101 protein-coding genes and 1 pseudogene (2 of these 102 only partly in view) are annotated in these 115,343 nt (G+C 58.1%); 39 read left to right on the top strand and 63 right to left on the bottom strand.

Annotation, left to right across the window (positions count from 1 at the left end):
- From napA to GOW60_RS07765, 23 genes are all read right to left on the bottom strand, one after another.
- Positions 1-1,046: the 5' end (the start) of a nitrate reductase catalytic subunit NapA gene (gene napA, locus GOW60_RS07875; RefSeq protein ID WP_171228850.1), read on the bottom strand. The gene continues 1,447 nt to the left of window position 1, outside the view; 1,046 of the gene's 2,493 nt are visible here — the first part of the coding sequence; it begins with the start codon at positions 1,044-1,046; the stop codon falls past the left edge of the window.
- Complete coding sequence (locus GOW60_RS07870) at positions 1,043-1,336, bottom strand: chaperone NapD (protein WP_152460384.1); 294 nt, start codon at positions 1,334-1,336, stop codon at positions 1,043-1,045. Before GOW60_RS07870 ends, napA begins: the two co-directional genes overlap by 4 nt.
- On the bottom strand, positions 1,333-1,839 hold the full coding sequence (gene napF / locus GOW60_RS07865) for a ferredoxin-type protein NapF (protein WP_254443854.1): 507 nt from the start codon (positions 1,837-1,839) through the stop codon (positions 1,333-1,335). The genes GOW60_RS07870 and napF overlap by 4 nt, the downstream gene beginning before the upstream one ends.
- Positions 1,840-1,978: 139 nt before the next feature.
- Complete coding sequence (locus GOW60_RS07860; protein WP_171228848.1) at positions 1,979-2,875, bottom strand: FAD:protein FMN transferase; 897 nt, start codon at positions 2,873-2,875, stop codon at positions 1,979-1,981.
- Positions 2,872-3,387: a nitrous oxide reductase accessory protein NosL gene (locus tag GOW60_RS07855; protein ID WP_171228847.1), complete on the bottom strand. Its 516-nt coding sequence runs from the start codon at positions 3,385-3,387 to the stop codon at positions 2,872-2,874. Before GOW60_RS07855 ends, GOW60_RS07860 begins: the two co-directional genes overlap by 4 nt.
- Positions 3,384-4,205 carry an ABC transporter permease gene (locus GOW60_RS07850; RefSeq protein ID WP_171228846.1) on the bottom strand — a complete coding sequence of 274 codons (822 nt, stop codon included), beginning with the start codon at positions 4,203-4,205 and terminating at the stop codon, positions 3,384-3,386. The genes GOW60_RS07855 and GOW60_RS07850 overlap by 4 nt, the downstream gene beginning before the upstream one ends.
- Entirely contained in the window at positions 4,202-5,095 is an 894-nt protein-coding gene (locus GOW60_RS07845) for an ABC transporter ATP-binding protein (RefSeq protein WP_171228845.1), read from the bottom strand. Before GOW60_RS07845 ends, GOW60_RS07850 begins: the two co-directional genes overlap by 4 nt.
- Positions 5,085-6,341: a nitrous oxide reductase family maturation protein NosD gene (locus tag GOW60_RS07840; protein WP_171169781.1), complete on the bottom strand. Its 1,257-nt coding sequence runs from the start codon at positions 6,339-6,341 to the stop codon at positions 5,085-5,087. Before GOW60_RS07840 ends, GOW60_RS07845 begins: the two co-directional genes overlap by 11 nt.
- 3 nt (positions 6,342-6,344) lie before the next feature.
- Positions 6,345-8,252, bottom strand: a complete 1,908-nt coding sequence (gene nosZ / locus GOW60_RS07835; RefSeq protein WP_152460377.1) for a TAT-dependent nitrous-oxide reductase — start codon at positions 8,250-8,252, stop codon at positions 6,345-6,347.
- Positions 8,253-8,266: 14 nt separating this feature from the next.
- Complete coding sequence (locus GOW60_RS07830) at positions 8,267-10,390, bottom strand: NosR/NirI family protein (RefSeq protein WP_217355514.1); 2,124 nt, start codon at positions 10,388-10,390, stop codon at positions 8,267-8,269.
- 44 nt (positions 10,391-10,434) lie between these two features.
- Complete coding sequence (locus GOW60_RS07825) at positions 10,435-10,899, bottom strand: DUF2946 family protein (RefSeq protein ID WP_217355497.1); 465 nt, start codon at positions 10,897-10,899, stop codon at positions 10,435-10,437.
- 89 nt (positions 10,900-10,988) lie between these two features.
- Positions 10,989-11,252, bottom strand: a complete 264-nt coding sequence (locus tag GOW60_RS07820) for a hypothetical protein (protein ID WP_171169778.1) — start codon at positions 11,250-11,252, stop codon at positions 10,989-10,991.
- Positions 11,209-12,762 (bottom strand): nitrite reductase, encoded by a 1,554-nt coding sequence (locus GOW60_RS07815; RefSeq protein WP_171228843.1) that lies wholly within the window; start codon positions 12,760-12,762, stop codon positions 11,209-11,211. The genes GOW60_RS07820 and GOW60_RS07815 overlap by 44 nt, the downstream gene beginning before the upstream one ends.
- A complete protein-coding gene (gene nirJ / locus GOW60_RS07810) occupies positions 12,737-13,951 on the bottom strand; it encodes a heme d1 biosynthesis radical SAM protein NirJ (protein WP_171228842.1) in 1,215 nt (404 codons plus the stop codon). Before nirJ ends, GOW60_RS07815 begins: the two co-directional genes overlap by 26 nt.
- 3 nt (positions 13,952-13,954) lie before the next feature.
- On the bottom strand, positions 13,955-14,437 hold the full coding sequence (locus GOW60_RS07805; protein ID WP_171228841.1) for an AsnC family transcriptional regulator: 483 nt from the start codon (positions 14,435-14,437) through the stop codon (positions 13,955-13,957).
- Positions 14,434-14,883, bottom strand: coding sequence for an Lrp/AsnC family transcriptional regulator (locus GOW60_RS07800; protein WP_171228840.1), 450 nt, complete (start codon positions 14,881-14,883; stop codon positions 14,434-14,436). Before GOW60_RS07800 ends, GOW60_RS07805 begins: the two co-directional genes overlap by 4 nt.
- Positions 14,880-15,869 (bottom strand): AsnC family transcriptional regulator, encoded by a 990-nt coding sequence (locus GOW60_RS07795; RefSeq protein WP_171228839.1) that lies wholly within the window; start codon positions 15,867-15,869, stop codon positions 14,880-14,882. The genes GOW60_RS07800 and GOW60_RS07795 overlap by 4 nt, the downstream gene beginning before the upstream one ends.
- A 3-nt stretch (positions 15,870-15,872) precedes the next feature.
- Complete coding sequence (locus GOW60_RS07790; protein WP_171228838.1) at positions 15,873-17,018, bottom strand: cytochrome D1 domain-containing protein; 1,146 nt, start codon at positions 17,016-17,018, stop codon at positions 15,873-15,875.
- Entirely contained in the window at positions 17,015-17,398 is a 384-nt protein-coding gene (locus GOW60_RS07785; RefSeq protein ID WP_171228837.1) for a cytochrome c, read from the bottom strand. The genes GOW60_RS07790 and GOW60_RS07785 overlap by 4 nt, the downstream gene beginning before the upstream one ends.
- On the bottom strand, positions 17,391-18,152 hold the full coding sequence (gene cobA, locus GOW60_RS07780; protein WP_171228836.1) for a uroporphyrinogen-III C-methyltransferase: 762 nt from the start codon (positions 18,150-18,152) through the stop codon (positions 17,391-17,393). The genes GOW60_RS07785 and cobA overlap by 8 nt, the downstream gene beginning before the upstream one ends.
- 198 nt (positions 18,153-18,350) lie before the next feature.
- Positions 18,351-18,752: a plastocyanin/azurin family copper-binding protein gene (locus GOW60_RS07775; protein WP_171228835.1), complete on the bottom strand. Its 402-nt coding sequence runs from the start codon at positions 18,750-18,752 to the stop codon at positions 18,351-18,353.
- A gap of 55 nt (positions 18,753-18,807) precedes the next feature.
- On the bottom strand, positions 18,808-20,592 hold the full coding sequence (locus GOW60_RS07770) for a NapC/NirT family cytochrome c (protein ID WP_171228834.1): 1,785 nt from the start codon (positions 20,590-20,592) through the stop codon (positions 18,808-18,810).
- 124 nt (positions 20,593-20,716) lie between these two features.
- Positions 20,717-22,393: a cytochrome D1 domain-containing protein gene (locus GOW60_RS07765; protein WP_152460364.1), complete on the bottom strand. Its 1,677-nt coding sequence runs from the start codon at positions 22,391-22,393 to the stop codon at positions 20,717-20,719.
- A gap of 245 nt (positions 22,394-22,638) precedes the next feature.
- On the opposite strand from GOW60_RS07765, the gene GOW60_RS07760 reads away from it, so the two are divergent.
- Positions 22,639-23,835 carry an NnrS family protein gene (locus tag GOW60_RS07760; RefSeq protein WP_171228833.1) on the top strand — a complete coding sequence of 399 codons (1,197 nt, stop codon included), beginning with the start codon at positions 22,639-22,641 and terminating at the stop codon, positions 23,833-23,835.
- 18 nt (positions 23,836-23,853) lie between these two features.
- On the opposite strand, the gene GOW60_RS21105 is transcribed toward GOW60_RS07760, so the two are convergent.
- On the bottom strand, positions 23,854-24,966 hold the full coding sequence (locus GOW60_RS21105) for a Hint domain-containing protein (RefSeq protein ID WP_254443853.1): 1,113 nt from the start codon (positions 24,964-24,966) through the stop codon (positions 23,854-23,856).
- A 267-nt stretch (positions 24,967-25,233) separates the two neighbouring features.
- Here GOW60_RS21105 and GOW60_RS07750 point away from each other — a divergent pair, with 267 nt between their 5' ends.
- The 6 genes from GOW60_RS07750 to GOW60_RS07725 are packed head-to-tail and all read left to right on the top strand — an operon-like array spanning position 25,234 to position 30,653.
- Positions 25,234-25,683 carry a cytochrome c gene (locus GOW60_RS07750; protein WP_152460362.1) on the top strand — a complete coding sequence of 150 codons (450 nt, stop codon included), beginning with the start codon at positions 25,234-25,236 and terminating at the stop codon, positions 25,681-25,683.
- A gap of 16 nt (positions 25,684-25,699) precedes the next feature.
- On the top strand, positions 25,700-27,067 hold the full coding sequence (locus tag GOW60_RS07745) for a cbb3-type cytochrome c oxidase subunit I (RefSeq protein WP_152460361.1): 1,368 nt from the start codon (positions 25,700-25,702) through the stop codon (positions 27,065-27,067).
- Between the two features lie 5 nt (positions 27,068-27,072).
- The gene (locus tag GOW60_RS07740) at positions 27,073-27,882 is read left to right on the top strand and encodes a CbbQ/NirQ/NorQ/GpvN family protein (protein ID WP_371419757.1); all 810 of its coding nucleotides are present in this window, start codon (positions 27,073-27,075) and stop codon (positions 27,880-27,882) included.
- 8 nt (positions 27,883-27,890) lie between these two features.
- Positions 27,891-29,813, top strand: coding sequence for a nitric oxide reductase activation protein NorD (locus GOW60_RS07735; RefSeq protein ID WP_171228832.1), 1,923 nt, complete (start codon positions 27,891-27,893; stop codon positions 29,811-29,813).
- Positions 29,810-30,358, top strand: coding sequence for a cytochrome c oxidase subunit 3 (locus GOW60_RS07730; protein WP_171119350.1), 549 nt, complete (start codon positions 29,810-29,812; stop codon positions 30,356-30,358). Before GOW60_RS07735 ends, GOW60_RS07730 begins: the two co-directional genes overlap by 4 nt.
- 4 nt (positions 30,359-30,362) lie before the next feature.
- On the top strand, positions 30,363-30,653 hold the full coding sequence (locus GOW60_RS07725) for a cytochrome C oxidase subunit IV family protein (RefSeq protein WP_171228831.1): 291 nt from the start codon (positions 30,363-30,365) through the stop codon (positions 30,651-30,653).
- Between the two features lie 54 nt (positions 30,654-30,707).
- Here GOW60_RS07725 and hemA read toward each other — a convergent pair whose 3' ends face one another.
- A complete protein-coding gene (gene hemA / locus GOW60_RS07720; protein ID WP_171228830.1) occupies positions 30,708-31,931 on the bottom strand; it encodes a 5-aminolevulinate synthase in 1,224 nt (407 codons plus the stop codon).
- Between the two features lie 187 nt (positions 31,932-32,118).
- Between hemA and GOW60_RS07715 the strand changes: the two genes are divergently transcribed.
- Complete coding sequence (locus GOW60_RS07715; protein ID WP_171228829.1) at positions 32,119-32,811, top strand: Crp/Fnr family transcriptional regulator; 693 nt, start codon at positions 32,119-32,121, stop codon at positions 32,809-32,811.
- A 206-nt stretch (positions 32,812-33,017) separates the two neighbouring features.
- Positions 33,018-34,025, top strand: a complete 1,008-nt coding sequence (locus GOW60_RS07710) for a D-cysteine desulfhydrase family protein (RefSeq protein ID WP_171228828.1) — start codon at positions 33,018-33,020, stop codon at positions 34,023-34,025.
- A gap of 85 nt (positions 34,026-34,110) precedes the next feature.
- Here the strand turns inward: GOW60_RS07710 and GOW60_RS07705 are convergent, their stop codons facing one another.
- The 8 genes from GOW60_RS07705 to GOW60_RS07670 all read right to left on the bottom strand — a co-directional run bounded on the left by GOW60_RS07705 (position 34,111) and on the right by GOW60_RS07670 (position 43,125).
- Positions 34,111-37,479 carry an AAA family ATPase gene (locus GOW60_RS07705; RefSeq protein WP_171228827.1) on the bottom strand — a complete coding sequence of 1,123 codons (3,369 nt, stop codon included), beginning with the start codon at positions 37,477-37,479 and terminating at the stop codon, positions 34,111-34,113.
- Positions 37,480-37,622: 143 nt separating this feature from the next.
- The gene (locus GOW60_RS07700; RefSeq protein ID WP_171228826.1) at positions 37,623-38,000 is read right to left on the bottom strand and encodes a VOC family protein; all 378 of its coding nucleotides are present in this window, start codon (positions 37,998-38,000) and stop codon (positions 37,623-37,625) included.
- Between the two features lie 3 nt (positions 38,001-38,003).
- Positions 38,004-38,552 (bottom strand): thioredoxin family protein, encoded by a 549-nt coding sequence (locus GOW60_RS07695; protein ID WP_171228825.1) that lies wholly within the window; start codon positions 38,550-38,552, stop codon positions 38,004-38,006.
- Positions 38,553-38,672: 120 nt separating this feature from the next.
- Entirely contained in the window at positions 38,673-39,932 is a 1,260-nt protein-coding gene (locus tag GOW60_RS07690; protein WP_171228824.1) for a TRAP transporter large permease, read from the bottom strand.
- Positions 39,929-40,462 carry a TRAP transporter small permease gene (locus GOW60_RS07685; protein ID WP_152460349.1) on the bottom strand — a complete coding sequence of 178 codons (534 nt, stop codon included), beginning with the start codon at positions 40,460-40,462 and terminating at the stop codon, positions 39,929-39,931. The genes GOW60_RS07690 and GOW60_RS07685 overlap by 4 nt, the downstream gene beginning before the upstream one ends.
- Positions 40,463-40,525: 63 nt before the next feature.
- Positions 40,526-41,500 carry a TRAP transporter substrate-binding protein gene (locus tag GOW60_RS07680; protein ID WP_152460348.1) on the bottom strand — a complete coding sequence of 325 codons (975 nt, stop codon included), beginning with the start codon at positions 41,498-41,500 and terminating at the stop codon, positions 40,526-40,528.
- A gap of 23 nt (positions 41,501-41,523) precedes the next feature.
- Positions 41,524-42,066, bottom strand: coding sequence for a 3-hydroxyanthranilate 3,4-dioxygenase (locus GOW60_RS07675; RefSeq protein WP_152460347.1), 543 nt, complete (start codon positions 42,064-42,066; stop codon positions 41,524-41,526).
- A 105-nt stretch (positions 42,067-42,171) separates the two neighbouring features.
- Positions 42,172-43,125 (bottom strand): dihydrodipicolinate synthase family protein, encoded by a 954-nt coding sequence (locus GOW60_RS07670; protein ID WP_171228823.1) that lies wholly within the window; start codon positions 43,123-43,125, stop codon positions 42,172-42,174.
- Between the two features lie 146 nt (positions 43,126-43,271).
- Between GOW60_RS07670 and GOW60_RS07665 the strand changes: the two genes are divergently transcribed.
- From GOW60_RS07665 to GOW60_RS07625, 9 genes are all read left to right on the top strand, one after another.
- Positions 43,272-44,045 carry an aspartate dehydrogenase gene (locus GOW60_RS07665; protein ID WP_171228822.1) on the top strand — a complete coding sequence of 258 codons (774 nt, stop codon included), beginning with the start codon at positions 43,272-43,274 and terminating at the stop codon, positions 44,043-44,045.
- 2 nt (positions 44,046-44,047) lie between these two features.
- Positions 44,048-45,013: a LysR substrate-binding domain-containing protein gene (locus GOW60_RS07660; protein WP_171228821.1), complete on the top strand. Its 966-nt coding sequence runs from the start codon at positions 44,048-44,050 to the stop codon at positions 45,011-45,013.
- An 81-nt stretch (positions 45,014-45,094) separates the two neighbouring features.
- A complete protein-coding gene (locus tag GOW60_RS07655) occupies positions 45,095-46,525 on the top strand; it encodes an NAD-dependent succinate-semialdehyde dehydrogenase (RefSeq protein WP_171228820.1) in 1,431 nt (476 codons plus the stop codon).
- 333 nt (positions 46,526-46,858) lie between these two features.
- Entirely contained in the window at positions 46,859-47,206 is a 348-nt protein-coding gene (locus tag GOW60_RS07650; RefSeq protein ID WP_171228819.1) for a hypothetical protein, read from the top strand.
- Positions 47,199-48,443, top strand: coding sequence for a gephyrin-like molybdotransferase Glp (gene glp / locus GOW60_RS07645; protein WP_171228818.1), 1,245 nt, complete (start codon positions 47,199-47,201; stop codon positions 48,441-48,443). The genes GOW60_RS07650 and glp overlap by 8 nt, the downstream gene beginning before the upstream one ends.
- Before the next feature lie 212 nt (positions 48,444-48,655).
- Positions 48,656-49,906, top strand: a complete 1,251-nt coding sequence (locus GOW60_RS07640; protein ID WP_171228817.1) for a sarcosine oxidase subunit beta family protein — start codon at positions 48,656-48,658, stop codon at positions 49,904-49,906.
- Positions 49,907-49,918: 12 nt separating this feature from the next.
- A complete protein-coding gene (locus GOW60_RS07635) occupies positions 49,919-50,206 on the top strand; it encodes a sarcosine oxidase subunit delta (protein ID WP_152460339.1) in 288 nt (95 codons plus the stop codon).
- Positions 50,203-53,157: a sarcosine oxidase subunit alpha family protein gene (locus GOW60_RS07630; protein ID WP_171228816.1), complete on the top strand. Its 2,955-nt coding sequence runs from the start codon at positions 50,203-50,205 to the stop codon at positions 53,155-53,157. Before GOW60_RS07635 ends, GOW60_RS07630 begins: the two co-directional genes overlap by 4 nt.
- On the top strand, positions 53,150-53,713 hold the full coding sequence (locus GOW60_RS07625; protein ID WP_171228815.1) for a sarcosine oxidase subunit gamma: 564 nt from the start codon (positions 53,150-53,152) through the stop codon (positions 53,711-53,713). Before GOW60_RS07630 ends, GOW60_RS07625 begins: the two co-directional genes overlap by 8 nt.
- On the opposite strand, the gene GOW60_RS07620 is transcribed toward GOW60_RS07625, so the two are convergent.
- The 4 genes from GOW60_RS07620 to GOW60_RS07605 form a co-directional block, all read right to left on the bottom strand.
- The gene (locus GOW60_RS07620) at positions 53,672-54,703 is read right to left on the bottom strand and encodes a GlxA family transcriptional regulator (protein ID WP_171228814.1); all 1,032 of its coding nucleotides are present in this window, start codon (positions 54,701-54,703) and stop codon (positions 53,672-53,674) included. The genes GOW60_RS07625 and GOW60_RS07620 overlap by 42 nt on opposite strands.
- A gap of 45 nt (positions 54,704-54,748) precedes the next feature.
- Positions 54,749-54,988, bottom strand: coding sequence for a hypothetical protein (locus tag GOW60_RS07615; RefSeq protein ID WP_171119331.1), 240 nt, complete (start codon positions 54,986-54,988; stop codon positions 54,749-54,751).
- A gap of 256 nt (positions 54,989-55,244) precedes the next feature.
- Positions 55,245-56,402, bottom strand: coding sequence for an aromatic ring-hydroxylating dioxygenase subunit alpha (locus GOW60_RS07610; protein ID WP_171228813.1), 1,158 nt, complete (start codon positions 56,400-56,402; stop codon positions 55,245-55,247).
- 102 nt (positions 56,403-56,504) lie between these two features.
- Positions 56,505-57,428, bottom strand: coding sequence for a LysR substrate-binding domain-containing protein (locus GOW60_RS07605; RefSeq protein WP_371813334.1), 924 nt, complete (start codon positions 57,426-57,428; stop codon positions 56,505-56,507).
- Positions 57,429-57,551: 123 nt separating this feature from the next.
- Between GOW60_RS07605 and GOW60_RS07600 the strand changes: the two genes are divergently transcribed.
- From GOW60_RS07600 to GOW60_RS21400, 3 genes and pseudogenes are all read left to right on the top strand, one after another.
- On the top strand, positions 57,552-58,496 hold the full coding sequence (locus tag GOW60_RS07600) for a PDR/VanB family oxidoreductase (RefSeq protein ID WP_171205173.1): 945 nt from the start codon (positions 57,552-57,554) through the stop codon (positions 58,494-58,496).
- 424 nt (positions 58,497-58,920) lie between these two features.
- Positions 58,921-60,747 (top strand): BCCT family transporter, encoded by a 1,827-nt coding sequence (locus GOW60_RS07595; protein ID WP_171228812.1) that lies wholly within the window; start codon positions 58,921-58,923, stop codon positions 60,745-60,747.
- Positions 60,748-61,050: 303 nt separating this feature from the next.
- Positions 61,051-61,224: pseudogene (locus GOW60_RS21400) on the top strand (FAD:protein FMN transferase); the annotation flags it as partial.
- A gap of 227 nt (positions 61,225-61,451) precedes the next feature.
- Here the strand turns inward: GOW60_RS21400 and GOW60_RS07585 are convergent.
- The 4 genes from GOW60_RS07585 to GOW60_RS07570 form a co-directional block, all read right to left on the bottom strand.
- Complete coding sequence (locus GOW60_RS07585; protein ID WP_171228811.1) at positions 61,452-62,243, bottom strand: xanthine dehydrogenase family protein subunit M; 792 nt, start codon at positions 62,241-62,243, stop codon at positions 61,452-61,454.
- 132 nt (positions 62,244-62,375) lie between these two features.
- Positions 62,376-64,736, bottom strand: coding sequence for a xanthine dehydrogenase family protein molybdopterin-binding subunit (locus tag GOW60_RS07580; protein ID WP_171228810.1), 2,361 nt, complete (start codon positions 64,734-64,736; stop codon positions 62,376-62,378).
- Positions 64,737-64,816: 80 nt separating this feature from the next.
- Entirely contained in the window at positions 64,817-65,299 is a 483-nt protein-coding gene (locus GOW60_RS07575; RefSeq protein ID WP_171228809.1) for a (2Fe-2S)-binding protein, read from the bottom strand.
- Positions 65,300-65,327: 28 nt separating this feature from the next.
- Positions 65,328-65,852, bottom strand: coding sequence for a CoxG family protein (locus GOW60_RS07570; protein ID WP_171228808.1), 525 nt, complete (start codon positions 65,850-65,852; stop codon positions 65,328-65,330).
- A 509-nt stretch (positions 65,853-66,361) separates the two neighbouring features.
- Between GOW60_RS07570 and GOW60_RS07565 the strand changes: the two genes are divergently transcribed.
- From GOW60_RS07565 to GOW60_RS07555, 3 genes are read left to right on the top strand one after another with little or no spacing between them, the layout of a single operon-like run.
- Positions 66,362-67,045: a response regulator transcription factor gene (locus tag GOW60_RS07565; protein WP_171228807.1), complete on the top strand. Its 684-nt coding sequence runs from the start codon at positions 66,362-66,364 to the stop codon at positions 67,043-67,045.
- A 46-nt stretch (positions 67,046-67,091) separates the two neighbouring features.
- Positions 67,092-68,261 carry an FIST N-terminal domain-containing protein gene (locus tag GOW60_RS07560; RefSeq protein WP_171228806.1) on the top strand — a complete coding sequence of 390 codons (1,170 nt, stop codon included), beginning with the start codon at positions 67,092-67,094 and terminating at the stop codon, positions 68,259-68,261.
- Positions 68,262-68,264: 3 nt separating this feature from the next.
- Entirely contained in the window at positions 68,265-70,478 is a 2,214-nt protein-coding gene (locus GOW60_RS07555) for a PAS-domain containing protein (protein WP_171228805.1), read from the top strand.
- Between the two features lie 44 nt (positions 70,479-70,522).
- On the opposite strand, the gene GOW60_RS07550 is transcribed toward GOW60_RS07555, so the two are convergent.
- On the bottom strand, positions 70,523-71,467 hold the full coding sequence (locus GOW60_RS07550; protein WP_171228804.1) for a LysR family transcriptional regulator: 945 nt from the start codon (positions 71,465-71,467) through the stop codon (positions 70,523-70,525).
- 129 nt (positions 71,468-71,596) lie between these two features.
- Here GOW60_RS07550 and GOW60_RS07545 point away from each other — a divergent pair, with 129 nt between their 5' ends.
- The 7 genes from GOW60_RS07545 to GOW60_RS07515 all read left to right on the top strand — a co-directional run bounded on the left by GOW60_RS07545 (position 71,597) and on the right by GOW60_RS07515 (position 82,022).
- Positions 71,597-72,604: a TAXI family TRAP transporter solute-binding subunit gene (locus tag GOW60_RS07545; RefSeq protein WP_171228889.1), complete on the top strand. Its 1,008-nt coding sequence runs from the start codon at positions 71,597-71,599 to the stop codon at positions 72,602-72,604.
- A gap of 80 nt (positions 72,605-72,684) precedes the next feature.
- Positions 72,685-74,898, top strand: a complete 2,214-nt coding sequence (locus tag GOW60_RS07540; protein WP_171228803.1) for a TRAP transporter fused permease subunit — start codon at positions 72,685-72,687, stop codon at positions 74,896-74,898.
- 1 nt (position 74,899) lies between these two features.
- A complete protein-coding gene (locus GOW60_RS07535) occupies positions 74,900-76,138 on the top strand; it encodes an FAD-binding oxidoreductase (RefSeq protein WP_171228802.1) in 1,239 nt (412 codons plus the stop codon).
- Positions 76,139-76,177: 39 nt separating this feature from the next.
- On the top strand, positions 76,178-76,918 hold the full coding sequence (locus tag GOW60_RS07530; protein ID WP_171228801.1) for an aspartate/glutamate racemase family protein: 741 nt from the start codon (positions 76,178-76,180) through the stop codon (positions 76,916-76,918).
- A 163-nt stretch (positions 76,919-77,081) separates the two neighbouring features.
- Positions 77,082-79,259 carry a Tex family protein gene (locus GOW60_RS07525; RefSeq protein ID WP_171228800.1) on the top strand — a complete coding sequence of 726 codons (2,178 nt, stop codon included), beginning with the start codon at positions 77,082-77,084 and terminating at the stop codon, positions 79,257-79,259.
- Positions 79,260-79,431: 172 nt separating this feature from the next.
- Positions 79,432-80,829 carry a bifunctional enoyl-CoA hydratase/phosphate acetyltransferase gene (locus tag GOW60_RS07520; RefSeq protein WP_171228799.1) on the top strand — a complete coding sequence of 466 codons (1,398 nt, stop codon included), beginning with the start codon at positions 79,432-79,434 and terminating at the stop codon, positions 80,827-80,829.
- Positions 80,826-82,022: an acetate/propionate family kinase gene (locus GOW60_RS07515; protein ID WP_171228798.1), complete on the top strand. Its 1,197-nt coding sequence runs from the start codon at positions 80,826-80,828 to the stop codon at positions 82,020-82,022. Before GOW60_RS07520 ends, GOW60_RS07515 begins: the two co-directional genes overlap by 4 nt.
- A gap of 4 nt (positions 82,023-82,026) precedes the next feature.
- On the opposite strand, the gene GOW60_RS07510 is transcribed toward GOW60_RS07515, so the two are convergent.
- From GOW60_RS07510 to GOW60_RS07490, 5 genes are all read right to left on the bottom strand, one after another.
- The gene (locus tag GOW60_RS07510) at positions 82,027-82,794 is read right to left on the bottom strand and encodes a citryl-CoA lyase (RefSeq protein ID WP_171228797.1); all 768 of its coding nucleotides are present in this window, start codon (positions 82,792-82,794) and stop codon (positions 82,027-82,029) included.
- Positions 82,791-83,975 (bottom strand): CoA transferase, encoded by a 1,185-nt coding sequence (locus GOW60_RS07505; RefSeq protein ID WP_171228796.1) that lies wholly within the window; start codon positions 83,973-83,975, stop codon positions 82,791-82,793. The genes GOW60_RS07510 and GOW60_RS07505 overlap by 4 nt, the downstream gene beginning before the upstream one ends.
- Positions 83,968-85,479 (bottom strand): tripartite tricarboxylate transporter permease, encoded by a 1,512-nt coding sequence (locus GOW60_RS07500; RefSeq protein WP_171228795.1) that lies wholly within the window; start codon positions 85,477-85,479, stop codon positions 83,968-83,970. The genes GOW60_RS07505 and GOW60_RS07500 overlap by 8 nt, the downstream gene beginning before the upstream one ends.
- A gap of 1 nt (position 85,480) precedes the next feature.
- Positions 85,481-85,963 (bottom strand): tripartite tricarboxylate transporter TctB family protein, encoded by a 483-nt coding sequence (locus tag GOW60_RS07495; RefSeq protein WP_171228794.1) that lies wholly within the window; start codon positions 85,961-85,963, stop codon positions 85,481-85,483.
- Between the two features lie 66 nt (positions 85,964-86,029).
- Entirely contained in the window at positions 86,030-87,013 is a 984-nt protein-coding gene (locus GOW60_RS07490; protein WP_171228793.1) for a tripartite tricarboxylate transporter substrate binding protein, read from the bottom strand.
- Positions 87,014-87,120: 107 nt separating this feature from the next.
- Here GOW60_RS07490 and GOW60_RS07485 point away from each other — a divergent pair, with 107 nt between their 5' ends.
- The 3 genes from GOW60_RS07485 to GOW60_RS07475 are packed head-to-tail and all read left to right on the top strand — an operon-like array spanning position 87,121 to position 90,132.
- Complete coding sequence (locus GOW60_RS07485; RefSeq protein ID WP_171228792.1) at positions 87,121-87,789, top strand: response regulator transcription factor; 669 nt, start codon at positions 87,121-87,123, stop codon at positions 87,787-87,789.
- On the top strand, positions 87,779-89,146 hold the full coding sequence (locus GOW60_RS07480; RefSeq protein ID WP_171228888.1) for a sensor histidine kinase: 1,368 nt from the start codon (positions 87,779-87,781) through the stop codon (positions 89,144-89,146). The genes GOW60_RS07485 and GOW60_RS07480 overlap by 11 nt, the downstream gene beginning before the upstream one ends.
- Positions 89,125-90,132 (top strand): ABC transporter substrate-binding protein, encoded by a 1,008-nt coding sequence (locus tag GOW60_RS07475; protein ID WP_171228791.1) that lies wholly within the window; start codon positions 89,125-89,127, stop codon positions 90,130-90,132. The genes GOW60_RS07480 and GOW60_RS07475 overlap by 22 nt, the downstream gene beginning before the upstream one ends.
- Before the next feature lie 11 nt (positions 90,133-90,143).
- Here GOW60_RS07475 and GOW60_RS07470 read toward each other — a convergent pair whose 3' ends face one another.
- The 10 genes from GOW60_RS07470 to GOW60_RS07425 all read right to left on the bottom strand — a co-directional run bounded on the left by GOW60_RS07470 (position 90,144) and on the right by GOW60_RS07425 (position 104,559).
- A complete protein-coding gene (locus GOW60_RS07470) occupies positions 90,144-91,460 on the bottom strand; it encodes an HlyD family type I secretion periplasmic adaptor subunit (RefSeq protein ID WP_171228790.1) in 1,317 nt (438 codons plus the stop codon).
- Positions 91,460-93,199: a type I secretion system permease/ATPase gene (locus GOW60_RS07465; RefSeq protein WP_371813333.1), complete on the bottom strand. Its 1,740-nt coding sequence runs from the start codon at positions 93,197-93,199 to the stop codon at positions 91,460-91,462. Before GOW60_RS07465 ends, GOW60_RS07470 begins: the two co-directional genes overlap by 1 nt.
- A 745-nt stretch (positions 93,200-93,944) precedes the next feature.
- Positions 93,945-96,548 (bottom strand): M10 family metallopeptidase C-terminal domain-containing protein, encoded by a 2,604-nt coding sequence (locus tag GOW60_RS07460; protein ID WP_171228789.1) that lies wholly within the window; start codon positions 96,546-96,548, stop codon positions 93,945-93,947.
- A 473-nt stretch (positions 96,549-97,021) separates the two neighbouring features.
- Positions 97,022-98,527: a mannitol dehydrogenase family protein gene (locus GOW60_RS07455; RefSeq protein WP_171228788.1), complete on the bottom strand. Its 1,506-nt coding sequence runs from the start codon at positions 98,525-98,527 to the stop codon at positions 97,022-97,024.
- The gene (locus tag GOW60_RS07450; protein ID WP_152460303.1) at positions 98,527-99,300 is read right to left on the bottom strand and encodes an L-iditol 2-dehydrogenase; all 774 of its coding nucleotides are present in this window, start codon (positions 99,298-99,300) and stop codon (positions 98,527-98,529) included. The genes GOW60_RS07455 and GOW60_RS07450 overlap by 1 nt, the downstream gene beginning before the upstream one ends.
- Complete coding sequence (locus GOW60_RS07445; protein ID WP_171228787.1) at positions 99,297-100,301, bottom strand: ABC transporter ATP-binding protein; 1,005 nt, start codon at positions 100,299-100,301, stop codon at positions 99,297-99,299. The genes GOW60_RS07450 and GOW60_RS07445 overlap by 4 nt, the downstream gene beginning before the upstream one ends.
- A 12-nt stretch (positions 100,302-100,313) precedes the next feature.
- Positions 100,314-101,144: a carbohydrate ABC transporter permease gene (locus GOW60_RS07440; protein ID WP_152460301.1), complete on the bottom strand. Its 831-nt coding sequence runs from the start codon at positions 101,142-101,144 to the stop codon at positions 100,314-100,316.
- Positions 101,145-101,156: 12 nt separating this feature from the next.
- Positions 101,157-102,023 carry a carbohydrate ABC transporter permease gene (locus tag GOW60_RS07435; RefSeq protein ID WP_171228786.1) on the bottom strand — a complete coding sequence of 289 codons (867 nt, stop codon included), beginning with the start codon at positions 102,021-102,023 and terminating at the stop codon, positions 101,157-101,159.
- A gap of 110 nt (positions 102,024-102,133) precedes the next feature.
- Entirely contained in the window at positions 102,134-103,438 is a 1,305-nt protein-coding gene (locus GOW60_RS07430) for a sugar ABC transporter substrate-binding protein (RefSeq protein WP_152460299.1), read from the bottom strand.
- Between the two features lie 95 nt (positions 103,439-103,533).
- A complete protein-coding gene (locus GOW60_RS07425) occupies positions 103,534-104,559 on the bottom strand; it encodes a LacI family DNA-binding transcriptional regulator (RefSeq protein WP_171228785.1) in 1,026 nt (341 codons plus the stop codon).
- Between the two features lie 348 nt (positions 104,560-104,907).
- On the opposite strand from GOW60_RS07425, the gene GOW60_RS07420 reads away from it, so the two are divergent.
- Entirely contained in the window at positions 104,908-106,128 is a 1,221-nt protein-coding gene (locus tag GOW60_RS07420; RefSeq protein WP_171228784.1) for an adenylate/guanylate cyclase domain-containing protein, read from the top strand.
- A gap of 177 nt (positions 106,129-106,305) precedes the next feature.
- On the opposite strand, the gene GOW60_RS07415 is transcribed toward GOW60_RS07420, so the two are convergent.
- From GOW60_RS07415 to GOW60_RS07405, 3 genes are read right to left on the bottom strand one after another with little or no spacing between them, the layout of a single operon-like run.
- Positions 106,306-107,217, bottom strand: a complete 912-nt coding sequence (locus tag GOW60_RS07415; RefSeq protein ID WP_171228783.1) for a PhzF family phenazine biosynthesis protein — start codon at positions 107,215-107,217, stop codon at positions 106,306-106,308.
- Between the two features lie 55 nt (positions 107,218-107,272).
- On the bottom strand, positions 107,273-108,253 hold the full coding sequence (locus GOW60_RS07410) for an alpha/beta fold hydrolase (protein ID WP_171228782.1): 981 nt from the start codon (positions 108,251-108,253) through the stop codon (positions 107,273-107,275).
- Between the two features lie 59 nt (positions 108,254-108,312).
- The gene (locus GOW60_RS07405) at positions 108,313-108,939 is read right to left on the bottom strand and encodes a pyridoxamine 5'-phosphate oxidase family protein (RefSeq protein ID WP_171228781.1); all 627 of its coding nucleotides are present in this window, start codon (positions 108,937-108,939) and stop codon (positions 108,313-108,315) included.
- A gap of 117 nt (positions 108,940-109,056) precedes the next feature.
- Here GOW60_RS07405 and GOW60_RS07400 point away from each other — a divergent pair, with 117 nt between their 5' ends.
- On the top strand, positions 109,057-109,980 hold the full coding sequence (locus GOW60_RS07400; protein WP_171228780.1) for a LysR family transcriptional regulator: 924 nt from the start codon (positions 109,057-109,059) through the stop codon (positions 109,978-109,980).
- A gap of 237 nt (positions 109,981-110,217) precedes the next feature.
- On the opposite strand, the gene GOW60_RS07395 is transcribed toward GOW60_RS07400, so the two are convergent.
- The 3 genes from GOW60_RS07395 to GOW60_RS07385 all read right to left on the bottom strand — a co-directional run bounded on the left by GOW60_RS07395 (position 110,218) and on the right by GOW60_RS07385 (position 113,363).
- Positions 110,218-110,865: a response regulator transcription factor gene (locus tag GOW60_RS07395; protein WP_171228779.1), complete on the bottom strand. Its 648-nt coding sequence runs from the start codon at positions 110,863-110,865 to the stop codon at positions 110,218-110,220.
- Positions 110,862-112,004, bottom strand: coding sequence for a sensor histidine kinase (locus tag GOW60_RS07390; RefSeq protein ID WP_171228778.1), 1,143 nt, complete (start codon positions 112,002-112,004; stop codon positions 110,862-110,864). Before GOW60_RS07390 ends, GOW60_RS07395 begins: the two co-directional genes overlap by 4 nt.
- Before the next feature lie 513 nt (positions 112,005-112,517).
- Positions 112,518-113,363, bottom strand: coding sequence for a LysR family transcriptional regulator (locus GOW60_RS07385; protein WP_171228777.1), 846 nt, complete (start codon positions 113,361-113,363; stop codon positions 112,518-112,520).
- An 86-nt stretch (positions 113,364-113,449) separates the two neighbouring features.
- Between GOW60_RS07385 and GOW60_RS07380 the strand changes: the two genes are divergently transcribed.
- The 3 genes from GOW60_RS07380 to GOW60_RS07370 form a co-directional block, all read left to right on the top strand.
- The gene (locus GOW60_RS07380) at positions 113,450-113,917 is read left to right on the top strand and encodes a cytochrome c (protein ID WP_171228776.1); all 468 of its coding nucleotides are present in this window, start codon (positions 113,450-113,452) and stop codon (positions 113,915-113,917) included.
- A gap of 13 nt (positions 113,918-113,930) precedes the next feature.
- Positions 113,931-114,839: a cytochrome c gene (locus tag GOW60_RS07375; protein ID WP_171228775.1), complete on the top strand. Its 909-nt coding sequence runs from the start codon at positions 113,931-113,933 to the stop codon at positions 114,837-114,839.
- Positions 114,840-115,003: 164 nt separating this feature from the next.
- Positions 115,004-115,343 carry the 5' end (the start) of a cation diffusion facilitator family transporter gene (locus GOW60_RS07370; RefSeq protein WP_171228774.1) on the top strand. 551 nt of this gene lie beyond the right edge of the window, so 340 of the gene's 891 nt are visible here — the first part of the coding sequence; its start codon is at positions 115,004-115,006; its stop codon lies beyond the right edge, outside the window.

Genomic DNA, 115,343 nt, shown 5'->3' with positions numbered 1-115,343 from the left:
ACACCGGACAGTTCCGAGGTGTATTCCAGCGTGTATTTCGAAACGGCTTCGGCATATTCCTCGAAGCTGATCGGCTCCAACTTGCCCGAGTTCGGGTTTTCAGCCTCTTGTTGCAGGGGGTTGTTGTCCCGCAGGCCGTAACCGATATCGGTGGCGGTTTTGGTGATGTTGACGTGGTTCTTGACGAACTCTTCGTTCACCGCGCCATTCTGGATGATGTAGTTCGCGATATAGTTCAGGATTGCCAGATCGGTTTGCGGCGCAAAGACCATGCCGTTGTCGGCCAGCTCGAACGAGCGGTGCTCGAAAGTCGACAGCACATGCACTTCGCAACCCGGCTTCGTCAGGCGGGTGTCGGTCAGGCGCGACCACAGGATCGGGTGCATCTCGGCCATGTTCGATCCCCACAGCACGAAGGTATCGGCGTGCTCAAGGTCGTCATAGCACCCCATCGGTTCGTCAATGCCGAAAGTGCGCATGAAACCAACCACGGCCGAGGCCATGCAGTGACGCGCATTGGGATCAATGTTGTTCGACCGGAACCCGGCCTTCATCATCTTGGCGGCGGCATAGCCTTCCCAGACCGTCCACTGCCCCGAACCGAACATCCCCACGCTGGTCGGGCCTTTCTTGGCCAGCGCCTCTTTCCATTTGGCGGCCATCACATCAAAGGCTTCATCCCAGCTGACCGGTTCGAACTCGCCATTTTTGTCGTATTCGCCGTTGGTCTTGCGCAAAAGCGGTGTGGTCAGGCGGTCTTTGCCGTACATGATCTTGGACAGGAAATAGCCCTTGATACAGTTCAGGCCCCGGTTCACCGGTGCGTCGGGGTCACCTTGCGTGGCCACCACGCGGCCGTCCTTGGTGCCCACCAGAACCGAACAGCCCGTACCGCAGAACCGGCAGGCAGCCTTGTCCCAGCGAATATCGGGCGCGCCGACCTGAGCGTTGGCCTGGCCTGCGGCCATGGGAATGCCCGCAGCCGAGGCAGTGGCTGCCGCTGCGGACGCTTTCAGAAATGTACGACGGGATTCAGAGATGGTCATTGCATGGGCCTCCTGCTGGACGGTTGGCTTGGAGCATCAGGACGCGGAGCCGTCTCCGCGAGATCTTCGAAATGGTGATAAGTCAGTGACAGTGAGATCACTCCGGGGATCTGGTGCAGATCCATGATGGTGTCCGAGGCCAGCCTGTCGGCCGTATCCTCGACAACAACTACGAAACGGCCGTCCTCGGCTTCGGCATGAAGCTCGACGCCCTGGGTTTCGGCCATCGCCGCGCGTGCGGCATCGGTGTAATCGGGGGCGATGTGGACCAGACAGCCACAGATGTTCATTGGGTCACCTCCGGGTGTTGTGGGGCGGGGCGGTGCATCACGATCGCCCCGGCGGGGCAGGCGGCGGAACAACTACCGCAGCCGATGCAGGTTTCTGTTTCAAGCGCCGGTTCCGCGCGTCCGCCCAGTTGCAGGCGAAAGCGGATGGCATCCTGTTCGCAATTGTCCTGACACAGGCGGCAGCTTACGCCGTTCGTCGACAGGCAGCTTGTGTCATCGATTCGTGCGCGCCATGGCCATTCGGCAACACGTTCCGACAGCAACGCCGGGGTCGGACAAATGTCAGCGCAGTCACCACACAGGGTGCAACCGCCTGCGGACAGGTCAAGAACGGGGAAACCGGCATCGTCGAATGTGATGATGTCTTCAGGACACGCCGCGGCGCAGTCTTCGCAACGCGTGCATAGATCGCTGAAGCCAGTTGCAACCGCACCCGGCGGACGGATCGCATCTGGGTCCTCCCGCAGGACACGCGCGCTTAGAAAAGCGCGTCTGCTGGTCATCTGGCTCATAGCTGGCGACTCGAAATTGGATTGATAGGTTCGCGTCCTTACTTCCTAGCTGCCTTAAGCAGCGCACGAATTGACCTATATCATACTTTTTAGGATTTTTTTTGTTCGGTCCGAGATTTGTAATTCTTCATTAAACGTTCAATTCGATACGGGCGTCGGGGAAGAAGTCCAGGATCTCTTTGGCTCTGCCGGCGGATGCCGCGCAAAGTGCAGTGGACAACCCATCCGCAATTGCCGCTTTCGGGGCAGAAACCGAAACGGTCCTGTCGCGGCTTGAAGGCCCATCCAAGGTAATGATGTGTCCAACTCCCTGGCTGATCTGAGTCGCCAGCGTCGAAGATGTCGCCACTGCCCGATCGCTCAATTCAATCCGCTTCAGAACCGTTTGGTCCGGCGCCGCCAATCCAACTTTCCAGGGCGCACCGTCACCACGCGCACCCAGGGCGGCAACCTCTCCCATATTGACCAGAACATCACGCAGGCCATGAGCACGCAGCAGGTTGGCGATCCGATCGGTGATCGCGCCCTGTGCTATACCGTTCAACGTCAGTGCGGATTTTCCGGGCACCGGCAAACGAATGGCCGAGGCGTCGAAAACTACTTTTTCCCAGCCTATTGCCGGCTGAACTTCAACCAGATCGCCCGGGCGCGCGCCCGCAGCCAATGCCGCCCACACGGGTTGAATGCTCGGATCAAATGCGCCACCCGATGCCTGATGCAGCGCTGTGCTGAGGCTTAGCACGTCCAACAATTCAGGAGCGGGCGCCGTCAGCAAACCATCGCGGTTCAACCGGCTGAGCTGCGATTGCGGACGATACAGGCTGAAGATGTCTTCCAGCCGGGCGATCTCGGTCTCCATGGCGGCCATGATGGGTGCGGCTTCGGCGTCCGTCAGGCCCACCAGGCGCAAGCTGGCGGCAGCACCCAGCGCGGTTCCGTGCCAGCGCGCGTCCGAGGCCGCAAGCGGTGTGGCCGCAGCACAGGCGGCTGAGATGATCAGAAATCGGCGGCGCGACAAAGCGGTCATACGGGGGTCTCCAACGACAGTTCAAGATCGACAGGGCCAAGCACTTCGGTATCCGGGATGTCCGGCAGGCTCAGTGCCGTTCCGCCGTAAATCTCAATGAATGCCTGGGCATCGGCAGGATCGGCAAAAGGCACCACTTCGCGCGCACCCATGCCACCTGCCACATTGGCGCCGACGACAAAGGTCGCGCCATCCGCGGCGATCCAGTTCGAGATACCCGGCTGCCGCCAGCTTGGCGCAATGCCCATGTCACTGACATAGACGGCTGTGATGTCGGCATCACGTTCAGGGCTTTTGAGGTATGCCACCATGTCGCGCACCTGCGCAAAGAACAGCGGTGCGGGATATCCTTCCAGATGGATCTGCCCCTTGGGGCCGCCATGTTCGGCGATGTTCATCTGGCAGAAATAGCTCAGCGCGTCCGGGGTCAGATCCACCGGATCGGGGGCCTCGGCCAGGTCTTCCTTGCAGGCCGCCAACGCGATCAAGGCGATCAGGACGAGGGGTTTCATGGCTCGACCCTCCGGAATGCCAGCCGCGCCAGGGCAAAGCCGATCACCGGCCAGATCAGCAGCGATGCAGGCGCGGCCCAGACGGGCAAGGCCTGTGCCGCCCCGGTCATGCCGGACGCCATTGCAACGCCTTCCGTCGCGGCGATGTTCCACAGACGGAATGCGTCGGCCGGGTTGGCCACCATCACCCATGGAAAGACGGATTGGGTAAAGGTGCCGCCCTTGTCCATGACGACAGCCCCCAACAGGCCCAGATCATAGAGGACAACAAAAACCAGCCAGAGCCCGGCCGACAGACCTGCCGCCGCCGTGGCCCCCTTAGCCAGGGCAGACAGCAGGTATCCCAGCGCCAGAAACACGGCGCCCAGAAGGATGGATGTGAGGATGAGACGGACCAACGCCATCAGGCTTTCCGGCCCGGCACCACCAAAGAAGGCCGCCACCGCGCCGGCGGTACCGAAACCGACCGTCATGGCAAAGGCCAGCGCGGCCAGATGTGCAGTGAACTTGCCCAACAGGATTTCTCCGCGCCCCGCAGGGTAGGACAACAGCAGCGACAGGCTGCCCCGGTCCACGTCTCCGGCGATGGCGTCGAACGAGATCATCAGCGCCAAAAGGGGCGCGAGGTAGACCGACAGCGTGGTCATCGACGCAACCGAAACGGTCAGCATGTCAACGCCCAGCGTTCCGGTTGGCGCACTGCCCGCAAAGGTCAGCGCCAGTGCGAACAGCACCATGATCAGCGTCGCCACCAGCAGCCAGCGATTGCGGCGAAGGATCAGCATTTCGGTACGGGTAATGGCGAAGAAGCGGGTCATGGCCTCTCCTCCTGTGCATAATAGCGATAGAGGTCTTCCAGCTTGGGCGGGGTCATTTCCACATCCGCCACGGCATCGCCCAATCCGGCGATCCGGCGCAGGGCTTCCATCTTGTCGGCGGGGGAACACAGCAGCTCGACCGAAGCGCCGTTGATCCGGTTGCCGCCAAGTTCGGCGGCCAGCACGTCGGCGTTGGCGCTTGCACGTACTTTCAGACGGATCGGCAGGCCTGCAAGGGCCGACAGGTTGTTGAGCGTGTCATCCGCGACCATCCGGCCCTTGCGCATGATGGCGATGCGGTCGGTGCGGGCCTCGACCTCGGTCAAGGCATGGCTGGCGATCAGCACGGCGGTGCCCTGCGCGGCCAGCTCGTCGATGATGGCATAGAGATCCTGGCGCGAGATCGGGTCCAACCCACTGGTGGGTTCATCCAGCAAAGCCACTTTCGGCTGACCCAGCAGAACCTGTGCCAGGCCCAGACGTTGCCGCATGCCTTTGGAATAGGTGCCGATCCGGCGGTCCAGGGCATCGCTCAGACCTACGCGCTCCAGCAGACCGGCCACATCCGCCCTGGTGCCGGACAGTTTCGCAAACAGGGTCAGTTGCTCGCGCCCGGTCAGGGCCGGGTGGAAGGATACCGCCTCGGGCAGATAGGCCGTTTCCCGCCGCGCCTGGGCGCTGCCGGGGGTGGCGTCTCCGATCCGGATGGCTCCGCCTTGGATCGGCGTCAGGCCAAGGATGGATTTGATCAGGGTCGACTTGCCAGCGCCGTTATGGCCCAGCAGCGCAACGCGCTGACCCGGGGCAAGTGACAGGGTGATATCATCAAGAACGCAGGTCTTGCCCCGGTCCTTGCTGACATGGTCAATAATCAGGGCCTTATCCGTCATGAGGCACCTTTTCCATAGCTGGGGGTTCAAGGGGTTGCATCAATGGATTGCTGTCCATCACGCCACCGGGCAACAGTGCCGGAAAGGCGGATTGCGACCAGCGCACCAGCTGCACGGCAGGAGAGCCGAGCAGCAGCTTGGCTGCGGGTTGGGTCCACAGCACATGGTCCATCGAGTCATTGGGGCGATAGGGGGCATCGGCGATGCCGTTGCCATCCACATCATAGGCGGCAAAATCGGACCAGTAGTTGCCGCGCCCGTCTTCGGACCACTCGACCCATTTGGTCGAGACGTATTTCACCTGTGTCCGGTTCCCGATGAAGGAATTGCCAACGATGCGGTTGCGTTCGCTGCCGGCGGTGAAGTGGATGCCGATGCCGCATCCCTGGAACCAGTTGTCGGTGAATTCGTTCTTGTTGGAGTTATAAAGGAAGGTGCACTTTTCCTTGGCACCGATCACCACGTTACCGGTGATCTGACTCTTGTTGGCATAGTTCAGCATCACGCCATGTTCACGGTCACCGATCGAGACGTTGTCTGCGACCTTCACATTGGTCGTGAACATCACCGCATAGCCCAGATCGTTGCCGATCGAGACATTGTCGCTGACCACCGAATTATCGGCATACATGTAATGCACGGCAAAGCGCAGATCGCGGAACAGGTTGCCGGTAAAGGTATTCTTCTTGGACGAGTTCACAAAGATTCCGTCGCGCCCATAGCGGATATCATTGTCCTCAACCCGCGCACCGGGTGCATTCCAGACATAAACGCCATTGCCACGGTCATTCATCCGCTGGTCCTGACGTCCTTCGATCCGGTTGCCACGCACGATGCTGTCCTTGGCACCATGAATGTCGATGCCGTAAAGATTGCCCAGCAGCACATTGTCTTCGACCACCGGCGCGCGGGCCGTCTTGGTCAGCTGGATGCCACTGTCGATCCCGTCATGGCTTGAACCCGAGCCGATCACTGTCAGGCCGCGCACGGTCACGCCCGGGCCGGTTACGGTGATGACGCTGCCGGTGCCTTGCCCGTCAATGGTGGCCTGTCCCAACCCGTCGATGGTGACGGGCCGGTCCAGAACCAGATGTTCGGCATAAACACCGGGGCTCAGGCGGAGGGTGTCTCCGTCCGCCGCCTGAGCCAGTATTTCATTGATGGCCCCCGCCCGGTTGGGCACATCCCAATCCGCCGCCCAAAGGGGCGAGCCGAGCAGGAGCGGTATGAGCAGGGGCCAGCGCATGGGTCAGGCTCCTTGCGGTTCGACCAGCATCCGGCCGCGCATTTCCATGTGCAGCGCATGGCAGAACCATTGGCAATAGAACCAGTGCACGCCCGGACGGTCGGCGGTGAAGGTGACCGAGGCGGTTGCCATCGGTGCGACTTCCATCGCGATGCCGTAGTTGCCCAGGCAGAAGCCGTGGGTCACGTCGTCCACGTCATCGAGGTTGGTGATGTAAACCGTGACCTCGTCGCCCTGTTTGACGGTGAACTTCTCAAGGCTGAAAGTCGGCGCCTGCGAGGTCATGTAGACCCGCACCTTGTTGCCGTCCCGGATCGGTTCTTCCGCACCTTCTTCCAGGTCGATGCCATCGGCTTCGGCCTGTTTGCGGGCGTCTTCCCAGGTAACGTCGTTGCGATCCCAGACATTGACCGGGTTCACGATGTCGCTGCGAACGATGATCGAGTCGTGCGGCTCGGCAAAGGTCGGGCCGTCGTGCACCACTTTCATCTCATCCGACGAAATGTCGATCAGCTGTTCGTTCTCGGGTTTCAGCGGACCAACGTTCAGGAACCGGTCTTTCGAGAACTTGTTCATCGAAATCAGCCACTTGCCATCGGCTTCCTTGGTTTCACCCATGGAGGTGGAGTTGTGACCCGGCTGATAATGCACGTCGACCTTCGAGATGATCGGGTCCACGTCCTCGCCATTGTAGGCGCGGATGGCCTTGTCGATGTTCCACTTCACGATCTGGCTGTCCAGGAACAGCGTGGTGAAGGCGTTGCCCTGACCATCATAGGCGGTGTGAAGCGGGCCAAGACCCAACTGCGGTTCACCTACGATGCAGGACCGCGGGTCGGCGTCGCTTTCGAACAGGGCGTCCAGCTTGGTGACGTCCATGATCGAGACGGTCGGCGACAGCTTGCCGTTGATGCAGACGTGCTTGCCGTCTGGCGCGGTGTTGATGCCGTGCGGAGAGTTCGGGATCGGAATGTAACGGGTGTATTTCTTGTTCTGACCCTTGCGCCCGTCCAGAACCTTTACGCCTTTCAGCTCCTGATAATCGCCGGCTTCGATGCCTTTTTCGATCTCGGCGATGTTGAAGACGACGACGTGGTCCAGCTCGTTCTCGGTCATCTCGGCAAGGTTCATGCCCATTTCCGAGTTGTACGAGGTCGAGAAGGCGTATTTGCCCTGATAGTCGCAATCGGTGTTGTCGAGGTTGCCCGACACGATCACCTGCCACGCCACTTCCATGGTGTCGCCGTCCAGCGCGGTGAAGATGTTCACGTATTGCGACGGATCGTCCAGCACGCTGCCATCGTTGACCAGCGGTGTTTCATCTTCACCATTGGCAAAGACATAGCCGGTGCGCGGGAACTTCTGAGGACGCAGACCGTGGATCGCCTTGGCGTTCGGGATCTCGGTGATCTTGTCGCATTTCATCACGTCACAGCGCACACGCGCGACGCGGGTGTTGGCCTTGTCGTTCATGAACAGATAGCGGCCGTCATAGGTGCCGTCGGTGAACGACATGTGCGGGTGGTGAAGGTCGCCGTTGTCATAGGTCTTCATGCCACGCTTGGCGAGAAACTCCTTGGTTTCAGGCAGCAACCCTTCGGTCATGATCTTCAGTGACTCGTTGGTCTGACCCCAGCCCGTGGCCGAGCAGCGGTTGAACACCGGCACCCGCATCAGCTCGCGCATGGACGGAAAGCCCAGAATGCGCAGCTCGCCGGTCTGCCCCGAGGACCAGAAACCGTAATACTCGTCCAGTTCGCCCGGTTCGAGATTGGCATTGGCCGCGGCGCTCGCCTGTTTCGCGGTCATCAGGGTCGAGCCCAGACCGGTCCCGGCCAGCACGGCACCGGTTGCTGTTGCACCCAGCATCCCACGGCGTGTGACGGTTAGTTTGTTGTCATGTTCCGACATGTTCGTTCCTCCTTTTAGGAAACGGTTTGCGGTTTGGCGTTCGGATGGTTCGCCGGTGGTTGTCCGAGCGGGGTCTTCATCTGGACCGATCCTGTCTTGGCCCGCCGTTTCAGCTGGCGGATAACGACGGGACATTTGTCCTCGGACTGGTAGAGCACCTGACAATGCAGGCAGGTGACGCACTCGTTCGGATTGATCTCACCGGTGGGGTGGATCGCCTGAACGGGGCATTCATTGGCGCAGGTCTGACAGGGCGTGCCGCAATCCTTGTAGCGGCGCAGCCAGTCGAACATGCGAATACGGGCAGGGATCGCCAGTGCTCCGCCCAGCGGGCAGAGATAGCGGCAATAGAACCGTTCGATGAACAGCCCGATCCCCAGCAGGGCCAGCGCAAAGACCACGAAAGGCCAGTCGCGCATGAATTTCAGAATGATCGCCGTTTTGAACGGCTCGACCTCGGCATATTTCTCGGCCAACGGGATCGAGATGAAGCTGAGCCCGAAAAGAACTAGAAAGATCATGTATTTCGCGGGCCACAGGCGTTCGTTCAGACCCCAGGGCAGCGTCCATTGCGGCACTTTCAGGGCGCGCGCGATCTTGTTGGTCAATTCCTGCAACGCGCCGAACGGGCACAGCCATCCGCAATAGGCCCCGCGACCCCAGAACAACAGCGCGGCGGCGACGGCGAACCATTGGATGAACACCAGCGGGTCCAGCAGGAACGCATCCCACGAGAATCCTGTGCGCAGGCTGCCCGCCAGTGCCATCAGGTTCACCACGCTCAACTGCGCGTTGGCGTACCAGCCGATGAAGAACAGGGTCATTGTCAGGTAGCCGATGCGGAACCAGTAGAAGACCCGCGCATTCATCGTCGCGTGGAACTGGAAGAAGAACGTCGCGGTCAGGACCAGCAGCATGAAGCCAAGAATGGCGATTTCGACGGTGCGGTCCTTCCAGATGCGCTGCCACAGGGCAGCCTTGGCGGCGGCTTCGCCGGTCGCATCCTCGACAATCTTTGGGGCTGCAACCGGCAGCAGGTAACGGTCGGGCAGTTTGTAGCCCAGATCGAATGTCAGAAAGGTTTTCTCAACAGCTCCCACGGCACGCTGTACCAGCAGTTGCAGGCGGAAGGGCTCGGTCGGGTCGAACTCGGCATCGGCGGGGATCTTGAAGATGTCCAGCTCCGTGAAACTGGGCGCATCCGGGGCTGCAACCTTGCCAAGGCGTACTTGCTGTTTGTCGAAGAACCGGACCGAATTGTCGCCCTGGATCAACTGGATCCGATCGAAAATCCCGCCGCGCACATAGCCTGACCCCTTGAAGCTGTAGGCACCGCGCCCCAGCACCAGAATGGCCTGTTCGCCCTCGTCCAACCAGTTCACGAGGTTCTGGTACTCGGCGTCGCCCAGCAGTGACTTGCCGATCGACGGAACCGAGACAAGCGCCATATGCATGTCGATGAAAGTGTCATCCGGTTCGCCCGGTTCGGGGCGCTTGATCGCGCGCTGGTCTCCGGTGGCCTCGAAGGCGGCATTGACCTGCCCGACATCCAGCGTCAGCCGCCGGATCGAGCCGTCACCCGAAAGGGTCGACCAATCATAGACCGCATTCTGCGCTATATCGACTTCGCGCTTTGGCCCGTCGGCCTGCAACGGCGACAGGCCGCCCAGACCCAATGCACGCGCCACCTTGATACCGCCTCGCACAAGGCTGTCGTCGATCACCATGATCGTGACCGTCGCGCCCGAGATGATGTCGAGGTCGTGCCCCTCACCCCCGGTTTCGGCTTCAACCTTCAGGTCAAGGCCCGCATAGCCTTCGGTCAATTCAACCATGCGGGAATTGGGGATGCCGATCAGCACGATGGGTTCCGAGTGCTTGACCAGTTGCACTCCGGTTAACACAGCATCGTTGTCGATGGCGGCAACGACGTGGATCGGTTTGCCGGAATAGCCCGTCGTGCCAACAAAATCCGAGGTCAGGAATGCCCAGGCAATGGTCTCGCCGCCCTTCAGGACAGGGGCGACCTTGACGTCATCGCGCACCGGGCCAAAGGCATCGGCGCCGGGAGCCAGATCGGCAGGGTCGATGTCGGGCAGGAAACTGGCCAGGCTGTCGGCATGGGCGCTGGTCGCCATCAGGCAGGACAGAGTGAAAGCCAGCAGGAAATGGATTGCGCGACTTACGACCACGGCGCACCTCCGATTGCTAGGGTGGACGCCATGGACGCGCGCAGGGCGCGTTCAGATTCTTCTTGGGTCGCGAACGGGGGCCCTCGGGTTTCGGGCCACAGTCGCCTTGAGTTGTACAAAATGCACAGATCCCCGATTGCAGCGGGTACTATCCGTACATTTTCGGACTGCATCAGCAGCGGCAGATCCGGCAGCGGGGCTGCCGTTGTCACCGCGCACAGCGCGCAATCGGCGCATTTCGGGCAAGGCGCGGTCGGGTCATCAGTGCCTTCCTCAAGGTCCACTTCAACCCAGACCGCCCCTGCCTCCGAGCAGATCTCGATCCACATGCTGTCCCCGGGACTCGCCAGCACCGGGCCAAGCATCTGCAAAAGCAACAGGAAAATACCCACCAAACCGCACACCGCGCGGGACACGCGATCAAACAGGCTATGCGGGGGGCGGACGGTAGGCATTGAGAATCCAGCTCGGCGTTCTTTTCAAAAACTTAGGGGATTCTTCCAGACGAAGACTTGACTTAGGTCAGGTGCCTGAAAATTTGCACCTACCCGTCGGCCTCGTCCATCAATCCGCGCAGCCACCGACCGGCCAGCCATGCCGCAGGAATGCCCAGCGGAATCGACCAGAGGATCGCCGGCACCGGTTCGATTGCGCCGAACCCGACGCTGTGCAGGATAAGCCCGAGCAAAAACAGGTTGATGGCAACGGTCAACGCCGTGGCCGGATACAGCAGAATGGCCAGTTTCCAAACCGGCCATTTCCCCTCAGTGGCTGGTTCCTTCCGAGAAGGTGATCTTGTTCCAGACATTGTATTTCCCCGAAGGTTTGCGCATCGGCAGGCGGCGGATTTCTTCCAGCGTCTGCGCGTCATAGACGATCACCGCGCCGTCATCTTCCCAGATCGAAACCAGCGCGTGGCTGCCATCTCTTGTGAACTCGACATGGGCCACGGTCTTGCCCGGCGCAGGGCGCAGTGTTTTCACGATTTCAAGGCTTTGCTTGTCGATGACGTGCATCGCGTCCTTGTTGGGGCCAAAGAAAACGTCCGCCCAGACATAAGGCGAATTCTCATGGCTGCGCATGAAGAACCCGGGCCCTTCGGTCTTGATCCGTTTGACGGTTTCCCAACTTTCCATGTCGATCACCGACACGGCGCCGTCTGTCAGGTGCGGCGTGGCCATCACGGTCGTATCGCCGTGTTTCCATGTGATCCCCGAGCCCAGATGCGGCATTCCGGGCAAATCCAGATCGGCCACCTTGTGCCCGATCACCAGATCAATCACTTGCCCGCCCTTGCCATCGCGGGACGCCCCCATGACAAATTCATAACTCTGGTCGAAAAAGAAATCGTCCAGATAGTCAGCCGTTGTGATCTTGCGCACAGGGAAAGGATCAGGGTTCTTGAACTGGCCTTCGATGCGGAAATCATGACCAAGCCCGGATTGCGGGGGATTGGCGCCGTAAAACACTTCCCAAATCTCGGGCACATCCTTCAGTGCCAAAACAAAGCTTTCCCGCGGAGGGGCCTGGTAGACCGCAGAGACGCGGCTGGGCAGGCCCTTCTTGCTTTTGACCTCGATGACCTTTGCGACGGAAAGGTCTTCGGTGGACAACACCGTCAGGCTGTTTGGCAGGTAATTCGCCACGGCCACCCATTTGCCATCGCCCGACATGGCGATGTTGCGGCTGTTCAGGCCGGCACGCACACGGCCCACCTGTTTCAGCGCCCAGATGTCGTACTTCTGGACCCAGCCATCGCGCGACATGATGAAGACATACCGCCCATCCGGGCTGAACTTGGGGCCGCCATGCACGGCGAAGGGGGTTTCGAACCGGTCCAGAACCTCGAACGTGTCACCGTCCAGAACGCTGACATGGTGATCTCCGGTTTCCACCACCAGCGTAATGTTCATCGGGTCGCTGTCCCAGACAGGCGCATCCACCGGTACATATTCCTCGTCCAGCGTCCGGCTGGCCAATATCTGGGCCTCGCCCCATTCGGGGTCGGATTCCAACGGCGATTTCAACCAACCCGCCAGCTCTTCGATTTGCAGGGCATCCAGCTCGTGCGAGAAGGCCGGCATTTGTGTCGCCGCGCGCCCTTCCGCGATTACCGCAGCAACCCGGGGACCCCGCATGCGTTTGAGCGTTTCAGGGATCAGCGCGGGGCCAACCCCGCCCAGACGGTTCTCGCCGTGGCATGAGGCGCAATGTTCGGCGTAATCCGAATGGGCATCTGCCCAGGCGGTGCCCGCCAGCAACACCGAGCACAACGTACCGAATGTGAGTGTCTTAAAAGAACTGATGCGCCGGATCATGGCTTTTCCCCCGAAACGGTGTGACCTGAAGGCGTTCCCCTGCATCATCCACACCGATTTCCTGGTTGGACAGGTAACAGGCCGGATCCTCGGCCCAGGGATCACCGGTCAATTGCAGGGCGCGGATGCGGGTATTGCCGCCGCACACGTCCTTGAGTTCGCAGGCTCCGCAGCGCCCCTTCAGCGGGCGTGGGCGGGTGCGGAGCATCGCAAGCATCGGATCATCGCTGGTCCAGAGTTCGGAAAACGATTTGGTCTTTACGTTGCCCACCGTGTAGTCGGACCAGTAAGTGTCCGGATGGACCCGGCCGAGATTGTCGATATTGGCAACACCCAAACCACTTGAGTTTCCACCCCACGCGGCCAGGTGCGCACGCACATGTGCAGCCTTGTCGGCGTCGAAATGCGTGCGAATCCAGTTCAGGAAATATCCGGCATCAGCGTCATTGTTCCCGGTCACGATATCCAGCGGACGACCGCCCGATGCGGCTTCCCAGGCGCGTTCCAGCAACAGATCCAGGCCTTTGCGCGTGCGCTGATGCGCGGCATCTTCGCCCCGGTTCTTGTCGCCGCGCCCCGCATAGACAAGATGCGACAGGTAGAACTTGTCGACACCTTCATCATCACAAAGGCTCAGCAAGTCAGGCAAGTGATGTTGCGTGCCTTCGGTCAGGCAGAACCGCAGGCCAACCTTGATGCCACGCTTTTTGCACTCTCGCACGCCGCGCAGGGCGTCCGCAAAAGCGCCCTCGACGCCGCGAAACCAGTCATTCGTCGCTCCGATCCCGTCCAGCGAGATGCCTACATAGTTGAAGCCCACATCCGCTATCATATCGGCTGTTTCGTCATAGATCCGGGTCCCGTTGGTCGACAAGGCCAGCATTGGCACCAGATCACGGGCGCGTTTTGCAATGTCGAAGAAATCGAACCGGTCCAGCGGTTCCCCACCCGAGAGGATCAGGGCCGGGACGCGAAACTGGCCCAGATCCTCAAGGGTTACCATGGCTTGCTCATGGCTGAGCTCACCCGGGAACGCGACATCCGCCGAGACGGTGTAGCAATGGCGGCACTTCAGGTTGCAGCGCCGCGTCAGATTCCAGATCACAACCGGCTTTACCGGGCCGGGGCGCCGTTTGCGCACCGGAGTCGGCTTGACCAGCTGATGCATGTATTCGGTCAGGCGGAACATGTTTCAGCCTTTCTGTTTCAGGCGCAGTCCGGTCTTTTTCAGGATGCGCGTGGAATAGAGGATATCGCTGCCGCGGCAGGCCGATCCCAGAATCGCGGCGATCTGGCCGCGTTTGTCTTCGACCTCGTCGCGCGAGCTGCCATGAACCATGGCGAACAGGTTGTAGGGCCAGTCGGGCAGGGCGCGGGGCCGCTCATAGCAATGGGTGACGAAAGGCAGTGCCCCGATATGAGCGCCCAGTTCGGTGATCAGGTCATCCTGCACGTCCCAGACGGTCATGCCGTTCGACGTCATGCCCAGCTTGTAATGGTTGGGGGCTGCCGCGATCCGTCGGATCACCCCACGCGCCTTCAGCGATGCCAGCCGGTCCAGCAGGGTGGCCTCGGTCAGGCCCAGATCGGCAGCGACCTGCGCATAGGGTGCGGCCACCAGCGGCAGTCCCCCTTGGAGCGACTCGATAATCTGTCTGTCTGTTGCGTCGATCATGCCGCCACCCGGAAGCCGATGAAAAATTCCTGAAGTTTGGGGAAACGGAGAACACTGACTCCCGTTTCCCGTTCGATGGCATCGGCGGTGGCCTCGATCCCCTCGGGTGTTTCGGTGGCCAGCACGAACCACATGTTCAGCCGATGCGTGCGTTCATAGTTATGTGCCACTTCGGGATGTGCATTGACTTTGGTCAGGACGGTTTCGAATTCTTCGTCTGGAACGGCCATTGCGCAAAGGCAGAAAGCCCCACCCATGGCCGCGGCGTCGAAAAATGGACCGAAGCGCGTAATGACGCGGTCATCTTTCATACGTCTCAGACGCGACAGCAATTCCGCCTCGGACAGGCCAAGCTCTGCGGCGACGGTTGCGTAAGGGTGCGAAGTAAGCGGCAGATCCTCTTGCATACGATTCAGGATCGCCCGATCCGTTTGGTCCAGCGTCATGCGGCGACCTCCTTTGCCTGAATCAGCGCGCCGGTCTGTTTGAAACAGCGGGTTGAGAACAGGACCTTGTTCCGTGCTCCGGCCAATTCGGGCAATGCAATTGCACCGGCCAGAACGTCCAAAGCCTCTTTGCGTGTGCGGGCGTGGATCATGGAATACAGGCGATATGGCCAGACATCGGGAACCGGATTCCGCTCATAGCACAAGGTCACCCCCGGGAAGGCGGCCAAAGCTGGCCCAGCGGTTTCAATCTGTTCTGCCGGCAGGTCCCAGACCACCATCGCATTGGCCGACCAGCCAAGCGCCCGGTGACGCACAATGACGCCGAGCCGCGAGATTATTCCGGCGGCATGCAGGGCTTCGACCCGCTCCATCACGTCTGTCACATCCCGTTTCAGCGAACGAGCCATCGCGGCATAGGGTTCTGAGACCAAAGACAGCCCGGAACTCAGAGACTGTAGCAGGCAACGATCGCCTTCGCGCATGACGGATGCATCGACCTTTCGCGCAGTGGGCACGTTTTTGGCCCCGCCAGTCATGCGAAATCCAAGATCCACGTTGAAAGGGCGTACCAGCCGCAGGTCCAGCACCTGCAATCCGGTGGATCGACTGATCCGCGCCAGGGTATCGTTGACATGCGCGCGGTCCGGCCCGGTCGCGACAAACCACAGGTTCCACGCGTCTTCGCGTTGATAATTGTGATTCACGCCGGGTTCGGCATCGATCAGGGCGGCGACCTCCTCCAACCGATCTTCCGGAGCCGCCACGGCAGCCAGGGTGCTGGCCGTCACCGCGCCGGGCGTGATGGTGGCGCCAACCCGTGTAATGCGGCCTGTGGCGCGCATCCTGGACAAGCGATGAATGACTTCGGCTTCGTCCAGCCCGAGTGCGTTACCCAACATCTGGAACGGTCTCTCGGTGATCGGGAAGTCGCGCTGAAATTCGTCCAGCAGGCGGCGGTCGATCGGGTCCGTGATATGTCGCATCGGTTACAGCCCCGTTCTGTGCGCACGGGCGGTGAAGAAGATGCCGGACGGGCTGTCCGCGTCGATCTCGCGCAGTTTTTCAAAACTGTGCGTGTCGTAGACCATGACCTTGTTGGCATCGCGCACGCTGATCCAGACTTCATGCCCGCGTGGCGTGAACTCCATGTGCAATACCGCCGGGCCGGGTTTGAATTCGTGGATGATCTGTTTGCTGACACTGTCGATCACCTGAATGGTGTCATTCAGCGGGTGGGCGAAATTCACCCAGACCTGCCGCCCATCGGGGCGGGCCATGGCAAAGACCGGTTGCCCGTGGGTTTTGGTCCGTCCCGTTTCGGTCAGAGTGTCGGCGTCGATCCACAGAACCTCGTGATGGCCGACAGCGGGCAAAACGAATTCGCGGCCCGTCAGCGCCCAGCCTTCCAGATGAGGCATCTTGTAGACCGGCATTTCTTCCTGCCCGCGCCCGTAATCGGGCAGAACCCGGATCGGTTCGGGTGTTTCGGCCCACAGATCCAGTGCGGTCAGGCCGTCCTCGCCAAACAGACCGGTGATATAGGTGCGGCCATTGGCAGTGATCAGCGCGTCATATGGGTTCTTGCCCATGTCCGGGATCTTGGTGATTTCTGGTGCGCCTTTTGCGAAATCGGCAATCCAGGTTTCCCCAGTGTCCCACATCGTGAAAACGAACCGCCGACCCGGCGCATCGACCAGGCCGATGGTTTTGCTGTCGGTCGGGATGTCAGCAACCATCTCAAGCGTGTCCGCATCGAATACGCGCACGCCACCGGGTTCGTAATTCGACACGGCCACAAGCTTGCCATCGTCCGAAATCGCCCCGCCGATGGCGTTGCCGGCCTGCACGACGCGGTTCACGATCTGGCGGGTCACGATGTCGATCTTGGTCAGCCCGCCGTCGCGGCCAAACACATAGGCATACCGTTCATCGGGCGAATAGACCAAAGACGCATGCGACAGATCACCCAATCCCTCGATCCGGGCCAGAGCTGCGCGGTCGGACTGATCCACGAGAAGCACCGAGCCCTTGGCGCGTTCGATGACCAAGCCAAGGTCGCCTGTCGCGGTCGGTTCAGCCTGCGCTGTGGTGATCATCAATGTGGCTGCAAGGCCAAGAATGAAATGTTTCATTGTGCCTCCTGTTCCAGCAGGTAACGGGCGATCCATTCGGCCTCTTCTTCACTGATCAGGGGCCGCCATGGGGGCATCGCGGTGTCGGGGATGCCGTCAAGGATGACGCTGGTCAAAACATCCGCGTCGTAGTGTTCAAGCGTCTCACTGCGCAGATCGGGACCAAGACCGCCCTTCAGGGACAGGCCGTGACAGGAACCGCAATCCTGATGCACGAGTCTTTTCAGGGTATCGGGATCGATGACATCCGCCGCGAAAGCAGAGGTCGCGGCCAGAACCGCAACGGTCAGACAGGTTCGCGCCGCCCACCCCGAGCGCCCCGGCGATCTGTCGGTGCATGTTGGGACAATCCCCTGATCTCGTCTTCCCAGCTTAGCCATGGGCCTGCTCCAGAAGCTCGGCCACAGGCCGTTCGGCATAAAGCGAAACCACCTTGCCAATGATAAACAGCGTCGGCGCCTTCAGGTCGGCTGCGCGCACATCCGTGGCCAGCTGGTCAAGCCGTGACACAAGACGACGCTCATCAGGTGTCGTGGCCTTGCCCACCGCCAGAACCGGTGTCGAGCCCGGCAGGTTCTCGGTCATCAACCCCATGGCGATCTGACCGATATTGGCGACGCCCATATAGACCACCAGTGTCGAGTCCGGATCGGCAAGACGTTTCCAGTCCAGATCCAGCACTTTGTCGGCCTGCCGATGCCCGGTGACATATTGAACCGAGGTCGCCAGCCCGCGATGGGTCAGCGGCACACCGGTCGAACAAGACGCCCCCTGGGCTGCCGTGATGCCCGGTGCGTATTCGACAGCGACACCGCGGGCCATCAGATAGGCAGCCTCTTCCGAGCCGCGGCCAAAGATCATGGGGTCGCCGCCTTTCAGCCGGGCGACCGTGTGACCTGCGCTGGCTTCTTCAAGCAGTATTTCGTTGATGCGGTCCTGCGGAACGGTGTGGCATTTGGGGGCCTTGCCGACAGGGATCAGCCTGGCGCCTTCCGCGTGCAAGTTCAGAATGTCGGCGGACACCAGCCGGTCATAAACCACGACATCCGCTTCTTGCAGCATCCGCAGTGCGCGCAGGGTCATCAGCTCGGGGTCGCCGGGGCCTGCGCCAATCAGAAAAACCTTACCGCTCATGTGCAAACTCGCTTGGTCTGAAAGTCTTCGAGACCCGGTATCCCATGCAGATCCGCTGCGTTTGCAAGACGTTGCTGGGTGAGCCGGGCGTGTCATGGGGGAAGATTGGCCCAATCGAAAACCAACCTCCTTGACATAAGTTAAGGAGCGCGGGATTTGCGCCCGCGCTCCTTCATCCTGCCTGTATTGTGCCCTGCTTCAGGGTTCGACGGTGATCATTCCGATCATGTTCTGTGTCTCCCAATGCGGGCCGCACAGATAGTCCTGTGGGCCGGGCGTGAGAAAGGTCAGTTCAACAGATTCCTCGGGGAACAGGCGATCACTTTCAGGTTGGCTGCCATCCTTCAACAGAACGGAATGGCTGGTGCGTTTGTCGACATTCACCCACCGGACTGTTGTGCCTGCCTTCACGGTCAATTCGGATGGGCAAAAATTGTATTTGTACATCAGCACCACTTCGGCGTCTTCGACGGCCGACGAAGGCTGACCGAACAACTCGACATAGCGCTCTTCGGCCTCGGCGCAGATTTCGGCGGTTTCGTCCGCCCATGCGGGCGCGGCCAGAAGCAGCAGCGCGGGAAGAAGGCGTTGGGGTTTCATGGTCCATGACTCCTTTCCAAGAGTGGCCGGGGCCGGTTGACCCGGCCCCGATCCGTTACTGTTTGACCACGTTGATGAACGCGCTGTCATCATCCAGCGCCAGGCTGGTATTCAGCGTCACGTGGTGGAACCGTGCGGCGGTAAAATCGTCGTGGATGGCAAAGCCAACGGTATAGGTCTTGCCTGCCTCCAATGGCACATCACCGGGCGCGCCCGAATTCAGGGGGCGCGTAAACACCACGGTCCACATGCCACCGGACAGTTCGGCCGTTGCGGCGATTTCACCATCATTGACCACGCGCTGCTCCAACAGATAGCCATTGGTGGCGCTTCCGTCGGCGTAGACACGCATCAGGTCAAGATAGGTGCCGTCGGCCAGATACTGCTCGATCTGTTCCTCGGCCTTCAGCTTGTCCCAGCCCCCCAGGGCCTTGCCGCGGCGACCTTTGACCTCAACATCCGTGCGGCTTTCGCTGATGTATTTGGTAACGGTGTCCGTGGCATTGAGGCGACCGGCAACATCCGCATTGGCGGCGATCGCATCTGCTTCGGGCGCAAAAGGCATATAGGTGTTGTCGGCGTGGCACGAAGCCCAGCATCCCACCTGATCGCCCAGCTCGATACCAGTGCCGGTAATCATCATAGCAACCTTGATCTGGTTGTCCGGGTCCATCTTGCCGCCATCGACGAACGGGACAGGGTTGTGACCCGCGTCCGGCCATTGCAGGCGAATGTACAGGTTTTCGTCGTCATGCGCCGCCTGAACGGTTGCGTCGATGACACCGCGTTTGCCCGGAATCGGGGTCGGTTCCAGATCTCCACCCGCAACGATCTTGTTGCCTATGGTGTCCAGTTCCTTGGCGTGACAGGTGGTGCACTGATCCCCGCCTTTGGTCAGGGGGCGCGCGCCACCATGGAACTTGCCGTTCTGGACCCATTCAAACGAGGCCTGTCCGGGGTAGAAGAGTTTCAGATCCGCCGCGGCCACTGCGTTCCAGTCGATGTTGGACCCAACGTCGCTTGCTCCGCCAGAGGGCGCCGCGGCGTCTTCACCGGAGGTTTTTGCGCGTTCTTCTTCCAAAGCAGCGTCAACAGCCGCTGCGATCTGGGCCTGAACGGCCTCTTGCTGAGCCTTTTTGGCGGCTTTTTCTGCTTCTGCTTCAGCGGCCTCTTTGGCTTCGATCTTTTCGAGACTGGCCAAATATTCCGGAGGGATGGGCCGGATGAAGTCCGGGTTCGGTGCTTCAAGCTTTTCCAGATACTCCTCGTCCGCCCGGTCGCGTGCATCCGAGTGTGCAATCCCCTTGTGGCAGTCGATACAGGTCTGTCCGACAGTCATCGCATTGAGGTGCTGCTGACGGGCGCGTGGTTTCTGGAATTCGGGCATCATCGATTCGAAATCGTGACAGTTGCGGCATTCGCGCGAGTCTGTGGCCTTCATCCGCTCCCATTCGTTCATGGCCAGATGTACACGTTTGGCCTCGAACTTTTCACGGGTGTTGATGGTACCGACCATCTTGCCATACAGCTCTTTGGACGCCTTGATCTTACGGATCATCTTATGTGTCCAGTCTTTGGGAACGTGGCAGTCGGAACAGACAGCCCCCACACCCGAACGGTTCACGTCATGGATCGTGCCGGTATATTCTTCGTAGACAAAATCTCGCATCTCGTGACATGAGATGCAGAATTCCTTGGTGTTTGTGGCTTCCATTGCGGTGTTGAACCCGCCCCAGAAGATGATGCCGGCGGCAAAGGCCCCGGCGATACCGGCCACAGGCATTCCCCATAGGAAATACCGGCGCCAGATCGGTTTTTTCTTTTCCGGTTCGGAGGTCATATCCGGGCTCCGTTTTGGCTGTATTGTCTGGCCCTTGGTGGCAGGCCGGTGAGTTTGGCTGATGACTCAAACAAGGAAAGGGCGGGCGAGGGGCCCGCCCTTTCCTGTGGTCGTCCTGACCTTGTCAGGTGACGTGGTTCGACCGGTTGTAGACGTTGAACTTGCCGGTCGGGGCATAAAGCCCGTCGATGCGGCCGATTTCTTCCAGCGTCTTCGCGTCGAAGATCACGATCTGACCATTGGGTTCCTTCGAGTCCGACAGGTTCCACTTGGAAACCCATACCTCGGTACCGTCAGCGTTGAATTCGAAGTGAACAGCGGCGCTGCCTTCGTCTTCAGTGATCTGGATCGTCTTCACGATTTCGCCGGTTTCTTTCGAAATGACCTGCACGGATTGCTGCACTTCCGGTTCCGGATGCTTGGTCTGGTCAGCCCAGATGTAATCCGAGTTCGGGTGGGTGCGGACGAACAGGCCGGGGCCGTCGGTTTCCACTTCGTAGCAGACTTTCCAGGCGTCATCCGGACGGTTTTCAGGATCGTTGCCCCAAACGGTCACGGTACCGACACCAAGGTGGGTTGTGCCTGCCACAGGGCCACAGTTCGGGTCGACCCAGTTGGCGCCCGGACCAGGGTGCGGCAGCGCGGCTGTGTCGATCATCGCCTCAAGCTTGTGGGTTTCGGTATCGACAACCACCATCTTGTTCGACGCGTTTGCGGCGATCTGGAAATACCGGCCTGTCGGATCGAAGAACCCGTCATGCAGGAACTTGGCGCTGTCGATCTTGTCGATCCGAAGGTTGTCCAGATCGGTGTAATCGACTTGCCACAACTGTCCCAGTTCTTTCACGGCAACGATCCAGGTGGGTTCATTCGGAGTGGTGTAGATGGCTGCCACACGGGCTTCTTCCACATACTCACCGTCGACGTTCACGCCGCGGGTCGATACGACCTTGACCGGTTCCATGGTCTTCGCGTCAACGATAGCAAAGTGCGGCGGCCAGTAGCCACCACCGATGACGTATTTACCATCGCCGGAAACGGCGACGTCACGGGCGTCATATGCAATCTTGACTTCGGATACCAACATCTTGTCCGGCGTCTGCCAAAGGTCGATCTTGGTCATCTTGCCGTCGCGACCCATTGTGTACCAGAAGCGGCCGGGGTGTTCCGGCTCGGTCAGGCTGTGGTGTTCGGACGCTTTCAGAACGTGCACTGCGTAGCCAGTGGGGATGTGGGTCAGCACCTCTTTGGTGTCGCCGTCGATCACGGCCACCTTGCCTACGTCACGTTCGATGACGACAAAGAAGTTTTCCCAGTTGCGGCCGTGCAGCGGCTCGGTCGGATAGTCCTCTTCTTCGACATAGACCTTACGCGTCGCCATCATCTGTTCCAGCGACATTTCAGGTGGTTTTGGCGGCTCCATCATGATGTAGGTCGCCATATCCTTGATTTCCTGCTCGGTCATGATGTCCGAGAAGTTGTTCATGCCGCCTTCGGTTCCCCAGGCGATAATCTTTTCAAGGCGTTCCTGCCCCAGTTGCAAGGTGCCGCCTTCGGTTACAGTGCCGTCGGCTGCGGTCTTCTTCCAATGCGGTTCCAGGTTTTTACCCGTGGCACCTTTGCGCAATACGCCGTGGCAGCCTGCGCATTGTTCGAAATAGAGCTGTTTAGACGATTCAAAGGCTTCTTCGCTCAAAGTTGGCTCTTCGGCGAAGGTCGGAGCAGCGACGCTGCCCAACAACATTGCCAATCCGACCCCTAAGGCGCGGCCGGGTTTGTTGTAGCTGATTCCAAGTGACATGATCACTCTCCATATGCGTGGTGAGGCGGTGTCGAGAGTGAAACATCACGTGGATGTCATCCTTGACCAAAGTCAACGGCAAGGGTGCAGACAAAGCACTTTGGAAAGAAAACACAGATCAAAACCCCCAATAAATCTTGTGTTTCTCACACATGTTTAAGCCCAGTCTTGATTTTGGTTAAGGGCGCCGGGTCATGCGGGCACTACACATTGTTCAACGGCGGGAAAAGCTATGGAGAGCAGGCATGACAGCTGTAATCGCGCGTGTTTTCAGTGAAGGGTTCCGGGTCTTTTTTCTTTCGGCGGGTCTTTACGGTATGTTTGCAGGAGTCGCGTGGGGCTTATGGTTGGCGTCGCTCGACGGACTGATGCCCTACATGGAACAGAGTTACGCGATGCCCCCGGTGATGTGGCACGCGCATGAGATGATTTTTGGGTATGCAACGGCCGCCTTGGGGGGGTTTTTTCTAACCGCCGTGCCGAACTGGACCGGTGCGCCCGAGGCGCGGGCCCGCTTTATCACGCTTGTCGCATTGATCTGGATGGCCGGGCGTCTGGCGGTCTGGTTTTCCGGAGTGTTGCCACCCTTGTTCGTCGCACTCGTGGACCTGAGCTTTGTTCCCATTCTGGCGCTGAAGATTGCCAGTCAACTGGTTCGTCGGCCCAAGCCCCAGAATATGGTGTTTCTGTATCTTCTGGTTCTGATGTTGACCTCGAACGTTATGGTTCATTTGGAATGGATGGGGGTCACGGTGGATACGCTGAACACCGGCATTCGGGCCGGGCTTTTGACCTTGTGTTCGATGATCGCGATCCTGGGTGGCCGGATTACGCCGGCTTTTACACGCAATGCCATGAAAAGAGCGGGTCAACCCGAAGCATCGTGGCCGGTATCCGTGGCCAGGCTGGACAGGGCGACGATGATTCTGGCGCTGTTGCTGCCCCTGCTTGTGCTTGCACTTGATGTCGGGCCTGTTGCGGGGGCCGTTGCATTGGTGATGGGCTGTGTTCAACTGATGCGCATGGCGCGTTGGAGAACAGGCTGGGCCTTGCGTCAACCGATCCTGGTCGCGCTGCATCTGGGTCTCGGGATGCTGGCGCTGGGTCTGATTCTCTGGGGGTTGGCGGCCATCGGGATGGGAAATGAGATCGGCGCGCTCCACGTTCTGGGCATTGGTTGCGTTGGTGGCATGACCCTTGCCGTAATGAGCCGCGCCGCCTTGGGCCACAGCGGTCGCCCCCTTGTCGCGCCAAAGCCCATGGCGATTGCCTATGGCTTGATGGCGGTTGCAGCGCTTGTGCGTTGGCTGGGATCCGACATGACAGGAGGGTACATGACGGCGATGCTGACAGCGGATGGATTTTGGATCGCGGCAATGGGTCTGTATCTGTTTGCCATGTGGCCTGCCCTGACCGGCCCCCGCGCCGTGCAACAGCCCTGACGCCTGTTCGGGCGGCGCTTATCGTTCATCAACCAGAGGCCGCGCGTTCTTGATATGACGATGGACCAAGGCACGAGCGCGTTTCCCTTTTTCCGGTATCCGTCGTGCGGCCAGCGGAACGTAATTGCGCTGATCTAATTCAGGGAACAATTCAAGAATTTCCGCCCGTGCGTCCGGGTGAACACTGGACAAGGCCTGCGCACCGGTGAGCAGGCTTTCGGAAGGTGCGCCTTCCGCATAGATGATCTCGTGACGGTCGAACAAAAGATGGACATAGGTCACGGCACGAGTGTCATCAACGATTGAAATGCCGGGCACGCCGACAAGAATGTGAGCAGGAACAAGAACCTCTTCGGCGTCGAACATTCTGACGGCAATCGGCGACCGGACCAGCATACGGTGTTGCGGTGACACGAAAAGATCACGCTGGGGCAAGTGATCGCCCAGTGACCCGGCCTCGATCCGGATGGGCTTCAGCCTGGGACGGGCGCGAAGCGCCGCCTGATCCAGATGTCGCGTGCCGATCCAGCGTATGTGTTGCGGTCCGTTGTCGGCGGTGACGACCACGTCACCCACCTTCAAATCCTCGATGGACCTCGGACCTTTTGGAGTCATTATCAACGTTCCGGCTACGAAGCACGGCACGTCAATGATAGTGGTCGGATCAGTTGTGTCAGGAGCATTGGTCGGCGTAACATTCACGATGTTCATCGAGTATGTCGTGCCGGGCACAAGGGGTTCAGAGGTTATGTAACCACCCAAAGTTCCGTCAACTTCCACACGATAAACTGTAATCGTACCCCCGCCTGGTTTGGACAGAATATAGGATTCTTCCAGGTAAATTGGGCCACTAAGAAAGGTGGTCGAGCCATCAAGGGTGGTGATGGTGCCGGTCTGCGTCAGATCATCGCCGTCTTCGTTGTCGAAGCGGTCACCGTTGAAAACATCGCCAGTATCGACAATGGGTGGTCCGCCGCCGTTTTGAATAAATCCACCGGCTGCGTCTGTCACGCTGAACAAACGACGATCCGTGTCAGGATCAAAATTGACATCCAATGTAACCGTATCCGGCCCAATCGTATTCACCGTGATTACGCCGGGCGTATAACCGATGTAGGAATAGTTTGCCATTTTCACCCATCACTCTTTGACACGGAATTTACACTTGTTCTCTCAAGCGCTTGGATAACTCTGCCATACTAAAATGTCGACGCGACATTCCTCACGATTGGTTCAGATATCAAGGCGAACCCCAGGCTTTTTCGTGGTTCTTGCTGTTTGTCAGGCATCTGACCTCGTTCCAGAGCATACTTGAGAAGTCTTGACTTTCGTTAAGGCACTCCCGCGTCCCGCCAGTCATGTTGCAGACACTAGCTAATCTGCGCAAAGGAGAGCGCAATGCGAGACGTCATGACAAAGAGCATGGCCCGCAATATTTTTTATGGCGGGTCACTGTTCTTCATTCTCATCTTTCTGGCCCTTTCGGCCCATTCCCACTGGTATATCGTCAATTCCGAAAATGCCGCAAAGCTGGATGACAGTGTGGTTCGGGGCAAGCATGTCTGGGAAAAACACGCCTGTGTGAACTGTCATTCGATTCTGGGTGAAGGGGCCTACTTTGCTCCGGAAGTCGGCAACGTGATGACCCGCTGGGGCGTGTTGGACGACCCGGAATCAGCCTTTGAATCCCTCAAGGGCTGGATGGAAGCACAACCGACCGGCATTCCCGGTCGTCGGCAAATGCCCAATTTCAACCTCAGCGACGAAGAACTCCGTGACCTGACCAACTTCCTGATCTGGACGGACAACATCGACGCGCAGGGCTGGCCGCCCAACGAGGCAGGCTGAGAAAGGGAACGAAACAATGAAATACGAATCCCAAAAAATCGCCTATGCCTACTTTGCGGTAGCCATGGCGTTGTTCGCGATACAGGTGATCGGCGGCCTTCTGGCCGGTTTCATCTATGTATTCCCCAATTTCCTGAGTGAGCTTCTGCCGTTCAACATCGTGCGGATGCTGCACACCAACTCTCTGATCGTCTGGCTGATCCTGGGTTTCTTTGGTGCGGCCTACTTCCTGATCCCGGAAGAAGCCGAGCGGGAGATCCACTCGCCCAAGCTGGCCTATCTGCAACTGATCATCCTTGTTGTCGGTACGTTGGGCGTGGTCGTTACCTATGTCTTCAACCTGTTCGAAGGCAACTGGCTGCTGGGCAAAGAGGGGCGTGAGTTCCTGGAACAGCCCAAATGGGTCAAGGCCGGTATCGTCGTGGCTGCATTGATCTTCCTTTACAACGTGTCGATGACCGTTCTGAAAGGCAAGAAGACAGCCATTACCAACATCCTGCTTCTGGGCCTTTGGGGTCTGGCGCTGCTGTTCCTGTTCGCCTTCTACAACCCGGGCAACCTGTCGCTGGACAAGCAATACTGGTGGTATGTCGTCCACCTGTGGGTCGAAGGTGTGTGGGAACTGATCATGGCCTCGATCCTGGCCTATCTGATGCTCAAGCTGACCGGTGTGGACCGTGAGGTGGTCGAAAAATGGCTATACGTCATCGTCGCCGCCGCGCTGTTCTCGGGCATCCTTGGCACGGGTCACCACTATTACTGGATCGGTACGCCTGCATACTGGCAGTGGATCGGTTCGATCTTCTCGAGCCTCGAGGTGATCCCGTTCTTTGCGATGATGGCCTTTGCCTTCGTCATGGTCTGGAAGGGCCGTCGTGACCACCCCAACAAGGCCGCGCTGCTGTGGTCGCTGGGCTGTGCCACTCTGGCGTTCTTCGGCGCCGGTGTCTGGGGCTTCCTGCACACGCTGCACGGGGTGAACTATTACACCCACGGCACGCAGATCACCGCAGCCCACGGCCACCTGGCCTTCTACGGCGCCTATGTCTGCCTCAACCTTGCGATCTTCAGCTATGCTATGCCGATCCTGAAGAACCGTGATCCCTATAATCAGGTTCTGAACATGGGCTCGTTCTGGCTGATGACCAGCGGCATGGTCTTCATGACCTTCGTGTTGACCTTCGGCGGCACCGTGCAGACACATATGCAGCGCGTGGTCGGAGACTACTTCATGGACGTACAGGACCAGATCGCGATCTTCTACTGGATGCGTCTTGGCTCCGGTCTGGTCGTTGTCCTTGGGGCGCTGCTGTTCATCTATTCGATCTGGGTTCCCCGCAAAGAGGTCATCGAACCCGGCGCAGCTGAAACCCCTGCGGAGTGATGGATATGGATGGCTCCATGAACCTGAAAGAGGGGGCGGCAAACGCCCCCTTCTACCTGCCCCAGGGCGATGAATGCGATGTCTTCACCGCCGCTTACAAAAACGACCTGCCGGTTCTGCTGAAAGGCCCGACGGGCTGCGGCAAGACCCGCTTTGTGGCCCATATGGCCGCGAAACTTGGCCGCCCGCTTTATACCGTGGCTTGCCACGACGATCTGGCCGCCGCCGACCTGATTGGCCGCTACCTGTTGAAAGGCGGAGAAACCGTCTGGGTCGATGGCCCTCTGACCCGCGCGGTGCGCGAAGGTGCGATCTGCTATCTCGACGAGGTGGTCGAGGCGCGCAAGGACGTGACCGTGGTGCTGCACCCACTGACCGACGACCGGCGCATCCTGCCGATCGACCGCACCGGAGAAGAGCTTGAGGCCGCGCCCGGTTTCATGCTGGTGGCGTCCTACAACCCCGGCTATCAGAATATCCTGAAAACCCTCAAACCCTCGACCCGGCAGCGGTTCATCTCGCTGGAGTTCGACTTTCCCTCACCTCAGATGGAAGCCGAAGTGGTCGCGCAGGAAAGCGGCCTGCCGCTGGAACGCTGCAAGCCGCTGGTGCGGCTCGCGGGCAAGCTGCGCGGGCTCAAGGGTCAGGACCTCGAGGAAGGCGTGTCCACCCGGCTGGTCGTCTATGCCGCGACGCTGATCGCGCAGGGCATGTCCACCGACCGCGCCATCCTTGCCGCCATGATCGAACCTCTGACCGATGACGAGGATATCAAACGCGGGCTCCTCGATCTTGTCACCGCCGTCTTTGGGTGAGGCCGGCGATGGTCAGGATCGACTTTGAGCCATGGGAACCCGAAGAAACCATCGGGAAACTGTGGCACACCCTTGCCAGCCGCCTCGATGCACCCCAGGTGCATGTTGGAGCCGCGGTCGACCTTTCCGAGGTCGCGGGGCGGCTGGCAGTCCTCTTTCGGGGGCTTGGGGGTAGTCCGGGCGTTGAATTGCGCCCGGTCTCACCCGAGGTTTCGCGCCACCGCCTGAGTTGGCGCCGCAAACTTGCAACCGAAGTGGAATTGATGCCGCGCGCCTCGTTCGACGGAGAGGTTTTGCGTCTGCCCGACCGTCTGGCAGTATTCCCCGCACGCGAGGCAAACGGCGCGCTCTATGTCTGGTTGGCCGCCGCCGCGGCCCATGCCGGAACCCGAATTGACGAAGATGATCCACTGCGTGCCGACCTGCGTGCCTTGATCGCCGCCCGGCACATGGTCGAGGCGACTCTGGACGATGCGCCTGGCTTGCGTCCGCTGTATACCGAGCTGTGCAAGGGCGTGCTGTATCAGCGCGACATCCCCAGCCTGCCGCCTGCCGAGGCCGCGGTTGAAGAACTGATCCTTCATATGCTGGGCGATCCCAAGCCCCTGTCGGATCAGGCCGAGCACCTTCTGGCACTTGACGACGATCTGATCGCCCCGCGCGGCTATCAGCCGATGCGTCCGGTTCCCCTGTGGCCGGAGTTGCGGGCAGTTGGGTTCTCGGAACACAACGAGGTTGAAAACCCCGATACCGAAGGCCCGCCAGAGGAATCCGGCGAAAAGACACACCGCGCCCGGCGCCGCAAATCGGATCAGGCCGAGCGCAGCGACAGTTTCATTCTGCACAAGTTCGAAGCCATCCTCAGTTGGGCCGAGTTTCTGAATATCAATCGTCGCATCGATGACGACGATCCCGACAACGCCAAGAAGGCGGCTGACGATCAGGAAGAGATCGGTCTTGGCCAGATTTCAAAGGCGCCGCCTACCAGGTTGAAGCTTCACCTTGATCTGGCACCCGAAGACGTCAACCGCGAACGCCTGTCAGGCCGTATTCTATATCCCGAATGGGACGTGCGGACAGGTCAATACCTGCCGGATCATGTGAACGTTCTGCTTTCGGATGCCGATATCCGCGGCGATGCTGCCGAGTTCGGCAAGGATCCGGCCACTGCGCGCCGCATTCGCGCCGTCAAGCGCCAATTCGAGGCGCTGCGCCCGGGGCGCGTGATGACCCGGGGCCATCTGGACGGGGATCAGCTGGACATGGAAGCCGCCGTTCGGGCGCAGGTTGACCGCTGCGCAAATGGTGAAGGGACGGAACGCGTCTGGATGCAATCCCGCCCCGAGGCCCGCGATCTGGCGGTGTCGATCCTGCTGGATGTCAGCCGATCCACCGAAAGCGCGGTCACAGGCCGCGCCGTGATCGATATCGAACGCGAGGCGCTGGCGGCCTTGGCCTGGGGCCTGAACGCTTGCGGTGACGATTTCGCCATTCATGCGTTCAGCTCCCTCAAGCGTCAGCGCGTGTATGTGCAGCGTTGCAAACGGTTTGACGAACCGATGGGAACCAAAGTTGAACAGCGCATCGCGTCGCTGCGCCCCGGACATTATACAAGGTTGGGCGCGGCAATCCGGCACTGTTCCTCAGATCTGGCCAGCCAGTCCCGCAAGCGCCGATTGCTGCTGGTTATCACCGACGGCAAGCCAAACGACCTGGACCATTACGAGGGGCGCCACGGCATCGAAGATACCTGCATGGCCATACGCGAGGCGCGCCGGGCCGGACAGTCGGTGTTCGGTGTTACCATCGATAAAACCGGCAAAAGCTGGTTTCCGCGCATGTTCGGGCAGGGCGGTTTCGCCGTCATCCCAGATCCGCATCGCCTGACCATGGCCCTGCCGCAGATCTATCGCCAGTTGGTCGGCGCATGAGTGATGCTTCTCTGATCGACGAATTGCCAGGCGAGTTCCTGATGTGGGTTCTGATCATTTCGGAACTGCTGGTCTTTGGCGCGGGGATGATCGCTTTCATGGGGGTACGTCTGACCGATCCAGCAGGTTTTGCCGAGGCGCAGTCGCATCTGCATCGCACGGGTGCGGCCTTGAACACCGCGGTATTGGTGACATCCGGCTATCTGGCCGCACAGGCGCTGCATTGGCGGCGGAACATGCAACGTTTGCGGGCCCGATTGGCGTTGATCCTTGCGGCGCTTCTGGGTGTCGTGTTCCTGATCATCAAGGGTGCGGAATACGCCGACAAGGCGTCTCAGGGGATAGGATACGAAACGCATCCATTCTTTCTGTTCTACTATATGTTGACCGGCTTTCATGCCGCGCATGTCCTCGCCGGGGTTGGAATTCTGTTGCTGGTGGCCTGGCGCGACGACCCCACTAGCGTCGAAGCGGGCGCACAGTTTTGGCACATGGTGGACCTGGTCTGGATCATGCTGTTTCCAGTGATCTATCTGTTGGGATAGTCAGATGGCCCAACCTTCATCTTTGACCAAAGAAGAACCTCGCCAAGGGCCGCCGAACCCTCTGACCCAGGCTTGGCTTGCGCTCTTGGCCCTCAGCGTGGGATCCGCGCTGCTGACCTTGATTGGCGCCCCATCTGCAATCATTGCTGGCGGTATCCTGTTGCTGGCGCTGATCAAGGCCCGCGTGATCCTGAAACACTACCTGGATTTGGAAAACAGCCAAAGCTGGCTGCGTGGGTTCACCATGGTGTTGACCGGATTTTCCGTAGTTGTTTTTGCGCTCTATCTGGTCTGAGGCAAAAAAATGCCGCCCCGAGAGGCGGCATAAGTCAAGCAAAGGGGGGGCTGGTTACTGAGCGGCCTGTGGGATCCGCGCGATCTGACAACGCTGCCAGAGCGCCGACAAGGCACCAACCAGATGATCGATATCCTCATCTGTGTGAACCGGCGACGGCGTGATCCGCAAGCGTTCGGTGCCCTTGGGGACAGTGGGATAGTTGATCGGCTGGATGTAGATGCCGAATTCTTCAAGAAGCGTATCCGAGATGAACTTGCACTTCACCGGGTCGCCCACCATCACCGGGATGATATGGCTGGGGTTCGGCAGATGCGGTATCCCTTCCGCATCCAGACGGGCGCGCACCTGATCCACACGGGCTTTTTGCAGATCACGCTCGGCGCTTGACTGCTTCAGATGCCGGATAGATGCGGCCGCACCGGCCGCGATCGAAGGCGGCAGGGCCGTGGTGAAGATGAAGCCGCTGGCAAAGCTGCGAACGAAATCGCACAGCGCGGCCGAGGCTGCGATGTACCCGCCGACCACGCCGAAGGCCTTGCCCAGCGTGCCTTCGATCACGGTCAGGCGATCCATCAGGCCTTCACGCTCGGCAATGCCACCGCCGCGCGGGCCATAGAGGCCGACGGCGTGAACCTCATCCAGATAGGTCATCGCGCCGTATTTGTCGGCCAGGTCGCAGATTTCCTTGATCGGCGCGATATCACCATCCATGGAATAGACGGATTCAAAGGCGATCATCTTGGGCGCGTCGGGGTCGGCGGCGGCCAGTTTGGCCTCCAGATCCGCAAGGTCGTTATGTTTCCAGATCACCTTCTGCGCCCGTGAGTGGCGGATGCCTTCGATCATCGAGGCATGGTTCAGCGCATCAGAGAAAACGATCAGACCGGGGATCTTCGCAGCCAGCGTTCCCAGAGCGGCCCAGTTTGATACATAGCCCGAGGTGAACAGCAAAGCGGCCTCTTTGCCATGCAGATCTGCCAACTCTGCCTCGAGCAGCACGTGGTCATGCGTCGTGCCCGAAATGTTGCGCGTTCCGCCCGCACCGGCGCCACAACGCTCCAGCGCATCGTGCATGGCGTTGATGACCGCAGGGTGTTGCCCCATACCAAGGTAGTCATTCGAGCACCAGATACGCACATCCCGCTGGATCGAACCATCGGTCTGGCGAGCGTTCGGGAAGGATCCGCAACGTCGCTGCAAGTCGATGAAAACCCGATAGTTCCCTTCATCTTTCAAAGCGTCGAGGCTCTGGCTGAAAAATCGCTCGAAATCCATCTGACATGCTCCCCGGATAACTGGCTGTGAACCGACCCTAGGGCAGCGACGGGCCCCGTGACATGACAATTGTCAAGTTGATCGTCAAGAAAAAGACTGGCACTGCCACGCCGGCTTTGGCATAGCAGGGCATTGGGGATGATATCCCGGGCCACCGCCCGGACTGGATGAAGAAGGGAGTGCCTTCATGTCACACGAGGCACAAAAGGCGATTGCGCGGCAGTCTCTGCTTCTGCGCAGCCTGCCGGATCAGCATGTGGATACTTTGCTGCGGCAAGCGATTTGGCGGCAATATGACCGTGGCGAGACGATCTTTCTGCAAGAGGAAGAAGCCAAGGCCGTGCACGTCGTGCTGGCGGGTTGGGTCAAGCTGTTCCGTATCTCTCCGACCGGGGCGGAAGCGGTGGTGAGCGTTTTCACCCGCGGAGAAAGCTTTGGTGAGGCCGTTGCGCTGCGCAACGTGCCGTATCCCGTGTCCGCCGAAGCCGTCTCAGCCTGTGAAGTGATGCACATTCCCAGCCCGGTGCTGCTGTCCCTGATGAAGGAAGACCCGGAAATCGGCGTTTCAATTCTGGCTGCGACGTTCACGCATCTGCATGCTCTGGTGGCGCAGCTGGAGCAGCTGAAGGCGCAAACCGGGGCGCAACGCGTTGCAGAGTTTCTGTTGAACCTGTGCGATCGCGAGTCCGGTCGCTGCGAGGTGGAACTGCCTTACGACAAGATGCTTATCGCCGGACGTCTTGGGATGAAGCCCGAAAGCCTGAGCCGCGCGTTTTCGCGGTTGAAACCCGTTGGCGTCAAGATCAACAGGAACCACGCGGATATCGCTGACATGGACGATTTGCGCAACTACGCCGAAAGCGACACCAGCGAGAGGTGATTGATCACCGGTGGCTGGACCCTTCGGCGCTGCAATTTCACGGAAAACCCGTTATCCGAAACTGGCTAGCTCCAACGCGGGCTTCAGTCGGACGCTTTTGCGCGTGACCGGCTGTCTTCCACGCTTTCCTAAACCTCACTATCCTGATCAGCAGTGCCATTCATCGGCACGAGTCTTTTGCATGAAAATGAAGGGGCACCTGGTCCATGATAGACGCAGCGCTTTCAAACTATCCCCGCGCAAGGTTGATGACATCGGTCACCCCGGTCGAACGGCTTGAGCGTCTTTCTGACCAATTGGGGCTGGATCTGTGGATCAAGCGCGACGACCTGACCGGGCTCAGCTTCGGCGGAAACAAGACCCGCCAGCTGGAATTTTATATGGGCGAGGCGCTGAGGCAGCGGGCGGACACCATCCTGATCACAGGTGCCGTGCAATCCAATTTCGTGCGCACTGCGGCAGCTGCGGCGGCAAAGCTGGGAATGTCATCCGTTCTTCAATTGGAAGACCGCGTGGCGAATATGGGAGAGTACTACCATCGATCCGGAAATGTTCTTTTGGCACAGCTTCTGGGGGCGGAACATATTGGCTATCCCAAGGGCGAGGACGAGGCGGGCGCTGACGGTGCTCTTCACGAACGCGCCGAGGAACTGATTGCCATGGGTCGAAAACCATACGTGATCCATCTGGGCATAGATCACCCACCGCTGGGGGCATTGGGCTATGTGGCGGGGGCGGCCGAGTTGCATACTCAGATCAGCGATTTCGACGCCGCAGTGGTGCCGTCGGGAAGCGGGGCAACCCATGGTGGGTTCCTGGCCGGATTGCGTTTGGTCGGACAGACTGCACCAGTCTATGGCATATGCGTTCGCCGTGATCGGAACCAGCAGCATATGCGTTTGCAAAAGGTCTTGGGGCGATTGGCGACCATGATGGGTTTCAACCCTGCTTTGGTCATGGAAGACATCTATACCTGGGACGGCGCCTTGGCACCCGGATATGGGCGGATCGGCCCCGCAACCCGCGAGGCGTTGACCCTGATGGCGCGCTCCGAGGGCATCTTTCTTGACCCTGTTTATTCCGCCAAAACCTTTGCAGGGCTTCTTGGGCTGCTTGAACAAGGCGCCATCGAAAAAGGCCAGAAAGTTGTTCTGCTGCACACGGGTGGTCAACCTGCGTTGTTCGGATACCAGGACGAGTTGCAACCGAGTTGAAACAGCGCAGCATTGCGCCTGTGGTCCTGTGGGGTGACAGGATGAACGCAAAGGTGTTGCCCGCCGAACGGGCCGGGTCAGTACCCTATGACACTTTCGATTGATTGAGCAAAGACATGGCCTGCGCGACATCGCGGGTCTGCGCGCCGCCAACGATCGTGGCCAAAATCTTTCCAAGATCAGGCGGCGAGGCCGGCGTGCAGCCAAAGCGGTCACAGGTTTGCACGTAATCCACCGCTGTGCGCAGTTCGAACATTCTTGCCTGCTGTTTGCGTGCGGTTTCCAGAGCCTCCGTGAACAGATCATCTGCGGCAGTGCCCATGGACCGCACCAACGCCTGTATCCGATCCGTCTCGGGCTGAGCCCAGGCTTCATTGGTCAGAATCTGCTGTTCGCGGGCTTCATCCAGCAGGCGCTGAGCCGCCTTCGGGTCGTTCGCCTTCAATGACGCTTCGGCAAGGGCCGTCAGGAACGCTGGCTTGTAGTTTCCGGCCCCGCTGGCCCACCAGGCTTCGGACGCGTCGCGCATTGCTCGGATCGTTTCCGGGCCTGGCTTGATCTGTGTGTCCGCCCAACACCGCCACACATTCGCCGTCAGTGTCATGAAGGGGAAGGTGTGTTTGGTCGCCAGTTCCTCAAGACGCGCGGCCACGTTGTAAACCTGTTCAGGTTCACGCCGCAACAGGTGCAGCATACACAGATATGTCAGGGTCTGTGCCAGGCTATGAGCGTGATTGAGTTTCTGCGCCGCCGAGATCGCCTGATGCTGAATCTCGAGCGCGCGGTCGGGTTCTCCGCGCAACCAGACCGTCATGCTCAGGAAGCAGGATGTAATGGCGGCATGATCCGTGCCGTAGACATAGGCAAGACGGCTGTGCTGCTGAGAATCATACAAGCGCAGCGCTTGTCGCAGATGTGCATAGGCGGCGTCCTGCTGCCCGATATGCAACAAGACGGCACCCATGGCCCGGTGGGCAATCATTATGTGATGCGTTTCGTCGGTCAGCTTGGACAGGTCCAGCAACTGCGCCGCGACGTCCCTGGCCAAGTCGTATTCGCCGCGGACCAGATGATACGCATAGAGACCATTGAGCACAGGGAACAATTGTTCGGTTTCGCCCAGCCGATTGCACAGGTCGCGGATCCGGGCATACACCGCCCCCGTTTCATCGGCCGCGATGCCAGCGGTCGAGCGCAGAACGCCGGCCCGCAATGTCTGGATCTTGGTTTCCATGCGGTCGCGGTCAACCGAGTCTTCCTGCTGTTCAAGCAACGCCAACGCACGCCCCAGCTGAGTGGCTGCTTCAATCCCGGCCGAGCGTTCAACGGCACGTTGTCCGGCCAGATACCAGTGCTCTATCGCTTCGTCCGGCATATCTGCCATCGTGTAGTGATGAGCCAGAATTTCCGGACCGGCAGAGTTTTCGTGCAACGAGGCAGAGTTCAGTGCTTGGACCACACGCGCATGCAGCGTTCGCCTCTCGCGTTTCAGCAGGCTGTTGTAAGCGGTGTCGCGAATGAGAGCGTGACGGTAACTGAACGTCTCCTCGGGCTCTGAGTCTGAAACGATCACGATCCCGGCATCCACAAGCAAATCCAGACCGGATCGCAACGCCCGTTCATCAAAACGGGACACACTTGCAATCATCGGATAAGAGAATTGCGGGCCAATGACAGCGCCGATCTGTGCCACTTCCTTGGCCGAGCTCAGACGATCGAGACGAGCCATCAAGGCATCATGCAGTGTCTTCGGCACAGTGGGTGATGGCGTGGACCGGTCGATCGTATAGGCGTCGGCGCGTTCGGTCAGAAGATCGGATTCCAGCAGATCCTTCGTCACCTCTTCTACGAACAGCGGGACGCCGTTGGATCTGGCAGCAATCAGGTGGTGAACTTCGTCCGGGACGGTCTTGCCCTTGGCAACGTCGTTCACGATCTCTTTGACCTGCGCGAAATCCAGTTGTTGAAGCGCGACGTGCATCAGGTTGTGCGATTGTGGCCAGTCCGTATCAAAGCCTATCCGATAGCTCATGACCATCAGCAGGCGCGCGTTCTCTATTCGGGTTACAAGCTGATCAAGCAGAGTCTTTGTCGTTGGATCGATCCAATGTGCATCTTCAAACAGCAACAGGGTTGGGGTTTCCTGCGCCAGGCCGATCACATGATTGACCAGCATGTCCAGCGTCTGCTTCATGATCTGCTCAGGGGTCAAGTCCAGCGGGCCAAGCCTGTCTTCAAACGGGACCGACAACAGTGCCGCAGCCAGTTTCAGAGACCCTTCAGAAGGATCACCCAGAACGCCGTGGATCTTGTTCAATTTTTCGTCCGCACTGTCACCGGCCCGCAGTTCGGCCGCGTTTTCAAGCTGGCGAATGATCGGGTACAACGCGCTTGCGTCATGAAAGGGCGAACACTGAAATCGAAGCTGTCGGTGTTTTGCGTCCGGGATCGTACGGCGAAGCTCTTCGATCAGCCTGGACTTTCCTATGCCCGCCTCGCCCGAGACCAGCACCACCTGACCTTGACCCTGACGGGCCAGCTTCCACTTGCTTTGAAGGGTTTCATGCTCCTGCGCGCGCCCGACCAATGAACTCATCCGGGCGTCGTCTGCCGCAAGAAAACGGCTGAGAGTCTGGCGCGTGCCGGTGACCTGCCAGGCTTCGACCTCTTTGGCAAAGCCTTTCAACTGAAACGTACCACGGCGAACATATTCGAACGCATCACCCGCCAACTCCCGTGTCGTCGGCGCGACGATCATTGTCCCCGGATCAGCCATCGATTGAAGCCGTGCGGCAAGGTTCGGGGTCTCGCCCATGGCGGTTCCATCCTCGAACATCTTCTCTCCCCGCAGGTCACCGACGACAACCAGGCCGGTCGCGATCCCTATGCGGACTTCAAGATGTGCATGCGTGCGGATTTCCGGAATTTCGCGAACGATCCTAAGACCTGCATGAATGGCGCGTTCCGGGTCGTCTTCATGCGCATGCGGAAAGCCAAAAAACACCATGATGCCGTCGCCATAGTAACTGGCGATATGCCCGTCAAAAGCGGCGACCGCAGCGGCGCAGGTCTCTTTGAACAGCCTCAGAACCTCGGCCAGATCTTCAGGGTCCAGCTTTTGCGATATCGCCGTCGATCCAACAAGATCGATGAACATGACCGTCAGCTGTCTGCGCTCTGCAATGATGTTGGGTTCTTGATGCGCGCGATGTAATCCCGCAGGCTGCCCGGTTTCATCCCGTATTGCTTTCAGAAAGCGGCGTCTGGGTCCAAGGGGCAGGCCGATCGTGACAAGGTCATCGTCGCTCAGTTCCGGCAGATCACCCAGTTCGACCTCGTGCCGGGAGAAGGCGTCGACATATTTGGACAAGCCGTTTCGGATCAGCCATTCATCTATGTCAACCATTTGACCACCATGCATGGCCGCGGCCAGGCCGATCCAAGCATTCCCCATTTCCCTCTGGTTGAAAGGACCAGCCCCGGGCGCAGTCCGGGAAAACACCACTCTATCAAGGACGACCCGCGAATTCCGGTCAAGTGTTCAATTTAAGGGTGAGGAAATTTCATTGCGCGAAACAGTATCGGAGCCTGCCATCTCTATTCGTCGGTCCGAAAATCGATGTGAATGTGATTGCTGTCCGGATCCCAGACGTTCAACTGAACGGTGTCGATCGCTGTCAGTTCCACACGGCGATAGGAGACGCCATTGGTTTCGAGATGCGCTTCGAACCGATCCAACCCTGTCGCCGAAAAAGCGAAATGCTCAAGCTTCAGGTCTGCGTCCGAACCCGTGGCCTCGGCCTCGACACCGACCAGATGCACGAAGGCGTTTTCTTCGACATAAAGCCAGGCTCCGGGAAAGGGGAAGGGTGGGCGTGGCCCGACCCGCATCCCCAGCACGTTGCAGTACCATTCGATCATCTCGTCCAAACGCGTGGTGCGCAGATTGACATGATCCAGTGACGTGATCCCCATGGCCTAGCCTCGGGTCCATTTGATCGAACATCCCATTGAGGGTGTCTGATCTTGGGGGCCTTGCCCGGTCTCGGCAATTTGCAGCATCGCATTGACCAATTCTGGTTCACGCTTGCCTGTCTTGCCGCGACCCAGATTGTCCAGACGGCCCCGGTACTGCAACTTTCCATCCGCATTCAAACCGAAGAAATCCGGAGTGCAGACAGCACCATAAGCCTTTCCTACGGATTGATCCTCGTCCACGAGATATGGAAAGTTGAAGCCGTTCTGCCGTGCAAATTCCAACATGTTCTGCGGCGAATCTTCGGCGTAATCGCGATAGTCGTTCGACATGACCGCCAACACGCCGATCCCCTTGGACATCAGCAGGTCCGTGTCCTGGGCAAGCCGGTCCGTGATCGTTTTGACATAGGGGCAATGATTGCAGATGAAGGCGATCAGCAACCCGTTTTGCAGGTGATCGGACATCTTGAAGGCCCGACCGTTCGGGTCTTTGAGCGTGAAGTCCGGGGCGTTCCAACCGAAATCGCAGACTGGAGTATCGAGCAGCATGATTGTCCTTTTAGTGACCAATTGGCATGTTCAGGCCAGCTTAGCTGACGGGCGCCGTTAAGTAGAGCGAGATTTCCGGCGTAATGTCTGCGACGGAATGCGCCTGCAAACGTATCTGGTTCAGATCAGCAGCGTTGACAGGCTTGGGTAATAGCTGAGCAGAAGCAACACCAAAGTTACCGCGATCAGGAAAGGCCAAAGCGATTTCAGGATCGAACCGGGCGATGTGCCGCTCATGGATGAGGCGATGTACAATCCGATCCCGACCGGGGGCGTCAGCAGCCCAAGCACAAGGTTCAGGCAGGCAACAATGCCGAACTGATAGGGGCTGATATCGTATGAACCGGTTGCAATCGGCAGCAGGATCGGAGTGATCAGGATGATCGCGGCGATGCCATCGATCACCATTCCAACCAGCAAAAGCGCCAGATTCACGATCAGCAGGAACACGAACGGGTCCGAAGTGATCGAGGTGATCAACCCAGCCAGTTGCTGTGGTATTTCCTCATAGATGATGACCCAGCCGAACACGCTGGCGGCCGCGATCATGAACAGGATCATCGACGCATTGGCCGCTGTGCGTTTGAACATCTGTGCCAGGTTCCTCGGCTTCAGGTCCCCGTAAGCCAACCAGCCTACCAGAAACGCGATCAGGGACGCGATTGCGGCGGATTCGGTCGGTGTGGCGATCCCGAACAGAATGCCACCTATGATCGACATCGGGATCAGCAGGGCAGGGGCCGCGCTGATCAAGGCCTGGACGGCTTGGGTACGCGTCATCCAATGCCCTTTCGGAAAGTTCTGCCACCACCCGATCAGGGTGATGACCGATGCAAACGCCCCGGCAAGGATCAAACCGGGCAGGATTCCTGCAATGAACATGTCACCAATCGGGATCTGAGCCAGAACCCCGAAGATGACAAACATCATCGACGGCGGGATGACCGGAGCCAGCAGCCCGCCTGCGGCCGTCGTGGCAGCGGCGAAACCCTTGTCATAGCCCTCCTCCTCCATCGCGGGGACCATGGCGCGCGACATTACCGCGATCTGCGCCGTCGCAGACCCGATGATGGCCGCCATGAACATGTTTGCCAGCAAGTTGATATAGGCCAGCCCGCCGCGAAACCCGCCGACAAACACCCGGGCCAGCGCGACCAGGCGCCGGGTCATGCCGCCTTCGTTCATCAATTCTCCGGTCAACATGAACAGAGGAATTGCCAGCAGGCCGTAATTCTCAAGACCGCCGAACATTTTCTGCGCGAAGCTGTCGTAAAGAACCGTGTTGCCGCTTTCCCAGATGTACCAGATGGCCGTGATCGCCAGCACGATCGCCACGGGCACGGACAGAAGTAGAGTGGCGAGAAAGACGATTGGGCTCATGGCTGTGCCCCTTTGCCCGGGGGGCTCAGCAGATGCATGGTGGAATGCAGCGTCGCGCCCAGTGCGAAAAGCCACATCACCAACCAGAACAGATACTTTGGCAGGCCCAGGGTCAGCGTTGGCTCGGCGTAGATGAAATTGAATGTCTGACCTTGAAACGCCGCCACGTCAAATCCGCTGCTGGCGATGTCCAGCGGAAGGAACCAGCGCCAGCAGAACCACAGCATCGCAAGGGAAAAAGCAAACACGACCACGTCCACACCCTTGCGGATCAATCGTTTCGCGCGTTCGGGCACGTTGTCGGAAACGATGGAGATCGACACCGAACTGCGATGGTGCAATGCGGAAGACGCGCCCAGAAAGGTCATCCAGACCATCGCGTAGATCGCCAGCTCATCAACCCAGAACAGGGCGTTGCCCGCCGTTCGCGTCACGACATTCAGCAAAATCAGAACCGTAATGCAGACTGCCAGAAAGGCAGCGCACCACAACTCGACCCGCGCCAAGCCTGCCGACAGCCGATACAACATCGCTGTTCTCCCGTCAAAAAGGGCGCAGGATCGAGCTGCGCCCCTTTCGTCATGCCGTTTTCGTTATTTTGTTTCTGCCGCAGTCTGCCGCAAAGCGTCAAGGGAAGAGGTCTTCTGGGACCAGATCCCGTTCCACTCTTCGATCGCGTCGCCAAAGAATGAGGCATCGACCTTTTTGTAGGCTTTGCCAGTGCCCTCGATCTGCTCCAGCCATTTGGCATCGTTTTCAACGTAGGCATCAATGGTGCTGTCGACATGCTTGGCCATGAGTTCCGCGATCATCGCGCGGTCTTCTTCAGACAAACCAGCCCAGACCTTGGCCGATACCAGCCCGACCATCGGGAACATCATGTGATCCGACTGCACGATCGTGTCGGCGTGTTCGTAATATTTCAGAACCCAGATCAGCTCGGCGTCCATGTCGATGGCGTCGACCTGACCATTGGCCAGCGCATCATAGACGGCAGGCAAGGGCATGGGCGTGGGTGCCGCCCCCACCGCGTTGTAGAAATCCAGAATCGGTGTGAAGGGCGTGATCCGCAGTTTCAGGCCTGATAGATCTTCGGCGGAGGAAACCTCGCCCCGGCTGACGATCTGGCGCAATCCTGCCATCCCATATCCCAGTCCAACGACACCAACCTGCCCCGGCAAGGGTTCCAGCATGGATTTGGCCGTATCAGATCGCAGGATGCGCCCCGCGTGCCCAATGTCATCTGCCAGATAGGGCGCATAGAATGCCCCCAACTCGGGCGCGCGGTTCGAAACTTCAGCCACGGTCATGAAAGCCATGTCCAATGCGCCGGTCTGCAATTGTTGCAGCATTTCAGCCTCGTTCCCCAACTGGCGGGCCGGGAAAACAGATACCGAATGAGCGCCACCACTGGCCTCATTCAACTCGGCCCCAAACGCTTCGGCGGCTTTGGTCCAGATATGCGGTGGAGGCGTGATCAGACCCAACCGAAACTCTTCGGCGTGAGCGGCCACGGACGACAGTGCCAACGCAGCCGCAGAGGCGGCGATTTTTGCAAAATGTCTCATTACTTCCCCTGTTTGATCTTGTTTTACAACGTGACCCAGCCCTCGGGCGGTTCCTTTCCCGGGTGCACAGCCTGACAATTGGGGCAGGTGCGGTCTTGTTCCGAGGCATAGAACTTCTGATAAACCGGAGGCAGGTCATCAACGATGGACTTTAGCTGCATTTCCGCTCGATGCACCAGTGATCCGCATTCAAAGCAATACCATTCGATGGCGTCCAGCTCTCCGGTCTGGCGCTTGGGTTCAATCACAAGCCCGATCGAGCCTTCCTGAGGGCGCTGTGGCGAGTGGCGTACATGCGGAGGCAGCAGAAAAACCTCGCCTTCTCGGATCGGAACATCATAGAACTCCTCTCCGTCATAGATTTTCAGCACCATGTCGCCTTCAAGCTGGTAGAAGAATTCTTCCACCGGGTCATCGTGGTAATCGGTTCGCTTGTTCGGACCACCCACAACAGTGACCATCAGATCGGCGTCTTCCCAAACCTGACGATTCCCTACGGGCGGTTTGAGCAGATGGCGATGCTCGTCGATCCAGGCCTTAAAGTTGAACGCTTTCAGTTTTGACATGTCCCACTCCCTATCTCGGAAAGTTTGGCGCGTTTTTCCATGACCGCAAAGAAATTATCAGCATCTCGCTATCCGATTTCCTTATACTGCCGGGCCTCACCCAGCTCAGACGCGCAGCCCGCATTCGTCGAACGCTTTGCGAATGATCGCTTTTTCCGCGTCGGTCAGTTCCAGCATCGGCGGGCGTACACGGCCACCGACTTGACCCAGCAACTCTTGCCAGTGCTTTCCGAATGCAGTGGGTTTGCCCGCAGGACGCGCGCGTTTCATCGCGTCGCGGACAGGGTTCAGACTGTCAAAGACACGCCGCGCTTCATCGGCCTTTTTCGCAAAGGCCAGACGCGTGTATTCGTTCATTCGCTGATCGACCTTGCTTTGCAGCTGATAGGGCGGGGACGAGCAGAGATACAGCTTCCAGTCCAGTTCCAATATGTTGTCCAGCCACTCATGTTCAGCCGAGGTCGAGACATGGATCCTGTCGCCCACCATATGGGTCAGCTTCACGTACATCTCGCGCGCGACCGAGTATTTTATCGCAACGATATTGGGTAAATCCGCAATGCGGGCGCATTCTTCGGGTTGCATCAAATAGCCGCTGTCTGGATGGCTCCACATGGCGATGCCGATATCCAGTTCGTCACAAAAACGCTTGTAGTACTGGTACAAAACCTCTCCGCGATCCTGCACAAAGCTCAGAACCGGCGCGTGCAGAACGATGTAATCCGCGCCGCAATTCTGGGCGTGATGCGCCAGGTCCAAGGCCGTATTCATGTTCTGGTCCGAGACCGAGACGATTACACCGGCTTTGCCTGCGCATTCGTCAACGGCAATTTCGAAGTTGCGCTTGCGCTCTTCGATGCTCATCGAAAAGAACTCGCCCTGTTTGCCGGCGACGAAAAGGCCCTGGATGTCCAGATCGTCGATCCAATGGCGGATGTTGGCGCGCAGTCCCGATTCATCCAGAGACAGGTCATCATTGAACGGGTTCAGCGCCGCTGCCCATATCCCAGTCATATGTTCGCGGGCATAGGCCTTCGCGTCGTGTTTTGAGTATTTCATTTCCAACGTGGTCCCCGTGGCTTCAACAGGAACAAAACACACCAGGCGGGTCGGTCCAGTGCCATTTCAGGGAAATGGATATCAGAAAAAAATATACCACCAACTTACCAATTCAGATTTTTTCAATGCTGGTCTAGGGTCCAGACATGAAGATCGCAGTCATCGGAACCGGCGCAATCGCGCAGTTTGTGCAGCGCATGTTGCCAGAACATGGGCATGATTTGGCAGCCATTCTGGTCAGACCACACCGCGTTGATCCAAAATCGCCCAAGTCAGTCGGTTCGGTTGATGACCTGCCGGCCGGAATCGAAATGGTTCTGGATTGCGCGGGGCACGAGGCATTGGCCGGTTTGGGTCCGGACATTCTGGCACGAGGGCTGGATATCATCAGTGTCTCTGCCGGCGCACTTGCGGATCAGCAGGTCAGTGACCGGCTGGACACGGCCGCGCGAAAGGGTGGGGCGCGGCTGCATCTGGCAAGCGGTGCCATAGGCGGGCTGGACTGTCTCGGCGCCGCAGCGGTCGGGCCGCTCAAATCCGTCACATATGTGGGGCGCAAGCCGCCGGCGGGATGGAAGGGATCCCTTGCCGAACACAGTCTTGACCTCGGCAATATCACCGCGGCTGAAACCCATTTTCAGGGTTCCGCGCGCGAGGCGGCGCTGGCTTACCCCAAGAACGCAAATGTCGCCGCCGCCGTCGCCTTGGCGGGTGTGGGGTTCGATAGCACACAGGTTCGTCTGATCGCCGATCCAACGATCCACAAGAACATTCACGAGGTCGAGGCCGAAGGCGATTTCGGCACGTTTCAGTTCCGGATCAGCGGCACCGCGCTGCCCGACAACCCGCGAAGCTCGGCGCTTGCGGCCATGAGCGTGCTGTCCAAGCTGGATCAGCTTTGCAAGCCGATTGTTCTGTAGCCATGGTTGGACGCCACTCTCGCATCGTTGACCGCGCCTTGACCCGCCTGAAGCTGCGACAGCTGCGTCTGCTGGTTGCAGTTGGCGCGCATGGGAACATTCAGAATGCCGCGCGTGAGCTGGGAATATCTCAGCCAGCGGCAACCAAGATGATTCAGGATCTTGAGCTGGATTTCGAGGTCAAGCTGTTCACGCGCACCAACCGAGGCGTTGTGCCAACGGTTTTTGGCGAAACTCTCATACGTCACGGGAAGCTGATATTTGCTCAGGTTTCCAATGCCGCGCAGGAACTAGATGATCTGAACGAAGGAAATTCCGGCCGTGTCGTGGTGGGCACGTTGCTTGCGGCGTCAACCAGCCTGCTACCCGCCGCCATCGAACTGCTGCTGAAAGACCGCCCGAACGTTGCAGTCAAGATCAGCGAAGGGACCAACGAGGTGCTCATGCCCCGGCTGCTGTCGGGTGAGATCGACATGGTTGTAGGACGCCTGCCGTCGCACCGGCATCGTGACAAGATTCGACAGGAAAAACTGTTCGAGGATCGGATATTGGCCATTGTCGGCCCTCAACACCCGCTGGCGGGGCGGGACGCCGTGACCTTTGCGCAAACCAAGCCGTTTGGCTGGATTCTTCCCCCGCAAGAGACCACGTTGCGACGTCAGGCGGACCATTTTTTCGTCGGCCAACAGCAATATGTGCCACCGGTCGCCATTGAATCCGTGTCCTACCTGACGAACCGGGCGCTTCTGCAATCCCGCGACCTGATCGGCCTTATGCCTGCCGAGGTCGTCGTCCAGGATATCGAAAACAACCATCTTGCCCAGCTGGCTTGGGAGGTTCCTTTCGGGCAGGGGCCGATTGGAGTGTCCTTCCGCGCCGACGACGATCTGTCGCCTGCGGGGCGCGTTTTCAAAACGGCTTTGCATCGGGCGGCGCAGAGCAGACAGACCAGATATTCGCCAATTTGATATCCGTATTCGCGCAATGCGCTTGAACTCATGCGAGGCATCGCGCGATCACAAATCAAGGCAAATGGAGGCGCCGGTTTCATGTATCCAGAGCTCAGGCTGTTCATTGGCGGCACGTGGCGAAAAACCGGGCGCGATATCCCGGTTGTCAACCCGGCGACCGAGGAAGAACTCGGCCGGTTGCCTTGCGCATCGGTGAAAGACCTGGACGACGCGCTGCAAGCGGCCGTCGAGGGATTTAGACTGTGGCGCCGCACATCGCCGCGGGAACGCGCGGATACGATCCTGCGGGCGGCAGCCCTCATGCGTCAGCGGCAGGAAGAAATCGCGCAGTCTATAACTCTCGAACATGGCAAGCCCCTGAAACAGGCCCGGATGGAGGTCATTCGCGGCGCCGAATTCTTTGAATGGGATGCGGGCGAGGCGATGCGGACCTATGGACGGATCATTCCGGCGGCGCAGGGTCACAAATTTGCAGTTCATCACCAGCCTGTCGGCGTTGTCGCGGCATTTTCGCCGTGGAACTTCCCCATGAGCCAACCTGCCCGGAAAATCGCCGGTGCTTTGGCCTCGGGGTGTTCGGTGATCCTGAAAGCGGCAGAAGAAACGCCTGCCGGCGCTTTGCACATAGCAAAAGCATTCGAAGATGCCGGTCTGCCAGCAGGGGTTCTGAATTTGGTGTTCGGTGAACCATCCGAGATATCCGGCCATCTGATCCCGCAGGACCCCGTTCGCCTGGTGGCCTTCACCGGATCGACAACCGTCGGGCGTCATTTGACCACTTTGGCGGCCCAACACGACACCCGAGTGCTCATGGAGTTGGGCGGCCATGCGCCGGTCATCGTTTGCGAAGATACGGATGTGCAATCGGCGGCCGTTTCAGGCGCGGTCCGCAAAATGCGCAATACCGGTCAGGTCTGCACTTCGCCAACCCGTTTCTTCGCGCATGAGAGTATTTTTGACGCCTATGCGGCCGGGTTTGTTGCAAGGGCCAAGGCCACGGTCGTCGGCAATGGGCTTGAAGCAACCGTTGAAATGGGCCCAACGGCCAACGACCGGCGCGTTCCAGCCTTGTCCGAGCTGGTTGAAGACGCAGTGGCACAGGGGGCAACGCTTGCCACAGGCGGATCGCGGCTTAGTGAGCGGGGATATTTCTTTGAACCCACGGTGTTATTGAACGTTCCTGAAGCGGCGCGGATCATGCGCGAAGAGCCGTTTGGACCGGTTGCGGTGATCAACCCGGTGGCTTCGCTGGATGAGGCGATCGCTCTGGCGAATTCAGTTCCCTACGGGCTGGCGGGGTACGCTTTCACCAATCGGGCGGATTACATCGACCGTCTGATTGACGAGGTCGAGGTCGGCAATCTGTCGATCAACACGCTTGAAGCATCGATGCCGGAAACGCCCTTTGGGGGCGTGAAATCCAGTGGCTATGGTCGGGAAGGCGGAACCGAAGGCCTTGAGAATTACATGACGGTCAAGAACGTCTGGCATTCGGCCGAGATCTGCTGAAAAAGACCCCGACACCTGCACTTGTCGACTTTTTCGCGACCAAGCCGGCCTTTTTCCTTTCGAAACCGACCAAAGGGCCAGCGCAGCGCTGCGGTTGCGATTTCAATACCTGTGGAATCGACAGAGGCGGCAATGTGCCCTTCCTGATGGGGCGCCCGAACGCGGATCATGACCTATGTCAATGACAGTAAACCCGCCTTGCTGTCCATTGGCCAGGAATTTCTGGCCGGACCGTGCGACAAAAACCATCGCGTCCTTTTGCCGGTGATGATCAGCGTTTCGGCTGACCTGCGGGGGGGGTCCCGCCGGGCGGCCTGAGCTCCGGAGGGACGGATGAACACTTGGCTGACGCTATCTGCACCAACCCCTGCCAGGGATACCGTGGGCTTCGAGAGGTTGGCGGGGCTGCCCACCGTAACGTCCACCCATGGCATGAACTCTGACTGCGCGCGCGTGTTTGAGCTTTGCGGCCAACCCGAGCCGGATTTGTCGTCCGAGCAAGAAGCTGATGACGGCATGGGTCGCGCCGCGCATGGTCGATATGGCATGGGTACGCTGCCGGTCGTTGCTGATCCCAGCTGGGATTTGGAAAAATTCAAGGCCGACCTGCCCAATCCCGATCCGGACGAACAGCCGGGATTTGCAGAACGCTTTTTATTTTCGGAGACTCAAAATGGCTGATGGATGTGCCTGTGACCGCCACGCCCACATGTATCTGACTGTAGACGACGCCCTTGAGCGCGGTCTTTCCGTCGCCGATCCTGTTGCCGAAACCGAGATTCTGCCGCTGGAACAGGCTATAGGCCGGGTTCTGGCCGAGGATTGCGCCAGCAAGGTCGATATGCCTGCCTTCGACAACTCGGCCATGGATGGCTATGCCATCCGCACCGGTGATCTGGGTGACGGGCCGGTGTTCGCGCTGCCCATCGCCGGGCGCGTGGCTGCGGGTGACTGCGGCGACCATGATGCCCCCGAAGGCAGCGCTTTGCGCATTTTCACGGGCGCTCCGGTGCCGCCTGAATTCGATGCCGTGCTGATGCAGGAAGATTGCGATCTTCTGATCGACAGGATTCGATTCACCCGCCGCCCGAAACCCGGCCAGCATATCCGGCGTGCGGGGGAAGATCTTTGTGCTGGGGGTCCGATCCTGCGACGCGGCTGTGAAATTGGACCGCGCGAGATGGCCGCGCTGGCATCCGCCGGGTATGGTGAAGTCCTGGTATTTCGAAAACTGAGGGTCACGATCTTTTCGACAGGCAGCGAACTGCGTCACCCGGGCGAACCCATCGGCCCCGGCCAAATTTACAACTCGAACCGTTATATGCTGCTGGCGCTGTTGCAAAAACCCTGGATCGAACTGACCGACCGGGGACCGGTCGAGGATGACCCGACCCGTCTGGAACAGGTTCTGCGCGAGGCATGCGATGCCTCGGACCTCATCGTCACGACTGGGGGCGTGTCCGTCGGGGATGAAGATCACATGCCCCGGCTGTTCAGCGCGATTGGCGGTGAAACCGATGTCATGAAAGTGGCGATGAAGCCCGGTAAACCGGTCATGTTCGGGCGGCGCGGGCGCGCTCTTTACGTTGGTCTGCCCGGCAACCCGGTGTCAGCCTATGTGACATGGCAGATAATCGGGTCGCAGATGATGGCGCGGCGCGCAGGCTTGTGCCACAGACCTCAGGTAACTGTTCAGGCCGTGCTGGCTGAACCCGTGCAGCGTCGCGCGGGTCGTCAGGAGTATCGTCCGGTCCAGATTGACGGCACTTCGCCGCGTGGCCTTCCCAATGTACGTCTGATGGCGCCCTCCTACAGTGGCCGTGTCGCCTTGCTGGCGCAGGCAGACGGGTTGGCGATCATACCGGCCGAGTTCGAAGACCTGCCCGCTGGGCATTCGATTGAATTGTTGAGGTTCTGATCCCTGCAACAGGTGCGATGCGATTTATCTTGCAACTGCAACGCCGCGGTCATGGTGGGCACCTGGAAAACTGCCCGATCGCGCGCCAATCAATCCGAATACCGGCCTGAAAATTGTCGCAACCGATAAACTCCGTGACGGATTACGTCGTGACTGGGGCTTTCCCGGCGGCACATGATGCTACGGCGCACTGAGGTTAAGGACACAAATTCATGCGGTATTCGGCACTCGCGATCATGCGGCACGTTTTGAATGGGCACCGGGGCTGGACACCGGCTTGGCGCGATCCCGAGCCTCAATCAAGCTATGATTTCATCGTGATCGGCGGCGGCGGTCACGGCCTTGCGACGGCATACTATCTGGCCAAGGAACACAACGCCGCCAGGGTGGCGGTTCTGGAAAAAGGCTGGATCGGTGGCGGCAACGTCGGGCGCAATACAACGATCATTCGCGCCAATTACCTGTTGGATGGCAACCAGCCATTCTATGAGCTGTCGCTGAAACTGTGGGAAAATCTTGAACAGGACCTGAACTACAATGCGATGGTCAGTCAGCGCGGTATTCTGAACCTCTGTCATACGGACGCGCAGCGTGACGCGTATCGTCGTCGTGGCAACGCGATGATGTTCACCGGCTCTGGGGCGGAACTGCTGGATGCAGAGGGCGTTCGTGCGATGTATCCGTTCCTGAACTTTGACGATGCGCGCTTTCCGATCAAGGGCGGTCTGTTGCATCGTCGCGGTGGTACGGCGCGTCATGACGGTGTCGCTTGGGGCTATGCCCGTGCCGCGGATCAAAGGGGGGTCGACATCATCCAGAATTGCGAAGTCACCGGGTTCCGCATCGAAAACGGAAAACTGCTGGGTGTTGAAACCACACGGGGTTACATCGGCGCCAAGAAGGTGGGCGTGGCGGTTGCCGGGTCTTCCGGGCGCGTGATGGCACAGGCGGGGATGCGCCTGCCGATCGAAAGCCACGTGCTCCAGGCCTTTGTGACCGAAGGGCTGAAACCGGTGCTTGACGGGGTGATCACTTATGGCGCCGGTCATTTCTATGTCAGCCAATCGGACAAGGGCGGTCTGGTCTTTGGCGGCGATATCGATGGCTACAACACCTATGCGCAACGCGGCAACCTGCCCGTGGTCGAGGACGTGGCCGAAGGCGGCATGTCCCTGATGCCGATGATCGGTCGCGCGCGCCTGCTGCGGATGTGGGGCGGCGTGATGGATATGTCGATGGATGGCTCGCCGTTCATAGATCACACCGGAATTGAAGGGCTCTATTTCAATGGTGGCTGGTGCTATGGCGGGTTCAAGGCAACCCCAGCATCTGGTTTTTGTTTCGCGCATCTGATGGCCACCGACCGACCGCATGACGTTGCAACTGCCTATCGTCTGGACCGGTTCAGAACCGGGCGGATGATTGACGAAAAAGGCGTGGGCGCACAGCCCAACCTGCACTGAGGAGGCCCGGACATGATCATCAATCATCCACTGCTTGGCCCGCGCGACGCGTCGGAATTCACCTATCTGGGCGACGCGAGCCTGATCAATCGGCCCGACTGGCAATCCGACACGGCCGCCGCCGAGTTTCACGACTATGTCTACCTGCGCGACAACCCGGCAGGAACCCACCGAGAGCTGTGGTTTCACGAGCAGGGCGACCGCTCGTGGCTGGTTGTGACACGCGACACGCTGACCCATGAAATTCTGGCAACGGAACTGGCGCGGGATGTAGCCCGCAAGACGGGACGGGGAAAATGACCCAGAACAATCGTTTGCAGGGCGGTCTGATCGACCGGTCCAAAAAGCTGCGCTTTACCTTCGATGGCAAATCCTACGAAGGCTATCAGGGTGATACGCTGGCCTCGGCGCTGCTGGCCAATGACGTGCGGTTGGTTGGCCGTTCGTTCAAATACCACCGTCCACGCGGTGTGCTGGCCTCGGGCTCGGAAGAGCCCAACGCGCTGGTCGAGCTGCGCACAGGCAACCGGCAGGAGCCCAACACACGCGCGACCACGGTCGAACTGTTCGACGGGCTCGAGGCGACATCGCAGAACCGCTGGCCCTCGCTCGCCTTCGATGCGCTGTCGATCAATGATCGGCTTTCGCCCTTTTTGACGGCGGGTTTCTATTACAAGACCTTCATGTGGCCCAAGGCGTTCTGGGAAAAGCTCTATGAACCGATGATCCGCAAGGCGGCCGGTCTGGGCAGCCTGACGCAGGAGGCCGACCCGGATATCTACGACAAGGGCTATTTGCATTGCGATGTCCTGGTTATCGGTGCCGGTCCTTCCGGCCTGATCGCGGCGTTGACGGCGGCGCGGTCTGGCGCGCGGGTCATTCTGGCGGACGAAGACAGCCGGATGGGTGGGCGTCTGTTGTCTGACTGTGACCGGTTCGAGGGCATTTCGAATGCCGATTGGGTCGCGCAGACACTGGGAGAGCTGGCGTCGATGGACAATGTGCGCCTTCTGACGCGCACCACCGTGTTCGGCGCCTATGATCACGGCATTCACGGCGCGCTTGAGCGGGTCTCGGATCACCTTGCGGTGCCCGAGGCGGGGAAACCTCGCCAGATTCTGTGGCGCATCTACGCGAAGCACACGGTGCTTTGTGCCGGCTCTACCGAACGTCCGATTGCTTTCGAAAACAACGACCGACCGGGCATAATGCTGGCGGGCGCGATGCGGGCCTATGCAAACCGCTGGGCTGCGACACCGGGCCAGCGTGTGGCGATCTTCACCAACAATGACGAAGGACACCGCGCCGCACAGGATCTGATCAAAGCCGGGATCAAAGTTGTTGCCGTGATCGACCCGCGCCACGATGCACCGCGCATTGCAGAATGTGAATTGCTGGCCGGGGCGCAGGTCACGAACACGCAGGGCCGTTTGGGGCTGAAATCGATCACCGTGCAGATGACCGATGGTCAAACCCGCCCCATCGAAGTAAGCGGTCTGGGCGTTTCGGGTGGGTGGAATCCGAATGTGCAATTGACATGCCATCAGCGCGGCCGGCCGCAATGGTTCGAACCGCTCGCAGCCTTCATCCCACCTGTCGAACTGCCCAAGGGTATGAGTGTCGCCGGTGCCGCCGCGGGCAACCTGACCAGCCACGGGGCGATCGCCTCGGGCACCAATGCGGCACTTGCGGCGCTTGACGGGCTGGGGATCAGGGCCTGTCCGGTCGACCTGCCGAAAGCCGAGGATGATGAGATCCGTATCACCCCGTTGTGGCATGTGCCCGGCAAAGGCCGCGCCTGGCTGGATTTCCAGAATGACGTGACCGTCAAGGATGTCAAACTGGCCGAACAGGAAGGCTTTCGCAGTGTCGAGCATCTGAAACGCTATACCACCCTTGGCATGGCGACGGATCAGGGCAAAACCGCGAATGTCGGCGCGCTGGCCGTGATGGCCGAGATCACCGGCAAGAGCATTCCCGAAACCGGCACGACCATCTTCCGGCCACCGTACACGCCCGTGGCGATGGGGGCCTGGGCCGGGCGCTCGGTCGGAAAAGAATTCAAACCTACGCGACTGACGCCCAGCCACCAATGGGCCGAAGAACAGGGCGCGGTATTCGTCGAGGTGGGCCCCTGGCTGCGTGCGCAATGGTTCCCCAAGGCTGGTGAGACCCATTGGCGCGAGTCCGTGGATCGCGAGGTTCTGGCCGTACGCAGCGGTGTCGGCGTCTGCGACGTGACCACGCTGGGCAAAATCGACGTGCAGGGCGCGGATGCCGCGGAATTCCTCAACAAGATCTATTGCAACGGCTTCGCCAAACTGCCGGTGGGCAAAACCCGCTATGGCCTGATGCTGCGCGAAGACGGCATAGCCATGGATGACGGCACCGCCGCCCGCCTGGCCGAGGATCACTTTGTGGTCACCACCACAACCGCAAACGCGGTTGGTGTCTATCGCCACATGGAGTTCGTGCATAAATGCCTGTTTCCGGACATGGATGTGCAGATGATCTCGACCACCGACGCCTGGGCACAATATGCCATAGCGGGCCCGAAGTCCCGTGAGTTGCTGCAAAAGGTCGTTGATGACGGCCATGACATCAGCAACGAAGGTTTTCCCTTTATGGCGTGTGGCGAGGTGACCATTGCCGGGGGAATCCCGGCGCGGCTGTTCCGCATCTCGTTCTCGGGCGAGTTGGCCTATGAGCTGGCTGTGCCTACCCGGTACGGTGACGCGCTGATCCGACATTTGATGGCGCTTGGAGAGCCCCTTGGCGTAACGCCGTATGGCACCGAAGCGCTTGGCGTTCTGCGGATTGAAAAGGGCCATGCCACCGGAAACGAACTGAACGGAACCACCAGCGCCCACAATCTGGGCATGGGGCGCATGGTCTCAACCCAGAAAGACAGTATCGGTGCGACGCTCAGCGCACGCGAAGCACTGACCGATCCGGATGGCCTGGCTTTGGTCGGCATTCAGCCGGTCAACAACGCCGATACCGTGCTGGCCGGTGGCCATGTGTTCGACGAGGGTGCGCCACACCTGCCGGAAAACGATCTGGGCTATGTCACATCGGCTGCCTACTCGCCGCACCTGTCCAGCAGCATCGGGCTGGCCTTTGTAAAACGCGGGACGCAGCGATTGGGCGACACCGTGCAGATTGTCAGCCCGGTGGATGACACCAACATCAAAGCGACGCTTGTCAGCGCGCATTTCGTTGACCCCGAAGGAGAACGGCTCCGTGCGTGATTTTGTTGCCAAGACCGCCATTGGCGGCAGTGAACCCAAACGGGACGTGGTCGGAACTCTGACCTTTCAGGAACGGGAGGATGTGGCACTGGCATCCGTCTCGGCCCGGTTGGGGCAGGAGGAAACCGTCAAAGCCAAACTTCAAACCGTTTGCGGAATCCCGGCGCCTGAGGCGGGGCGGTGGGAAAAGGGCGAAACCAGCAGCCTGCACTGGCTGGGCCCGGATCAGTACCTGTGCGAAGAAGCTTTTGCAGGCCCGTTGGACCTGGCCAGGCGTATGGAATCCGAGCTGGCCGGCATAGCGTCGGTGACCGATCAGTCGGACGCGTTCACACGCATCGACATGACCGGGCAGGGCGCCACAGGCTTGCTGCAACGTCTGACCGTTCTGGATGTCGAGCAGATGCCGGCCGGAGCCTTCAACCGCACCGCGATCCACCATGTGGGGTGCCTGCTGCGCTGCAATGAAGCGGGAACGGATTTTTCGATCTACGCGCCACGCAGCTATGCGATTTCAGTTCACCATATGCTGATCGAGGTGGCCAGGGCCCTGTGAAGGACGGTGCCCAAAGGACAATGCCGCGTGTCTGGCGCCGCGGCTTCGGTCCTTGCGCTCCTGAGTCGGCGGCAGACCGAATTCGCGCCGATAGTTGCTTGAAAACGAACTGGCGCTGTCATACCCGACCGAAAGCGCGATTTCCTGCAAAGGCTGGTCGGTGTAAAGCAGTTTCTGCCGCGCCGCGTCCAGTCGCAGCCTGCGATAGTAGCCGCCGGGGCTGATCCCGGTTTCCTTCTTGAAATGCCGCTCCAATTGCCGGATGGACATGCCAACGCGTTTCGAAACCTGCTCGATCGAGATCTTGTTTTCGATGTTGTTTGCAAACAACTCGATGGCCCGCCGAACCGGGCGCGGCAGGGCATTGCGGGTCTGATTTTTGCTGTAGCCCGGCAAAACCTGCAACGTATCGGCATCACGCAAAGTCGCGTATTGGAACCAGCAGGCCGTTTCGACGGCAACCGCATCGGACACCTCGTCCGAAATCACGCCCAGCATGAACTCAAAAACCGCTGAAGTCCCGGCAAAGGACATTCGGTTGCGATCTATCGTATAGAGCGTGTCGCACAGGTTCACCCTGTCGAATTGTTCTTTCAAAGCAGCGGTATAGCAGAAATGCGCGCTACAGCTGTAACCATCGAAGAACTTTTCTTCCGCCAGCGCAAAAAGTGAGCCGCTGACCGAACCGATCCGCGCGCCACGGGACAAAAGCCGTCGCAGCGCTCCGCCCGAAGCCTTGCGATCCTTCAACCGGGCTGAGGCCCCGGCAAAGACCAGCACGACGTCGGTTTCCTCCACCTCGGACAATGCCTTGTCAGGGTTGATGCTGAGGCGTGAGCTGGACATGATCTGTTGTCCATCTTCCGAAACGACAGTCCAGCCAAGACCATCGCTGCGGCTGATCTCATTGGCCACGCGCAGCGGGTCGATGGCCATGGACAGGGCAGCAAGCGGAAAATCTTCGAGGCACAGAAAGGTGAAATGGGTCATGCTTTGTCTCTTTGCCAGCACGATACCCCAACTACACCGATTTCGTCAGAACACCAAACGATGGGCGCGACCGCGTTCGTATAGTTTTCGGTTCAACTCATCCGCTTCGGGCGCGCCGTATTCCAGCGCGAACACAAACGCATGTGTAAGGTAAAAACAAGCGGCGTCGAGATCCTGATTTTGCTCGGCCCGGTCGGCTGCCTCGTGGTAGAGCCGGATCAGCGCAGGCACATCATTATCCGCATGAGCCTGCAACAGGTGCTTGTCGAGTTCTTGCAGATCCAAGGTCAGCCTCTTACCGGAAACGCGAAGTGAGTTGGTCTGTACGCAATCATACGCTTTCTACTATTTTTGCGGCTGAATCCTGATTTCACAGCGCCGTCAACGATGCGGACCGGACCGTGATGAACCCATCACACGCATCCGTACGCGTCTTTCCGCAATCAGGAACATCGCCTGCACCTGCGATGTTCCTGATTGAAATTGACCGGGCAGGGCGCATTCGTGGCGCCCTCAGCCCATGATCCGGCCGGAAAGCCGCTTATGCCTCGGCACCGGCTTTTTCGATCTGAGTGGCCACCCAGTGGTGAAAACAATGCGTTGGGCCATCCATCGCGGGCGAGAAACGGCCGCCGTCGAATTTGACACCATGACGGCCTTTCTGCATGCCCTCGACCACGAACACATCCTCTTCGAAAACGGTTTTCCAAAGCTGCGCGTTCTTTGCGCGCAACGCTTCGTGCTCGGGTGCGTCTTCCGGTTTTTTGGCGTAGTACAGCTCGATCCTTTCGTTTGACCGTTCATGCGTGATCGGATCGATGATGAAGGCAAATCCATGGTCGCGTTGAACACCCAGCAAGGTGTTCGGGTACACGACGATGTATTCCGCCCCTTCGTTCCACTTTTCGCTCAGATTCTGGAAGTCATCCAGTTTTTCGCCGTTCTGACCTTCAAACTGGCGATAGACGTAGGTGCCCTGACCCGAATACTTGCCCAGTTCATTGATGTTGTAGTGGTCTTCCAGACGCGAATAGCTGTTGAGACCCGGGTGAACCCAGGGCAGGTGATAGCTTTCGCAGAAATTTTCGACCGCCAGTTTCCAGTTCGACTCCAGCTCGAGCCGGACAGACGCGCCGGCACCGCCATGATACATGGGCTGTTCAAAATCTTTCCAGCGTTCCATCAATTCGCGATGGACCTCTTCGAACTCAGGGGCGTTGCCATCCACATTCACGAAGACAACGTCGCGCCAGACATAGGAACGTATGCGGATCAGGCCCAGTTCAGCAAAGTCCAGATCTTCATGCGTGTTCTGTCCGGGGCCACCGACATGCGGCGCAGTGCGCAGCTCGCCATTCAGGCCGTAACACCAGCTGTGATAGGGGCAACGGATCGCGCCGCGGATTTTCTGCGGCTTGTCGACCAAAATCATTCCGCGATGGCGGCAGGTGTTCTGGAAAACGCCGATCTGCCCGTCACGGTCGCGCACCATCAGAAGCGGCACACCGAGGAAGTCGATCGGAAAGGCATCTCCCGCTTCGGGAATGTCTTTGCCAAAACCTATGCCTGACCAGTTCGCGAACAGGACCGCCTCCCGTTCCTCGGCGAAGACATCGGGATCGATATAATGCTCGTTCGGCAGGCCCTTGGCGGTGTTTACCGGGGTCAGAACAGACGAAAGCGCTGAATGCTTGTTCATCGGTTGCTCCTGAGTAATTCGGAATGTGTTCAACGTTACCCCATTGACCGGTCGAGCCGGCTTCATTCAATACCAAAAAACCTCATGGCCGATTTAGGCAGACTAAACCGAACCCCCGGACAATTCATCCAGCAACCAGTTTTTCAGCGCCAGGGCACCTTCTGTCAGCTGGTCGTCAGGGCGACCGACGAGGTAAAAATTGTTCGGGGCAGGGAGGCTGAATTCTTCCAGCGCAACAAGTTTTCCGGATGCCAGCATGGGTTGGATCAAGCGTTTCCACCCCAATGCAAGCCCGGCCCCTTTACGGGCCAACTGCAACGCCAACGCATAGCTGTTTACGCGCGACTGCACCGGTACAACTCCGGTGTATCCGAGGTCGTGAAACCAAGATGGCCAGGTGGTCCAGGTGTTGTCCTGCGTTTCAAGGTGGATCAGGCGACGTTCGACCAGGTCTTCAAGGCTTGCCCCCTTCAGTTCCATGGCCATCTCGGGGCTACAGACCGGCGTCAGAGTATCACGGTACAGTTTAGTATGGTTCAGCTGCGAGTTCACGTCACGACCGTAACGGATGAAAAAGTCGATATCCGGTCTGTCCGAGAATGGCTTGTCTTGCGCCATCTGGTTCACTTTTACGTGCGGGTAGTCCTGCCAGAACCGGATGACCGACGGAGAAAGCCACAACGCTGCCACAGCGGTAGTGGACCCTACCGTCACCGGATTTTCTGAATCACCGCTGCGAATCTTTTCAAGCACCTTCGATATCTGCCGGAACGACGTACCGAGCACTTCAAACAGGTCCTGGCCATCCTCGGTCAGTTCCACGCCCCTGTGTTTTCTGACGAACAGTGCCGAACCCAGTTCACTTTCCAGCGCTTTTATCTGGTGGCTGACAGCGCCCGGCGTAACCGACAGTTCGCCGGCCGCTTCTTTGAAGCTGAGATGCCGCGCGGCGGCCTCGAAGGCCGACAAAGTCGTGAGAGGTGGAAGATTATAGTGGCGTCGTGACATGGTTGCTGCGTTGCTCAAAAAGGTAGAGGTGAGTTACATTCATCCGAATGTGAGAAATTTTGCAATTGAAATCTATGTTTTTTCCTGCTGTTTGCGATCGGGTACAGAACCAAAGTCGACCGAGAACGAACAGGATGTGTGATGGATACACAAGTTGCCCGCCTCGTGCGCAAAACACGGCTGAGCCCGGACACGTCCGATTTTTGCTTTGAAATCGAAAACGGCCGCTTCACAAGCCTTCAACCCGGCGCACATGTCGATATCCATCTGGCCGACGATCTGGTGCGGCAGTATTCACTGTGGAGTTGGAGTCAGGACGGCCGTGTAATCAATGTCGCCGTCAAACGCGAAGATGAAGGGCGTGGCGGCTCGGTGGCCATGCACGCGCTTCAAGAAGGGGCGATGGTCGAAATCGGCGGGCCGCGGAATCACTTCAAACTCGAAAACCACGATCGGCATGTCACGTTGATCGCAGGCGGCATCGGGGCGACTCCGCTGGTTGCAATGGCGCGGGAACTGATGAACCGCGGGCAGGATTTTCAGGTCTACTACCTTGTAAGATCGAAAGAATTTGCAGCGATGGACGCGCAGTTCAGGGCCCTTGGGCTGGATGAATGGTATCATTTGCATTGCGATGACACAGACGGCAGGTTTGATCTGGCATCGGTCATGCAATCGATGCCCGTCGGTGCGGATGTGTATACCTGCGGACCTGAACCGATGCTGAATGCTGTTCTGGAAGCAGGTGCATCCTTGCGTGGCGGGGCAATCCATTTTGAACGATTTGCACCCGCCTCTGACATCGACCACGACCCAAACGCGGAATTTCAGATCGAAATCCAGTCAACCGGCGCGGTCTACCCGGTTGGAAAGGAGGAAACCATTCTCGAAGTATTGCAAAGCAACGGCGTGCATGTCGATTTCGGCTGCTCTGAAGGGTTGTGCGGGTCATGCATTGTTGACGTAGTGTCAGGGCAGGTCGATCACCGCGACGGAATACTCACTCCGCAAGAGCAGGAAAGCCACGAATTCCTGTGCACCTGCGTTTCGCGGGCCAAGTCCGATAAACTGGTCCTGAAGCTGTGAAGGACGCAGTTGTCACAACAAATCATGGCGCCGTAGTGTTCTCGCTAACATCGCAATCGAGTGAATTCGATGGTCGCTTCATGTGATCGAAGTGTCGGTTTCTCAAGTTAGAACATCTCACCCTTGCTATAGGTTTTTCGAAACTGGAAACCCAACAACCACTTTGGATGCTGCGACGATATTCAACCACAGGCTGACTTACCACTTAGGACCGGTGATGACAGCAGGCAGCAAGTAGTCGGAGGAAATTTGCAGTAAGAGACGTAATGGGAGCACGCGTTATTACTGCAAGCCCAAGTTTGGGCTGAACACAACTCAACATCGGTTTGTGCAACGTGCACGATTGTCCACGTCGTGCAACGCGATGCTTTCCAGCACTTTTTCAGAAGAACAAAAACGACACACTCGAGGAGGAACGCGCGATATGTCGATACCCGAACCTTTCACGGACGTTGAAATAGAAACGGCTGATTCCGGATTCTATGAAAACTACAGCGTCCCAATTGCCCTGATCAGCAAGGCCATCATGGTCGGGCTGGTCCTGTGGGCCCTGGTTTTCCCAGCGAATGCAAACAGCACATTGGGCAGCCTGAACAGCCAGTTGCTGGAGGTCTTCAACAGCTTTTACATCGTCATTGTCGGTTTTTTCTTCTTTTTCCTTGCCGTTGTTGCGATCATTCCGTCCACGGGTCGTCGGATCATGGGAACGCCGGGGGAAAAGCCCGAGTTTTCGAACTTCTCATGGTTCTCCATGATGTTCGGTGCCGGTCTTGGTGTGGGGCTCATGGTTTTCGCCACAGCAGAACCGCTGGGCCTTTGGGGATCTAACCCGGTTGTCGTTTCCGGCGCGGTCGAAGGTAACACACCTGAGGCATTGCAATCGGCTTACCGCTTCACTTTCCTGCACTATGGCTTCCACGCCTGGGCGATCTACGTGGTGACCGGCCTGTCGTTGGCTTACTACGCTTATACACGCGACATGCCTCTGACGATCCGCTCGGCGCTGACTCCGCTGTTTGGCCGTTTCGTCAACGGCTTTTTCGGCCACGTGGTCGACGTTTTGGGCGTTGTCGCGACGATCCTCGGCGTTTCCGTAACCATCGGTTATGGCGTCAGCCAGTTCATCGACGGACTTTATGCGATCACCGGCATGCAGTGGATCATGGATTTGGGCGGCGAGGTGCCGACCCCCAGCAAGGTTGGTCTGATTTCAGGCTTGGTCGTCATCATGGGCCTGTCGATCATTTCGGCGGTATCCGGTGTTGGCCGGGGTGTTAAGTACCTGTCCAACCTGAATCTGGTGCTGTCGATCATCTTGCTGGGCACTTTCGTGGTCTTCGGCTCGTTTGTCTTTGCCATGACCACTTATGGTACTGCCATGGTCGATTACATCCTCCACTTCCTGTCGCTCAGCTTTAACGCCTATGGCCCGCTGTCGGCCGAAGCATTCGCAGCGGCCCTGCCGGCCGAGGCGCAAGCACATGCCGCAGACCTGATGGGTGGGGCGACCAACGCCTGGGGCAGTTTCGACGGCTTCAAAGGCGGTCTGGAAGGTGCAGCAGCCGGGTTGGACGAAGCAACCTTGGCCGCGGCTTATGCTGCAGGTGAGCAAGGTCGTCAATTCGGCTGGCAGGCAGGCTGGACCACCTTCTACTGGGCATGGTGGATCGCGTTCTCGCCCTTCGTGGGTCTGTTCCTGGCGCGCATCTCCAAAGGTCGCACCGTCCGCGAGTTCATCTTGGGCTGCGTGTTCGCACCTGCGCTGGTGTGCTTTGCCTGGATGACTGTTCTGGGCGGCACAGCAATTGATCTGGAACTGGCAGGCGCGGCAGAAGGTGCGATTATCGGTGCATCGAATACCAACAAGCTGTTCACCACACTGTCCTACATGATCGACGGTGGGCTATTGTCCATGCTGAACGTCATGTGCGTGATCCTGATCATGACCTTCCTGGTGACTTCGGCGGACTCGGGTATTCTGGTGATGAACACCATCATGTCGGGTGGTAGCCAGGAAACCGGTATCAAGCACCGCATCATCTGGGGTGTGATCTTGACGGCAGTGATCGGTGCGCTGATTCTGGCCGCGGGTGAAAACAACCCTATGGACGCGCTGCGCAATGCCATGATCATCGGTGCGCTTCCGTTCACCATGGTGATGGGCCTGATGTGCGTATCGCTGGCCAAGGCGCTGTTCCGCGACAGTCAGCGTGACAAGCACTCTGCCAGCAGCACGCAGGCAGCCGAGTAAGGCGTAGGCACAAGAAAAACCTGGTCAGGCCGCCCCATCTGGGCGGCCTGTTCTTTTTTGGCAAAGCATCGCCTTTGACGTGAAAAACCCCGATATCACCCGGGGCTAATGCCGCACTGATCGGCGAACCAAATCTGCCCCCCGTCGACCGTCCGCATACCCCGTGCGTCCGCGGCCCTTGGCTGACGTGGTGACAGTTTGCACACCGGACCGGCCAGGGGCGCATCACCCGCCAAGTTCGATTTCCTTGCGGCTGCAACTTTGGATGAAAGGCCGCCTTAGAGCTATGGGCAGGGACTAGCGCTTACCCTGTACGGCATCGCTCAAGGTTTCGCCACCGATCTGGTCGTTTGCGCCTTGCGCAAAGCCGGGTGGGAAAAGGTTCTGGTCAATATCGGAGAGTATTATGCAAGTGGCCATCAGTGGCTGCTGGGCGAACGGATCCAGTGCTCGGACTTGTCGAAGTCACGAATTTGAAAGACCGCGCCATCGCTACGTCTGGTCCAGGCACCGGACGCTACGACGGCAGGCGCGCTTTCAACGGCATTCTGTTACGCCTCAGAGGCTGAAATTGCAGCGACCCTCGCGCAGGCAGCCGGCGAGTGCATCGCGATCTGTGTTCGCCCCAATGGAAAAGTGGTGACGCTGCAAGGATAAAAAGCCCCGGATCACACCGGGACTTTTCGATTTTACCGACCAATTCTTTACAAGCAGTCTTCAACCGCGCGTTTGGTCATGACGGAAACAAGATGGGCTCGATACGCCTTGCTTCCATGCAGATCCGCAATCATGTTCGCCGGGTTGACGCGCAGGTCCATAAGGGCATCAGGGCGAAATTCCTTGTTCAGCGCCTGTTCAGCCTCGGACCACCGGAAAACGCCGTCCTCGCTCGCGCCGGTTACCGCGACGCGTACGCCGTCCGCAAAGCGGGCCAGGTAGACCCCGACAAGCGCAAAACGCGACGCTGGCTGAAGGAACTTCCGGTAGCTTGCGGCTTGCGGTACCGGGAAACGGATTGACGTGATGATTTCACCCTCATCCAGCGCCGTCGTGAACATTCCCTGGAAAAAGTCATCGGCGGCAATCTGGCGGGTATTGGTCACTATAGTCGCCCCTGATCCCAATACTGCTGCCGGATAGCAGGCCGCAGGGTCATTGTTGGCAACCGAGCCGCCAATCGTCCCGCGGTTGCGGACTGCCGGATCGCCAATCTGACCGGCCAGCGCTGCAAGCGCTGGATACGACCCTGCGGCCTCGCGGGCGACGACAGCGTGGGGCGTCGCGCCACCGATCGACACCGATCCGTCATCCTCGATGCAAACGCCTTGCATCTCGGGAATTCCGCTGACCGATACCAACTTGGACGGGGCCGCCAACCGTTGCTTCAATGTTGGGATCAGCGTCTGTCCGCCCCCCAACGCCTGCGCATCCTCGGCGGCCAGTGCAGCAACCGCATCAGCAATGGTCGAGGGTTTCTCAAACTCGAAACTGTACATTTCGTCTTTCCTTTCCGAAAGGCGCGGATCCGCCCTTCATCTGGCTGTAAATATCCCGGGGGTCGTTATTGGTTGCGTCATTGGTCCGAGAAACCAATGGCGACGGGCCGGCCCCCGGTCCGCTCTCTCCACTCAACCGTTCATCGCCGCCCAAACGCGCGAGGGGCTGACCGGCATGTCGATATGGTCCACCGCCTTGCCGCCCGAATTCAGCGCGTCAAGAACCGCGTTGACGACCGCAGGTGGCGACCCGATCGCACCGGCTTCGCCACAGCCCTTTACGCCCAAGGGATTGTGCGTACATGGCGTCTGGCTGGAATGATCTACGCCGTAGAATGGCACGTCATCCGCACGCGGCATCGCATAGTCCATGAAGGACGCACTCAGCAGCTGGCCGTTTTCGTCATAGGCACAGTTCTCAAGCAGCGCCTGCCCGATGCCCTGACCGATACCGCCATGGACCTGACCATCCACGATCATTGGATTGATGATGTTGCCGAAATCATCCGCCGCAGTGAATTTCGCGATGCTGACCTGACCGGTTTCCGGATCGACCTCGACCTCGCAGGCATAGGCGCCTGCCGGGAAGGTAAAGTTGGCCGGATCATAGAAAGCGGTTTCCTCCAATCCGGGCTCCACTTCCAGCGGATAGTTGTGCGGGACATAGGCCGTCAGGGTCACATCGCCCCAGGCCACTGACTTATCGGTACCCGCAACGCTGAACTGACCGTCCTTGAGCTCGATATCGGCCTCGGATGCCTCCAGCAGGTGGGCGGCGATCTTCTTGGCCTTGTCGATCACCTTTTCGGTCGCCTTGACCATGGCCGAGCCACAGACCGCCAGCGAACGCGAACCGTATGTGCCCATACCGAACGGGATTTTCGAGGTATCGCCATGCACGATCTCGACCATCGACTCGTCGATACCGATCATGTCGGCCACCACCTGCGGAAAGGCCGTCTCGTGTCCCTGTCCATGGCTGTGCGCGCCGACCATGACGCTGATGGAGCCTGTCGCATTAACCCGAACAGTTGCTGCATCATAGAGGCCCGCTCGGGCCCCGAGCATTCCGACAATGTTGGAAGGCGCGATGCCGCAGGCCTCGATATAGCAGTTGATGCCCAAACCCCGAAGCTTGCCGTTGGCTTCACTTTGCGCGCGCCGCGCTGCAAAACCTGCCAGATCGGCGGCGGCCTCAAGCTTGTCCATCGTTCCGTTGTAGTCCCCGGTGTCATAGGTCAGCGCCACCGGCGTGTCGTAGGGGAACTGCGTGATGAAGTTCTGTCGACGCAGGGCGATCGGATCGACACCCAGTTCGCGCGCGGCTTTGTCGATCACACGTTCCAGCTGATACGTCGCCTCGGGGCGGCCTGCGCCGCGATAGGCGTCCACCGGCACCGTGTTGGTGAACATCGCCTTCACGTTCACCTGAATGACCGGCGTCTTGTAGTTGCCCGCCATCAGCGTCCCGTGCAGCCAGGTCGGGACCGAGCTGGAAAACGTCGACAGATACGCGCCCAGATTGGCGTATGTGTTGGTGCGCAGGCCGACGAAATTGTTGTCGGCATCCAGCGCCAGCTCGATCTTGCTGACATGGTCGCGGCCCTGTGCATCCGACATGAACGCCTCGGACCGGCTGGCCGTCCACTTGACCGGGCGGTTGCAGGCCTTGGCGGCAAAGGTACAGAATGCCTCTTCCGCATAGTGGAAAATCTTGGTGCCGAAACCGCCGCCCACATCCGGCGCCACGACGCGGACCTTGTGCTCGGGCAGGCCGAGCACGAAGGCGCACATCAGCAGCCGGATCACATGCGGGTTCTGCGACGTGGTATAAAGCGTATACTCATCCGTGCCCCGGCTGTATTCCGCCACGGCCACGCGCGGTTCCATCGGGTTGGCGACCAGACGGTTGTTCACAAGCTCCAGCGTGGTGACATGAGCGGCGTTGGCAAACACCTCGTTCACCTTGGCATCGTCCGCCTCACCCAGCTGCCAGTCATAGCAGATGTTGTTCTTCAGATCGTCATGGACCAGCGTCGCGCCATCCTGCGCGGCTGCCTTCATGTCGATCACCGCGGGCAGTTCCTCGATATCCACTTCGATGGCCTCAGCCGCGTCGCGGGCCTGCTCAAGACTGTCGGCCACAACGGCTGCGATCGGGTCGCCCACATGACGCACTTTGCCTTGCGCCAGAATGGGGTGCGGCGGCTCTTGCATCGGCGCGCCGTGCTTGTCGGTGACTTCCCAGCCGCAGGGCATACCGCCCACGCCTTCGAAATCCTTGCCGGTAAACACCTTGACCACGCCCGGCATGCCTTCGGCCGCCGAAGTGTCCACGGATTTGATCCGGCCATGCGCGATGTCGGACCGCAGAAAATGCACATAGGCCTGGCCATGCACGTTGATGTCGTCGGTATAATTGCCTGCTCCGGTCAGAAAGCGTACGTCCTCGCGCCGCTTGGAACTGGCTCCGATGCCACTGTCTTTGGGCATTGCTTGTTCTCCTCCCATAAACGGATGCTGCTGCATCCCTCACTCATCCCACGGGCGTGCTTCCGACGCCCGCAGCGGCATCATTCCGCAGCGATGCTGCCCACGTCCTGGCCGGATGCGGCCATGATCGCTTTGACGATGTTGTGATACCCGGTACAGCGGCACAGGTTGCCCTCCAGATACTTCCGGATTTCGGCTTCGGTCGGGCGCGGGTTGTCTTTCAGCAGCGCGGCGGCGCTCATCACCATGCCCGGAGTGCAGAATCCGCATTGCAGACCGTGGTGATCCTGAAACGCCTGCTGGATCACGTTCAACGACCCATCCGCTGTTGCCTGGCCTTCGATCGTGCCGACATCAGCCCCATCTGCTTCGGCAGCCAGCATGTTGCACGATTTCACCGCTTCGCCATTCACATGCACCACGCAAGCGCCGCATTGCGCAGTGTCGCACCCCACATGCGTGCCCGTCAAAGACAGATGATCGCGCAGGAAACCGGACAGCAATGTCCGGCCCTCGACGTCTCCGCTTACGGCTTTGCCGTTCACGGTCATGGAAATTTTCATGACTTTCTCCTCCCTGAATTCCAAAGGATCAACCGCCTAACACGCGCTTGATCCAACCTTTCTTTTCTTCCCCGGTCTCGCCTTCTTCCGAGGTTTCGGGCTCGGGCGCATCCTGAGGTTCGACCGCATTCTGAAAGTTCTCAAAGAACTGGTCGGCCATTTTTCTGGCAACCCCATCGATCACGCGCCCCCCCAACTGAGCCAGTTTGCCACCGACGCGTGCATCTACCGCGTAGGTCAGCAATGTGCCTTCGGGGGCATCCGACAAGGTGACGTCGGCCGCGCCTTTGGCAAATCCGGCGGCTCCTCCCTTACCTTCACCCGATAACTTCACGCTTTCAAGCTCCACGAGATCAGAAAGGGTTACAGAGCCTTTGAACGTCGCTTTGACCGGGCCTACTTTTTGCACGACGGTGGCCTCGAACCCGTCTTCGATCGAGCCTGTCATCTCCTGACATCCCGGCACGCATTCCTTCAGAACTTCAGCCGACAAGAGCGAGGCCCAGACTTTGGATCGCGGCGCGGCGATGACGCGGCTGTCATTGAGTTCCATGTCACTTCTCCAAGTATATTTTTGTTACGCTACGCGGTGTTCGCAGCCTTGCCTATAAGACCTTGGGTGTAGTCACCGCAGGGCAGGGGGTGAATGTGTAAGGCCGCGACGTTTGAAGATTTCCGCGATACGCCCTTCCTGCGACATCGCTGATTTGGAAACACCAGCATCATAGCTGCGTAACCGAAAATTGAAACGCGACTGATATTGGCTCAGGTCGCCAGCAGTTCTGATATCCAGGACGTCGGATAGTGCATTCACTTCGCTGGGCGACCAAGACGGAGGAGAATACTTGGTCGTTCCTGACATGCTCGGGCATCGCCGGGCAGCCTGCAACCCGGGCAAGAGAACGGCGGGCTGATCCGGTTCAGTTACAGAACATGTCACACGCTTCTGATCCTGATCCGGGGTGCGCGGTGCTATACGACCTTCCGCCAGTATGCGTGGTTTTCATTCGTTGCTAGGATTGGTTAGGCTGGAGACCATTTGAATGCAAAAGGCTATACCAAATGCTTGCTGAGTCCGCCGCGCGCAGTGATTTCGAAAACGTGCTGATCGTTGATGACCATCCATTGTTTTGCGACGCCTTGTCGATGACCCTGCAAAGTGTGGCTCAGATCCGGGAAGTCCATACGGCAGACCGGCTGGAGGTCGCGTTGGATCTGCTGGCAAAAGGGCTGAAACCCGATGCGGTCATGCTGGATCTCAATTTGCCGGATGTGGACGGCCTGGAAGGTCTGATCCGCTTGAAGGCTGCCGCAAGCGCACCGGTGATCGTGGTGTCGTCGCTGACGGACAACCGCGTTGTCAGCAAGGTGATACGGGCCGGCGCATCAGGCTATGTCCCCAAGCACAGCCAGCGCGACGTGTTCCGCACTGCATTCGAAACAGTGCATGCCGGTGACGTTTTCGTGCCGGAGGGCTGCGTTTTGATTGACACCGAGGAAGAGGACGAACACGGCGAAGCGGTCAAACGACTGGCGACACTGACAAATCAGCAGGCGCGCATCTTGCAACTGATCTGCGAAGGTAAACTGAACAAGCAAATCGCCTATGACTTGTCGATTGCGGAAACGACGGTCAAAGCGCATGTGACGGCAATAATGCGAAAACTGGGTGTCCAAAGCCGTACGCAGGCGGTTCTGATCGTCAAGAAAGCGTCCTTTGCCAGTGTCTTGCAAGACCAAGGCTAAGCGTCATACTCTCACGTCATAGTCGCGCTTTTAGGGAGGAGGCACGATGGACCAAGCAGTCGGGTGGGCAACAGCCCGGACCCGTGCGCAAGGCATCGTCAAAACGGCTTTTGCACGACACGACACCGGGCAGTCGATCGAGACACTCAGACGCCAGTTGGGTGATGACCCACTTGCGCTTGTCATTCTTTTTGTCAGCCCGAACGCCGATGCATCCGTGGTGATCGCGGATGCCGAGCGCGCCTTTGCGCCGACCCCGATTGTTGGTTGCACCACCGCCGGAGAGCTGGCGGATAATGGGTATTGCGATGATCAGATCGTCGCGATCGGCCTGCCGCAATCCCATTTCGACATACGCACGGTTCTTGTTCCGGATCTGAACGAATTCGATTCCGACAGCATCATCAAAGAGATGATCCACAACAGAAATGTAATGATGGCGAACGCACCCGACTGGAGCCATGAATTCACTTTCCTGATGATCGACGGGCTGTCGACAAAAGAAGATGAACTGACGTCGGAATTGGCTGTGGGGCTGGGACCGGTGCCATTGTTCGGCGGTTCGGCGGGAGATGGAACCAAATTCGGGCGCACATATGTTCTGTATCAGGGGCAGGCAAGAAGCAACGCAGCCGTACTCACGCAGGTTCGCACGCGGTGTCCGATCAAGGTGTTCAAAACCGATCACCTTCTGCCCACCGCCCATCGCATGGTCGTGACCAAGGCAGACCCGGCAAAACGCATCGTTCAGGAAATCAATGCCGAACCCGCTGCCCGCGAATACGCCCGTATTCTCGGCAAAGACCCGGAACAGCTCACCACATTCACATTCGCGGCCCATCCAGTGGTTGTGCAAATAGGCGGGCAACACCATGTCCGCGCGATCCAGCAGGTGGCGGGAAATGGCGATCTCGTCTTTTTTTCGGCGATTGACGAAGGCTTGGTCCTGACGCTGGCAGAACCTCGGGACATGGTTGAACATCTACAGGAAGAAATCAGCCTGTTGACCGAGAAGCAGCAACCCGACACCATTTTGGGTTGTGACTGCATCCTTCGTCGGCTGGAGGCCCAGCAAAAGCAGAAGACGCACGCGATCTCGGACATCCTGTCCCGCCATCACGTGGTCGGTTTCTCGACCTATGGAGAGCAATTCAATTCGATCCATGTGAACCAGACCCTGACCGGCGTGGCGATATACCCGCCCGAGAAAGAGTAAGGTATGATCGAGCATCTCACAGACCCCTCGGACTCACTTGGTCGTCAGAACGAGAAGCTTAGGAAAATCGCCGAAGCCCTGATGCGGCGGGTCGAAGAATCCACCAATGCCTCTGGCGCGGCTTATGCTCAGTTCCAACGGGCGGCGGTGCTTGAACAAGAGGTCCGCGCCCGTACGGATGACCTTGAGCGTGCGCTTGAGCTTCTGAATGACTCCAACGCCAGGCTGGCGCAGGCCAACAAGGAAACCGAAGCGGCGCGCGCAGATTTGGCAAATGCGATCGAAACGGTGCAGGAAGGCTTTGCCCTGTTCAATCGTGACGAAGAACTGGTGCTGTGCAACAGCCGGTTCGGGATGCATATGCCCGACATTCAGGAACAGCTGAACCCCGGCTTGCGCTTTGCCGATTACGTGGAACTGGTCAGCCAATCCGGGTTCCTGTCCTTGCCAGAGACAATGACCCCAGAGGACTGGGCCAGAAGCCGCCTGGATCGTCACGCAGATGATCACGTGGTGTTCAATGTTCGTCTTTCGGGCAATCGGTGGACGCAAGTGTCAGAACACCGCACCCCAGACGGGGGCACCGTGATCCTGCAAACTGACGTAACAGACATCATGCGGATCGAACGGCAAGAAAGGGATCGCATTCTTGACGATAAGGCGCGGCTGATCCGCGCTACGCTTGAACATATCGATCAGGGCGTCTGCATCTTTGACAACAAGCACCGCATGATCGGGTGGAACACCCGCGCAAGCGAGCTTTTGGCAATACCGATCACTCAGTTTCAGATGGGCACGCGGTTTGAAACCCTGTCTAATCGCTTGGGCGACAACATCAGCTTTCAGAAAGGCATAACCGAGGCGGATCTGCTGGATTGGGTCAGCCGACCAACCTATCGCCGCCCTCTTCAGTTCCAGATGCATCGGGGGCGATCGAAAATCCTGTCGGTCTTTGCCCAGGAAATGCCCGATCGGGGCTTTGTGATTTCCTTTACCGATGTAACTGCGGAACGGAGGTCTGCGCAGGCCTTGTATGAAGCCAAGGAACTTTTGGAACAACGTGTGGCGTCACGCACAATGGAACTTGCGGACGCGCTGAACGAGGCTGAACGGGCGAACGCGTCAAAATCGCGTTTTGTGGCCGCCGCCAGCCATGACCTGTTGCAACCTCTGTCTGCTGCAAAGCTCTATGTTGCGTCACTGGGCAGCGGTTTGGACACTGACACCGCGCAGACCGTTGCAGCAAAAGCAGAAAGCGCCCTGAACAGTGTCGAACACATTCTCGAAGCCCTGCTGGACATCTCAAAGCTGGATTCCGGGCGGGCCAAGGCGCATCTGTCCACGGTGTCGGTGGGCGAGCTTTTCTTGCAGATGGAAGACGCATTCAATCCCGTCGCCCAGGCCAAAGGTCTGAAACTGCGTTTTGTTGACACAAAGGCTCTGGTCACAAGCGATGCCAGTTACCTTCGGCGTATATTGCAGAATCTGCTGTCAAACGCGATCCGGTATACCGAGACCGGGAAAGTTCTTGTTGGTGTCAGGCATCGCAAGAACGCAATTGCTTTGGAAGTCTGGGACACGGGCATCGGCATAGCATCAGATCAAAGAGATATCGTGTTTCAGGAATTTCAGCGTTTGCATTCAGATGCCAGCGCCGCCGAAGGCATGGGGTTGGGTCTTGCGATTGTCGAGCGGGCCTGCGGATTGCTTCAACACCCCATCCACCTGTTTTCCGAAGTTGGAAAGGGCACGGGGTTTTCGGTCGAAATACCTTTGGCCCGGGCGAAACCAGAGGTTTCTCTCTGCTCCTCAGTGGTACAAAAACCAAACTCGAATGTGCTGGGCAACACCGTCGCCCTGTTGATCGAAAACGATGAAAACCTGCGCGGGGCGTTGACCATGACCATCGAATCCTGGGGCGTCGAGGTTCTGGAATGCGAAAGCGAAAGCGAAGCGATTGGCCTTCTGCGCGAAATAGGCATCCTGCCAGACTTTGTTGTCGCCGACTATCAATTGAACAACGGAAAAACAGGCACGGACGCCATGCGCGCCCTAACGGATGAATTCGGGCATTTGCCCGGCTGTATTATCTCAGCCAATCGATCACAAGAGCTTGTCCAGCAATGCAAACAAGCAAAGCTGCCGCTGTTTTACAAACCGATAGATCCGCAACTGCTCAAATCGACGCTGGAGGCCTCTGTTGCGCGCGGCATCTGAGTTCTTCCGGTTGTCGTCTGCGTCGCAGTGCGGCCGGGTGTCTTTCAGAAGTCTTCAGTCCGCGGGTTGGCGTTGGTCTGATCCAGCATCGACACAACTTCCGCCTTCCATCCCGCTTTTATTTTCAGCGCCAATTGCGACGGGGGGCGATGATCCGGCGACAGGATGGCGTATTCGTATCTGAGGGGGTCCTTGAAAGGCAGGAATACCACACGGCCATGCGAGATATTCAGCTTCCGTTCCGTCGCAACGGTCAACGGATCGACAATCGAGCAGCACTGCCCCGATCCAACAAACGGAATGAGCGGAAGAAAATACTGGCACGTCACACTTGGTTTGTAAGTGGCGGCAACCATCTGAAAAGCGCGTTGCACTTTCTTCTGAAAAGGGTGGGTGTCATACAGTCCACCCATTGGCACATCATCGAGATCCGAAATCGTCACAGCCTTTTCTTTCGCCAACGGGTTGTCCCGATCCATTGCGCAAAAGCAGTCTCCGCTGATGATCTCTGCTGTGAATTGCGGCTTCTTTCCGACCGCGTGTTCGAAATCAGCAAACCCGAAATCAATGTTCTGAGTGCCTGCAAGTTCCATTATCTGTGGCGAACTGCGGGTTGACAGCGTAACCCGGATGTCCGGGTTCCCGCCAACTGAACGGCTGATGAAATTCGGGAAGGCAAAAATGGACGGTCCCGGCATTGCCGCAATGTTCAGATTGCCCGAACTTCCTTTAAGAAGCCCGTGCATCGTGCTGGAAACCGTAGATAATCTGTCCAGTATTCCGGTGGTCTCGGCCAACAGGTAATGCGCCTCTGGCACTGGGATCAAACGCCGGCCTTTTCGTTCGAAAAGGGTCAGTCCAAGACTTCTTTCCAGGTTCTTGATTGCCAGGCTGATCGCGGGTTGTGTCCTGTTCAGCTTCTTTGCGGTTTGAGAGATGGACCCGGTTTCCATCACCTCACGAAAAACGGTCAATTGAGCAAGGTTCATGTTAAATATATAAGCAAAACTTTCGTTTTGTTAAATATAACAAATTTGTATTTATGATAAAACTCCATAGGCTGAACGGATCAGAATTCGGACAAACCGAATCCAATGATCCACAACTGGGAGCTTATGATGAGATTGATGAAATGCCTGACGGGTTTGGCTTTGGCGGGTGCATTGGCTGCACCGGCGTTTGCACAGGACCCAACCTTTTTCCGCATCGGCACCGGCGGTGCAGGCGGCACTTATTTCCCGATCGGCGGGACCATCGCCAACGGAATTTCGGCCCCTCCGGGCTCACGCCCCTGCGAAGAGGGCGGCCAATGCGGCGTGCCCGGGTTGATCGCGATTGCACAGTCAACAACGGCGTCAGTCTTCAACAATGCCGCCGTGCAAAACGGCGAGCTTGAGGCCGGCCTGGCCGCGGCAGATGTAACCCGTTCGATGTATCTGGGTGAGGGCAAGTTTGAAGGCAAACCCCACCCGAAACTGCGCATCGTCGCAAACCTGTTCCCGGAAGACCTGCACCTGGTTCTTCCCGCAGGCCAGACGATCAACGATCTGAGTGATCTCAAAGGCAAGCGCGTTGGTATTGCCCAAGCTGGTTCCGGCACGCAGGTGGCTGTGTTGCAAATGCTGGAAGCATGGGGCGTCAACCGTGACAATATGGATGAGGCCGAGTTGAACAACAGCCAGAGCGCCGAGCGTCTGGCCGATGGCCAACTGGACGCCTATTTCTACGCAGCAGGATGGCCGGTTGCCGCGATGGTGCAGTTGTCTTCGACCAAGGGCATGAACCTGCATTCCTTCAGCGATGAAGATTTGGCAAAGATCAACGAGATCATTCCTGCCTATATCCCGTCCGCTATCCCGGGTGGTGTATATGAAGGCATCGATTCCGAAACCAAGACCCCCGCGGTAAGCGCGATGCTGGTTGTTTCATCGGATCTGTCCGAAGATCTGGTCTATCAGCTGACCAAGGCCCTGTGGAACGACAACACGCGCAAGCTGCTGGACAACGGCCACGCAAAAGGCAAGCAGATCACGCCTGATACTGCGCTCGACGGCGTCGAGGCGCTGGGTGTTCCGCTGCATCCGGGTGCCGAGAAATTCTATAAAGAAGCCGGTCTTCTTCAATAACCACACCTGACTGAAACCTGTCGTCGGTGCCCCTTCCCGGGGCACCGCACTCTGGAATTATGCGAAATCGGGGGGCCATCATGTCCGAGACCCAGAAACTTGATGACCACGAACTGACGGCCGAGGAACTGGCGGCCATCGAAGAACAGTTCGACGAAGGCGCCGCTGTCCGGCAGGTCACGCCCACGGCAGGCAAGGTGTTGCGTGTCGTCGCCCTGATCTTTGCATTCTACGAATTCTTCACGGCTGGGTTCGGTCTGCCTGCCGACCACTGGCATATGGGCATCTATCTGGCTCTGCTGTTCATTCTGGTCTACGCCACGATCCCGATTGTCGGGGCCAAAAGCCTCTATGCTCTCAAAGTCAGTCGCTTCCGCATCGGCAACGTCCCTTTTTATGATCTGGTGTTCATGGCGCTTGGCATTATCGCCGCGCTTTACGTGGGTTTCGCCTGGCGCGGCATCCCGTTCCTGGGGATCGAGGAACAAACCTTCCGCATGGGCAACCCAAACAGCTATGATGTGATCCTCGGCGTCATCATCATCCTTCTGGTTTTGGACATTGCGCGCCGCACGCTGGGTTGGGTGCTGCCGCTGATCATCTGCGTATTCATCTCATACGCGCTGATGGGTCCCTATTTTCCCGGATTGCTGCAACATCCGGGCGTGAACTTCAAAACCTTCGTGTCGTCGATGTATTTCCCGCAGGAAGGAATCTATGGCGTGACGCTTTGGGTCGTTTCGACCATCGTGTTCCACTTTGTCCTGTTCGGCGTGATCGCTCAGCGAACGGGGCTTGGACAATTGTTCATTGATAACGCAACCATTTTGGCGGGTCGCTATACGGGCGGTCCGGCCAAAGTGTCGGTGGTATCCTCGGCCTTCTTCGGCACGATCTCGGGCTCTTCGGTGGCCAACACCGTTTCGACCGGCGCGCTGACAATTCCCAACATGAAGCGCCTTGGATACCCCGGTCACTTTGCAGGTGGGGTCGAGGCCGCGTCCTCGGCCGGTGGTCAGATCACTCCGCCCATCATGGGCGCTGCGGCTTTCATCATGGCCGAGTTCCTCGAGGTGCCCTATACCACAATCGTGATCGCGGCGATCTTTCCGGCGATCCTGCACTATGTCGGCGTCTTTGCCGTGGTGCATCTGATGGCGCGCAAGCTGAACCTGCAAGGTCTGGCGAAAGAGCAATTGCCGCAGCTCAAGGCTGTCTGGGCCGAGGGCTGGGCCAATATCGTGCCGCTGATCGGTCTGCTGGTGGTTCTGTTCACGGGATACACGCCCTTCATGTCGGCCTTCTGCGGCATATCGCTGGCGGTGATCGCAGGCATGTCGCGGGTCAAGCAACCGCCAACACTGATCTACGCAGCGGCGTTTCTTGCGTTCGTGCTTTGGAAATTCTCCGACGGTGGGTTCGACCTGTCCATGACCGCGATTCTGTGCGGATTGTCGGTAATCGCCACGCTGAACCCGCAGAAGCGGATCGAAGTGCCCGAGATGCTGCAAGCGGTTGAGTTGGGTGTGAAATACTCTCTGGCCGTGGGCGCTGCAGCCGCCGCAGTGGGTATCGTGGTGGGTGTCATCAACACCACTGGCATCGGCTTTCGCATCGGCTTCATGGTCACGCAGGGCGCGGGCAATCTGGCTTCCGATCTTTACAACATGATCTCGTTCGGCAGTTTCCAACTGTTTGCGATGGAAGACCTGCAATTGTTTATCTCGCTGGTCTTCATTGCCATCGTCTGCATTCTGATGGGTGCCGGCATCCCGACCACGGCGCTGTACATCATGCTCGTCTCGGTCGCGCAGCCGGCGCTGGCGCAGTTGGGGGTTCCACCCATCGCCAGCCATCTGTTCGTGTTGTATTACGGCGTGGTCTCCGAGATCACACCTCCGGTCTGTACGTCGGCCTATGCGGCGGCGGCGATTGCGAATTCCAACCCGTTCCGCACCGGGCTGTCCGCCTTTACGCTGGGACTGGGCAAGGTCATCGCACCAATGGCGTTCGTCTATGCGCCGGTTTTGCTGTTCGTGTCTTCCACCGGGTTCGATCTTTGGGAATTTACCTATACCGCCGCCAGCTGTATCGCCGGTGTCATCGCCCTTTCGGCAGCGGTCGTGGGGTATTGGTTGCAGCCACTCAACCTCGTGTCGCGCATCCTGATGGCCATTGCCGGGATTATCTTCGTGGCGCCCACGCTGACGGCTGACCTGATCGCATTGGTGGTGGCGTCTCCTGTCATCGTCACTCAGGTGATCGCCCGCAGCCGAATTCAAGCAACGGTCTGACATGCCTGAACAAGTGACCATCATCGGCGCCGGGATCGTCGGTCTGTGCTGTGCGCTCTCGTTGCAGGAGCGCGGTATTGCCGTGCGTCTGATCGACCGTGGAGAACCGGGGCAGGAGACATCGTTCGGCAATGCCGGTGTCGTCTCGCCCTGGTCGGTCATTCCACAGGCCACGCCGGGTATCTGGAAAACGATCCCCGGGATGCTGTTGGACCCGAAAAGCGCGTTGACGGTCAGACCTGCGTACTGGCCCAGGATGATACCCTGGGGCCTGAGGTTCCTGAAGAATTCAAGCGTGAAATCCGTACGCAATATCTCGGACGCAATGGAGGTGCTGTGCCGCCCGTCGATAGATCTGTACCGAAGACATCTGCAAAATACCGGGCACGAAGACCTTATTGTTGATTCCAACTATATCCACGCGTTTCGCAACCCCGATCAGGCTGACCTGAAAGAACTGGGATATCTGATCCGGCAGGAAAAAGGCGGACATCTAGAACGGATTGACGGACCGGAATTGCGCCGGATCGAACCTGCGTTGTCCCGAGATTTCAAGGCTGCGATCCTGATCAAGGGACAGGCGCGGGTCACGTCTCCTGGCCGGGTCGGTGCGGTTTTGGCCGACACGGCCCGTCAACAAGGCGCCGAGTTCGTGCGGACAGATGTCAAAGAATTAAAGCGCACGGAAGACGGACAATGGCACTTAACGTCACCGGCCGGCGCGCTTCACGCCGATACTGTCGTGCTGGCGGCCGGGGTTTGGTCTGCCGGGTTGCTGAAACCTTTGGGTTTGCCCGTACCACTGGTGGCCGAGCGTGGATACCACGTCCAATTCCCGACCCCCTCTGCCAGCCTGGAAAACTCGGTGATGGACGTGGACGCCAAGGTGGTGGCCAGCTCGATGCAGGACGGTCTGCGTGTGGCGGGCACGGCCGAATTCGGCAGCATCGACGCGCCGCCAGACCCACGCAAACAGTCGCTTCTGACCGCACAGGCCCGCGCAATGATGCCGGATCTGAACACCGCGGATACACAGTTCTGGATGGGCCGACGCCCGTCTTTTCCCGACAGTTTGCCTGCGATCGGTCCGGTTGAAGGACACAAGGGCCTGTTCACCGCCTTTGGTCATTCCCATTACGGTTTGATGATGGCCCCCAAAACAGGTGAGCTTGTGGCTGACCTGGTGTCAGGGCAGCGCCTCAACATCCCGTTGGATTCATTCGCCTTGTCGCGATTTTGACGCGCAACAACCACCGTTTCGAAGAAGGATTACCCCGTCATGCCAATCTACCAGGGTGGACAGAATATCTGCGGAGCCTCTATCGGGGTTTTGTGTTTGGAAAGCTATTTTCCCAAACCTCCCGGTCATATCAAGAACCCTTCCAGCCTGCCATTCCCGGTGCTGTACGAGATGATAGATGGCGTCACGGTGCCGACGCTGCTGAACAATCCGACGCCTGATCTGCTGAACCCCTTCATAAAAGGCGCGCAACGGCTTGAGGCTGAGGGCGTGCGCGCCATTACCGGAAGTTGCGGGTTTCTCGCCCTGTTCCAAAAAGAGTTGGCCGCAGCCGTATCGGTGCCTGTCTTCGCTTCGAGCCTGATACAGGTGCCGTTGGCCTTTCACATGACCGGGGCCAGCGCACCGGTCGGGGTGATTACAGCAGATTCGTCAGCGCTGACGCAACGCCATTTCGAAGGCGTTGGAGCGGGGGGCGTTCCGGTGGCCGTACAGGGTCTGGAACACACCAGTGAGTTTGCCGAAGTCATCCTGCGCAACGCTCGCAACCGAATGGACACAGATCTGATCGAGGCCGAAGTGCTGGACGCTGCGCGCAGGCTGAAGCGCGAAACGCCCGAAATACGCTCTGTGGTGTTGGAATGCACAGATCTTCCGCCTTATGCAAAGCGCATTCAGGAAGACCTGAAACTGCCGGTCTTTGACCTGACGACGCTGGCGCAAATGGCGCACAATGTAGGCGCGCGCACCGGGTATTGCGGGCTGATGCCGTGGGGCTGAGGCCTTTGCAGGCTGGTGTTTTCATTCAATGGCTCAGACATGTCGAATAGCCGCGAAAACAGTCGCTGTTTGCCGATGCCTTTCGACGGGCCGATACAAGGGACTTTCCCTTGCTGAAACGGCTGGTTAAGAAGCCCTTCCACTGCCGTTTCAGGAGGCCCCCTTGGACCGTATCGCCCGCACCATAGCCACCGAGATCAATGCACGTCCCGATCAGGTCGGTGCTGCGATCAATCTATTGGACGACGGAGCGGCGGTTCCCTTTGTCGCCCGCTATCGGAAAGAAGCAACCGGTGGGTTGGACGACACCCAATTGCGCCTTCTGTCCGAGCGTTTGACCTATCTGCGTGAGCTTGAGGCACGGCGGGAAACCATCCTGAAGTCGATAAAAGAACAGGGGAAGCTGACCGAAGATCTGAGTAAATCGATAGCTCGGGCAGAAACCAAGGCACAGCTGGAAGACATCTATCTGCCTTACAAGCCCAAGCGGCGCACCAAGGCGATGATCGCGCGTGAAAACGGGCTGGAACCCCTGGTCGAAGCCATTCTGGCCGATCGCGATGCGGACCCGGAAACACTGGTCGGGGCATACCTGAGCGAGGCCGTTGCCACCCCTCGTGACGCGCTGAACGGCGCGCGGGACATTCTGACTGAACGATTGACGGAAAATGCGACTCTGCTGGGTGAGTTGCGGGCCTTCATGCAGCGCGAGGCGCTGCTCAGTGCAAGGGTTGTCGACGGGAAAGAAAAGGAAGGCGCCAAGTTCAGTGATTATTTTGACCATTCCGAACGATGGGCGGATGTTCCGTCACATAGGGCATTGGCAATGCTGCGGGCGTCAAAAGAGGGCATTGTTTCACTTGATATCGCGCCGGAACCAGAGTTCGGGGCAGCTCGGGCCGAATCCATCGTGGCCGCGCATTTGCAGACCCGTGGCCAAGGACCGGGTGATGCCTGGTTGCGCAAGGTTGCCGGGTGGACATGGCGGGTCAAGCTTTCGCTGTCGATGATGGTCGAACTGATGGCCGAACTGCGTAGTCGGGCACAGGACGAGGCAATTCAGGTCTTTTCACGCAACCTCAAGGACTTGCTGTTTGCCGCTCCGGCGGGTGCCAAGGCCACTTTGGGCCTTGATCCCGGCATCCGCACCGGCGTGAAAGCGGCGGTGGTTGACGCAACGGGCAAGGTCGTGGCCACTGACACGTTATATCCCTTTCAACCCAAAAACGATTTGCGCGGAGCGCAGGCTGTCATCCTGAATCTGATCTCGGCCCACCAGATCGAACTGATCGCCATCGGAAACGGAACGGCGAGCCGGGAAACCGAACGGTTGGTTGCAGATACGCTGGCTCTGCTCCCCAAGGCGGTAAAAGCGCCGACCAAGGTGGTAGTGTCCGAAGCGGGGGCTTCGGTCTATTCCGCGTCGGAGCTGGCAGCACGAGAGTTTCCCGATCTGGACGTTTCGCTGCGTGGGGCGGTGTCCATCGCCCGGCGATTGCAGGACCCATTGGCAGAACTGGTCAAAATCGAACCGAAATCCATCGGCGTCGGGCAATATCAGCATGACGTTGACCAGCACCGCCTGTCGCAATCCCTGGATTCCGCGATCGAGGATGTCGTGAACGCGGTCGGGGTTGACCTGAACACGGCCTCTGCACCTTTGCTTGCGCGCGTGTCGGGGCTGGGCCCCGCGCAAGCCGAAGCCATCGTCGCCCATCGCGATCTGAACGGGCCGTTCCAATCACGCAAGGACCTGTTGTCCGTTGCCGGGCTGGGGCCGCGTGCCTTTGAACAATGCGCCGGGTTTCTTCGCGTAAGGGACGGCGCCGAACCGCTTGATGCGTCGTCGGTGCACCCCGAAGCCTATGAAGTCGCCCGCCGCGTCGTGTCGGCCTGCGGGCGGGATATCAGGCACATCATGGGCCATGAGGGGGCCTTGAAAGGGTTGCGGGCACAGCAATTCGTAACCGAAGATTTCGGCCTGCCCACGGTTCTGGATATCTTTGCCGAGCTTGAGAAACCCGGACGAGACCCCCGGCCCAGCTTTGTCACGGCCACTTTCGCGGATGGCATCGAAGAGATAACCGATCTGAAACCCGGAATGGTTCTTGAGGGCACCGTGACGAACGTGGCGGCCTTTGGGGCCTTTGTGGATGTGGGCGTTCATCAGGACGGTCTGGTTCACGTCAGCCAGTTGGCCGACCGCTTCGTCAAGGACCCGCACGAGGTCGTCAAGGCCGGGCAAGTCGTGAAAGTGCGCGTTGTCGAGGTGGATGTACCCAGAAAACGGATCGGGCTTTCGATGCGCAAACAGGGCGGCGGCGGAAAGCGGCGCGCCTGATCTGCAATCTGCACATTATCCGGGCGTAACGACATGAAGGCGTTACCCGCTGGAAATAGCGTGCAGACCGATACGGGCAGCCGGCATGCGTTGTTTTCATTGCGCGCTGAACTGGGTATCAGCAAGAGAGTTCGCAGCGTCGCCAATCGGATCGAAATGGAAACGATAGTTCATGCAGTACCACAACAAGCCTTACAACAAGCTTCAGGTCGGTGATACTGCCGAGCTGGCCCGCACGTGCTCGGTCGATGATTTCTATGTGTTCGCCAACAATTCCGGTAACCACAATCCGCTTCATCTGGCCAGCGAAGACGGCGACGGCGACGACAACAACGAAGCGGTTGCCCCTGCCATGTTCGTGGGGGCCCTGATCTCGGCCGTTTTGGGGAACGTTCTGCCGGGGGCAGGGACGCTCTATAAATCGCAGCGATTTGATTTTGTGGAAAGGGCGCATGCCGGTGATGAGCTGGTATCCAAAGTCACCGTTCTGGAAAAGCGACCAAACCGGGAGGTTGTCTTTGACACGGTCGTTGCGCGCCCATCGGACGGTGCCGTGATCGTCAACGGACAGGCCGTCGTGATCGCGCCGGAGAAAGAGATGGTGTTCGCCGAGTTGGATCTGCCCGGGCTGGTGGTGAAACGTCATCGTCACTTTGATGCTATGCTGGAAAAGGTGCGCCCGCTGCCGCCCATGCCGACCGCTGTCGTGGCCCCGGAAGAGCCCAATGCCCTGGGTGGGGCGCTGCTGGCCGCGCATGAGACGATCATCACACCCATTCTGATCGGTGACCCGGACAAAATCGCGAACGCGGCCGCCGAAATCGGAGCGTCGTTGGATGGGATTGAAATCATTGCGCAGAGTGATCACGTCAATGCGGCCCATGCGGCGGTCGACCTGGTTGCAGAAGGTCGTGCGAAAGCGCTGATGAAAGGGCATCTGCATACGGATGAATTGCTGAAGGCTGCGCTCAGGCGTGAAAACGGCCTGCGCACCGGCCGCCGCTTTACCCATGTCTTTGTCATGGACGTGCCCGGACAACCCAGACCTTTGTTGGTGACGGATGCGGCGATCAATATCGAGCCGGACCTGGAAACCAAGATTGATATTGTCCAGAACGCAATCGACCTGGCCCTGTCTCTGGGGATCGAAAACCCCAGGGCGGGTGTTCTGTCTGCCATCGAAACTGTCAATCCGGCGATCCGATCCTCGGTTGACGCGGCTTTGCTGTCGAAAATGGCGGAACGCGGTCAGATCACGGGCGGGCTTGTTGATGGCCCCCTTGCCATGGACAATGCCGTCAGCCTTGCGGCTGCGCGTTCCAAGGGGATTGTGTCGGATGTCGCGGGCAAAACCGATATTCTGGTGGTGCCAAATCTGGATGCCGGGAACATGATGGCCAAGCAGCTGACCTATATCGCCAATGCAGAAGGGGCCGGTCTGGTCATGGGGGCCAAAGCTCCGATCATTTTGACCAGTCGCGCCGATGACGACAAAGCCCGGCTTGCGTCCTGTGCCGTGGCGGCACTGCACGCAGCCTTTTCCTTACCGCGCACCGGAGCACCCGCATGACACATGTCGTGACACTGAACGCTGGATCGTCTTCCATGAAATTTGGTCTGTTCGAGCTGACCGATGACGATCCGATCATGGTGTGCACCGGCGCGGTGGAGCGGATTGGAGAGCCAGAGCCGCTTGTCAAGGCAAAGTCTTCCGACGGAAGTGTCCTTGCCAGCGGCACCGCCGGAGAAATACGCGATCACGCCACAGCGCTGGACTGGGTTTTGAACCTGCTTGCGCGCTCATTTCCAAACAGCGACGTGACTGCGGTCGGGCATCGTGTTGTCCATGGTGGACCTGACATCGACGCTCCGGTGCCATTGACCAAGGCGTCCATTCAAGAGCTGGATAAGCTGTCGCCGTTCGCGCCTTTGCATCAGCCGCACAATCTGGCCGGAGCAAGGGCCGCGATGGAACGTTTTCCGAATGCGGTTCAGATTGCCTGTTTCGACACCGCCTTTCACCGCAATCATCCGTGGGAGAATGACGTTTTTGCCTTGCCGCGAGAGTATTACGACAAAGGTGTTCGGCGTTATGGCTTTCACGGGCTCAGCTATGAATTCATTTCGGATCACATGGCAAAGACAGCGCCGCTTTTGCACGAAGGGCGCGTGGTCGTGGCCCATCTGGGAAATGGTGCATCGATGTGTGCGATGATCGGAGGGCGTTCCGTCGGATCGACCATGGGGTTTTCGGCACTGGACGGGCTGCCGATGGGGTCACGCTGTGGTCAACTTGATCCCGGCGTGGTCCTGTATCTGATGGACCAGGAAGGGCTGAGCGCTGACGAAATCTCAGACCTGTTGTTCCGGAAATCTGGGCTGTTGGGCCTGTCCGGGCTGTCCAACGATATGCGTACCCTGGAAAAGGCGGACACACGCGAAAGCCGACAGGCGATCAGCTATTTCACCTTCCGTATCCGGCGCGAGCTTGGCGCGATGGCAGCCATTCTCGGCGGTATCGACGCCTTGGTGTTTACCGGTGGGATCGGAGAAAACTCACGTCTGGTGCGTGAGCGGGTATGCTCTGGGATGGGGTGGCTGGGCATCGAGCTCAATCCTGATGCAAATGCGGACAATGACCGGATCATTTCAACCGATCTGTCCCGCGTCGTAGTGATGGCAATCCCGACCAATGAAGAACTGGTCATTGCCCGTGCGGCGGCTGACCTGTTGGCAAAACGCCCACGGCTCAGAACTGCCTAGCGATTTACGTCTCGACATAGGTCCAGCGATAGGCAGGCGGGGTCGGTCCCTTGTTCCGGCCGCCTTGCTGCATCTGTTCCCACGCATGGGCCAGAATGCCAACAGATCTGGATAGGCAAAACAAACCGCGTGCCAGTGGGGGCGCAAAACCCAACTCGGCATAGATCACCGCGGTGGCACCATCTATGTTCATTGGAACGGGCTTCCCTTTGCGCCGGGCCAACTCTGCCTCGATCGCCTGTCCGATCTGTAGGAACTGACCATCGCAAGCCCCGTCCTTCACAGCATCACGGACCAACGCCATCAGACGTGGTGCGCGCGGATCCGTCGGCGTGTGGAACCGATGGCCAAAACCCGGCAATATCTTTCCTTCACGCTCGATCCACTCGTCCAGCGTTTGATCCAACCGGCCAGGATGTTGCGCCACGAAATGGTACAGCATAACCGCTTGCTCGCCAGCCCCGCCGTGAATATCCCCTAACATGTTCACTGCGCTCGCCATCGCGTTGTTCAGGGGCAGTCCGCAGGTTACGGCCATCCGCGCCGTTGCGATCGAAGGCGCCTGAGGCCCATGGTCCACGGCGGCGACCAGCGCGGCCTCGAACAACCGGGCCTGCGCCCCAGATGGTCGGTCGCCACGAACCATGAACCAGATCATCTCGCTGAAACTGAGATTTCCGATCAGATCCTGAATCGGCTCTCCGCGCAGGTCGATCCGGCCCGGTTCCATATCGATGATGGAAGTCGTCCACCAATCGGACACATCGCTCATATGATGCCTTTCTTGCTCAAAGCGTCAATTTCCGCGCTGGACAACCCAATTTCAGCCCAGATCGCGTTATTGTCTGCCCCAAGTTCAGGCGGCGCGGTTTGGGGCATTTGCCGTTCGCCGTCCATGACAATGGGGCTGCCTGCAAGTTTCATGTCTTCGCCCTGCACCCGCAAAGACCCGATCAGGCCACGACCGGCAAGCTGTTCGTCATCAAGCGCCTCGGGCACGGTCAATACCTGCCCGGCCGGCACTCCTATTGCGTTGAGTTCGCTGACCCAGTCTGATGCCGCTCTGGTCCGCAAGGTCTCCTCCAGCGCCGCGCGCAGGGCGTGGCGATTGCGCTTGCGGTCTTCGCGCGTTTCATAGTCCGGGTGGGCCAGCAGGTCTTGCCGGCCCAGATGCCGGGCCAGCGCCTGCCACTGTTCGTCGCGGTTGGCGGCAATGTTGATGGGCGCGTCAGAGGTTGCAAATGTTCCCGACGGTGCTGACGTGGTGTTTTCGTTGCCATGGGCCCCGGGAATGGCACCGGCGATCAGATAGTTCGACACGACCCAACCCATTGTAGAGATCACTGCCTCGGACATTGCCACATCCAGATAGGCCCCGCGAGGATCCGCGTTCAGGGCGGCGGACACTGCAAAAGCGGCCGTCATCCCACCAATCGTGTCCGCCAAAGGATAGCCAACGCGATAGGGTGCGGTGTCAGGACCGCCGGTGACAGACATCACGCCACTGATACCCTGCACGATCTGGTCATAGGCCGGATCGCCCCGGCGGGGGCCGTCCTGACCGAATCCGCTTATGGCACAGTAAATCAGGCTGGGGTTCACATTGCGCAAGACGCCATACCCAAGTCCAAGCCGATCCATCACACCGGGGCGAAAGTTCTCTACCAACACGTCGGCCGTCTGGACAAGGCGTTTCAGAAGCGCCTTGCCCCGTTCTGATTTCATGTTGAGCGTGATGGACTTTTTTTCAGCATTCTGCGCCAGAAAGCTGACGCCCATACCGGCCTTGTTTCTGGCGGGATCAGCACCCAGAACGCGGGCAAGGTCGCCACCGTCAGGGCGTTCGACCTTGATCACTTCGGCGCCCATGAGCGCCAGTTGATAGCAGCAATACGGACCCGCGAGGACATTCGTCAGATCGAGAACCCGTATTCCTGCTAGTGGCTCAGTCACCGTCGGCAACCCCTGCAGCCCGGGCACGCGCGCGGCGTGCGCGATAGCTGGGCAACAACACCAGCAGCACCGCGACAACAAGCAGACCCAACGTCATCGGACGTTCCCAGATGAAAGCAATACCGTCATAGAGCTGCATCGAGCGGGCAAAGTTGTCCTCCATCATCCCCCCGAGGATGAAACCAATCAGCAGCGGCGCAAGCGGGTAGTCGGCAAATTTCAACGCCGTGGCGCAAACACCGAAGCCAACAAGTATCAAAAGCTCGGTCGCGTTGTTCTGCCCGATATAGGCCCCCATCAGAGTGAAGAACAAAATGAAGGGGATCAGGTAATTGCGCGGAACCGAGAGAACCTTTGCGATATATGGGATCAGCGGCAGGTTCAGGATCAGCAGAACAAGGTTGCCAATGAACATTGACATGATGACGGCCCAGAATATCTGCGGCTCGTCCAGCATCAGCCGTGGGCCGGGTGTCACGTTCAGGGCAATCAGTGCGCCAAGCAGGATCGCGGTTGTGCCAGACCCGGGAATGCCCAGTGTCAGCAGCGGCACGAAAGAACCGGTGCATGCCGCGTTGTTCGCCGTTTCGGGCGCAGCCAGACCTTTTATTGACCCTTTGCCGAATTCGTCCTGTTCCTCTTTCGGGGCAATGTTGCGCTCGACCGCGTAGCCGAGGAAGCTGGCAATCGTTGCCCCTGCACCGGGCAGAACCCCGATGAAGAAGCCCTGTACAGATTGGCGGCCAATCACCGGCGCGATGGCCTTGGCTTCACTGCCTGTGATGCGCAGGTCCTTGATCTCGCCGTCATCCTCCTGAAGCTTCTTTGGTTTGAGCACCAGAAACAGCGCTTCGGGCAGGGCGAACATGGCCATGGCAAGCGTGATGAAGCCAAAGCCCGATTGCAGATCCATGATACCCATTGTGAAACGTGGCAGGTTGAACAATGCGCCTTCACCGACCGTTGCCATGATCAACCCAAGCAGCGTCATGATGACGGCTTTGGCCACTTGACCGGTGCCTGCGAAGGCTGCGATTGCCGACAGGCCCACGACCATAAGCGCGAAATACTCGGCCGAGTGGAACAGCAGTGCCACCGAAGACAGAGCAGGGGCAAAGACCATCAACAAAATCGCCCCGATCGTACCGCCGGCAAAACTTGCAATAGCTGCAACAGTCAACGCTTTGCCCGCTTTGCCCTGGCGAGCCATCGGATAGCCGTCGAAACTGGACGCAACAGTGCCCGCGACCCCCGGCGCGTTGAGAAGGATCGAAGATGTCGAACCGCCAAAAATGGCGCCATAGTAGACACCGGCCAACAGGATCAGCGCGGCTGAAGGGTCGCCCATGGAAATCGCAACCGGGATCATGATCGCGATGATCGACATCGGGCCCAGGCCCGGAAGCATTCCGATGAATGTACCGATCAAACATCCTGCGATGACCATCAGCAGGTTCTGAATTGAGAATGCCGTTTGCAGGCCGATCAGAAGTCCTTCAAGCATGTCAGCCTCCGAAAATGCCCGGCAATGGGCGCATGTAGATGCCAAGAACTTCCTGAACCAGATACCAGACCGCGCCTGTGGCGATCAGCGCGACGGGTAGCATGACGTGCCATTTGCGCTCACCCAGAATGAAAGACCCGAGGATCAGAAAGGCCGAGGTCGAGATCAGAAACCCAACAGGGCGCAGGCAAAGCGCGTAAATCACCATCAAGGCCAGCAACATAAGCGCTTGATCAAGGTGGTATTCCCCGAGTCGCCGGTAATCGATATCGGCTTCCTTTGGTTCCGCCTTTTCAAAGCCCAGCAAAATAATCGTGGTGGTGACGACACCCAGAACCGACAGCACTTTGGGGAAAGTGCTGGGCCAGATCGGGTTTCGCTGCATGAAAGGGGGCAGGCTGTCGTCCATCGTGAACCAAGCGGCGTAGCCATATGTCAAACACACCCCCAGAAGAATGAGCGCGATCCAGCGATCCAGCGCCATGAGAGCCTCTCCCTGTTCCTGTTCGTGGGCAGGCAGAGCGGCGGATCCGCTCTGCCGAAAATGGACTTAGAGGAAGCCCAGCTTTTTCATCAGATCGCCGATCTGCTGTTCCTGCTGCTCCAGGAAGGTCTGGAAATCTGCGCCCGAGTTGTGGATGTTGACCCAACCATTGCGTGCACGAACCTCTTCCCATTCCGGGGTGTCGTACATCTTGGCAATCGCTTCCTGGTAGGCGGCCAATTTTTCCTCGGGCAGACCGGGGGCCGCGAAGAAGCCGCGCCAGTTCACGAAGGTGGTATCAATACCCTGTTCCTTCATCGTCATCGCGTCAGGAGCCGCATCAACGCGCTCGTCGGATGTCACGCCGATAATCTTGACTTCACCGGCGTTTGCCAGATCGACCGCTTCCGAAAAGCCGGTGGACAGGGCTGCGATTTCACCCGACAGCAGGGCCGCCATGGCTTTGCCGCCCGCATCATAGGGGATGTATTTCACGCCAAGCGCATCCTTGCCCGCTGCTTCCATTACCATCGCGGCGACCAGGTGGTCCATGCCGCCGGGAACCGAGCCGCCACCGATCGCTGTGCCGCCTGGGTCCGCATCAAAAGCGGCAAGCAGATCCGCCATCGAGTTGATCGGGCTGTCTTTGCCCACAACGATCGCGGCATAGTCGCCGATAGTGCCCGAAACCAGCGTCAGATCGCGGAAGTTGTGAGGAAATACGCCGGTCAATGAGCGGATCACGATCGGCGTAGAATTCACCATCAGAGTGCCATGGTTGCTGTCGGCATTTTCAATCAGATATCCAATGGCTTTGCCACCACCGCCGCCCGACATGTTTTCGTATGACGCCGTGCCGACAAGGCCAGCTTTTGTCAGCGCTTCGCCCGTGCCGCGCGCCGTTCCGTCCCAGCCGCCACCGGCGCCACCGGGGATCAGAAAGTGAATGCTGTCCACGACCTGATGGCCATCAGCCAAAGCAGGCCCTGTCAGGCCAATTGCGGCCACAGCTGCGATCAGGGCGCGACGGCCCAGTGTGAATGTCGTCATGATGTCCTCCCATTTGACAACCAGCCGCATGGCGGCTCAGATTGGGTGGAACAAAAACACATCAACCTGACATCAACCTGTCACGCACGAAAAATAGCAAAAATCCCATGAAATTCCTCCTTGTGGAAGACAATCTTGATCTGGCGAACGCCATCTGTTCGCGCATGAGGTTAGACGGCCATGTGGTTGATCATGCGTCTAAATTGGACGAGGCGACCGCCTTTACCGAAACTCAGGAATACGACCTTATTCTGTTGGATATCATGTTGCCGGATGGGGACGGGCGCGACTTTCTCAAACGGCATCGCGCAGGTCATCTGGACACACCCGTGATCGTTTTGACCGCACGCAGCCAGGTTTCGGATCGAATCGGTTCGCTGGATCTGGGGGCCGACGACTATGTCACCAAACCGTTCGACCACGCCGAACTCGAGGCCCGCTGCCGCGCCGTTCTGCGTCGCAAATCCGGGAATTCACGGACAACGATTGAAGTGGGCGGAATAGTCTTTGATCCATTGGCAGGTCATCTGACCGTAGGGGATGAGACTGTTTCGTTGCGCAATCGGGAACTGCGCCTTCTGGAACTGTTCATCAGCGCGCCTGGTCAGGTTTTTTCGAAACAGAAACTGACCGACCGGCTTTTTTCATATGATGACGATGTCTCGGACAATGCTATCGAGGTTTACGTTGGCCGCCTTCGTAAACATCTTGAACCGTCGGACCTGAAGATCACCACGCTTCGCGGTCTTGGATACAGGCTGGATCATGCCTCCTGATCCCTATGTGTCAGGATCGCTTCGGAACAGGCTGGTCCTGACTTTGATCGGTGGTGCCGCGATATTGGCGTTTCTTCTGTTTATCACGGTTCGCAACTATGCCGCACAGGTCGCGCAGCAAGGGCAGGACAACATCCTGGGGGCGTCGGTCGCCTCAATTCTGGACGCGGCCGCCTTGCGCGACGGTCAGTTGGAGGTTGATATTCCCTATGCAGCCTTCGCCATGCTCAGCACACCGTCCGACGATCGGGTTTTTTACGCGATTTTTCAGGATGGCGCGTTTCTGTCAGGATATGAAGATCTGCCGCCGGCCACAGGGCAATTCGACGGAAAGTGGAGCTTTCAAACCAGTCGGATAAGGGGTGAAACCATACGTCAGGTCAGTGCTCGGCGAACCCTGGTGGGCCTGAACAAACAAACCGTCATCGAGGTCGCGTTGGGCCAAACGCAGGACGCGCTTGCGGAAACTCTCGACCAGATTTCACGCAACGCGGCGATTTTGGGCGTCGGGTTCTTTGCCCTTGCCGCTGCGCTGTCGTTCTGGGCCACCTCGTCCACGATTGGCCAATTGAACAGGCTTACGACCTCTGTCACCCGGCGCGGTCCACAGGACCTGAGCCCGTTCAAAAAGCCCGTACCCCGCGAAATGGCGCCTTTGGTGGCGTCATTGAATTCTTTGATGGGGCGACTGGATCAGTCATTGAGCCAATCGGAGGATTTCATCGCCGAAGCCGCCCACCGGGTGCGCACCCCTTTGGCAACCGTTCGATCTTATGCCGATGCCACGTTGCAGAGGGTTGAAAAGGAAGAAAATCGCGAAGCATTGCGCTCAATGGTGCGGGCGATTGATGAAAGCTCGCGCGCGGCGGGGCAATTGCTGGATCATGCGATGATCACGTTCCGCGCCGATCATCTGGAGCGCGAAGACATTGATCTCAATGCTTTGGTCCGTGATCTGGTGCAGCGTCTCACGCCAATCGCCGAGATGAAGGACTTGTCGCTTTCCCTGAGTGGCGATCCAAAGGTTTCCTACTCGGGTGATCCGATTCTTATTCAAAACGCTGTGCGCAACATGATCGACAACGCTCTGAAATATGCCCCTGCGGACAGTTTTGTACGCATCGAGGTTGTTTCGGAGCCACGCATTCAGATAATTGTCAAAGACCGTGGGCCGGGGTTTCCTCCTGACGAGATCGGCACTTTGACGCGCCGTTTTGAGCGCGGGAAGAACGCAAGCGGAACCATCGGATCCGGATTGGGCCTTACAATCGTTCAGGACGTTGCATCTGCACATGGTGGCACACTGGAATTGACCAATCGGCAGGGGGGCGGCGCGTGCGTTATCTTATCGCTTTGATTTTCTTCAGCCTTCCTGTCGTTGTTGCCGCCCAAACCTGGGAGGACAGGCAGGTTTTCAACGCCTCGGCAAATGAGGCGCATCTACGCGTGATCTCAAGCACGGACACCTTTCTGTTCGAACCCTTGATTGCGGGTTTCATCGAAGAAAACCCCGGTATCTCTGTCGAATACCTGGTGACCGGCACCGCAGATATCGACCGAATAGTCCGCGCCGCGCCGGAAGACTTCGATGTTGTCATATCCAGCGCGATGGATCTGCAACTGAAGCTGGCAAACGACGGTTTCGGGCGTATCATCGACGACATACCGCTGCCATCCTGGGCCCAATGGCATCAAAGCCTGTTCGCGTTCACATCGGAACCGGCGACAATCGTGATTAACCGCGCGGCCTTTGCCGGCGGCCCCATCCCCGAGACCCGGCAACAACTAATCGAAATCCTTCGTTTGCGTCCCGATGATTTCAGGGGCCGTGTGGGCACCTATGACATCCGTCAATCCGGTCTGGGTTATCTGTTCGCAACGCAGGATGCCCGCGCGTCCGAGACGTATTGGCGGCTTATGGAGGTGATGGGTGGATTGGACGTACGCCTGTACTGTTGTTCGGCGGATATGATCGATGACCTCGTCAAAGGTGAGATTGCAGTGGCTTACAACGTTCTGGGCAGCTACGCCGAAGCCCGCGCCGGAAGCAAGGACACGGTGGAAATCATTCTGCCGTCGGATTTTCAGACGACCATGATGCGCACGGCCATGGTGCTGAATGGCACCCCGCAACCGGACGCCGCCACGTCTTTTCTCAAACACCTGATTTCCAACCAAACCAAACGGGTAGGCGACCCTGTTACCTTGCCGCCCTTGGCCCCGCACGAAACTGGCACCGATCGCGAAATGATTGGGCTGGACCCGGGGCTCATGACATTTCTGGACAGGCTGAAACGCCGCCGTTTTCTGGCTGAATGGGAAAACGCGGTCATCCAGCGATAACCGCGTCCGCATCATTCGCGAAACGCGCGGTTGAAGTAGTCTGCCATCGGTTTCACAAGATAGGACAACGGTGTGCGTTCGTCGGTCTTGATCAGTGTCTCAACCGGCATACCCGGCAAAAGTTCCTGACCATTGAGCCGGTCGATCTCACCGTCGTTCAGCACCACTTCGGCGCGGTAAAAGGTGAAACCGGACTGTTCATCCGTGAAGGTGTCCGCCGAGACGTTGTTGACCTGTCCTTCGAGTTCGGGCGTTTCGCGTTGATTGAACGCCGGAAAGCGCAGGGCAACGGATTGCCCGACATGCAACTGATCCACATGGATCGCATCCACCCGCGCTGCCACCAACAGCGGCGTGTCCTGCGGAACCACATACATCATGGGTTCACCCGGCTGAATGACCGATTGCAGGGCAAAGACCTGACTGCCGTAAACCGTTCCGCTGACAGGTGCGCGAATTTCAAGCCTGGCCAGACGTTCCGCCAGGGACAAACGTCGTTCCCACAGTTCTGCCACCTGCGCCTGAACGTCCCGCAAAGTGGTGATCGCTTCTTCCCGCCGGGTTGCGGTCAGTTCGACAATCTTGATCTCGGTTGATGCAATCTGTCCCTTGAGGCGCGCAACGGACGCTTCCAGTTTGCCGATTTCGCCTGTCAGACTGGCTTCTTCGCGTTGCAGCGCCAGCACGCGGCTGTTTTGTGTCAGACCCCTGCTCAACAGGCTTTGCTGATCCTTCAACTCCGCCTCGATCAACTCTGTCTGGCGGCGCAACGAGACCAACTGAGCCTGCGTGCCTGCGATCTCGCTTTCTATCTGAACCAACTGTTTGCGCAGTTGTTCGTCCTGCTTGGACAGCGTTTCCAGTCGGGCATTGAACAGGTTCTGTTGCCCTGCAATCAGGTCCGGATCGATATCGTATTCTTTTTGAACCTCAGCCAGGCGCGCCGCCAATTCTTCGGATGTCAGGCCATCCCGCTCGGCTTCCAGCCGGGCACGACGGGCCAGCAGATCAAAGAGTTGAGATTCTACAATCGTCTGTTCCGAAGACAGAAATGTATCGTCCAACCGCAAAAGCAAATCGCCCGAGGCAACCGTATCACCGTCGCGCACGAAAATTTCGCCGACCACGCCGCCGTCAGGATGTTCAACGACCTGACGGTTGCTTTGAACTTCGATGACGCCCGAAGATACAATCGCCCCGGCCAGCCGCGTTTTCACGGCCCAAAGCCCCAATCCGCCGACCAGAATGCCAAGGGCAAGAAATCCCACCAGCGCAGGTATTTTGATGCCCCAGACGGGGACGGGTTTCTTGGTTGATTTTTTCGCCATTATTCACCTACGGGGCTAAGCTTGCGCTTTATCGCGCCCGCATTCTGGACCATTGCGCTCAGAACCTCGTCGCGGCCGCCGAACCTTACGACCTGGCCTTTTTCCACGACAGCAAGATCGTCGCATTCCGAAATGGCCTGCGGGCGATGCGTCATGATGATGGCGGCCTTTCCCGCTTCCTTGAGGCCGCGCACGGCTGCGTTCAAAGCTTCGGTGCCATCTGCGTCGAGGGCCGAGTTCGGCTCGTCCAAAATGAGAAGGACCGGGTCGCCATACAGCGCACGGGCCAACGCAATGCGCTGTTTCTGACCGCCCGACAACTGGCTGTCATTGCCTTCAAGGAAGGTGCCGTACCCCTTTTCCAATGACAGGATCAGTTCATGTGCCTTGGCCTTCTTGGCCGCCGCAACCACCGCTTCTGAATCCGGGTTTTCCGACATCCGTGCAATATTTTCAGCAACGGTTCCGTTGAACAGGGTCACCTGCTGCGGCAGGTATCCGATATGGCTGCCCAGATCGTTGGGATCGTATTGATCCAACGTGGCGCCGCCCAACCGGATCTCGCCCGCCGCCGGTCTCCAAAGCCCCAGCAGAGCCTTGGCCAGGGTCGTCTTGCCCGACCCACTTTTCCCGATCACACCAAGCGCCTTTCCCGGTTCCAGTTTCAGGTTAACGTTCCGCAACGTTGGCGCAGTGGCACCCGGAGGGATTACCGTCAGGGATTTGGCTTCCAATTGGGATTTGGGGATCGGCAAACGGATCCGCTGTTCCTCTGGCGGTGTCTGGTCCAGAAACCGGTTCAACGAAGTCCAGGCCGTGCGTGCCCGTTCGACCAAACTCCATTGGCCGACCGCCTGTTCCACCGGGGCCAAGGCCCGTCCCAAGAGAATCGAGCCCGCAATCATCGCCCCGGGCGTCATTTCGTTTTGCAGTACCAACCACGCGCCCAAAGCCAGCATGGCAGATTGCAGGAAAAGCCGAAGCGATTTCGTCAGCGACGTGAAGCTACCAGTCCAATCACTGGCGGAAATGCTTTGACGCAAAGCTTCGGAACGTTGGTTCAACCACCGCCTGGTCACGTCCGCCTGCATTCCCTGAGAGCGCACAACCTCAGCTGCTTGCCTTGCGTGCTCGGAAAAGGCATTCGCCCGAGCCGCCGCGGATTGTGCCTCGGCCACCTTACGGCTGGTCAGGGCCTGGTTGAGCAATGCGATCACCACAAGTAGCACGCCACTTGCAACGGCCAACCAGCCAAGCAGTGGATGAAAAATGAATATTGCCCCCAGGAAGACAGGTGTCCAAGGAATATCCATAACTGCAAGCAACACGGGCGAAGAGCACAAGGTGCGAATGGTCTCGAGGTCCCGCAATGCAGTCGCCGGAGCCGATCGCACCTGAGGCACCAGAGACCGGCGCATTGTGGCTTCGAAAACGCGCTCATCCAGCTGCGACTGGAACCGCGCTCCAAAGCGGGCAACGATGCGACCGCGCGCATAGTCCAGCATGGCCATCAGCGCATAAAGCAACGCAACAAGCAAAAACAGTGCCGTCAGAGTTTCAACTGCCCGTGAACCAAGAACCCGATCATATACTTGCAGCATGAACAGCGGACCTGTCAGCATGAGCAGGTTGACGAAGATGCTGAACAAAAACGCCAAGGCCAGAAAGGCAATGCCCTGATTGCGCACGTTGCGCAATTCATGGCGAGGGGCCGCTGACAGGCGGTGTTGAGGTTTCACAGTTTAAAATCCACATCATTCGGACAGGCATCGCCGCATTTAGAAAGTTAGTTCAGCATTGCCAAGTTTGCACATGTTTTTTTGAGCAAGAAACCGCAGACAGCAGGCTGGAAGAAGCACTTTTTGGCCAACGTCGCAAAGACTGTCTCAACGTTTGAACGCGGTGGTTCCGACGCACAGTAACTATGCGGTCGCGGCCAAAAGCACCTGACCAGTTCCGAGGTCTAGGCCAACGCAACGTCAGGTTTTCGGCGACGGATACGCCAATGATGACCAGCACGTTCCGCGTCAGGTAATGACTGATTACAAAGCTTGGTTCAGCGCCCGAGATCAAAATGAGAGCACCTATTCAGGCCGCCCAGAAGATGCGCATTCGCGCATTTCAGCAGCGCGACCGCACAAACTATCAGGGCCAATAGGACAAACGAATAATACCTCCTCGCAAAGATGTTTGGAGTATCACCGTGATCGATCGCGGAACTTCGCTCGGCACACTATGGGTTTAAGATGTTGCCAGAACTGCCTGGAAACACCGGTGGTGGCTTGCTGGCGGCAGGGTATGTTGCTACGGCTCCGCTCAAACCTTGGCGATTTGCTTTCACTCTGCTGTTTGGTTTGACAGAGCTGACAAGGCGGGACTGCAGGGCCGGGACACCGATCGAAATCGCAAGCCTATTCGCCGATCTACGCCAGAAACGGCACCGTCAGTTTAACCGAACGGGCCGCCTCCAGCGCCAAAGGATCTTTAAATCCAAAAGCTGTCTTCGTCCAAATGGGGTGTAAGTGTCGGACTGGCCTCGTCATCCTTGACGTCCAAGTTCCCACTCAATACGGCGGCCAATGAGTCTTCGGAAACGTTAAGCGCCCCGTCCTGAGCCTGATGCAAGTTCACCAGTATGTAGTCGTCTTCTACGTCTTCAGGAGCCTCAAGGTCAGGGACGAACTTTAGAATATCGACCGTTTCATCCCAATCGGACACACCCAAAACTTCTTCGCCCGTCGGCGTATTCTGATCGCCTTCAGTAAACCGAGCGAGTTTGGGCAATCCGTATCCCACTGTCCCACTGCCATCGATATCAAAGCCATAGAAAGTTTCGACCGCGACCACGTCAGGAACGGTGTTGGAACTGACATATACACCATTGGAATCCGTGACCCATTCACCGTAAGTTCCGTCCGAATTCTTCCACAATACCCGGTAGCCGCCACCTGAAGCCTCGGCGTGAATGGCCTGCCAGCCGGGGAAACTGTTCGGTCCGACAGTAGCGTTGTTGAATGTCAACTTGGTGGTGCCGCCAATCAGATATTCACCTTGGGTTGTCGCCCCCAGCGTTGTCGCGCCGTTGGATTCAATACTGATCGTTCCATGCCCCGTCAGCCCGTCATTGTTCAGGTCAACGCCATAGAAGACCTCTACATCCGCAACATTGGTGATTGTTGTACTGCTTCGGAACTCACCGGCCGCATTCGTCGTCCATTCACCGTAGGACCCATCCGCATTCTTCCACAACACCCGATAGCCGCCACCGGAGGCCTCGGCCTGAATGGCCTGCCAGCCGGAGAAGCTGTTCGGTCCGACAGTGGCGTTGTTGAATGTCAGATTGTTGGTGCCGCCAATCAGATATTCACCTTGGGTTGTCGCCCCCAGCGTTGTCGCGCCGTAGGATTCAATGCTGATCGTTCCATGACCCGTCAGCCCGTCATTGTTAAGGTCAACACCATAGAAGACCTCTACATCAGCCACGTTGCCGATGCTGCTGCTGCTGCTGAGGAACTGACCATTGGCATTGACGGTCCATTCCCCATATGTTCCATCCACGTTTTTCCACAGCACTTTGTAACCGCCGCCCGAAGCCTCGGCCTGAATGGCCTGCCAGCCGGCGATCGTGTTTTGACCAACAGCCTGACCATTAAATACCAGCGTCACGTTCGAGCTGCCTGCATCCAGAACGTAAATGCCCTGACTTGCATGTTTCAGTGTGGTGCCGGTCGTCTCGATATCCGAAAGCTGCATGGCCGCTTCGATATTCGAACGAGTATATGTCTGTGACCCATTCAGGAACTGAATGGCCTCGACATCATCTTCCACCGTGAAGGTGATGCGCGATACGGCATCGATAAATTCGTATTTGGTGCCGTTTTTGATGAACAGATAGCTGCTGATGGCGCTGACAAATCGGACTGTGTCAGCACCGCTTCCTCCGGAAAACGAGCCGGCATTGTTGGTCACAATGGCCCAATCGTCGCCCTGGCCGCCGAATACCTGGTCGGCGCCGGAACCGTTCGCCAGATAAATGGTGTCGTTCCCCAAACCGCCATAAACGGTGTTGTTGTTGGTTCCGTCGGACACTGAATAGATTTTGTCGTGACCATGGTTGCCATTCAGAACGTTCTGAGCGGTATTCCCGACGATCACGTCGTCACCCGTCCCGCCGATCGCGTTTTCAATCACAACGCCATGCGCGATTGTAAAGCCGCCTTTTATGCCCTCTGCGTAAGATACTACGCCGCCGCCGGTCTCGGAATAGTCCAGTGTTGCGGCCCGCAGGTCGATCCGCGCCTTGGAACTGCCGACATGCTGGATGGTATCGTTTCCACCAGTATCCCAAATGGACTGATAGCCGGTACCCGCAACGTTTGCCCAAGGAAGCGTGTAGGTATCGTTGGCAGAGTTGTGGCTGGTATTGGCGCCATACATCGCCTGCAACGCAGCAATGTCCAGAGCGCCGAGCCCAGTTGAACCACCATAAGTCGCGTTGACAGAGAGAATTCCGTTCTTTTCGGTCCAGCCATCATTATACGACATCACCGTGTAGACACCCTGATTCAGGCTGCCGGTCCCGAAAGAGTCAAATGGCGATGTGACGCCATTCATCACGGTTGTACCCAAACCGGTGTCGTGGGGGTGACCCAACCCAAGCGCATGGCCCAGTTCGTGGAGCAACGTCGTAAAGAAAAACCCGCCCGGATCGCCGTTTCCATTTGTTCCGGCAGTCCAGTAAGCGGTGTTGAAGGCGCCTTCAGAGGGGTTGCGCGATGGCGTGTAGTGGTAGCCAAGCGTTCGGGGATTCGAAAAAAAACTTGTGGGCGCAATAATTTCCACCAAGTCGGCCGAAGCGCTGGCGGATTCGACAAAAGTCACATTTGCGACGGCTTCGATAGCAGAAAGAGCCGCTCGGAACTCCGCCTTGTATTCCGCAGTCCAAGCTTGTGTGCCTGCGTATTGTTCGAAGTGATAGGAAATTGTGGTGGTGGTCGCAGGATTGCCGTCACCGTATGCAACATAACCTTGTATTGGACTGAGCGGAGAAGAAGCGGAAGGTCTTGGTATTATAGTCGTAGTAGCCATTGCTCAGCCCTGTAGCTCGGAAGTTTAGATAGCACTCGGATGCACGCTTAAATTGTTCTTTTTATGACAAACTACTATGCACCAACCCTTTTGAAACAGCAGGTGACACCATGTTTCAAATGACACTTTCTTTCAACGGCAGAACCGTCGCATAAGTGCAACAGAAACCCGCGATCCCTGGCTGAAACGGGCATCTGCGGCCGTTTAGGGTTTTGGGCATTCTGCCCAATATTTTTTCATTTTTTTGGACCCGTTCTCGTAGCTTTTGATCCGGTGGCAAACTTTCGCTTATTCCATGGACTCTGTAATGGGGATTTGCCCAAGGCGGTGAACCGATCAGAACCGCCGAGGGTGACATCCATGCCATTTTCGGCAGATTTCAGGCCCTATTTGCGCCAACGTCAGACAAGGCTCCAAGGGCCAGATACCGCACCGCATAGGCACCGAGCGAACTGAGCCTCGTGAATGATTTGTTACGTTGAACCGCTCGCGACATACTCAGCAATGGCGGCCCGGCTGCCACGCTGCCATATCAGGGTCAGCCAGCGGGCAAAGGCGCTGGAAAACTGTGTACTGATTCCAAAATCACCGCTGTAGAAACCCTGTTCCAACCAAAGCTCAGGATCAGCTTTGGACGCTTTTGCGGTGCTGTTCAGGCTTTCCCACTGGGGATCATTGGGAGTGATCTCGGAGCCATCTTCACGAATACCCGCGCACATCCGGCACCAGAACGCTTCGGCGAGGGCGAGGCCATTTGCAGAAGACCCTGATGCAAATGCATCGCGGAGCGACGGTAGCAAAAATCCGGGATGTCTTGCCGATCCGTCGAATGCAACCCTGCGTGTGGTGTCGTGAATCGCCGTGTTTGCAAATCGGCTCTCGATCAACTCAAGGTACTCACTTGCAGTGGTTTCGGGAACCGCTTCGACATGCGGAAGGATTTCTTCGACCTGCACTTTTCGAAAAAACGCCACGATGTCCGGGTCCTTCATGCAGTCGGCAATCGTCGGAACACTCAGTATTTCTCCGACATTCGCCAACAGTTGATGACCTCCGTTCAAAATGCGCAACTTCATGGTCTCGTAACCATGGACGTTGTTAGTCAGTATTGCGCCGACGTTTTCGAGGGGCGGGCGCCCGGCGCAGAAGGCATCCTCGATGACCCATTGACGAAAGTTCTCATGCGAGACGGGCGCTCTGTCATCGACGCCAAGGGCGCGGCATTGCGATACCAATTGGTCGGTGGTCGCTGGTACGATGCAATCCACCATCGAGTTCGGAAACGCGCCATGCCTGTCGATCCAGTCGGCCAGTTCCGGGTCGAACATGCGCGCCAATCCCACAACACAGTTTCGCAAAATCGTTCCGTTGCCTTGAAGATTGTCGCAGCTGAGCGCCGTAAACGGATTGAGGCCTTCGGCACGCCGTCGTCTGAGCGCCGCAACCATCGCGCCAAAGGCCGTACGGGGGTGATTGGGGTTTTCGGCGTCATGACGGATATCTGCGTGATCGGAATCGAATGCGCCGCTGTTGGCATCCAGAAAATATCCCCCTTCGGTAACAGTCAGCGAAACGATCCGGGTGGCCGGGTCGGCCATCGCGTGGATAAGGGCCGCGTTGTTTTCTTCGATCGGCAGGTAGTCGATCATCGGACCAATCACCTCAGCGGACATTCCGTTTGGCCCCAACTCGATCAGCGTTGTGAGGCAATCCTGCGCCAGCAATCGTTCTCGCATGACGGCGTCATAGCTTCGCACACCCGCTCCGACGATTGCCCAGTCATAGGCCAACCCCTGCTGCATGAGCTGATGGATATACCAGGCCTGATGCGCACGATGGAAGTTACCCAATCCTATATGAACGATGCCCGGCGTCAGATCCGTACGTTCATACATCGGAGTCTTCACGGTGGTTGGCAGCTTGGAAAGGCTCTCTTGCCGCAGCCGTGCAGGGGTTTTTGCGTTCGCCACAGGGTCCATCAGCTCATCCAATTTCCGCCGTCGACATTGTAAGTCTGCGCGACGACATACCTGGCTTCGTCAGAGGCTAGAAAAACCGCCATGCCCGTCAGGTCTTCCGCGCGCCCCATGCGGCCATATGGAACAGCTGCCGCCACTTCGCGCTTCTTCTGGCCAAGGGGTTTGCCTTCGTGTTTTGCAAAAAAGGCGTCCACGCCATCCCAATGTTCGCCATCGACGACACCGGGGGCAATCGCGTTTACATTGATCCCATGAGAAATCAGGTTCAGCCCCGCCGATTGGGTCAGTGATATGATCGCCGCCTTGCTGGCGCAGTAGACAGCGACCAAAGGTTCACCCCTTCGCCCGGCCTGCGAGGCCATATTGATAATTCGGCCTTTGGTTCCGTGCTCGATCATATGTTTGGCGACGGCCTGCATCGTAAACAGCGCGCCCGCGACGTTGATGTCAAACACCCGATTGTAGTCGGCGCGCTCGATCTCGACGAATGGTGCGGCGCTGAAGATGGCCGCGTTGTTGATCAGAATGTCGATTGGGCCGAATTGCGCCGCGGTTTTGGCTATGGCCTGATCGATGCTCTGCTGGTCGGTCACGTCCATTTCGACAGCGAAAGCTGCCGCGCCGATTCCAGCGGCCGCGTCCTGCGCGCGCTGGATGTCGATGTCGGCGACGGCGACCCGCGCGCCCTCTGCCACGTAGGCCTTGGCAAATGCCAATCCAATTCCCCGCGCAGCCCCTGTAATCAGGGCGGTTTTGCCCGTCAGACGTTTCATTCGATCCGCAGACCGTCTGCGTCAAATCTGTGGATCACATCGGCACGTGGGGTCAGATGAATGCGATCCCCATGGCGGAAACCAACCTCGCCATCGGCACGAACAGTGATTGTCTCGGCCAGTCCGGTGTCGTGGACGTGGAAAAACGTGTCCGAACCAAGATGCTCAGAGACGCTGACACGCCCGGACCATTCTCCTTCGGAGTCCGACACCGCGATGTGTTCCGGTCGAATGCCGATCGTTCGTGCGCCGTGCTTTGCCGCTTCGGGCCCTTCGATAAAATTCATCTTGGGCGAGCCAATGAATCCTGCAACAAACAGGTTGCGAGGCGTTCGGTACAGTTCCAGCGGGCTGCCAACCTGTTCGATCACGCCAGCCTGGAGCACAACGATCTTGTCCGCCATCGTCATGGCTTCGACCTGATCGTGGGTGACGTAGATCATCGTTGTCGCGAGGCGTTCATGCAGCTCGCTGATCTCCAACCGCATGCCCACCCGCAAAGCTGCGTCGAGGTTTGAAAGCGGTTCGTCGAACAGGAACGCGGCCGGTTCACGAACGATAGCCCGACCAATGGCGACGCGCTGGCGTTGACCACCGGACAACTGGCCAGGGCGGCGATCCAGGTAATCGGTCAGGTTCAGGACACTGGCCGCGCCCTCAACCCGCTTATCGATTTCAGCCTGATCCAGTTTCGCCATGCGCAACGGAAATGCGATGTTCTTGCGAACGGTCATATGCGGGTAAAGCGCATAAGACTGGAACACCATTGCCAGCCCCCGTTTGGCGGGCGGTACTTCTGTTGCGTCTGCTCCATCGATTTCTATGTGGCCACTGGTGATGTCTTCCAGCCCTGCGATCAGGCGCAGCAGCGTGGATTTTCCGCAGCCCGAAGGGCCGACGAAAACGGTGAACTCGCCATCTTCAATGGTCAGGTCCAGCGGAGGGATGACCTGAACGTCGCCGAAGCTTTTGGTCACGGACTTGAGTTGTATGCGTCCCATGAGGAATGCTCCTTATTTCACAGCGCCGAAGGTCAGGCCGCGGACAAGTTGTTTCTGGCTGAACCAGCCAAGGATCAGGATCGGTGCAATTGCCATGGTCGAGGCCGCGCTGAGCTTGGCAAAGAACAGGCCCTCGGGGCTGGAATAGCTGGCGATGAAGGCCGTGAGCGGTGCCGCGTCAACAGCGGTCAGATTGAGGGTCCAGAACGCCTCGTTCCACGCAAGGATAAAGTTCAGCAGGACGGTCGAAGCGATGCCGGGAATGGCCATGGGGGTTAGGACATAGAGGATTTCCTCTTTCAGCGTCGCCCCATCCATCCGCGCGGCTTCCAGAATTTCACCCGGAATTTCGCGGAAATAAGTGTAAAGCATCCAGACGATGATCGGCAGGTTGATCAGCATCAGCACCACGACCAACCCTCCGCGCGTATCCAGAAGGCCCAGTTGGATGAACAGCAAGTAGATCGGGTACAACACACCTACGGCTGGCAGCATCTTGGTGGACAGCATCCACAACAGGATGTCCTTGGTTCGTTTGGACGGAACAAACGCCATCGCCCAGGCGGCGGGCACGGCGATGATCACACCCAGCATGGTCGATCCACCGGCGATGATCACCGAATTCCACAGGAAACGCATATAGTCCGAGCGTTCCTGCACGATGGCGTAGTTTTCCAGCGTCCAGTCAAAGTTCAAAAACAGGGGCGGGCTGGCAATGGCCTGCGCTTCGGTTTTGAAGCTGGTCAGGATCGTCCAGAGGATCGGGAAGAAAATCAGCAGTCCAACAGCCCAGGCAAGGGCGGTGTTCAGCGATTTGCGTCGGGATGTGACAGCGCGGGCCATGGGTTTTCCTCCTCACGCGTCCAGGTTCTTGCCGACGATGCGCATCAGGAAGATCGCAACTATATTGGCAAGGATGATTGCGTAGACACCTCCGGCTGATCCAAGGCCGACATTCTGGCTTTCCAACACGCGCTGGAAGATCAGGTAGGTGAGTGTACGGGTGCCGAAAGCGCCGCCTGTGGTCACGAATATCTCGGCGAAAATCGACAAGAGAAAGATTGTTTGGATCAGGATCACAATGGTGATCGCACGGCCCAGATGCGGCAGAATGATGTGATAAAAGCGCTTCAACGGCGGTGCACCATCCATCTCGGCTGCTTCCAGTTGCTCGCTGTCCAGCGACTGAATGGCGGTCAACAGGATCAGCGTTGCAAAGGGCAGCCATTGCCACGAAACGATCATTATGATCGAGGTCATCGACGCCTCGGACAACCACGAGATCGGCTCGGCCCCGAAAAAACGCCACAGATGGGCCAGCAAACCATTGACCGGGTCCATGAACATGTTCTTCCACACCAGCGCAGACACGGTGGGCATGACGAAGAACGGCGCGATAACAAGGATTCGGACAATGCCTTGCCCCCACATCGGCTGATCCAGCAACATGGCAAGCAGAATTCCGAGAATGACGGTTATGATCAGAACACCGCCAACAATGACCAATGTTGCCTGCACCGCGGGCCAGAATGTACTGGACGAGACAAAGCGGACGTAGTTGTCGAGCCCGACCCAGCCCAGATCACCCCCGCGCAGAGGCAGATATTTTTTGAAGGAAAAGTACAGCGTCATCGTCAATGGCACGAGCATCCAGCCAAGCAGCAGGACCACTGCGGGTGCCATCATAAGGCGAGCAACGGATCGGGAGTGTTGAGTAGCCATTACGCAAACCCTCTCTGTTCAGGCGTAACTCAGCCTGCGAGAAAAACGCGAGTTGTGGAAGTGGAAGAGAGCAGGGGACAGATCACCTGTCCCCTACTGGGAGGGATGCCTCAGTACCCTGCGGCTTCCATTTCTTCGGCTGTAAAGGCCTGCGCCTTTTCAAGCGCTTCATCTACAGTCTGCTGTCCGGCATAAACCGCCGAGAATTCCTGACTGACCTGTGTGGCAATGCCCGCGAATTCCGGGATCGCAACGAACTGGATGCCAGTATAGGGTGTTGGCTTGGCACAGCAGTTCTGCGGGTCGGCCAACAGGATCGACTCGAGCGTCATCTTGGCGAACGGAATGTCCTTGTAGTTCGCGTTCTCATAAAGCGAGGTACGCGCGCCCGGAGGGACATTGGCCCAACCTTCGTTTTCCGCCACCAGTTCGATGTAGTCCTTCGAAGTAGCCCATTCGATGAACTGCTTGGCTGCATCCTCTTTCTGGGTTCCCGCCGGAATGGCCAGTGCCCAGGCCCACAGCCAGTTGGCGCGCTTGTCGACGCCTTCCGAATTTGGTGCCAGAGCAAACCCGACCTTGTCCGCGACAGTTGAATCATCCGGATTTGTCACGAAGGACGCCGCAACAGTGGCGTCGATCCACATTCCGCACTTGCCCTGCTGGAACAGCGACAGGTTTTCGTTGAAGCCGTTGGTCGCGTAACCGGCAGGGCCGGATTCATTCATCATGTCGACAAAAAAGGTCAGCGCCTCTTTCCATTCGGGCTGATCAAACTGAGGTTTCCAGTCTTCATCAAACCATCGCGCACCAAAGGAATTCGCAGTCACGGTGATAAAGGCACCGCCTTCACCCCAACCCGCCTTGCCACGCAGGCAGATGCCGTTGATGTCGTTGTCACGGTCCGTCATCGCAGCCGCCGCCTCGCGGATAAACTGCCATGTTGGCGCCTCAGGCATCTCCATCCCGGCCTTTTCCATCAGGTCGGTGCGATACATGATCATCGAGCTTTCGCCATAGAACGGTGCCGCATACAGCGTGCCCTCATGGCTCAGGCCACCCGCCATCGCAGGAAGCAGATCGCCGACATCATATTCCTCTGACAGTCCATCCAAAGGAACCAACCAGCCATTCGCGCCCCAGATCGGCGTTTCGTACATGCCGATGGTCATGATATCGAACTGACCGCCCTTGGTGGTGATGTCGGTGGTAACACGCTGACGCAAGACGTTCTCCTCCAGCGTCACCCATTCCACGTCGATACCAGTCGCCTCGGTAAAGTTGTCGGTATAGCCCTGCATCCGAATCATGTCGCCATTATTGACGGTTGCGATCGTGATCGTTTCTGCATGGGCCGCGGCCGTTGCGACAAAGGTTAATGCCGTCGCCGCACGAAGTGCGTTCTTCAAATACATCCTTGTCCTCCCTGAGCTTGGATGCCGTACACAGAAAGTAGTGTGTAAATTGTCGCGGCGTCAATAAAAACTTTACGCGCGTTAAAAGTTGTAGGTTACGCAGAATCCCTCAAAACCAATCTTGCGGGAAACAACGTTTCTGATCGCGTCTGGAATTTCCCTCCACTTTCAATGAGTTGGAACAGGGTTTCGACGCTGCGACCGGCAACATTGTCATAGTCATGAGCCGCCGTTGTCAGGGATGGGCAAGTGAACTGCGCGAAGGGATGATCATCATTTGAGGCCACGCGCAGCGCGCAACTGTCATCACGACCGACGCGAATCCCCTGTTTGTAGCAAGCTGCAAGAAAGCCAATGGCCAGTCGATCATTGCTGCATAGTACCGAGTCGGTTCGCAAACCGCGTTCTTCCAGAACTTTCAGCGCCCCTCTTTGGCCGATTTCTTCAAACGCCCAACCCTTGCCTTCAACTTTGATTATGTGCGGCTCGAGCCCAAGACGTTCCATCACTTTGATATAGGCTTTCCTTCGCTTGTTGGCGTTTGGGTTCGCAGGTGTGCGCATTTCAAAAAACGAAGGCGGTTCACCAGTGCGGGTCATGTATTCGACAGTTTGTGAAACAAAGCTGAAGTTATCAGAACCAACGAATGCAGCCCCCAAACCATCGAGATTACTGTCAAACAAGATCGTCGGAACATTGGCACAGAATTTCTCTATTGCTGATCTGTCCGAAACGCGTCCGAGAGGCGCCAAAAGTACCCCTGCCGGCTTCATGGATTGCAGACCGTCCAGAATTTCGTTTTCCAGCTTTTGTTCACCATGAGAGCTGAACAGGAACGGGCGGTATCCGGCCGCGATACAGCTTTGTTCCAGATAGCGTGCGATTTCAGCAAAGAACGGATCGGCCAGATACGGTACGACGATACCGATATTCTTGGTAAGCTTCCGGTTCTGGTTCACCGCGTAAATGTTGGGGCGATAGTCGAACCGTTCCAGCGCCTCTTCGATTCGGGCCCGCGTCGTGGGGCGAACGCTGTCGGGATCGTGAAAGTATTTGGATACCGTCGGGCGCGAGATGCCGCTGAGCGCTGCAAACTCTTCCATATTCTTTATCTTGGTCATGCCAGTCTGCCTGCTGGTTTTGTTCGTCGTGAACTTATCATAGATTTACATATTCTTTGCGCGCGCTAATAAATCAATAGCCAGAGCGGCCTCGTGCAACCAGCGCTCGACAAGGCGTTCAAAGGGATTTCGAGAGCGAAGCCGGCCTTTTGACAAGGTTCATTCAAGTTGCTGACCAGGCTGGAAAAACGTATCCAGGAAGGTCTGCGTGTGGATTGGCCGGCGCTTACGGCCGATAACTGTGGACCGACAGCAGGCTTGGACGGGGTAAGAAAAAGGCTAGAATAATATGATCGAACACTGAACCCAAATTCTTGACGATCTTATCTAAGCGATTGGTTTTAAACTATGGATGCTATTGCCCAACTGACCAATTGGATGATTGCCGAGGGGCGTCGTTCGGATGACCCGGAAAAAGTGGTGTCATATTTCTGTTCGTCGCTGACCGAGGCGGGTGTGCCGCTCTGGCGGGTCAATATCGGTCAGCGTTTCGCCAATCCGCTGCTCATCGCATGGGGGATCGTCTGGACACCGGATGGCACCGAAAGCTATGACGTGACACATGAGACCATGCTGACGGATGGGTATGTCGGCAGCTCATTCGAATACATTCTTGAACACCGGAAGCCACTTCACAAAAGTCTGCGGCAATTAGATCCCAGGACTGAGCACTCATCATATCTTGATTTCGCTGAGCTGGGTGGCACCGATTACTACGCTACGCTGCTTTATTACGGAGACGGATCGTTGCACGGATGCACTTTTGTCACCCGGTCGCCTGAAGGGTTCTCGCCCCGGCATCTGAAAATGATTGAGGATGCATTGCCCGCTTTGTCCTCTGCTCTGGAACCGGTCACGATGCGCAAGTCGTCCAAAGGTCTTCTGAGAACCTATCTTGGCGATGGGCCCTCTGATGCTGTGTGGAACGGGCGGATCAAGCGAGGGGAACGCACGACCCTTGACGCAGTTGTCATGTTCTCTGACCTGCGCGGTTTCACCGCTCTTTCGGACAAGGCATCCGAAGAGGACGTTTTCGACATGCTGAGTGGATATTTTGATCTGGTCGTGCAGTCTGTCGAAGAGAATGGCGGCGACATTCTCAAGTTCATGGGAGACGGCATTCTGTCGATATTCACCGTTGCGACACAGGAGGATTTGAACGCCCAATGCAAAAGGGCAGCGCGGGCCGCTCAAAGCGTATTGACCGGTTTGGCCGCACTCAACCATCACCGCGAAGAGGCTCGGAAGCCGCCGTTGGACATAGGCGTCGGGATCAATGTCGGGCAGGTCAGCTATGGCAATATCGGCAGCCCTGGCAGGCTGGATTTCACTGTTCTGGGTAGGGCAGTCAACCTCGCAAGCCGTATTGAGGGATTGACGAAATCCCTGGGCCACAGAGTTCTGGCGACGTCAGCCGTTGCCGCGGCTTCGCCTGAACTGTTCTCTGCTTGCGGGTTTCACGAAGTTCGAGGGCTTGCCGGATCCATCGAGTTGTACTCTCTCGTCGAAAAGGAGCATCAAGCCAGCCCCATGCCGGATCGCCACATTGATCCGGACAACATGGATTGAGAATCGCAAGCTTCTACATTGTCCGCAATGGCCGGTTTCAATTTGGGCTGCGGGCGACCGGGCCTCGCACTGCGCTGACTAAGGTCCCGTCGCAGGACCCTTGGACGAAACCTGTTCGAGTTCAAGGACCTGGGCGCATCCGAAGCTGATGCTGCGGACACACCTGGCCTTTCCGCGTCACAAAGCAATCCGGGCCGAGGTCATGGCTTTTCCGTAACCACCCGCCATGAGGCCCGTGATTGCGCCATTCTCGATGTCCAGATCGACCTTTATCAGGCTTGGGCTTACCGGGTTCATAAACACCCCTTGTTCGATTTCAAATGATCGCTGAGACGCGCCGCCGAAATCATGCAAAACGCATGCAAGTGGCCCGGCCGCCATCCCCGTGGCGGCTTCTTCATCTATCGCGTATCTGGGTGCGAACATACGGGTTGTAGCGTCCCGGCTGGTGATTGAAGGGTCTTTCGTGAATACGTAATAGCCAATCAGATCCAGTTGCTCGCTGATTTGCTTGATTTTGGCCAAATCTGGTCTGATTTTGGCAAGACCTGCCGCATCCGAAAGACCGACGATGATGAAGCTGTTGCCGGTGTTGACCAAAACCGGCGCAAACCTCTGATCCAGGTCAGTTTTGTCGACCCCGAGAGAGCTCAGCACATCGTCGAGTTTCACGCCCTTTTCGATCCATTCCTGAGCACCCGAATAGCGTGGGGCCAATTGTTCCATATAGGCGGCGCCGTCTTTCATGAGTATGCGTCTGGGGCCATCAACAGTTTCCTTTGACGTATCGGGTTTGGTAATCCGGCCCAGCGCATCAAGGTGAGAGAAGGCGGCGATTGTTGCATGACCGCAATGAGCTATGCGCCGGTTCGGTGTGAAGAAATCCAGCTTGAAGCCTTCCGTCTCGGACCGCGAGACAAACGCTGTCTCGGACAATCCAACTCTTGCCGCCACGGTTTGCATATCTTGCGGGCTCAGATCATCAGCGTCCAGAACGACGCCTGCGGGATTTCCTCCGGTGCCACCGTCGACAAACCCGTGCACGATTTCAACCGTGACTTCCTTGGCGGTGTTTGCTTGCGTGTTCATTGATCGTCTCCAAACATGAGGCCGCGCCCTTGATCGAGGCGCGGCCAGTTGCGCATCAGTTGCCGGCGGCGGTGATGCGATGCAGGAATGCAGTCATCCGTTCCGCAATCTCGGGCCCGTATTCTTCCAGCGCGAAGTGTCCGGTATCAAGCAGGTGAAACTCAAGATCCTTCAGGTCGCGTTGATAGGGCAGGGCGCCTTCGGCCGGAAAGATGTGATCATTCTTACCCCACATCAGCAGCGCAGGTGGTTGATGCTCACGAAACAACGCCTGCCATTTCGGGTACTCGGCAACGTTGGTGCCGTAGTCCAGGAAAAGTTCAAGTTGCACCTCCTGATTGCCTTCGCGATCAAGCAGGTATTGGACGTGCCAATAGTTGTCCGGGTTGATCAGTTCGGGCCTCTGTACACCGTGGGTGAACTGCCACTTGGTCGCATCCAGAGTAAGAAACCCACGAAGCTGGTCGCCATTCTCTTTCGAGGGGTCGGCCCAATAGGCTTTGATCGGGTCCCAGAATTCGCGCAGCCCTTCCTCATACGCATTGCCGTTCTGAATGACGAAGCCGGTGACCCGTTCGGGCTGTTCGGCAAACATCCGGAATCCAACCGGGGCACCATAGTCCATCAGATAGACCGCGTATTGATCGGCACCCTTCCGATCCAGCAGGGAGGTCATGATTTCGGCGATATTCGCAAAGGAATACTCGAAGTCTTCGGCTTGCGGCATGTCCGACGCCCCAAATCCGGGGAAATCGGGCGCGATCACGTGATAGTGCTTGGCCAGTTCGGGGATAAGGTTGCGGAACATATGTGACGAGGTCGGAAACCCATGAAGCAACAGAACGGTTGGCCTGCTCGGGTCTCCGGCCTCACGATAGGCGATATTGACCTCGCCGATTTTTTCGGCGCGGAAATTGACCGCTTGTGTGGCTTCAATGCCAGTCTCATTGGCGATTGCAGGGGCCGGAGTTAATGGCACCGCGATGGTAAGCGCGAGAAGACTGGCGCTCAGGATGGATTTCAGATTGCGCGACATGGGTATTTCCTTTCTTGGGGTTTTGGGGGCGCGTCTGAACGCGCAGGGTTCAGCATCGGTCAGCGTTGCTGGCCGGGCTTTTCTTTGTGCTCTGCGTTTTGAGCTTTCAGTTCCGCCAGTTCATCGCGAAGCGGCGCCATGTGCTCTTCAAACTCTTCCAGGGTCAGGCGTTGGGGGATGTGCTGCGGGCAGTTCCAGTCCATCGCTTCAAGCTTGATCACAATGGCCCGCTCTGGGTGGCCCCTGTAGTTCGGGTCACTTAAATGTTGCATCAGGGCCGGATCATCCGCGCCATCAACAAGTTTCGCCCGGCCCCAGATCTTGAGGCGTCTCCGGTTGGGATAGTCCATCAGGATCAGAGAAATGCGGTCGTTGTTCAGCAGGTTGCCCGCGCTCAGATATTGCCGGTTGCCGCGAAAATCCGCGTAGGCCAGCGTCCGTTCATCCAGCACTTTCAGAAAGCCTGCCGGTCCGCCGCGGAATTGAACATAAGGCCAGCCGGTTTCAGAGACGGTCGCCTGATAGAAACCGTCCCTTTGCGCGATGAAGCTGGCTTCGACCGGGCTGATGAGGTCTTCCTGAACGGCACCGGCCAGAAACTTTGCATAGCCTTCAGCCGATCCGTTCCTGGCCTGTGTTGCACGTACGGAAGGCGTGAAACTGATTTCTGCAAAAGGACGTGACATTGAATTCTCCATCTCAGCCGGGCAGAGCCCTGGGTTTGAGGTGAAGCTAGTCAAAGCTTTGGTGTTGCAGAATATCCCTTTTCGGCAATATATTATTCAAAAATATGGAATAGTCGTTTGGATAGATTTCACGCTCTGAGCGTTTTTGTGAAGGTGGCCGAGTTGAAAGGCTTCGCTGCCGCAGCGCGCCACCTCAATATGTCGCCACCAACGGTAACCCGTCTGGTCTCCATGCTGGAGGACAGCCTGGGGCTCCGTCTTTTTGTGCGCACCACGCGATCAGTCATGCTGACAGACAGCGGGCGAAGATTCCTTGAAGATGCCAGACGCATTCTGATGGATCTCGAGGAGGCAGAGCGTGCCGCCGTCGGATCCTATGCCGAACCGACCGGGGAACTCAGCGTGACCGCATCGGTGTTGTTCGGCCGAATGTTCGCCAATCCGATTCTGGGAGAATTTCTGAAACTGCATCAAAAGCTCTCCGCGCGCACTCTTTATGTGGACCGTGTGGTCAATCTGATTGATGAGGGCCTCGACGTCGGCATCAGGATTGGAAACCTTGCAGATTCAAGCCTGATGGCCGTGAGATGCGGTGCGGTGAGGCAGGTCGTGTTTGCCGCTCCGGCATATCTCGATACGCGCGGCGAACCTGAAACACCCGACGACCTGGCCAGTCACGCCATCATTAATTCAACTGCCCTGCACCCCTCGGCCCAATGGCATTTTCAAAAGAGTGAGACGGTCGTGACAAAACGTGTAAGTCCCCGCATCAGCATGAACACCAATGATGCGGTGATCGAGCTGGCCCTGCAAGGGCATGGCATCGGGCGGCTCTTGTCCTATCAGGTGGCACCGTACCTTGCGGACGGGCGGCTCAGAACCGTTCTGAATTCGTATGAACCACCCGAGATCCCCATCCATCTCGTGCATCAAGAGGGCCGCACCGTGTCTGCAAAAGTGCGCGCCTTTGTCGATTTTGCGGCCAAGCGTCTCAAATCCGACCCCTATTTGGATGGATTCCAACACAGGCCTACGAGTTAGGCCAAAAAATCCGCCGAACCACGCCATCCGGTCGCGGCCAGTGTCGCCAGGGCCCTGACCGACAGATCACTTTGGGCGTGCGCTTTGAGGTGGTACAGCGCGAGGGCGAACATGTGCAACAAAGCTTGCCACCAACTAGATTTGCTGGCACGAAACTGAAATCTCAGATCCCGGGTGCACACGCTTTTCGAAGCGATAGGGCCAGCATTGAGCATGCAATCACGTTTGACCCATGGTTTAGTTGGTCTTGCCCCAAGCATCGTGTGCGATCAGCGCGGCCTCGACCCGGTTTCGGGCGTGGAGCTTGGACAGGATTGCCGTCATATAGTGCTTTACGGTTTTTTCCTGAAGATCCAGTTGATCTGCGATCTCCCGATTGCTCATCCCCTTCGCCACACGTCGAAGTATTTCTTCCTCGCGATACGTGAGATCATCCAGGACATCACTATCCTTGGAATTCTCCGCCTCTCTGTTGATCTGAAGCAGCACGCGCGAGGCCAGCCCGGGCGACACGAAACCTTCACCTGCGGCGATGCTGCGCAGTGAGGCCGTCAGTTCGCTGGCTGTCACACCTTTGACGATGTAGCCGATTGCCCCTGCTTCCAAAGCATCCGCAACGTCACTGTTGTTTTCCGAGACCGTCAATATCGCGATGAATGGCGGATTTGCCATGGCCGCGATTTTTCGCGTCGCATTTATGCCGCCTCCGGGCATCGAAAGATCGAGGATGGCGATGTCAGGTTGATGAATGCCGACAAGTGAAATTGCCTCATCCGCGCTCGAGCCGGCAGCGAGAACTTCGAACCCATCGGCTTCGTCCAATGTCCGGTGCAAACCGTCCCTGAAAATCGGGTGATCATCCGCTATTACGACAGATGTTGTCATGACGTACTCATCTTTCTGGGAAATAGTGTCATTGTGACAGAGGTTCCTTTGCCAGGGCTTGACCTGACTTCGAACCTGCCGCCGATACTCTCAACCCGATCTTGCAAACCCAAAAGCCCCTGGCCTCCATCGTCACGCAGTACTTTTCCGTCCGAGGGGTCAAATCCGGGCCCGTCATCGTTGACTTGAATGACGACCCGATCGTTATGCGCCTCGCAAATGACGGTGCATCGAGAATTCGGAGCATACCTGGCGGCGTTGGAAAGCGTTTCCTGAAGGAACCGGAAAACACACAGCTTGTCGGACACGGACAACTCGATCGTCTGGCTTCCCTGAAGTGAAACATCCGGCCGCAACGGACTGTGTTCCGAGTGATCTTCTATCGCTCTTTTCACCACATCAATCAGCGCCAGATTGTCGATGTCCGGAGCGGACAACCCCCGCGACAACGCGCGAATTTCGGCCAGGGACTTCTGCAAAGACTGTTGAATCTCCTCGGCCTCTGCGGGCTTTTCAGGCCTGTCCGAGAAAGCCGCCTCCAACCTGAGGGCCGCGAGGGACAGATATTGAGCGGGACCGTCATGAAGCTCGGAACCAAGCTTCTTCAGAAACCGGTCTGTTTGCGTGGCATATCGTTCCGACGCTTCGACCACGCGCGACCGCAGCCTGGCGTTCTGCTCTGCCATCTGCTCACTCTCTTTCAGACGCCGCTCCAACAGGCGCCCCTGGCGTCGAATGGTGTTGTCACCGATTGCCACGATGGAAAACAGTACGATTGTACTTGCCGCAAACGCTGACCCGACGACCAGCCAGCTTGTCCGGCGGGCTTTGGCCATATCAACTTCCAGCTGTTCAGCTTTCTCGTAAAACTCTGCAACTGCAATAATATCTCCAGACCAGAGTTCGCGGATCGGGCTGTACACTTCAAGCAGCGGGATCCCAAGTGCTGCTTCTGCGGCGCTTTCGGCATGGTCGAGATCTTCGAAAGAACCCGAAATCTCTCCGCTCCAGGCTCGGCTCAGATCGTCAGTCGGGTCGAAACGGCGTCCAATGATGGTTGGATCCGACGCGTGCGCGATCACGCCGCCTTGTTTCCAAAACTTGAAGGACACAATGCGGTCCCGCATTGGCTGGGTCATGAATATTTCGTCCAGTGCCCGCCTTGCTTGATCTGAGAGACGATCCCCGTATGCAAGTTCCTGGCTGAGAGGGGATACGATGCTCTCCATATACAGCGCTGCGGAATTGGCAGAATTTTGCACAACTGCATTCTCGATCCGATTTGACACCCATACGCCAACTATCGCGGTGGCCGTTCCCATCACGACAATGCAAGCCGCAAGAAAAACTCGCGACAATGACCAATTGCGAACTGACAGATCGGAAATCTCGGGTCTCATTTCGTGTTCAACTATGAACGACAATCCCTGACCGCGCCACCGACCTTGGTCTGAACTCATCAGCTTTCGGATTCGAAACTTGGATCATGTCAGACCCTTTGATCGCGCAATCGCGCAGATGGCGGACAGAAAGCACGCGCGGCTTCGCAAGAGGTGCACCGAGTTCACTCAAAACTCCGTCCAGGCAATCAGCGCATCGGCCCAAAGCCGTTCTCGGAGGAGCCACACATACCGGCAAATTCTTTTGATTTTTCACCCCGGCAGAGCAATGGACAGGCGTTCTACCAAAGCTCTTTGCACGATGGCAAATCTCGGAGTGCGCGCTATCTCGTCCAGTGTCGCCACCCAGAGCGGAACTTCTATTCCGGGATCAATATCTGACGACCGATGAAGCCGAGAATCCGCGTTCCCGATAAACGAGGGCAGAAACGCTTTGCCGACCCCGGAGGCCGCCATCTGCTGAAGCACAAGGAAACTATCTGCCCCGTTGGTCATTTCATCGGCGCTGACATGTTCGGCCAGCCATTTGGCGGGAAGCGAGCGACTCAGCGCCCCATCAAGCCTCATCCACTTTCGGTTTGGGGAACCGTCGTCAAACACACCGAATGACAGGGTTCCCGCACGTTCGCTGACAAGCCCTTCCTCAAGTTTGATCGAGGGTCGCACGGCGATGTCTGCGGTCAGCCTCGACAGATCATGATGGCTGTTGCCGCTTAACAAAGTCAGTTCCAAGTCGGGGTAGAGCCGCGATATCTCGGTTAGTATTTGGGGCAGTACAAGCTGGCAAAGGCTGTCCGTGGACGCAATGCGGACCTGACCCGCGGGGGACCGGTTTGCCCCCACTATTGCCCGCTCTACGGAAAGTACGGCCTCTTCAACGCTTTCCATCGCCGAAAGAATTGCTCTGGCCTCGGGCAGGGCGGTGTACCCTGACGGGTGTTTTTGAAAGATCACGCATCCAAAACGTTTTTCAAGCGCGGCGACTCTGCGCAGCACCGTTGCATGAGTGACACCCAGCGCCCCGGCAGCCGCATTCAGTGATCCGTGTTTCCTTACGGCCAGCGCGTATCGAAGATCATCCCAGTTTTGGTTGTGCATAAATTAACAAGGAACGACGAATAACAAACAATTACAAGAAAAATTGTTCAGGTTAATATCCGACGCATTGAACAGGGAGACGCACAATGATCAAGAAAATCCCGGCCGTTGCTACAGGTTTGTTGTCGGTAGCCATCATTGGATCAGCCATCGCCCATGAAAGCGAAAATCCTGCGGTGAAGGCTCGGACCTCAATCATGCAGCTCTATGCCTTCAATCTTGGCACATTGGGCGGCATGGCCAAGGGAGAGGTTGAATATGATGCCGAGGCAGCAACACGGGCCGCGAACAACCTGGTTGTGCTGACGCAGATCGATCAATCCGCGATGTGGCCTGCCGGATCCGACAATGCGTCCGACCCGTCCACCCGAGCCTTGCCAGCCATCTGGGAGAACTTCCCGGATGTAAGTGCAAAAGGTCAGGCCATGGCTGAAGCCGCCGTTGCGATGCAGGTGGCGGCAGGCCAGGATGTCGGTGCCCTGAAGGCGGCGATGGGTGATCTGGGCGGATCGTGCTCGGCCTGTCACAAAGCTTACAGGGCGCCGAAAGACTAATGGAGCGCGGGCCATGCGGCGTTTGTTCATTTTCGCCGCAGGTATCGCTGTACTGGTCGGGTTGGTCGGTTTGGTGCTGACCCATCCGAAAACAGTTGACCAGACACAACTGAACGGGATTGTCCCTGATCTCAGTCGAGGTGAGGCGGTGTTTTATGCGGCTGGATGCGCGTCCTGCCATTCTGCACCGAACGCAACGGGTGAGGAAAAGCTGGTACTCGCTGGCGGCCGTCGGTTTGCGTCGGATTTCGGCACGTTCATAGCCCCGAACATATCCAGTGATCCGGTTACCGGCATCGGATCGTGGTCCGCATCGGATCTGGCCAATGCTCTGCTTCACGGGACCGGGCCCGAAGGACAGCACTATTTCCCCGCATTTCCCTATACGTCCTACGCCAACATGTCAGCCGAGGACGTTGTTTCACTGCATGCCTTCCTCGGCACTCTGCCGGCGGTTCCAACCCAAAGCGCAGCGCACGAGGTTGGCTTTCCCTTCAACATTCGACGCGGGCTGGGCGGGTGGAAGCTGTTGTATCTGAAACCGGGCTGGGTTGTGGAAGGCGATCTGACTGACCAGCAAATTCAAGGCCGATACCTGGTAGAGGCGTTGGGACATTGCGCAGAATGTCACACGCCGCGTAACGGGTTAGGAGGCCTGAAACGCGATCTCTGGCTGACAGGTGCACCAAACCCCAGCGGAAAGGGACGCATCCCCGGGCTGACTTCTGCACAACTGGATTGGTCCGAGGCTGATATTGCCGAATATCTGAAATCCGGCTTCACGCCGGATTATGACAGCGCGGGTGGCGAGATGGTTGAAGTCATCGAAAACACATCCCGCCTTACGGATGACGACCGTCTGGCGATTGCGGCCTATCTCAAGGCCGTGCCCGCGTCACCGACAGGCTCGCCGTCAGAGTAACCCTCTTTGGCGCCATGTATCGGATGCCAGATGTCCTTGCCAGCCGTCAGCACGAAGCCGCAAGGCCTATTCCCTTTTCGCCAAACTCCTGTTTTACGTTCTGGGCACCGGAGCGCAGCAATCGCCCGGGTGTCCGTTCAAGATTGTTTGAGGGTCGTGGCCAAATGACACAAAAGATCGCGCTTTGGTCCATTCCGATATCCCTGGCGGTACTGGCCCTGAAGCTGCTGGCCTGGTGGCTGACAGGTTCGGTGGCGTTGTTGTCGGACGCGATGGAATCCACCGTCAACGTCGCAGCGGCCCTGCTGGCTTATTTCGCGGTTCGGGTTGCAAACAAGCCCCCTGATGAAAACCACCCCTTTGGTCACAAGAAAGCCGAGTATCTTTCCGCCGTCGTCGAGGGCGTATTGATTGTGTTGGCGGCGTTCTTGATCATCAGAGAGGCCGGGCTGGCCCTTCCCACCCCACATCTTGAGGATGCGCCTTTTCTTGGAATCGCCGTCA

Source organism: Ruegeria sp. HKCCA4008, from assembly GCF_013033125.1.
Taxonomy (GTDB): Bacteria; Pseudomonadota; Alphaproteobacteria; order Rhodobacterales; family Rhodobacteraceae; genus Ruegeria.
The sequence above is the reverse complement of the archived record's forward strand: the minus strand, read 5'-3'. Positions and strand labels throughout refer to the sequence as shown.

Coding starts and splice junctions, on each gene's coding strand:
- GOW60_RS07560 (WP_171228806.1), top strand. CDS start 67,092: ATGGACCAAGCAGTCGGGTGGGCAACAGCCCGGACCCGTGCGCAAGGC.
- GOW60_RS07705 (WP_171228827.1), bottom strand. CDS start 37,479: ATGGGGAATGCTTGGATCGGCCTGGCCGCGGCCATGCATGGTGGTCAA.
- GOW60_RS07485 (WP_171228792.1), top strand. CDS start 87,121: ATGAAATTCCTCCTTGTGGAAGACAATCTTGATCTGGCGAACGCCATC.
- GOW60_RS07415 (WP_171228783.1), bottom strand. CDS start 107,217: ATGAACACGCAAGCAAACACCGCCAAGGAAGTCACGGTTGAAATCGTG.
- GOW60_RS07580 (WP_171228810.1), bottom strand. CDS start 64,736: ATGCCCAAAGACAGTGGCATCGGAGCCAGTTCCAAGCGGCGCGAGGAC.
- nosZ (WP_152460377.1), bottom strand. CDS start 8,252: ATGTCGGAACATGACAACAAACTAACCGTCACACGCCGTGGGATGCTG.
- GOW60_RS07405 (WP_171228781.1), bottom strand. CDS start 108,939: ATGTCACGTCCTTTTGCAGAAATCAGTTTCACGCCTTCCGTACGTGCA.
- GOW60_RS07750 (WP_152460362.1), top strand. CDS start 25,234: ATGCGAGACGTCATGACAAAGAGCATGGCCCGCAATATTTTTTATGGC.
- GOW60_RS07675 (WP_152460347.1), bottom strand. CDS start 42,066: ATGTCAAAACTGAAAGCGTTCAACTTTAAGGCCTGGATCGACGAGCAT.
- GOW60_RS07790 (WP_171228838.1), bottom strand. CDS start 17,018: ATGAAACATTTCATTCTTGGCCTTGCAGCCACATTGATGATCACCACA.
- GOW60_RS07440 (WP_152460301.1), bottom strand. CDS start 101,144: ATGGCCCGCGCTGTCACATCCCGACGCAAATCGCTGAACACCGCCCTT.
- glp (WP_171228818.1), top strand. CDS start 47,199: ATGGCTGATGGATGTGCCTGTGACCGCCACGCCCACATGTATCTGACT.
- GOW60_RS07480 (WP_171228888.1), top strand. CDS start 87,779: ATGCCTCCTGATCCCTATGTGTCAGGATCGCTTCGGAACAGGCTGGTC.
- GOW60_RS07650 (WP_171228819.1), top strand. CDS start 46,859: ATGAACACTTGGCTGACGCTATCTGCACCAACCCCTGCCAGGGATACC.
- GOW60_RS07460 (WP_171228789.1), bottom strand. CDS start 96,548: ATGGCTACTACGACTATAATACCAAGACCTTCCGCTTCTTCTCCGCTC.
- GOW60_RS07550 (WP_171228804.1), bottom strand. CDS start 71,467: ATGAACCTTGCTCAATTGACCGTTTTTCGTGAGGTGATGGAAACCGGG.
- GOW60_RS07515 (WP_171228798.1), top strand. CDS start 80,826: ATGACACATGTCGTGACACTGAACGCTGGATCGTCTTCCATGAAATTT.
- GOW60_RS07380 (WP_171228776.1), top strand. CDS start 113,450: ATGATCAAGAAAATCCCGGCCGTTGCTACAGGTTTGTTGTCGGTAGCC.
- GOW60_RS07660 (WP_171228821.1), top strand. CDS start 44,048: ATGGTTGGACGCCACTCTCGCATCGTTGACCGCGCCTTGACCCGCCTG.
- napF (WP_254443854.1), bottom strand. CDS start 1,839: ATGACCAGCAGACGCGCTTTTCTAAGCGCGCGTGTCCTGCGGGAGGAC.
- GOW60_RS07855 (WP_171228847.1), bottom strand. CDS start 3,387: ATGAAACCCCTCGTCCTGATCGCCTTGATCGCGTTGGCGGCCTGCAAG.
- GOW60_RS07510 (WP_171228797.1), bottom strand. CDS start 82,794: ATGAGCGATGTGTCCGATTGGTGGACGACTTCCATCATCGATATGGAA.
- GOW60_RS07390 (WP_171228778.1), bottom strand. CDS start 112,004: ATGACCCAGCCAATGCGGGACCGCATTGTGTCCTTCAAGTTTTGGAAA.
- GOW60_RS07500 (WP_171228795.1), bottom strand. CDS start 85,479: ATGCTTGAAGGACTTCTGATCGGCCTGCAAACGGCATTCTCAATTCAG.
- GOW60_RS07445 (WP_171228787.1), bottom strand. CDS start 100,301: ATGGGACGCATACAACTCAAGTCCGTGACCAAAAGCTTCGGCGACGTT.
- GOW60_RS07395 (WP_171228779.1), bottom strand. CDS start 110,865: ATGACAACATCTGTCGTAATAGCGGATGATCACCCGATTTTCAGGGAC.
- GOW60_RS07545 (WP_171228889.1), top strand. CDS start 71,597: ATGAGATTGATGAAATGCCTGACGGGTTTGGCTTTGGCGGGTGCATTG.
- GOW60_RS07740 (WP_371419757.1), top strand. CDS start 27,073: ATGGATGGCTCCATGAACCTGAAAGAGGGGGCGGCAAACGCCCCCTTC.
- cobA (WP_171228836.1), bottom strand. CDS start 18,152: ATGAGCGGTAAGGTTTTTCTGATTGGCGCAGGCCCCGGCGACCCCGAG.
- GOW60_RS07730 (WP_171119350.1), top strand. CDS start 29,810: ATGAGTGATGCTTCTCTGATCGACGAATTGCCAGGCGAGTTCCTGATG.
- GOW60_RS07430 (WP_152460299.1), bottom strand. CDS start 103,438: ATGTATTTGAAGAACGCACTTCGTGCGGCGACGGCATTAACCTTTGTC.
- GOW60_RS07725 (WP_171228831.1), top strand. CDS start 30,363: ATGGCCCAACCTTCATCTTTGACCAAAGAAGAACCTCGCCAAGGGCCG.
- GOW60_RS07680 (WP_152460348.1), bottom strand. CDS start 41,500: ATGAGACATTTTGCAAAAATCGCCGCCTCTGCGGCTGCGTTGGCACTG.
- GOW60_RS07765 (WP_152460364.1), bottom strand. CDS start 22,393: ATGTCACTTGGAATCAGCTACAACAAACCCGGCCGCGCCTTAGGGGTC.
- GOW60_RS07575 (WP_171228809.1), bottom strand. CDS start 65,299: ATGAAAATTTCCATGACCGTGAACGGCAAAGCCGTAAGCGGAGACGTC.
- GOW60_RS07585 (WP_171228811.1), bottom strand. CDS start 62,243: ATGTACAGTTTCGAGTTTGAGAAACCCTCGACCATTGCTGATGCGGTT.
- GOW60_RS07630 (WP_171228816.1), top strand. CDS start 50,203: ATGACCCAGAACAATCGTTTGCAGGGCGGTCTGATCGACCGGTCCAAA.
- GOW60_RS07775 (WP_171228835.1), bottom strand. CDS start 18,752: ATGAAACCCCAACGCCTTCTTCCCGCGCTGCTGCTTCTGGCCGCGCCC.
- GOW60_RS07805 (WP_171228841.1), bottom strand. CDS start 14,437: ATGATCGACGCAACAGACAGACAGATTATCGAGTCGCTCCAAGGGGGA.
- GOW60_RS07620 (WP_171228814.1), bottom strand. CDS start 54,703: ATGACCCATTTCACCTTTCTGTGCCTCGAAGATTTTCCGCTTGCTGCC.
- GOW60_RS07695 (WP_171228825.1), bottom strand. CDS start 38,552: ATGCTGCTCGATACTCCAGTCTGCGATTTCGGTTGGAACGCCCCGGAC.
- GOW60_RS07385 (WP_171228777.1), bottom strand. CDS start 113,363: ATGCACAACCAAAACTGGGATGATCTTCGATACGCGCTGGCCGTAAGG.
- GOW60_RS07655 (WP_171228820.1), top strand. CDS start 45,095: ATGTATCCAGAGCTCAGGCTGTTCATTGGCGGCACGTGGCGAAAAACC.
- GOW60_RS07565 (WP_171228807.1), top strand. CDS start 66,362: ATGCTTGCTGAGTCCGCCGCGCGCAGTGATTTCGAAAACGTGCTGATC.
- GOW60_RS07450 (WP_152460303.1), bottom strand. CDS start 99,300: ATGAAACGTCTGACGGGCAAAACCGCCCTGATTACAGGGGCTGCGCGG.
- GOW60_RS07670 (WP_171228823.1), bottom strand. CDS start 43,125: ATGAAATACTCAAAACACGACGCGAAGGCCTATGCCCGCGAACATATG.
- GOW60_RS21105 (WP_254443853.1), bottom strand. CDS start 24,966: ATGGCAAACTATTCCTACATCGGTTATACGCCCGGCGTAATCACGGTG.
- GOW60_RS07770 (WP_171228834.1), bottom strand. CDS start 20,592: ATGACCTCCGAACCGGAAAAGAAAAAACCGATCTGGCGCCGGTATTTC.
- GOW60_RS07690 (WP_171228824.1), bottom strand. CDS start 39,932: ATGAGCCCAATCGTCTTTCTCGCCACTCTACTTCTGTCCGTGCCCGTG.
- GOW60_RS07535 (WP_171228802.1), top strand. CDS start 74,900: ATGCCTGAACAAGTGACCATCATCGGCGCCGGGATCGTCGGTCTGTGC.
- GOW60_RS07735 (WP_171228832.1), top strand. CDS start 27,891: ATGGTCAGGATCGACTTTGAGCCATGGGAACCCGAAGAAACCATCGGG.
- GOW60_RS07840 (WP_171169781.1), bottom strand. CDS start 6,341: ATGCGCTGGCCCCTGCTCATACCGCTCCTGCTCGGCTCGCCCCTTTGG.
- GOW60_RS07830 (WP_217355514.1), bottom strand. CDS start 10,390: ATGGCGACCAGCGCCCATGCCGACAGCCTGGCCAGTTTCCTGCCCGAC.
- GOW60_RS07540 (WP_171228803.1), top strand. CDS start 72,685: ATGTCCGAGACCCAGAAACTTGATGACCACGAACTGACGGCCGAGGAA.
- GOW60_RS07825 (WP_217355497.1), bottom strand. CDS start 10,899: ATGCCTACCGTCCGCCCCCCGCATAGCCTGTTTGATCGCGTGTCCCGC.
- GOW60_RS07845 (WP_171228845.1), bottom strand. CDS start 5,095: ATGACGGATAAGGCCCTGATTATTGACCATGTCAGCAAGGACCGGGGC.
- GOW60_RS07490 (WP_171228793.1), bottom strand. CDS start 87,013: ATGACGACATTCACACTGGGCCGTCGCGCCCTGATCGCAGCTGTGGCC.
- hemA (WP_171228830.1), bottom strand. CDS start 31,931: ATGGATTTCGAGCGATTTTTCAGCCAGAGCCTCGACGCTTTGAAAGAT.
- GOW60_RS07375 (WP_171228775.1), top strand. CDS start 113,931: ATGCGGCGTTTGTTCATTTTCGCCGCAGGTATCGCTGTACTGGTCGGG.
- GOW60_RS07595 (WP_171228812.1), top strand. CDS start 58,921: ATGTCGATACCCGAACCTTTCACGGACGTTGAAATAGAAACGGCTGAT.
- GOW60_RS07420 (WP_171228784.1), top strand. CDS start 104,908: ATGGATGCTATTGCCCAACTGACCAATTGGATGATTGCCGAGGGGCGT.
- GOW60_RS07815 (WP_171228843.1), bottom strand. CDS start 12,762: ATGATCCGGCGCATCAGTTCTTTTAAGACACTCACATTCGGTACGTTG.
- GOW60_RS07435 (WP_171228786.1), bottom strand. CDS start 102,023: ATGGCTACTCAACACTCCCGATCCGTTGCTCGCCTTATGATGGCACCC.
- GOW60_RS07640 (WP_171228817.1), top strand. CDS start 48,656: ATGCGGTATTCGGCACTCGCGATCATGCGGCACGTTTTGAATGGGCAC.
- GOW60_RS07665 (WP_171228822.1), top strand. CDS start 43,272: ATGAAGATCGCAGTCATCGGAACCGGCGCAATCGCGCAGTTTGTGCAG.
- GOW60_RS07530 (WP_171228801.1), top strand. CDS start 76,178: ATGCCAATCTACCAGGGTGGACAGAATATCTGCGGAGCCTCTATCGGG.
- GOW60_RS07685 (WP_152460349.1), bottom strand. CDS start 40,462: ATGTTGTATCGGCTGTCGGCAGGCTTGGCGCGGGTCGAGTTGTGGTGC.
- GOW60_RS07760 (WP_171228833.1), top strand. CDS start 22,639: ATGACAGCTGTAATCGCGCGTGTTTTCAGTGAAGGGTTCCGGGTCTTT.
- GOW60_RS07610 (WP_171228813.1), bottom strand. CDS start 56,402: ATGAACAAGCATTCAGCGCTTTCGTCTGTTCTGACCCCGGTAAACACC.
- GOW60_RS07800 (WP_171228840.1), bottom strand. CDS start 14,883: ATGACGCTGGACCAAACGGATCGGGCGATCCTGAATCGTATGCAAGAG.
- GOW60_RS07555 (WP_171228805.1), top strand. CDS start 68,265: ATGATCGAGCATCTCACAGACCCCTCGGACTCACTTGGTCGTCAGAAC.
- GOW60_RS07570 (WP_171228808.1), bottom strand. CDS start 65,852: ATGGAACTCAATGACAGCCGCGTCATCGCCGCGCCGCGATCCAAAGTC.
- GOW60_RS07410 (WP_171228782.1), bottom strand. CDS start 108,253: ATGTCGCGCAATCTGAAATCCATCCTGAGCGCCAGTCTTCTCGCGCTT.
- GOW60_RS07635 (WP_152460339.1), top strand. CDS start 49,919: ATGATCATCAATCATCCACTGCTTGGCCCGCGCGACGCGTCGGAATTC.
- GOW60_RS07820 (WP_171169778.1), bottom strand. CDS start 11,252: ATGTCTGGAACAAGATCACCTTCTCGGAAGGAACCAGCCACTGAGGGG.
- GOW60_RS07785 (WP_171228837.1), bottom strand. CDS start 17,398: ATGGCTAAGCTGGGAAGACGAGATCAGGGGATTGTCCCAACATGCACC.
- GOW60_RS07425 (WP_171228785.1), bottom strand. CDS start 104,559: ATGACCAAGATAAAGAATATGGAAGAGTTTGCAGCGCTCAGCGGCATC.
- GOW60_RS07870 (WP_152460384.1), bottom strand. CDS start 1,336: ATGAACATCTGTGGCTGTCTGGTCCACATCGCCCCCGATTACACCGAT.
- GOW60_RS07600 (WP_171205173.1), top strand. CDS start 57,552: ATGGATACACAAGTTGCCCGCCTCGTGCGCAAAACACGGCTGAGCCCG.
- GOW60_RS07495 (WP_171228794.1), bottom strand. CDS start 85,963: ATGGCGCTGGATCGCTGGATCGCGCTCATTCTTCTGGGGGTGTGTTTG.
- GOW60_RS07715 (WP_171228829.1), top strand. CDS start 32,119: ATGTCACACGAGGCACAAAAGGCGATTGCGCGGCAGTCTCTGCTTCTG.
- GOW60_RS07795 (WP_171228839.1), bottom strand. CDS start 15,869: ATGCGACATATCACGGACCCGATCGACCGCCGCCTGCTGGACGAATTT.
- GOW60_RS07850 (WP_171228846.1), bottom strand. CDS start 4,205: ATGACCCGCTTCTTCGCCATTACCCGTACCGAAATGCTGATCCTTCGC.
- GOW60_RS07455 (WP_171228788.1), bottom strand. CDS start 98,527: ATGGACCCTGTGGCGAACGCAAAAACCCCTGCACGGCTGCGGCAAGAG.
- GOW60_RS07745 (WP_152460361.1), top strand. CDS start 25,700: ATGAAATACGAATCCCAAAAAATCGCCTATGCCTACTTTGCGGTAGCC.
- nirJ (WP_171228842.1), bottom strand. CDS start 13,951: ATGTTCCGCCTGACCGAATACATGCATCAGCTGGTCAAGCCGACTCCG.
- GOW60_RS07710 (WP_171228828.1), top strand. CDS start 33,018: ATGATAGACGCAGCGCTTTCAAACTATCCCCGCGCAAGGTTGATGACA.
- GOW60_RS07700 (WP_171228826.1), bottom strand. CDS start 38,000: ATGGGGATCACGTCACTGGATCATGTCAATCTGCGCACCACGCGTTTG.
- GOW60_RS07860 (WP_171228848.1), bottom strand. CDS start 2,875: ATGACCGCTTTGTCGCGCCGCCGATTTCTGATCATCTCAGCCGCCTGT.
- GOW60_RS07520 (WP_171228799.1), top strand. CDS start 79,432: ATGCAGTACCACAACAAGCCTTACAACAAGCTTCAGGTCGGTGATACT.
- GOW60_RS07470 (WP_171228790.1), bottom strand. CDS start 91,460: ATGGCGAAAAAATCAACCAAGAAACCCGTCCCCGTCTGGGGCATCAAA.